Origin of the sequence: Pseudomonas sp. So3.2b, assembly GCF_019464415.1 — a bacterium.
Taxonomy (GTDB): Bacteria; Pseudomonadota; Gammaproteobacteria; order Pseudomonadales; family Pseudomonadaceae; genus Aquipseudomonas; species Aquipseudomonas shahriarae.
Genome location: NZ_CP080494.1, coordinates 2,367,115 through 2,482,457, shown reverse-complemented (window position 1 = coordinate 2,482,457; position 115,343 = coordinate 2,367,115). Strand labels below are relative to the sequence as shown.

The window sequence follows — 115,343 nt, the reverse complement described above, 5'->3', positions numbered from 1 at the left end:
AAGCACTGTTCGACAAAACCGTCGAAGCTGAATGTTGCAAATTGCAGTACCCGATCCTGGGACGTGAGTTGTGAGTATTCGGCGGCTATCGTGCAGAATTCGCGCAGCGCGCCATGGGCGATGGACACGCCCTTGGGCTGCCCGGTGGAACCGGAGGTGTAGATCACATAGGCCAGATGCTCGGCCTGCGCCAGGTTGGCCAGGTTGGTGCGTGGGTAGTCGCGCTCCGAACCGTCGAGCAGCAGGCACGGCACGCGTGCATCGGCCAGGACGTCGTCGAGTACGCCGGGTTGGCGCAGCAGCAGGTCCATTGCGCTGTCATCAATCATGTAGGCCAGGCGCTGGGCTGGGTAATCGGGGTCCAGTGGCACGTAGGCGGCGCCTGCCTTGAGGATCGCCAACAGGCTGGCAATCATCGCCCCACCGCGACGCACCGCCAGCCCGACGCGCTGGCCGGGCATCACGCCCTGCTCGCGCAAGCGATGGGCCAGACGGTTGGCGCGCTGGTTGAGCTCGGCATAGGTCCAGCGCTCGTCACCGCTGATCAAGGCCAGGGCATCCGGGGTCGCTGCCGCGCGGCGTTCGATACGCTGGTGCGCCAGCAGCGGGTCGAGTGCCGGCTGTACTGCGGTTTGCTCCAGGGTTGGCTCGCGCAGGCTCAGGTTGCCCAGTGCTTGCTGGTTATCCTCAACAAACTGCGCAAGCAGTTGCAGCAGGCTTGTGCCGATAACGCGTATCTGCTGCGGGCTGAAATCGGCCCGGGCGTAGCTGAAGTCCAGGCTCAGGGTTTCACCCAACTCGATGCCCAGGGTCAGCGGATAGCTGGTCTGTTCATGGTTGTGCAGCCCGCTGAAGCTCAAGCCGGCCGGCGCACCGGCTTGCAGCGCCTGGGACACCGGATAGTTTTCAAACACCAGTAAGGTGTCGAACAGCGCACTACCAGGCTGCCCGGCCCAGCGTTGAATGTCGTACAACGGTGTGTGCTCATGCTCACGCAGGAGCACACTGTGCGCCTGCACGTGCTGCAGCCAGTTGGCGACGCTATGGGTGGCATCCGGGCTGCAAATGATCGGCAAGGTATTGATAAACAACCCGACCTGCTGCTCGATCCCGGCTAAATGAGCCGGACGCCCGGCCACTGTGGCGCCAAAGGCCACGCTCGACTGGCCGCAATAACGTTGCAGCAAAGCCGCCCATGCCGCTTGCAACAGGGTATTGAAGGTGACCTTGTTGTGCCGGGCAAACTCACCCAGGCGCGCGGTGGTGGTTGCGTCCAGCAGTACGTGGTGACTGGCATGGCCACTGCCCTCGCGCGGCGCCGGCAAGGCGTTGCCAAGCAAGGTCGGCGCGGGCAGCGCTTGCAGTTGCACGCGCCAGAATTGCTCGCTGGCGTCGGCGTCCTGCGCCAGCAGCCAGCCCACATAGTCGGCATAACGCCCGGTGGCCGGTGGCGGCACTTGTCCGGCGTACCGCTGCAAGACCTCCCCCAGCAGTTGGGCATTGCTCCAGCCATCCATCAGGATGTGGTGGCTGGTGTAGATCAGCTCATAACGCCGGGCCGCCAGCGGTACTAGCACCAGGCGCAACAACGGCGCCTGATGCAGGTCGAAGCCTTGTTCGCGCTGTTCAAGGGCCAAACGATCGAGGTCGTCAGGAGCGCTCTCCAGCACTGTCAGCGGCAATTGCACCGAGCGCTGGATCGCTTGCATCGCCTGCGCCTGGCCTTCCCAGATACATCGTGCGCGCAGCACTTCATGGCGCTCCAGCACCGCCTCCCAGCACTGGGCAAACCGCGCCACGTCCAGGCCTTCAATGGTCAGGCGCAGTTGATTGATGTAGGCGCCGGGCTCGGCATCGTAGGCGCTGTGGAACAGCATGCCCTGCTGCATCGGCGACAGCGGATAGAGGTCCTCGATCTGCGCCAATGGCAGGCCCAGGCCTTCCAGTTGTGCCTGGTCGAGGCTGACCAGCGGGAAGTCCGAAGGCGTCGCGCCGCCCTGTTGTGGATCGAGGCAGTGTTCAATCAGTTCGTGCAAGGTGCGCGCGCAGCTGTCCACCAGGGCCTGGATGGTGTCCCGACGAAAGACTTCGCCACTGAAGCTCCAGTCCAGTTCCAGTTCACCGGCGTAGACCCGCCCTTCCACACTCAGCCAGTTGGCCAAGGGCGTGTCCAGGCTCTGGGCCTGGCCGCCGCCTTCGCTGGCCGGTACGAACAACGCATCCTCACCAAATTGCTGGTCGAACTGTCCCAGGTAATTGAAGGTAATCCTTGGCTGGGCCAGGACCGCCAGTTCATTGGCCGCCGCGCCGTAGCGCAACACACCGTAGCCAATGCCCTTGTTGGGCACCTGGCGCAACTGTTCCTTGATCGCCTTGAGGGTGGCACCCAGCTCAACGCTTGGCGTCAGGCGCAACGGGTAGAGGCTGGTGAACCAGCCCACGGTGCGAGTCAGGTCGATGTCATCGAACAGCTCTTCACGACCGTGGCCTTCCAGCTGGATCAGCGCCGAAGGGTGTCCGGTCCATTGACAAATCGTGCGCGCCAGGGCCGCCAGCAACAGGTCGTTGACCTGAGTACGGTACGCCGCTGGCGCCTGTTGCAGCAGTTGACGGGTTTGCTCGCGGTCCAGGCGCCAGCGGATATGCTCAGCCACTGCCTGGGTTTGCCGGCCCTGCGGGTTATCCCGGGGCAAGTCGTTTGCCACACCCTGCAATTGTTCGCGCCAGTACGCCAACTCAGCCAGCAGCGCCGGGCTGCGGCTGTAGTCGTCCAAGCGTACTGCCCACTGCTGGTAGGCGCTGGTCTTGTGCGCCGTGGTCAGCGGTTGGCCGGCCACGCCTTGGCCGTAGCCGCGCTGCAAGTCTTCCAGCAACACACGCCAGGACACCCCATCCACCACGAGGTGATGCAGCACCAGCAACAGGCGCTGGCTGCCGTCGGCCATGTCCACGAGCAAGGCCCGCATCAACGGGCCGTGCTCCAGGTCCAGGCTGGCCTGGGCGAGATCACAGTGCTCACGCAATTCCTCGACGCTGGCGGCCTGGCGCTGCCACAACTCCACAGTTGCCGACGGGGCATGAGTCTGTTCCCAGCCCTCCCCGCGCTCGACAAAGCGCAGACGCAAGGCATCGTGTTGCGCCACCAGCGCCTGCAACGCGCCAGCCAGTGCTGTGACGTCTACCGGCTGACGCGGAGTCAGCAGCAGCGACTGGTTCCAGTGCTGGCGTGTGGGAATATCCTCGGCAAAGAACCATTGCTGCACCGGGGTCAACAGCACCGGCCCCTGGACCGGGCCTTGCTCGATGGCCAGCGCCGACACTTCACGCGCGGCAGCGGCCAGGCTGCGTAGGGTCTGGTGGCGGAACAGGTCGCTGGGCGCCAGTTGCAAACCGGCCTGGCGGGCACGGCTGACCACCTGGATCGACACGATGGAGTCGCCGCCCAGTTCGAAAAAGTTGTCATCCAGGCCAATCTGCGACTGCCCAAGAATGTCTTGCCAGATCCCGGCAAGCAGCAGTTGCCGTGGATCCTGCGGCGCACTGAACGCCTGCACCTTGGCCTCACCGGCCCGCGGCAGCGCCTTGCGGTCCAGCTTGCCATTGGGGGTCGAGGGAAACTGTGCCAAGGCCATGGTCACCGTTGGCAGCATGTATTCAGGCAAAGTTTCGGCCAGGTACGCATGCAACGTTTGCGTGAATACCTCGTGATCCTGGGGCATTGCTGTCGGCACCACGTAAGCCACCAGCAAGCGTCCATCCTGGGCGATCACCAGTGCTTCCTTGATTTGCGGGTGACTGAGCAGGCGCGCTTCGACCTCCCCCAGCTCAATCCGCAGACCACGGATCTTCACTTGATGGTCGATCCGCCCGACGTACTCGATCACGCCATCGGCGCGATAGCGGGTCAGGTCGCCAGTGCGGTACAGCCGTTCGCCAGTACTGGAGAACGGGTTGGGTACGTATTTTTCGGCAGTCATCGCGGCCCGGCCCAGATAGCCCCGGGTGAGCCCGGCGCCGGCCAGGTGCAGCTCGGCAGCGACCCCGGTAGGCACCGGTTGCAGGTCGGCATCGAGGATATAACCCTGGGTGTTGCTCAACGGCCGGCCAATGGACGGCTGGCCCAAGGCTTCGCGAGGGGTCCAGGTGGAATAGGTGGTGTCTTCGGACGGGCCGTACAGATCAAAGACCTGCTTGATCGACGGTTGCTGATAGAGGCGGTCCACCAGGGATTGCTTGAGCGGCTCGCCGGCCAGGTTGATGATGCGCACACTCTCGGGGATCTGCCCGGCACGCTGCAAGGCATTGATGGCCGAGGGTACGGTGTTGATCAGGCGCACCTGGTCACGGGCCGGCAGCTCGGGCAGTTCCAGGGCATTGCGGGCAAGGATCAGCGAGCCGCCGTTGGCCAGGGTGACGAAAATCTCCCACACCGAGAGGTCGAAACACACCGAAGTGGAAGCCAGCACACCCTGGATATCTTCGCGACTGTAGACCTGCTGCGACCAGTGGATCAGTGCCAGTACGTTGCCATGGGCAATGGCTACGCCCTTGGGCTTGCCGGTGGAGCCGGAGGTGTAGATCACGTAGGCCAGGTTGTTGGGCGCAACCTGGGTGACCGGTGCGCTCAACGGGTAGCCAGCCAGTTGATCCATCTGCAACACCTGGGCCTGGGTCTGAGGCAAGTCGGCGAGCAGCTCGGCCTCGGTCAGCAGCACCTGAGCGCGACTGTCTTGCAGCATGTAGGCGACGCGGTCAGCCGGGTAATCCGGGTCCAGCGGCACATAGGCGCCGCCGGCCTTGAGCACGCCAAGCAAGGCAACGATCAAGGCGTCGGTGCGCTGCATGGCCACGCCAACGCGCACTTCGGGGCCAACGCCCAGCTCGATCAGCTTGTGCGCCAGTTGATTGGCCTGGCCGTCCAATTGGCGATAACTCAGAGTCTTGCTGCCAAAGGTCAGGGCCAGAGCGTCGGGCTGGCGCTCCACCTGCTCGGCGATCAGTCGATGGATGCTGCGCGCTTGCGGGTACTCAGAGGCGGTGGCGTTCCAGCCATGAATTTGCTGCTGATAGTCGCTGGCGTCGAGCATCGGCAACTCAGCCACGCGCTGCTGTACGTTGTCGATCATGCCGCCGAGCAAGTGGCTCCAGTGGCGGGCCATACGCTCGATGGTGGCGGGCGTGAACAGGTCGGTGGCGAAGGTCAATGCAGCGCGCAGGGTGCCGCCCTTTTCCCAGGTGTCGAGGCTGAGGTCGAACTGAGTGGTGCGGCTCTGCCACTCGACCAGGCTCAGGGAGAGTCCGGATTCCAGCACCAGCGCTTCTAGGTCTGCCACTTGTGGCTGGTGGTTGTAGAGCACCTGGAACAGTGGCGTGTGGCTCAGGCTGCGCTCCGGCTTGAGCGCCTCGACCAGGCGCTCGAACGGCAGGTCCTGGTGGGCCTGGGCGCCATTGACCACATCCTTGAGCCCCTGCAACAGGTCGCTGACCCGCGCCTGCCCATCAACGTGGGCAGCCATGACTTGAGTGTTGACGAACAGCCCGATCAGGCCCTCGGTTTCACCGCGATGCCGGTTGGCAATCGGCACGCCTACCCGCAGGTCAGTCTGGCCGGTGTAGCGAAACAGCAGGATCTTGAACGCTGCCAGCAGCACGGTGAACAACGATACGTTCTGCTGGCGAGCCAACAACCGCGCACCGTCGGCCAAGGCTGCCGGCAAGGCGAACTCATAGCGCTGGCCCTGATGGCTGGCCACGACTGGGCGTGCAAAGTCCGTTGGCAACTCCAGCACCGGGTGTTCATCGCCCAACTGTTCGCGCCAGTAATCCAGCTGCCGCGCCTGCTCCCCCGCCTCCAGCCAGCGGCGCTGCCACAAGGCGTAGTCGCTGTACTGGATCGGCAGGTCTGGCAGTTGTGGCGACTGGTTGCGTTCAAAGGCGTCATAGCATCGGATGAACTCGTCGATCAGCACGTTCATCGACCAGCCGTCCGAGACGATGTGATGCAGGGTCAGCAGCAACACATGCTCTTGCTCGGCGAGTTTGAGCAATTGCACGCGCAGCAAGGGGCCATTGGCCAGGTCGAAGGGTTGCAGCGATTGCGCGGTGGCGGCAGCCATCACCGCCTGTTCGCGCTCAGCCGGCGGCAAGTTGCCAAGATCCAGTGGTTCAATCGCTAACGCAGGCTGGCAGGGCACTTGCACCAGGCGCTCATCGGCCTGGCGCTGGAACACTGTGCGCAGGGTTTCATGCCGCGCGATCAGGCTGGCAAACGCCTGCTCGATGGCCGGCAGGCTCAAGGTGCCCTTTAGACGCACCGCTCCCGGCAGGTTATAGGCTGCGCTGGCAGGATCCAGTTGCCAGAGAAACCACATACGCTGCTGGGCGTAGGACAACGCCTGGCGATCCTCGGCCTCGACCTGGGCCGGAATCGGAAAACGCGAGAAGTCGATCCCTTCCTTTTGCAGCGCCTGGAGGAACAACTGGCGTTTTTCCAGGGGCAACCCGATAAACCGGCGAGCAAGTTTCAAGGAGTCTTCAGCGTTCATTTCTTGGGATCCGGAGCAATAGGCAGGAAGCACAAAGGCACGTCGTCCCTATAAAACGAATCCAGGCGGGAAAAATTAGCGCAGGCGATTGCAGTCATCGGGCGTTACATCAAACCCGGGAGAAGTCCGCGAAGCGGCCCTATCATTGACGGAGCACTGTATTTGCAACTACATTTAGTTACACGCAGGGAACGCCGTGTTCAAAAATGAAAAGCTGCTCGCCAAACTGCTTAACCTGCAGATGGCATTTACCTGGCCTGAGCTCGTGACATTGTTAGGCTGGCTGGGTTACCGACAAATCGAAGGGGCTGGGAGCCGCGTCAAGTTCGACATAGGCGACCCGAGTGCAATGATCACCTTGCACAAGCCCCACCCCGGCAATGAACTGAAGTACTACATTCGGCGCCAGATCATTGAACAGTTGGAATCAGGAGGCTTGATTCAGTGAGCAACCAGTTGAAATACAAAGGTTACATCGGCTCCATAGAAGCCAGCGTCGAGGACAATTGCCTGTTCGGCAAGCTGCTGTTTATCCGCCCCCTGGTCAGTTACGAAGGGCAGACCGTGGCCCAGTTGGAGGCCGCCTTTCGCGAGGCCGTGGAGGATTATCTGGTTACTTGCCAGACCCTGGGCCAGGCACCGGAAAAGCCCTGCAAAGGCTCCTTCAATGTACGGGTCGGCCATGATCTGCACCTGGCTGCGGCCCTGGCGGCGACGCAGAAAAAGGTCACGCTCAACGACCTGACACGCCAGGCGCTGAACGAGTTCCTGCGCCATCACCGTACAGACAGCCACCCCGCCCTGGGGTGACTCATCCCAGGCGGCGGTAGCCCAATAAAGCGGACACCAGCACCACTGCCCCGGCCATCAGCGCCACCCAGAACCCGCTGGCGGCGCCAAAGTGGTCGATCATCCAGCCGGAACTCGCGGCACCGATGGCCACGCCGATACTCAAGCCGGTGATCAGCCAGGTCATGCCTTCGGTCAGGCGGCTGGGTGGCACGACCTGCTCCACCAGCGCCATGGACACAATCAAGGTCGGGGCAAAAAACAGCCCGGACACAAACACCGCCAATGCCAGCCCGAGGATATCCCCCACCCACAGCAGTGGCAGGGTTGTCAGGGCAGTGGCCAGGCCACAGAGCAGGAACTGCCGGGGCAAGGGCATGTTCAGCTTCAGCGCACCGAAGGCCAGCCCCGCCAGGCACGAGCCGATGGCATACACCGACAGCACGATACTCGCGGCAGCCGGCTGGCCCTGGTGCTGGGCGAACGCCACGCTGACCACGTCTACCACCCCGACAATGGTGCCCATGGCCATCAGTAGGATTATCAACACCAGCACCGACGGCTGGGTGATCAACCAACTGCCCTGGTGCTCAAGTTGCGCGTGAATGGCAGGCTCGGTCTGTTTTTGCAGAACAAAGGCGGTCACGCCAACCGCCAACAGGATCGCCCCCACCAGCGGCCCCGCCTCGGGAAACAGCAGCACACACAATCCCACCGACAGCGGCGGGCCGAGGATAAAGCACACCTCGTCGAGCACCGATTCCAGGGCAAAGGCTGTTTGCAAACGTGGCTGGCCACGGTAGATCTCGGTCCAGCGCGCCCGCACCATGGCCGACATGTTGGGCATGCAACCGGCCAGGGCGGCAAAGATAAACAGGGTCCAGTCCGGCGCCTGCAAACGGGTACACAGCAACAGCAGCAACAACGCCCCACCGCCGATCATGGCTGCCACCGGCAAGACGCGGCCCTGGCCATAACGGTCTACCAGTCGCGAAACCTGCGGTGCGCAAAAGGCCGTGGCCAGGGCAAACGTTGCCGCCACCGCGCCCGCCAACCCATAACCGCCACGCAGTTGGGACAACATGGTGATCAGCCCGATACCGGTCATGGATATCGGCATGCGAGCGAGCATGCCGGCCGATACAAAAGCCCTGGAACCTGGCGCCTGGAACAGCTCGGCGTAGGGGTTTGCCATGGTGCGTGACCTCTTGCTGGGAGCCCTGGAGCTTGCCATTCAATGCAATCCGGGGAAAAGATATACGGTGCGTATGTGACAAATCATGAGTAACATACGCGGCGTATGTCAACCACTCACCCACAACTAGCGAGCGTTTTCCATGAGCCGAGCCCGCGCCGAGATGATTGAAGAAACCCGCGCCCGCCTGTTGGCCAGCGCCCGCCATGCCTTTGCCACCCAAGGCTTTGCCAATACCTCGATGGATGATTTCACCGCCCGCGCCGGCCTTACCCGTGGGGCGCTGTACCATCACTTTGGCGACAAGAAAGGACTGCTGGCCGCGGTGGTCGCGCAACTCGACAGCGAAATGGATGACCGTCTGCAACAAATCAGCACTCAGGCCAACAACCCCTGGGACGGTTTTTGCGAGCGCTGCCGCGCCTACCTGCACATGGCCCAGGATCCCGAGATCCAGCGGATCGTGCTGCAAGATGCACCGGCGGTGCTGGGTGCAGACGTGGGGGCCCAGCAGCACTGCATCGAATCATTGCGTCGGCTGCTGGATGAATTGATGCAGGCCGGGCTTATCGAGCATGCCCCCAGCCTGGCACTGGCCCGGTTGATCAATGGCAGCCTGGTAGATACGGCGCAATGGATTGCCCATGCCGAACGCCCGGACGAATGCCTGGAGCAAGCGCTGCAAGGCCTGGAGTTGCTGCTGCGGGGGCTGAAACCCCATCGCTGAGTTGCTCGCCACAACACGAACCCGCGACAGCGATCAAGTGCGGCGAAGCAGCAACGCCGCCACCGCACACAAGGTCAATGCCACACACGCCAGGTAGAACGCGTCGCTGTAAGCCATCAAAAATGCCTGGTGCCGCACGCTCTGGTCGAGCAACCCCAGCACTTGCTGCTGCTCCGGCCATTGCTCCTGCAACAAGCCGCCGTTCGGCAAATGTTGCTGTAAAGCCGGTTCGAAAATGCTCAGCGACTCACCGATGCGCGCCGAATGCACCTGCTCGCGCACCACCACCAGTTGCGCCAGCAGGGCCGTGCCCACCGCGCCGCCCAGGTTGCGCAACATCGAGAACACTGCCGAGGCCGAGCCGGACTGTGCCTTGGCCAGCCCATGCACCGCCAGCACCGACAGCGCCACCATGATCAGCGGCTGGCCAATGCCGCGCACCACGATCGAGGGGATGATCACGTTGCTGGCGCTGTCTGCCGACAAGTGCGCGCCCATCCAGCAGCCCAGGGCCATGATCGCAAAACCGGAGGCCACGAGAATTTTTGCGCTCAACCACTTCATCAGTCGTGGCAGGAACGGCGCCAGCACCAGTTGCACCAGGCCATAGGCAATCAGGCTGACGCCAATTTCACTGGCGTTGTAGCCCTGCATCTGTGACAGGTAATTGGGCACCAGGAATACCAGGCCGTACGTGCTGGCACCGAAGATAAACATCGCCACACTGGCCACGCCAAAGTTGTAGTGCGCCAATAGCCGCAGGTTGATAAAGCTTTTGCGGCCCCACAATTGTCGGCCGACAAAGCCCACCAGGCCCACCGCCGCCGCCAGGCTCATCCAGCCGATAAACGCCGAACCGAACCAATCCTTGCGCCCGCCCTCCTCCAGCACGATCTGCAACGCGCCCAGGCCCAGGACCATGCAGGCGATGCCCAACCAGTCGCCCTGGCGCAACAGCCCAAGGTTCATCGGCTGGCGGTCAATGGACCAGGCCACTGCCGCCAACAGCGCGATACCGGGAAACAGTTGCAGGTAGAAGATCCAGCGCCACGAATACACATCGGTCAGCCAGCCACCAATGGACGGCCCTGCGGCCTGGGCCACACTGTTGGCCAGGCTGAACAGGGCCATGCCCAGGGGGATCTTGCTGGCAGGCAGTTCGGTGATGATCAACTGGAACGATAACGGAATCAGCACCGCCCCCGCCGCCCCCTGAATGACCCGGATGATGATCATCACCGGCAGGTTCGGCGCCATCGAACAGGCCACCGAGGCCACCAGGAAAACCCCGGAGCCCCACAGCATCACCCGCCGCAACGAGAACACCTGCACCAGCCACGCGGTGAGCGGGATCATGATGATTTCCGCCACCAGATAGGCCGTGGAAATCCACGAGCCCTCCTCGAACGTGGCCCCCAGCGCACCTTCGATTTCCGGCAGGGCGGCGCTGGTGACATGCACATTCATGCCGGCCATGAAGCAGCCGAACAAACCACCGATCACCGCGACCCAGGCGCGAAACGAAACGTTCGAGGTGCGCCCATCAGCCTCCATGGGAACCGTCCTGCTGGCTGGCCGGGCGGGTGTCCACCGTGGCGATCACGGACATCCCCGGCAAGATCACGGGTGCATTCGTCTCGTCGGCCACCAGGCGGATCTTCACCGCAAAGCGCTGCACGATCTTGGTGAAATTGCCGGTGGCGTTGTCCGGGGGCAACAAGGCGAACACCGCACCGGAACCGGGGGCGATGCTTTCGATCTGGCCGCGCCAGTGCTGGCCGGAAAAACTGTCCACCGCGATATCGACCGCCTGCCCCGGCGCCATGTGCTGCAACTGGGTTTCCTTGTAATTGGCGATCACATAGGCCTGTGCCACCGGCACCACCGCCAACAAAGGCAGACCCGGCATCACATACTGCTGGCGGCGGACCTTGCGCTGGCCCACTACGCCGTCGAACGGCGCGCGGATCGCTGTGTCATTCAAGGCATTCTGGGCCAGGGCCAGGTTGGCCTGGGCCTCGCCCACCCGGGCCTGGGATTCGGCGATCCGCGCCTTCGCCTGCTGGCGGCGCGCCTGCAGCACCTGGCACTGGGCTTGCTGCCGGGCCACTTGGGCACGGGCTTCGGTCACCGCTGCCAATGCCTTGGCCCGCCCGGCGCTGGCGGTTTCCAGGCGCTCGCGGGTGGCGATCTGTTGATCCACCAGATCGCGGTAGCGCTGGAAGTCCAGGCGCACGATGGGCCTCAGCCTCGCTGCTATGCAGGGCAGCCTGGGCCTGGGCGATACGTTGCTGCTGCTCGTCGAGCCGTGCGTCGAGGGTGGTCAGGCTGGACTGGCGGGCATTCGCCGCCGCCCGGGCTTGCTGCAACCGCGCCTGGGTGCTGCGCAGCTGCTCGACAAAATCACGCTCATCCAGGCGCACCAGCACATCCCCGGCCTTGACCGGCTGGTTGTCCTCCACCAGCACCTGGGCCACGTAGCCGGCAATCCGCGGGCTGACGGCGACCCAATCGGCGCGCACGTAGGCGTCGTCGGTCTCTTCCAGAAATCGCCCCAACTGCCACCAATACGCGGCAAACAGCCCCGCCCCCAACAGCGTCACCAGTGATGCGCCCGTCAGCAGGGCGCGGCGATGGCGCTGCATCAAGCTGGGAGTGGATGGCAGGATCGCGGGTTCAACAGCCTGGTTCATGGCTTGGCTCCAAGGGCAGCAAGGGGTAAGGGTTGAGGTTGATCATTGCGTTGCCAGCCACCACCGAGCGCCTGGAACAGGTCGATCTGGCGGTTGATCAAGCGCAGGTCGGCCTGGGCCACGCGGGCCTGGAGGTTGACCAGGTTGCGCTCGCTGTCCAGCAGTTGCAGGGCATCAAGGGCTCCGGCCCGATAGCTGCGGGTGGCCAGCTCATGGGCCTGCTGGCTGTTGTCCAGCGCGGCCTGCAGGGCTTGGCGGCGCTGTTGTTCGCCCTGGTACAGCGCCAGGGCTTGTTCGACTTGTTTCAAGGCACGCAGTACCGTGCCGTCGAAACGCGCCTGGGCCTCGCGCGCCTGGGCCCGGCGCTGGCTCACTTGGGCCTGGGCAACGCCGCGCTGGGGAAAGCGCCAGGACAGCAACGGCCCCACGGAGTACACCAGCGCTTCACTGGTCCCCAGCTTGCCCAGGCTGCTCGCGGAGGACTCCAGCGCGGCACCGAAGGTCACCCGTGGATACAACTCGGCGCGAGCGACACCAATGGCCAGCGTGGCCGCTTGCAGCTGGCGCTCGGCACGGCGAATATCGGCCCGCCGCTGCACCAGCGCCCAGCCATCGCCCACGGGCAGCGGCGCCTGCAATTGTGGGCGCCGGGCACAGGTTTGCCGTGCCACCTCCAGGGGCGGCACGCCACTGAGCACCGCCAGCTCATACAGGGCCGCCTGATAGCGCGCGGTCAACATCGGCAGCGGCGCACGGGTTTCTTCCAGCAGGCCATTGAGGCGCGCCAGGTCCAGCGCCGTCGCCGCACCGGCCTTCTGCAGTCTGCGAGTGACGTCGACACTGCGCTCCAACACCTGCACCGAATGACGCTGCACCTGGCGGCTGAACGCATAGACACAGGCCTGGCCATAGGCCCGGGTGGTCTGCGCGGCCACGGTCACCCGCCATTCGTCTTCCAGCGCCCGCGCCGCATCCGCATCGGCACGGGCGGCGGCCAGGCGATAACGCACCTCGCCCCAGAGGTCGAGGGTGTAGCTCAGGGAAAACCCAGGGGCGTGGCTCCACTGGGCCTCGGCCTGCTCATCGCGGGCCTGGGCCAGGGTCTGGTCGTCTCGGCTGCGGCCGTAACCGACGCCGTAGGTCAGAAGAGTCGAGGGTTGGCGTTCGCCATCTACCTGCTCCAGGTGTGCCAATAGCGCGTCGACATGGGCGGCGGCGGCGGCAAGGTCTTGGTTATGGTTCAGGGCCTGCGCTACAAGCCGGTCCAATTGCGGGTCACGGTAAAGCTGCCACCAGCGCTCGGGCAGCGGTTGGGCCGCAGACCCGCTGGACAAGTGCGGCGCCGCCCGGGCCGTCAACTGCGCTGCGGGCTCGTCGGGCAGGCCACGGCATCCGGCTAGCGCACCCAGCAGAAGCAGGGTCAGGACTGCCGGGGGGCGACTGCTGGTGGAGGGATGAACGACAAGGCTGGGCATCACAAAGCTCGCTGAAGAATGAGCTTTGCAGATTAGGCATGCGCCCTGGCGGATTCGCCCGCGCCAGGGCCATGTATCGTCGCCAAACGGACAATTGGGTTACATGAAGCAACATCAGGCCTGGGGACGAAAATGACTCGGCGGGTAACCCAGCGAGCGGCGAAACATCGCGCTGAACGCACTCGGGCTCTGATAACCATGTTCCAGCGCCACCTCCAGGATCGAGGCGCCCTGGGCCAGCAGCTTCAGGCTCAGGGCCAGACGCGCACGCTTGCGCCATTCGCCAAAGCTCATGCCCAGTTCCCGCTGGAAAATCCGGCTCAGGGTGCGCGCACTCATGTTCAGGGTGTCGGCCCAGGATTCCAGGCTGCTGTCATCGGCCGGGTTGCGGATAAACCGGGTACACAACCTGGCCAGGCGGGCTTCGCCAGGCACCGGCACATGCATGGCCACCACCGGCGCGGCCAGCAGCTCCATGCGGATCACTTCCACCATGGCCTGCAAGCGTGGGCTGTTGACTTCACCGGCGATCAGCGTCGCCGCCACGATCAGCTCGCGCAGCAGTGCCGAGACCTCGATCACCTGGCAGGTGCGGCCCAGGCTCGGCTCGACCTCGGGCATCAGGAACAGGGTGCGCATATGCACTTCGCCGGCCATGCGAATCTCGTGGGGCGTCCCGGCGGGTACCCACAACGCATGCCCGGACGGCACCAGCCAACTGCCCTGGGCCGTACTGACCACCATCACCCCGGTGACGCCGTGGATCAATTGCGCCTGGGTATGACAATGGGGATGGACCACTTCGTCGTTGCGGTAGTTGTCGGCATAAGCCTCAAGCCAAGGCCGGTGCACAGTTGTCATGGGCTGCGTCTCACGTCGTTAAGCCACTGATTCTAACTAAAAGCCCGCTGGCGAAAACGATAGATATAGACAGCCATCGTCGCATTCCAGACAGGCCACTGAACTTGTGCCCCGCGCCGTCAGTCAGCTGAATGGACTTCTGGAATAAAGGCTGGATGGACAATGCGCATCTCGTTGGAACAACAAGTCGCCGTAGTCACCGGCGCCAGCTCCGGCATTGGCGCGGGGGCCGCCAGGGCGCTGGCTGCGGCCGGCGCGGCAGTCGTGGTGAACTACAACAGCCAGGCAGAACCCGCCCAGGCCCTGGCCGCGCAGATCAACCAGGCCGGTGGCCGGGCCCTGGCGATCGGCGCCGATGTGTCCAGGGAAGCCGATGTCGAACGCCTGTTCGCGCAGACCCTCGACGCCTTCGGCCACCTCGACATCCTGGTGGCCAACTCGGGCCTGCAAAAAGACGCCGCCATCAGCGACATGACCCTTGAGGAGTGGAACGCGGTGATTGGCGTCAACCTCACCGGCCAGTTCCTCTGCGCCCGCGCTGCCCTGCGTATTTTTAACCGCCAGGGCGTGCGAGCCGGCGTATCCCGGGCCGCCGGCAAGATCATCCATATGAGTTCGGTGCACCAGTTGATCCCCTGGGCCGGCCACGTCAATTACGCGGCCTCCAAGGGCGGCGTCGAGATGCTGATGCGCAGCCTCGCCCAGGAAGTCAGCCACCAACGGATCCGCATCAACGGCATCGCGCCGGGGGCGATCCGCACCGCCATCAACCGCGCCGCCACCGAGGGCGATGCCGAACAGCAGTTGCTGAAATTGATCCCCTATGGCCGCGTCGGCGACGTCGAAGATGTGGCCAACGCCGTGGTCTGGCTGGCCAGTGATGCCTCCGACTATGTGGTGGGCAGCACCTTGTTTATCGACGGCGGCATGAGTCTCTACCCGGAGTTCAAAGACAATGGTTGATCTGAAAAACGAAGCGCAAAGCGCCATCGACGCCCACGGCATTATCGGTGACATGCGCAGTGCGGCGCTGATCAACGATCAGGGCAGCATCGACTTTTTCTGCTGGCCGGAATTCGACAGCCCGTCGATCTTCTGCTCGCTCCTGGACTCCCCCGCCGCCGGGATTTTCCAGTTGACCCCGGACCTGCCCCAGGCGCGCCGGGAACAGATCTACCTGCCGGATACCAATGTCCTGCAAACCCGCTGGCTGAGTGATGAGGCCGTGGTGGAAATCACCGACCTGCTGAGTATCAGCGATGACGTTGATGACCTGCCCCTGCTGATCCGCCGGGTGCGCGTGGTGAGCGGCAAGGCCACCCTGCACCTGCGCTGCGCGGTGCGCCATGACTATGCCCGGGCACCCACTCGGGCCACCGCCGATAACGCTGATGTGTGCTTCGAGGCGCCGGGCCTGCCTGGGTTGCGCCTGGCCAGCAGCGTGCCGTTGCAGATCGCAGATGACGCCGCCGTCGCCTGCTTTACCCTGGACCAGGACCAGGGGGCCGAATTTGTCCTTGGCGGCCGGGAAGACATACGCGTGGCCAGCGACGGTACCGACCTGCACCTGCAGCACACCCTGAAATTCTGGCGCGGCTGGCTGGCCCAGTCCAACTACCGCGGCCGCTGGCGGGAAATGGTCAATCGCTCGGCCCTGGCCCTGAAGCTGCTGACCTCGCGCAAACACGGCGCGATCCTCGCAGCGGCCACCTTCGGCCTGCCGGAAGCCCCCGGCGGCGAACGCAATTGGGATTACCGCTACACCTGGATCCGCGACGCCTCGTTCACCGTCTACGCCTTTATGCGCCTGGGTTTTGTCCAGGAAGCCAATGACTACATGCGCTGGTTGCGCGGGCGCGTCAGCGACTGTTGCGGGCAGCCGATGAAAATCAACATTCTGTATGGCATCGACGGCCGCCAGCAATTGCCGGAAACCGAGCTGAGCCACCTCAGCGGCCACGGCGGCGCGCAACCGGTGCGCATTGGCAACGAGGCCTTTGACCAGGTGCAGCTGGATATTTTTGGCGAACTGATGGACGCGGTGTACCTGGTCAACAAGTACGGCGAAGCCATCTCCCATGAGGGCTGGAAACACACCCTGGAAGTGGTGGACCAAGTGTGCGAAACCTGGAACCAGAAAGACGTCGGCATCTGGGAAATGCGTGGCGAGCAACATCACTTCCTGCATTCGCGGCTGATGTGCTGGGTGGCACTCGACCGCGCGATCCGCCTGGCCTCCAAGCGCTCGCTGCCGGCACCGTTCGCCCGCTGGGACCAGACCCGCCAGGCGATTTATGAAGATATCTGGAGCAACTTCTGGAACGCAGAACGCGGGCATTTCGTGCAGCACATCGGCAGCACTGCCCTGGATGGTTCGATGCTGTTGATGCCGCTGGTGCGTTTTGTGGCGGCCACCGACCCGCGCTGGTTATCGACCCTGGACGCCATCCAGAAAAGCCTGGTGCGCGATGGCATGGTCTACCGCTACCGCAATGACGACAGTCAAATTGACGGTTTGCAAGGCACAGAGGGGGCGTTTACCGCCTGTTCATTCTGGTACGTCGAATGCCTGGCCCGCGCGGGGCAAGTGGAAAAGGCCCATCTGGAATTCGAGCAACTGCTGCGCTATGCCAACCCGCTGGGGCTGTATGCCGAGGAATTCGACAGCCAGGCGCGACATCTGGGGAATACACCGCAGGCATTGAGCCATTTGGCCTTGATCAGCGCGGCGACGTTTCTGGATCGCAAGTTGAGCGGGGAGAAAACCGTGTGGCAACCTTGAGAATCAAGCAGCGAAGTGAAACCCTTGTAGGCGCTATCAGGCAACTTCAACATTGGCTGTACTGACGTCATCGCAGCCTCGCTAACGCTCGACAGCTCCCACCTTTGATCTTTGCGACCTTGAGCGAGCTATCTGCCTGCCTCCTCCTGTATTCAAGGAACGAATATGAACCCGCCCCTGGCGCCCGAAAATGTTCAGTCAATACCTATGCCAACCGCACCACACCACGTGGATACTTTCCCCACCCTGCACACCGAACGCTTGCGGCTCCGGGAGTTGACCCTCCAGGACGCCCCGGCGCTGTTTGCGATCTATCGCGATGCCGAGGCCATGCCTTGGTTTGGCATCGACCCCATGACCGACATATCCCAGGCCCACGCCCTGATCGCCACCTTCGCCCACTGGCGAACCCAGGCCAATCCGGGCACGCGCTGGGGCCTGGAATACGCCGGTGAGTTGATGGGCACCTGCGGGCTGTTCAAATGGAATCGCCAGTGGAACAGCTGCGCCCTCGCCTGCGAACTGGCGCCGTCAGCCAGGGGCAGCGGTTTGATGAGCGAGGCTTTGCGCAGCGTGCTCGACTGGGGCTTTGCGCAGATGCAACTGCACCGTGTCGAAGCGCTGGTCCATCCGCGTAACCTGCCGTCCCAGGCACTGCTGGGCCGGCTGGGCTTTACCCGCGAAGGCGTGCTGCGCGAGGCCGGGTTTTGGGCCGGTGGCTACCAGGATCTGCACGTGTTTTCGCTGCTGGCCCATGAACACGTAAAGGTTTCGCGCTAAAGTCCAGGCTCCCTGCTGTGACCCGAACGGAGTCCCAATGAGCCCCTCGATCGCGCTGCTGTATATCCGCACTCCCATGCTCGATATCGCCTACGAAGCCCATGGCCCGGCCGACGGTGAAGTGGTGATTCTGCTGCACGGTTTCCCCTATGACCCTCGCGGCTACGATGCCATCGCGCCGGTGTTGGCCGAGGCCGGTTATCGCGTGCTGGTGCCTTACCTGCGCGGCTACGGCCCGACCCGGTTTGTGCACGCCCAGGTGATGCGCTCCGGCCAACAGGCGGCGCTGGCCAAGGATCTGCTGGACTTCATGGATGCCCTGGCCATCGACCAGGCCGCCCTCGCCGGTTATGACTGGGGTGGGCGCGCCGCGTGCATTGTCGCGGCGCTTTGGCCCGAGCGCGTGCGCTGCCTGGTCACTGGCGACGGTTACAACATCCAGGACATCGCAAAGTCCATCCAGCCCCGCGCGCCAGTCACCGAGCATCGGTTGTGGTACCAGTTTTACTTCCACACCCAACGGGGCGTCGATGGCCTGACCGCCAACCGCCGCGAGTTGTGCGAACTGTTGTGGTCGCTCTGGTCGCCCTCCTGGGCTGCGGGGCCGAGCCTTTACCCGCAGACGGCACCCTCGTTTGATAACCCGGACTTTGTGGAGGTGGTAATCCACTCCTATCGCCATCGCTTCATGTATGCCGAGGGTGATCCGGCGCTGGAAGTGATTGAACAGGCGCTGGTGCAACCACCGCCGATTTCGGTGCCCACCATTTCGCTGTGCGGTGCCGACGACGGTGTCGGCCCGGCTCCCGAGGTGGATGACGACGTGGGTAATTTCAGCGGATTCTATCGGCGCCGGGTGCTCGCCGGGGTGGGCCACAATATTCCCCAGGAAGCACCGCAGGCCACGCTCGATGCACTGTTTGAACTGCTTGAACAGACTCAGGCCGGCGCCGAAAACCGCTCGCGATAAAGCTGCGGGGTGATCGACAAGGCGCGGATAAAACTGCGGCGCATGGTTTCTTCGCTGCCAAAGCCACATTGCGCGGCGATGCGTTTGATTGCCACGGCGCTGTCGGCCAGTTGCCGGCGTGCGGTTTCCACGCGGATCAGTTCCACCGCCCGGGCCGGGGTCTGGCCGGTTTCGGCGCGGTAATGGCGTACGAAGCTGCGTTCGCTCATGCCGCACGCGGCCGCCAGGGTCGCGATGTTCAAGTCCAGGTGCAGGTGCTCGGCAATCCACCCATGCAATTCGCTGAAGCGGCTACCGCCCTTTTGCAGGGACAGGGTGACGCTGAACTGCGACTGGCCACCGGGGCGCTTGAGAAACACCACCAGGTGCCGCGCCACTTCCAGGGCCACCGCGCGGCCCAGGTCCTGTTCTACCAGGGCCAGGCACAAGTCGATGCCGGCCGTGACGCCCGCCGAGGTCCAGAGCGAGCCCTGCTGGATAAAGATCGGGTTGGCCTCGACCTGCAACCTGGGGTATTTGCGCGCCAGTTCCTCGCAGCGCGTCCAGTGGGTGGCGACCCGACAGCCATCGAGCAGGCCACTGGCGGCCAGCAGAAAGGCGCCGGTGCACACCGAAGTCATGCGCCGCGAGTGCCTGGCTTTTTGCCGGACCCACTCCACCAGTTGCGGATCCTCGGCCGCCCCATACACGCCCCAGCCGCCAGCAATCACCAGGGTGTCGCAGGGCGTGTCGGCGCCAGGCAACGGCTCGGCCACCAGGGCCAGGCCGGCGGAGGTCATCACCGGCTCGGCCTGGGCGGCAATCACGTTGACCGCATAGGGCAACGGCAAGCCTTGCTGGCGCGCCAGGTCGTTGGCCGAGGCAAACACTTGCAACGGTCCGGTGACGTCGAGCACCTGCACATTGGCGAAGGCGAGCACATGGATGATTTTCGGCATGATTGGCGTGATTAGTGGGCTCAATGGCGTATGCGCCAAAGCCTAGGCCACTAGAGTGAAGCCGTCCATCCCTCTTCCTGGAGTTTGACCATGACCTTGCAGATCGGCTTTGTGTTGTTCCCCGGTATTCAGCAACTGGACCTCACCGGCCCTTACGACGTGCTGGCGTCGTTGCCGGAGGTGCGACTGCATCTGATTTGGAAAGACCTGGCGCCGATCACTTCCAGCAGCGGGTTGGTGCTGTCGCCGACCACCACCTACGACGACTGCCCTACCCTGGATGTGATCTGCGTGCCGGGCGGCTCGGGGGTTGGGTCGCTGATGGAAGATGAGCCGACCCTGGACTTTCTGCGGGCGCAATCCCAGACCGCACGTTATGTGACGTCGGTGTGTACCGGCTCGCTGGTGCTGGGCGCTGCGGGTTTGCTGCGCGGGCGGCGGGCCACCACGCATTGGGCCTACCACGACATGCTGGCCACCCTCGGCGCCACGCCGGTGCAGGAGCGTGTGGTGCGCGACGGCAACCTGTTTACCGGGGGAGGCATCACTGCGGGGATCGACTTTGCCCTGACCCTGGCGGCCGAGTTGTACAGCGAGGCGGCGGCGCAGTTGGTGCAGTTGCAGCTTGAATATGCGCCGGCCCCGCCCTTCAATGCCGGCCGCCCGGACACTGCACCACAGCAGGTACTGGACGAGGCGAATAAGCGCACCGCTGAATCACGCAAGACCCGGGGCGAAATTGCCGCACGGGCGGCGGCGCGACTGGGCTGAAGGCCGAACTATTTTCCCCTGTGGGAGCGGGCTTGCTCGCGAAGACGTCGGCCCAGCAAACATTGATGTTGACTGACCCACTGCTTTCGCGAGCAAGCCCGCTCCCACAGGGGATGTGCGTCGGAGCAAAAGCTTGGGCCACACCACAAATCAAAGGTGGGAGCTGGCTTGCCTGCGATCGCGGTGTGTCAGCCGCCAAAAATAGTGGCTGAACCGCCGCCATCGCGGGCAAGCCCGCTCCCACAGGGGATGTGCGTCGGGGCAAAAGCTTGGGCCACACCACAAATCAAAGGTGGGAGCTGGCTTGCCTGCGATGGGGGTATACCAGCCGCCAAAAATAGTGGCTGAACCGCCGCTATCGCGGGTAAGCCCGCTCCCACAGGGGATGTGCGTCGGGGCAAAAGCTTGGGCCACACCACAAATCAAAGGTGGGAGCTGGCTTGCCTGCGATGACGGTATACCAGCCGCCAACAATAGTGCCTGAACCGCCGCTATCGCGGGCAAGCCCGCTCCCACAGGGGGTGTGCGTCGGGGCAAAAGCTTGGGCCACACCACAAATCAAAGGTGGGAGCTGGCTTACCTGCGATGGGGGTATACCAGCCGCCAACAATAGTGGCTGAACCGCCGCCATCGCGGGCAAGCCCGCTCCCACAGGGGGTGTGCGTCGGGGCAAAAGCTTGGGCCACACCACAAATCAAAGGTGGGAGCTGGCTTACCTGCGATGGGGGTATACCAGCCGCCAACAATAGTGGCTGAACCGCCGCCATCGCGGGCAAGCCCGCTCCCACAGGGGGTGTGCGTCAGGGCAAAAGCTTGGGCCACACCACAAATCAGAGGTGGGAGCTGGCTTGCCTGCGATGACGGTATACCAGCCGCCAACAATAGTGGCTGAACCGCCGCTATCGCGGGCAAGCCCGCTCCCACAGGGGGTGTGCGTCGGGGCAGAAGCTTGGGCCACACCACAAATCAAAGGTGGGAGCTGGCTTGCCTGCGATGGGGGTATACCAGCCGCCAACAATAGTGGCTGAACCGCCGCCATCGCGGGCAAGCCGGCTCCCACAGGGGGTGTGCGTCGGGGCAAAAGCTTGGGCCACACCACAAATCAAAGGTGGGAGCTGGCTTGCCTGCGATGACGGTATACCAGCCGCCAACAATAGTGGCTGAACCGCCGCCATCGCGGGCAAGCCCGCTCCCACAGGGGGTGTGCGTCGGGGCAAAAGCTTGGGCCACACCACAAACCAGAGGTGGGAGCTGGCTTGCCTGCGATGACGGTATACCAGCCGCCAACAATAGTGGCTGAACCGCCGCTATCGCGGGCAAGCCCGCTCCCACAAGGAGAGGCACCTGCCGTCTACAAGGTGCGTGGCATCAGCGCCAGGCGCACGGCCAATACTGTCAGCACCGTGGCCAACCCCCATTTCTGCAAGCCGGCGGTTCTTTTACTGCCGGTGAAAAACCGGCTGATCGCCCCGCCAAAAACCCCGAGCACGGCATGAAACACCCCGGCAATCAGCGTCAGGACCAGGCCCAACTGCACCAATTGCTGGGCAATGGGCCCGGCCTCGGGCTTGACGAACTGCGGCAGGAACACCATGAAAAACAGCAGCGCCTTGGGGTTGAGCAGGCTATTGAGCATGGCGCGCATAAACACCCCGCCCAGGCGTACCCGCACAACCTGGGCGGTGTCCAGGGATGGCTTTTTTTGCAGGGTCTTGAACGCCAGCCACAGCAGGTAGACCACGCCGGCATAGCGAATCAGGTCAAAGGCCGGCGGCCAACTGGCCACCAGGGCGGTGACGCCGGTGGCGGTCAAGGCAGTCAGCAGCAGGTCCGCCACCCCGATCCCCAGGCCGGCCGCCACTCCACCCCGCCAGCCATAGCTCACGCCATGACTGATGACAAAGGCCATGTTCGGCCCGGGCGACAGCAGCAACAGCAGCACGGAACCAGAGAAAACCGCGAGGGTTGCGAGATCGATCATGCTCAACTCATCCGCCAGGGAAAACCCAAGATTAGTCTCACCGCGCCCCCCGCGACCAGCCTCCAGGCACAACACCTGAAGATAGGTGATTGCCCAATGCCACAGGCCACGTCTAGAATGCGAACCGTTATCAATTAAGATGCCTGCGCCAGGACGACTATGTCGAGCGAATACCCAGCGGATCATGCGGCAATCGGCCAGCTCTACCAGGCCCACCATTCCTGGTTGCATGGCTGGTTGAAGCGGCGCACCGGTTGTCGCGAGCATGCCGCCGACCTGGCCCAGGAAACCTTCGTCCGCCTGCTCAATAGCCGCAAGCAGCACAGTTTGCTGCAACCCCGGGCCTACCTGAGCAGCATTGCCCGCAGCCTGATGATCGACCAGTATCGGCGGCGCGAACTGGAACGCGCCTACCTCGACAGCCTGGCCCATTTCCCCGAACACCAAGCCCCTTCGCCAGAAACCCGCCTGCTGATCCTCGACAGCCTGGAGCGCATTGACCGCCTGCTCGACCAACTCAAGCCACGGGTGCGCGAAGCCTTTTTGCTGGCGCAACTGGACGGCCTGACCTGCCCGCAGATCGCCCAACGCCTGGGCGTGTCCAAGGCCACCGTGGAGCGCGACCTGGCCAAGGCCCTGCACGCCTGTTATCGGTTGCGCTATGCCGACTGCTGACCCGCGCCTGGTGGACCAGGCCATCCAATGGATGATCAAGCTGCGCTTCAACACCACCGATGACGCCAGCACCGCCGCGTTTGAACGCTGGCTGGCCAGCAGCGCCGAACACCAACTGGCCTGGCAGCGGGTCGCGACGATGAATGATGATTTTCGCCATCTGCCCGCCCAACTCGGTCGCCAGACCCTGGACAGCGCGCGCCGACGAATCAGCCGCCGCGAGGGCTTGAAGCTGCTGGGCCTGGTGGCCGGGGCCGCCGGGTTGACCTGGCTGGGCCGCGACTACACGCCGCTGCCGGGGCTGCTGGCCGAGTACCGCACGGCCACCGGAGAGCAGCGCTGGATCAGCCTGGATGACGGCAGCCGTATCCAACTCAACAGCGCGAGCGCCATCGACACTGCGTTCAACCGCGAACGGCGCCTGGTGCAGCTGCGCCAGGGCGAGATGCTGATTGATACCGGCAGCGATGGTCGTTCGCCCCGGCCCTTCTGGGTACAGACCCACAACGGTTATCTGCGGGCCCTCGGTACGCGCTTTATGGTCCGCGAAGAACCCCAGGGCACGCTGCTCGCGGTGCAACAGGGCCAGGTCGCGGTGTTTGCCGGGCACGCATCGGGCGCTGCCCGGCAAGTCGTCGCGTCCGGCGAACAGGTGTTGTTCAACCGCCTCGCAATTTATCCGCCACCCGCCACCGGCCTCGACCCCTGGGCCTGGAGCGACGGCGTGATCAGCGCGCGCAATATGCGCCTGGATGACTTCCTCAGCGAACTGGATCGCTACCGCCACGGCGTGTTGCGTTGCAGCGAGGCCGTCGCCGGCCTGCATGTGTCCGGCACTTATCAGGTGGGCGACACCGATCAGGTGCTGGCGTTGGTGGCCCAGGCATTACCGGTCAGTGTCACCTACCGCAGCCGCTATTGGGTCACGGTCACCCCGCGCACCGCCCGCTCCTGAAAAATAAATGAGGTGAATTCTCATTGCCGTTCGACCTGTAAGGAAAGGCCGATCAACAGGCCCGTTCTGTCCACTTCCTTCAGGAGCAACCCGCGGTCATGCAAGCGTTCCCCTCAAAAAAATCCCCCCTGCGCCAAGCCGTCAATGCCGCCCTGCTGGGTGCCTGCCTGGCAAGTGCCCTGCCCGGCGGCGCCCTGGCCCAGGAGCCGGCGCGCGACAGCCAGACCCGCGCCTGGAACATTGCCCCTGGCCCACTGTCCAGCGCCCTGGATCAATTCGCCCGTCAGGCCGGCATCAGCCTGTCTTTTGACGCCAACAGCGTGGCCGGCAAGCACAGCGCGGGCCTCAACGGCGCACTCGACAGCGAGCAGGCCCTCGGCCAACTGCTCCAGGACCAAGGCCTGCAAGCCCAGCGCCAAAGCGATAACAGCTGGTTGCTGCTCCCGTCGGTGGGTGAATCCGGCGCGCTGAACCTTGGCGCCACCACCGTCACCGGCGAACGCCTGGGGGCCACCACCGAAGGCAGCGGTTCCTACACCACCGGCGCGGTGACCATCGGCAAGGGCCAGCACAGCCTGCGGGAAACCCCGCAATCGGTGAGTGTGATGACCCGCAAGTTGATGGATGACCAGAACATCCACACCATCGACCAATTGCTGGAGCGCACGCCGGGGATCACCACCTACGAATCGCCCATGGGCGGCAAGTATTTCTATTCCCGCGGCTTCAAGATGCTCGGGCAGTACCAGTACGACGGCGTGCCGCTGGATATGGGCAAGGACTATGTCCAGGCCGACAGCTTCACCGCAAACATGGCGCTGTATGACCGGGTGGAAGTGCTCAAGGGCGCCGCCGGCATGCTCAAGGGTGCCGGCACCGCCAGTGGCGCGGTGAATTTCGTGCGCAAGCGGCCCCAGGACAAGCCCACCACCAGCCTCACGCTGTCGGCCGGCACCTGGGACAACTACCGCGCCGAAGTGGATACCGGCGGCCCGCTGAACGACAGCGGCACCGTGCGCGGCCGGGCAGTGGTCAGCCAGCAGAATCGCGGTTCCTACATGGATATTGCCAAGCGCCAGGACCAGGCCATCTACACCGCCCTGGACATGGATATCAGCCCCGACACCACCCTCGGTTTCGGCGCCAGCTACGAAGACGTCGACTCTACGCCGTGCTGGGGCGGCATCCCGCGCTACAGCGACGGCAAGAGCATCGGCCTGAGCCGCTCCACCTGCCTGGGCCAGTCCTGGAACGACTGGCAAAGCCGGCGCACCACGCTATTCGCCGACCTGACCCACCACTTCAATGACGACTGGAAACTCAAGGTCAGCGCCGTTCACAGCCGCAACCTGCAAGACATCAAATACGCCGCCAGCGAAGGCACCGTGGCCTATGGCGATCCGGCCCCCACGGCCAACAGCTACGCCGCCCTGTTTGACTACGATCACAAGGACTATGGCCTGGACGCCTACATCGACGGCAAGTTCGAAGCCTTTGGCCTGGAGCATGAGCTGATCCTCGGCGCCAACGGCAGCCGTGGCAGCCAGGACGATGTGTACGCGATCCGCAACCTGCCCCAGCGCCAGACCATCTACCAGCCCAACCATCACTTCCCGGAGCCGGCCGACGACACGTTCTGGCCGAACATGTACCGCGGCGGCACGGTCAAGGAGACCGCCACCCAGTACGGCACCTACGCCACCCTGCGCCTGCGGCTGGCCGAGCCGTTGCTGCTGGTGGTTGGCAGCCGCGTCAGTTGGTTTGAAAACCGCCGCCAGTCCAACAACCTGGCCTGGGGCGAGTGGAGCGTGCAGGATGCGCGCACCAAGGAAACTGGTGAAGTCACGCCCTTTGCCGCGCTGATCTATGACCTCAACGACAACCTCTCGATCTATACCAGCTACGCCGATATCTTCCAGCCACAAAGCTCCTACGCCACCGTCAGCGGCGCGGCCCTGAAGCCGAAGATCGGTGAGAACTACGAGCTGGGGATCAAGGGCGAATGGTTCGACGGGCGCCTCAACAGCTCCCTGGCACTGTTCCGCGCGATCGAGAAAAACGCTGCCGAGACCGACTACATCGCCCACTGCGGCACCTCGGCCGACGGCTTCTGCTACAGCGACACCGGCAAGGTCCGCGCCCAGGGCGTCGAGGCCGAGATCAGCGGCGAACTGCTTGAACGCTTGCAAGTCTTCGGCGGCTATACCTACACCCAGACCAAGACCCTGAACAATATCGACAGCCAGGCCGAGGGCCGGGCCTCCACCAGCTACGTGCCACGCCATATGTTCCGGCTGTGGGGCGATTACCAATTGGATGGTGCCCTGTCGAAATGGACAGTGGGCAGCGGCGTCAGCGCCCAAAGCAGCAACTATCGGGTCCAGACCATCAAGCTGGAACAACCCGGCTACGCCTTGTGGAGCGCGCGCCTGGCGTATCGGGTCGATAACACCTGGACCGTGGCGTTGAACGGCAACAACCTGTTCGACAAAAACTACTACCAGACCGTGGGGACCGCGTCCTGGGGTAACTTCTACGGCGAGCCGCGTAACGTCACCGTGAGCCTCAAAGGCGACTTCTGATCCCCATCCCCCTGTAGGGGCCGGCCAGCCGGCCCCTATCCCCGTCAAAAAAGCTTTGCCCGCCCGGCAGGATAATTGGCGTTTTTGTTCCTACACTGCAAAAAGCCATCACTCATTCTCAATAAATCTGAAAAACCAATAACAAATGTCAACAAACCGTCACGATAAGAGTATCTTATGACACCCGACGGCAAAACCCTGACGAAATGTCAAAACCTTGACATCTCACCCATAAGGAGCCATCATTTAGCCACTATTTAGCAAAGCACCTGCACCTAGACAGGTCATTGCGCGTTACCCAGCGAAAGCAGTCGTTCGCATTGCGCCACTTATAAGCAACTGCCTTATGGATGAGCAAACGAACAGGGAAGTCCTGGTGGTGCATTGAGGGATGTTTTATGCGTGAGAAGTCGTCAGTCGATAGCCTGTTTCTGACTCGTACCGGTTTTGTTGAATTCTTTGTGGTTTTCGTCAAGTTAATCCACGGCCTGACGGCGGTCCTGCCGGCGATGATCCTGTTGTTCTACCCGGATCCAGTCGACCCGCAAATGCGTGGCCACTACCTGGGGCTGCTGCTGTTTTTTGCGATCCTGACCATTATTCTGTTCCAGGCACTGGGGGTGTACTCCGAGGACCTTTTCAGCAACCGCCTGCGTTTTCGCGTGATGCTGGTCGCGTGGATCTCGGCGTTTTGCATCCTGCTGTTCATGTACCAGATCCTGCTCCTGTTCCCGCAGTTGAGCCCGCGCAACCTGATGTTCTGGTTCAGCCTGAGCCTGGTGCTGTTTGGTGTGGAGCGCATCCTGATGCTGCGCCTGTACCGCAACCTGATGAAGAACGGCAAGTTCCTGCAGCGCACGGTGATCCTCGGCTTTACCGACACCGCCATCCATGTGGCCGAACACCTGTCGCGCAACAGTGATATCCGCTCCGGCCTGATCGGTTTTATCGACGACCGCACCGAACGCATTCCCAAGGAACTGAGCAGCCTGCCGTTGCTGGGCAACACCCGCGACCTGGAAAAGCTGATCAGGTCCGAACAGGTCAACCAAGTGATGATCACCCTGCCCTGGGCCGCCGAGCAGCGTATCAACGGGCTGGTCAAGCGCCTGCGGCAGATGTCGGTCAACGTCATGCTGGTACCGGACATGGCCGCCCTGCGTTATGGCCACAACCGCATTACCGATGTCGGCGGCATGTTGATGTTCAACACCTCGCAACTGCCGCTGCGCGGTTGGTCACCGTTTATCAAGCGCTGTGAAGACCTGCTGCTGGCCGGTGCCGGCCTGCTGCTGTTGTCACCGATCATGTTGGTGACCGCCATTGCCATCAAGCTCGACTCCAAAGGCCCGGTGCTGTTTCGCCAGAAGCGCTACGGCTACAACGACAACCTGATCCGAGTGTTCAAGTTCCGCTCGATGTACGTCGACCAGACCGACTTCAACGCCGAGTACCAGACCACCCGCAGCGACCCGCGCATCACCCGCGTCGGGCGGATTATCCGCAAGACCAGCATCGACGAGCTGCCGCAACTGTTCAATGTGCTGCTGGGCAACATGTCGATGGTCGGCCCGCGCCCCCATGCCACCGCCACCAAGGCCGCCGGGATTCCGTTCGAGGAAGCGGTCAGCGAGTACAGCTCGCGGCACCGGGTCAAGCCGGGCATCACCGGGTGGGCGCAGATCAATGGCTACCGGGGTGAAACCGACACCCTGTTCAAGATTCAGAAACGGGTCGAATACGACCTGGAATACATCGCCAAATGGTCGGTGTGGTTTGACCTGTACATCGTTTTCATGACGGTCCCGGCCGTCCTTTCCACCAAGGAAGTCTATTGATGAACCCTCTCAACGGATTGATTCCCTGCATCATTTCCGGTGGCTCGGGCACGCGGCTGTGGCCGGTTTCGCGGCAGAACATGCCCAAGCCGTTCATGCGCATGCGCGACGACCAGAGCCTGTTGCAGAAAACTTTCCTGCGCGCCAGCCACCTGCCGGGGGTCGACAGCGTGCTGACGGTGACCAACCGCGACCTGCTGTTTCGCACCCTCGACGATTACCGCGCGGTCAACACCGGCCAACTGGGCCTGGACTTGCTGCTCGAACCGTTTGGCCGCAACACCGCAGCGGCCATCGCGGTCGCCGCGCTGCATGTGCAGGAGTTTTTCGGCGGCGATGCGCAGTTGCTGGTGATGCCGGCCGACCACCTGATCCTCGATGAAAGCGCCTTCGCCCAGGCCGTGGCCCAGGCCCGCGAATTGGCCGACGCCGGCTATCTGGTGACCTTCGGCATCCAGCCCGATCGCCCCGAGACCGGCTTTGGCTATATCGAACAAGGCACAGCCCTGGCCCAAGGCTTCCGTGTCCAGCGTTTCGTCGAAAAACCCGACCTGGCCACCGCCCAAGGCTACCTGGACGGCGGCAAGCACCTGTGGAATGCCGGAATGTTCTGCTTCAAGGCCGCCACCGTGCTCGACGAGCTGGCGACCCACGCCCCGGCCGTACTGGACGCGGCCAAGGCGGCGCTGGAGCACAGCACCAGCCTGCAGAACAGCAGCAGCCGCCAGCGCGAACTGAACCCGCAAGGCTTTGGCACCGCGCCGGACATCTCCATCGACGTGGCCCTGATGGAAAAATCCGCCCAGGTCGCCGTAGTGCCCTGCGATATCGGCTGGAGCGATATCGGCTCCTGGGAAGCCCTGCGCCAGCTGACCCCCAGTGACGGCAACGGCAACCAGATCAATGGCGAAGCGATCCTGCACGACGTGCACAACTGCTATATCGACTCGCCCAAGCGCGTACTCGGTGCGGTCGGGGTGCGTGACCTGATCATCGTCGACACCCCCGACGCGATCCTGATCGCCGACGCCAACCGCAGCCAGGATGTGCGCCATATCGTCGCCGAGCTCAAGCGCCAGAACCATCCCGCGTTCAGCCTGCACCGCACCGTCACCCGGCCCTGGGGCACCTACACGGTGTTGGAGGAAAGCACCCGCTTCAAGATCAAGCGCATCGTGGTCAAGCCCAAGGGTTCGTTGTCTTTGCAAATGCACCACCACCGCAGCGAACACTGGGTGGTGGTCAGCGGCGCGGCAATGATCACCAATGGCGAGCGCGAGATCCTGCTCAACATGAACGAGTCCACCTATATTCCCGCCGGGCACAAACACCGCCTGACCAACCCCGGCATCATCGACCTGGTGATGATCGAGGTGCAGAGCGGCGAATACCTGGGTGAAGACGACATCGTGCGCTTCGACGATATCTACGGCCGCACGCCCGCCAGCGAGCCCAAGCCCTGATGCGGACTTCCCTGATCATCCCGACCCGCAACGCCGCCAGCCACCTCGACCGGCTGCTGCCGGCGCTGCGCATGCAGACCCTGCAACCCGACGAGATGCTGGTCGTGGACAGCGCGTCGAGCGATGCCACGGTGGCGCGCTTTCGCGAGTTCGGTGCGCGTGTCGAAGTGATCGCCGCCCGCGACTTCAACCACGGCGGCACCCGTCGCTGGGCCAGCGAGCACGTGGGCGGCGACGCCCTGATCGTGATGACCCAGGACGCGATCCCGGCCGAGCCCGAGACCTTTGCCAAGCTGCTCGCCGAGCTGCAACAGGACCCACTCAACGGTGTCGCCTATGGCCGCCAACTGCCGCATCCCGGTGCGGGGGTGTTGGGTGCGCAGTCGCGCCACTTCAATTACCCGGCCCACAGCCGCAGCAAAAGCCTGGCCGATGCGCCGCAGCTGGGGATCAAGACCTGCTTCAGCTCTGACTCGTTTTCCGTGTACCGGCGCAGCGCCCTGGAGGCCGTGGGCGGCTTCCCCGCCGATGTGATCGGCAGCGAGGACGCCTACGTCGCCGCACGCATGCTACTGGCGGGCTGGAAGGTGCAGTACGCCGCCAGCGCCCAGGTCTATCACTCCCACGATTACCGACTCATGGATGAGTTTCACCGCTACTTCGACATTGGGGTGTTCTACGGCCGCGAGCCGTGGATCCGCCAGGCGTTTGGCGACGCCGGCGGTGAAGGTAAACGCTATGTACTGGCCGAATTACGTGCCTTGCGCGAGGCCAACGCCTTGCACCGCGCCCCCGAAGTGGTGGTGCGCAGTGCCTTTAAATTGCTGGGCTATCGCCTCGGCCACCTTGAACGCTACCTGCCCAAATCGCTCAAGCAGCGCCTGGGCATGTTTTCCACCTACTGGACTTGAGCCGTCATGAAGACTACCAACCGACGTTCCCGTCTTACCCTGTTCAGCCTGTTGAGTGCCTCGATCTGGCTGGCTGGTTGTTCGACCCCTGCGCGGGTGCCGCTTCCTGACAACAACACGCTCAAGGCCGGCCACCAGGCGGCGCTGACCTTGGCCGACCTGCCGCCCCCGCAGGTGCTGATCCAGAGTGGCGACCTGTTGCGCATCGTGCGCGATGCCCAGGAGCCGGCGGCGGCCGACGACATGACAGTGTTCGTCGTGCGCCCCGACGGCGTGATCTCCATCCCCAACATCGGTCGGGTCAAGGCGGCATTGCGCACGCCGGAAGACCTGGGCAAGGAAATCACCGACAAGTACAAGCGCATCTACCGCGAGCCGGCAGTGACGGTGAACATCGCCAGCGCCCCGAGCAACAAGGTGTTTATCGGTGGTGCGGTGCCGAACCCGGCGTTTTTCGACCTGGCGGGGAATGTCAGTGTGGAGCAGGCGTTGCTCAGTTCCGGGGGGGTGTTGTCCTCGGCGGATGCCTCCAACGTGGCCCTGATGCGTACGGGTCCGGATGGCAAGTACAAGACCTACTTCATCAGCTTGAACAACATGCTGACCGATCCCAATCACCCACGGGTGGCCCTGCAGCGTGGCGACCTGATCTATGTGCCGCAGTCGGGCATCGGCGCCACTGTGGAAGCCGTGGATATGTACTTCACCCGCCTGTTCCCGATCAACAAGGGCATTGGTGTGGGCCTGAACTACGACCTCAACGACAGTGGCGTGAAGAACAGCGGCAACACCATCTACAACAACCCAGTCATCAACGCAGGCCAATGATTATGGACCAGGCTTCGTATCACTCGAACCGACTGTTCCCGTCTGGCGTACACCACATATTCAATGGAGTGATCCTGTGATCGAAATCCGCTCTCTACGCGACCTCTTGCGGTTGTTTTTCATCTTCCGCCGCGAGTTCAAACTGGCCGTGATCACCACGATTGTGGTGGCCGTGTTGGGTGCCTTCCTGTTGCCGGCTCGCTACGAGTCCGACGCGCGCTTGCTGGTCAAGCCAGGACGGGACAACACCACGTTGCCGATCGAAGCCGCCAACCGCCAGACGCTGATTGCGCCCAGCACACAGCACGACCCGATCGTCGATGAGGAGAAGATGCTCACCGGCCGGCCCATCGTGCATATCGTTGCCGAGCGCTACCTGGCAATGACGTCCGAGCCGCCACAGGGCTTCTGGAAAGTCACCAAGTTCTACGTCAAGAAAGCCGCCGGTGAAGTACTGGATGCGGTGCGCAGCGTCCTGCAATTCGTCGGCCTGGCCGAGAAGCAAAGCCCGCTGGAACGCCTGGCGACCAAGCTGGAGAAGAACTTCGAAGCCGGCCACGAACCGGGCTCCTCGGTGATCGAAATTTCCTTCACCTGGGACGATCCGGCCATCGCGCAGAAAGTCGTCGAGACCTGGGTCGATGCCTACCTGGAAGAGCGCGCGCGGATTCTCGGGCGCAAGAGCCTGCATACCTTCTATGAAACCGAACGCAGCAAGGTCGCGACCAACATCCAGGGGCTCAAGGATGAACTGCAGGGCCGCTTGAAGCAGATCGACTCGATCAGCGTGGACGCGCGCCTGAAAAACCTGACCAACCAGATCGACCGTGTCACCGACGCCAAAGTCACCGCGCAAAACCAGATCGCGGGGATCCGCAGCTTCCTGGCCAACGCCAGCCAGCAGATCAAGAACCAGCCGGCCGAAGTGGTCACTGGCCGGGAAACCAGCCTCAACCCGACCCAGCTGGACCTCAAGCGCCAGCTCAATGCCCTGCAAGTAGAACGGGCGCGCCTGCTGCGCACCTATCTGCCGAACACACCGCAGGTCAATCAGATCGAGCAGAACATCCGCGACATGGAAGCCCTCAGCGCCCAGGAAGCGACACGCCTGGAACGCTCGCAAAACACCGCGCCCAACAGCCTGGTGATCAACGTCAAGCAGCAGATCATCGACGCCCAGCTGCAGGAGCGCAAACTGGCCGGGGAAATCGAGAACTACGACAAGACCCTCGCCGAACTGCGCGCCCAGCGTGACCAGGCGATGACCGATGAACCTGAGCTGAACAAGCTGACCCAGCAACTGCGCACCGCCGAGAAAAGCTACGCGTTGTACTCGGAAAACCTCGAACAGGCGCGCATCGACCACGCACTGGACAGCAGCCAGATCAGCAACATCGCCCTGATCGAACACGCCACCCTCAACCCGGCGCGCGTGTTTCCCAAGAGCCTGCTGATTCTGCTGTTCACCATTCCTGCCGGCCTGGCCGTCGGTTTGCTGACCATCTACGTGCTGTACCTGCTGGACCAGCGCATCCACGACGGCGCGCGCTTGCAGGAAGTGTTCGGTGTACCGCTGTGGAGCAGCATCCCCGATGTGCAGCACGCGACACCGGCCGCCCTTACCGCCAGCATCTATCGCTTGTACAGCCTGCTACCCGCCGAGCGCATCGCCAGCGAGGGCTTTGCCCTGGGCCTGACCTCGGCACGGCACGGCGAAGGCGTGAGTTTTATCATCGAGCAACTCAAGCGCCTGCTCGAAGAGCGTGGTCACCGGGTCTCGGTCAACGGCACTGAAGCGGCAAAGCCGGGTGAAGTGTTGCTGCTGGACGCCTCGGCCCTGTCATCCAACCCGCAGGCGTTCCTCACCCTGCGCCGCGCCGAGCAGATTGTGCTGGTGATCGAAGCCCGCACCAGCACCGTGCCGACCATCGAGAACGCCCTGTCGCTGCTGACCACTGCGTTCGGCAAAGTGGATGGGATGATCCTCAACCGCCGCCGTTTTGAAGTGCCGGCCAATGTCCTGGCACGGCTCAACAGCTGGCGCGGTGCGGCCTGATGCGCATTGCGTTGCTGGCGCCACTGCCACCGGAGCAGACCGGGATCGCCGACTACGCTGCGCACTTGCGCAGCGCGTTGCGCGAACGGGGCCTGGAGGTGCTGACGCCTCTGGAAGGTTGCCTGGACCTGGCTGAGCAATTGCGGCGCCTGCAGGCCTTTGACTGGCGCAGTATGGACCTGGTGCATGCCGAACTGGGCGGCGGACGCTTTGCCGAGTTCCAGGCCCTGGACTACTTGCGCCGGGCCCAGCCGCAATTGCCGCTGACCGCCACTGTGCATGATCCGGAGCGCCTGATCTGGCGCCGGGCCAAGCTGTTTTTCCCGCTGACCCTGCTCGAACGCCTGCCCCACCCGCTGCCCCAGGCGGCGGCGTTGCTCGCCGATCCATTGACCCTTTACGAAGAGCGGCGCCTGGCCAAAAGCATGCGCCGCCTGATCACCCTCACCCGCCTGGGTGGCGATTGCTTGCGCCAGCGCATGGGGCTAAAACCTGAGCAAGTGGCGGTGATTGCCCACGGCAACCTGCCCATCGCCCCCGTGGCCTTGCCGCCGTTGCAACCGTTGCGCCTGCTGTATTTCGGCTTTATCTACCGCGGCAAGGGCATCGAAGATCTGCTGCAGGCCCTGGCCCGCTCCCTGAGCGCCCACCCGCAATGCCGTGGCCAGGTGCGCCTGACCCTGGCCGGTGGCACCGCGCCGGAGATGACCTTCGACCCCGCCGGCAATTACCTTGAGGGCCTGCGCCAACTGATCACCACCCTGCACCTGGGCGATGTGGTGGACTGGCAACTGGACCTGCCCTCAGCCGACATTCCCCATACCATCCAGGCCCACCATGTGATGGTGCTGCCGTACCGTGAATCGAAAAAACTCGGTTTCCTCGGCCAGATGCGCGGCACCAGTGGCGCGCTGTCCTGGGCCAACGCCTGCGGGCGCGGAGTGATTACCTCCAATGCCCGCGCCTTCGCCGAAGAAGTCGCCGGTGGCAATGGCATCACCTATCAACAGGGGGATATCGCCTCGTTGAGCGATGCCCTGAACCGCCTGATCCTCGACCCGCAACAGGCCCGCCAATGGGCCGACCACGCCGCCGACATCGGCCGGCAGCGCCAGTGGGCCAGCACCGCGCAACGCTTTGCCGAGTTGTTCCAGGCCGCAGTCAAGGAGCCTTTGTGATGAATGTTTCGTCAACTCGCCGGATGTGGCGCTACCTGCCACTGGTCATTGCAATGGCCGTGGGCGGCGCACTGCTGCTCAGTGAAAACGTCGACGCGGAGCCCGTGAACCTGGCGCCCCAGCGCACTGTGGAGTGGCGCGAGTTCCTCGGGGTGAACGCGCATTTTCTGTGGTTCAAGCCCGAGCAGTACCAGAAGCAGATCCGCCAATACCAGAAACTGGGGCTGGACTGGGTGCGCGTCGACCTGCACTGGGACCGCCTGGAGCCCAAGGAAGAAGATTATCAACTGAGCACCTTCGATGAACTGGACCGCACCCTGACTGCCGAGAAAATCCGCTCGGTGTTCTACCTGGTGGGTTCGGCGCCGTTTATCACCACCGCCCCCAAAGGCGCAGAATTCCAGGATCAATACCGCCCGCGAGACGCCAGTGTGTATGCCCTGCGTCTGGCCCTGCTGGCCAAGCGCTACCCGAATATCAACGCCTGGCAGGTGTGGAACGAGCAGAACCTGCCGAACAACTGGCGCCCGCAAGTGAATGCCGAGGAATACGCGCGCTTGCTGCTGGCCAGTCACCAGGCACTGAATATCGCCGCACCAGACAAGATCCAGGTGATGGGCGGCATGGCCTACTACAGCCAGATGCCGCCGCGCGGCAAGACCCTGATGTTTGAAGCCCTCGGCGCGCTGGGCGTGCAAACCCTGGGCATGGTCGCGGCGTATCACCCGTACTCGATGACCCCGGAAACCGACGAACCGGGCAAGAATGAAGTGCTGCTGCGCGGCGACCAACTCAACGCCGTGCTGCACGGTGCCGGAGTCAAGGATGTGTGGGCCACCGAGTGGGGCTGGTCCAGCTATGCCGGGCCCAAGGAGATGCAGGACCTGATCGGCGTCGACGGCCAGGCCGATTTCACCTTGCGCCGCCTGGCGCTGATGGCGTCCCAGGATTACCAGAAGATTTTCCTGTTTGCCCTGTCCGACCTGGATGAACGCGCCTCCGTACGTGACCAGCACTATGGCCTGCTGGACCTCAACGGTGAACCGAAGCCGGTCTACAGCGCCCTCGCCCGCTTCCTGGAGATCACCGGGCCGACGCTCAAGCCGGGGGTCACCCCCGTGCTCGAGGACGTACCCAAGACTTTTTACAGCGTGGCCTGGACCCGCGAAGACGGCAAACACCTGTTGATGTACTGGAGCGCGGAAGGCACCCGCATCACCTTGCCCAAAGTGCAGCACGCCGAACTGCTGGACCCGCTGACGGGCGCCAGGCAGACCCTAAACGATTACAACGGCATTCGCCCCGTGGTGAAACCGTCGTTGCAGATATTGGTGTGGTAGCACGCCCAGGCATGGAGAGCTGCACGTGAGAATCCTGTGGATTGTGCCCTATCTGCCGTGGCCGACGACCAGCGGCGGCAAGACCCGGCAGTACCATTTGCTGCGTACCTTGAGTGAGCGTGGGCATCGCATCACCTTGCTGGTGCAATCGAAGACGCCGGCCGATGCCGCCGTGCACGCGGCCCTGGAGCCCTTGCTCGAGCGCCTGATCGTGGTGCCGCGCCGCGCCCTGAAACACCCCATGACCCTGCTCGCCGGGGTGTTTGCGCCCTGGCCGCTGCTGACCACGGTCAACGGCCTGTCGCCGGTGTTGCAGGCGCGCTTTAGCGAACTGTTGAAGGAAACCTGGGATGTGATCCAGGTCGAGCACAGCTACAGCCTGCAACCGTACTTCACCCTCTTGCAGCAGCAAGCGCGGGATTTCGTGCTCACCGAGCACAACCTGGAATCGAGCTTGGGCGGCGCCACCTATGACCGCTTTCCAAAATGGGCCGCGCCGTTCGTGCGCTACGACCAGTGGCGCTGCCAGCAGTGGGAGCGCAAGGCGTTTGACGCGGCGTGCCATGTAGTTGCCGTGACCCAGGCCGATGCCCAGGCTATCGGCCAACTGACCACGACCCCGGTGAGCGTGGTGGTCAATGGGGTCGACAGCCGCGCATTCAGCGACGTCAGCGCCGACCCGCAGAGCCAGCGCCTGTTGTTTGTCGGCAACTACGAATACGCGCCGAACCTGGACGCGGTGCAGTGGCTGCTCGACGACATCTTCCCGCGGGTCTGGTTGCAATGCCCCAACGCCCGCCTGGCGGTGGCCGGCTTCGGCTTGCCTGCACACTGGCGCGAGCGCTGGGCGGACGATCGTATTGAATGGCAGGGTTTTGTTCCCGACCTCACCGCCTTGCAGCGCCGCTGTGCAGGGTTTGTCGCCGCGCTGCGCCATGGCGGCGGCTCCAAACTCAAAGTGCTGGAGGCAATGGCCGCCGGCCTGCCGCTGGTGAGCACCGCCCAGGGTGTGTCCGGGCTGGCGGTTGAGCCGCAGGTGCATTACCTGGCCGGCGAAAGCGCCGAGGCCCTGGCCGATGGGATTGTGCGCCTGCTGGACGAACCGACGCTGGCCCGCCAACTGGCGCAGGCTGCGCGGGACTATGGGCGCAACCATCACGACTGGGCGGTGGCCGGTAATGAACTGGAGCAGATCTACCGCACCTTGCCCACCAACAGGAGCCTCAAGCATGCGCGTAGCCCTGGATTACCGCCCGGCCACGGTCGCGCCTTCGTCGGGCATCGCCCGCCAGGTGCTGGCCCTGGAACACGCCTTGCGCGCCCGGGACAACACTGAAGTGGTGCTGTTTACCGAAGCGCCGCTTGATCATCCTCAGCGCGACACGGCGGTTTGCCCGGCCTGGGCCAGCCCCCTGGAGGGCCTGCAACGGCCTCAGGTGCGCTGGCGCTTCGAGCGCGGCTTCCTGCCCCGGGAAATCCACCAACAGCAGATCGACCTGTACATCGCCACGGCCAACATGGGCCTGCCCTTGTGCCGCAAACCCGCCGGCACCCGCTATGTGCTGGTGCTGCATGACCTGTTTCAACTGACCCACCGCAACTTCCATCGCTCCCGCCTCAAGGCCCTGGCCTACCGCCTGATCGACGGCGCGTCGATTGCCTGGTCGGTGTGGCAAGCCGACCGGGTGTGGTGCCCGTCGCAGTTCTCGTGCGATGAGGCTGCGCGCCTGTTTCCCTGGGCGCGGGCCAAGTTCCGCGTGTTGAATAACCTGGTGCCGGAGTTCACCGAGGCCCCCGAGCCGTTGCCCGAAGGCATTCCGCCGCGCTACTGGCTGGTGGTGGGTACCCGTGAGCCGCGCAAAAACATGGCGTTTTTCCTGGCGCAATGGCAGGCCAGCCGCGCCCAGGACCCGAACGTGCCCGACCTGGTACTGGTCGGCCACGCCAGCGATGTGCCGGCGTCCCTGGGCGAGTTGCCCGGCCTGCATTGGCGCAGTGGCTTGTCCGACGGCCAGTTGCAGGCGCTGTACCGGCATGCCGCGTACCTGTGGCAGCCGTCCTATGCCGAGGGGTTTGGCTTGCCGGTGGTGGAAGCGCTGAGTGTCGGCACGCCGGTCGCGGTTGCCCGTGGCTCGGCCCTGGATGAAGTGGCGCCGCCCACCGCACAGCGTTTTGCCCCCGACGACGCCGGTCAACTGCAAACGTTGATGGTGTCACTGGCTGCACCGGGGGGCACGGTCGACCCCGAACTGCAACGCACATGGGCCCGGCAATTTGCCGAACCGGCCTATCGCCTGCGCCTGGATAAACTGCTCAAGGAATTGAACCGCTAATGCTGCCAGGAAAACTCGTTAGTCTGCTCCTGGGCCTGGTCTTCGGCGGCCTGCTGTTGGCACTGCCGCCGATGAAGGTCTTTATGATCGTGGTCGGCCTGGGCGTGGCGCTGACCCTGATCCGCAAACCGCTGTGGGGCTTGCTGATCTTTGCCGTCTTGGCCACCAGCATTCCCTACACCACCTTGCAACTGGGGATCCGCACCACCATCAGCGAGGCGGTGCTGGGCCTGACCTGGGCCGGGGTGTTCTGGCAATCGTTTATCGGCAAGACCCGTGGTTTCATGGTCTGGCGCCCCACGGAACGGGCGTTGATGTGGCTGATGCTGTTCAGCACCATCCCGTTTATCTGGGGCATGATCATCATCCACGCCGAGGGCAACGGCCCGGTGAACTGGGTGCGCTGGCTGATGAACCTGTCGCTGCTGTTTATCGTGCCGCTGCTGCTGCGCACCGATGCCGACCGCGACAAGGTGGTGGTCGCTCTGCTGCTGGGTAACCTGGCGATGCTGTTGCTGTCGATTTTCATGTTCCTCAAGACGCGCAACGCGATGTCGATGATCGACATTCTCACCGACCTCAAGTACGCCCACCCGGAGGCGGTGAAGGATATTTTCTCGGCCAACTACAAGCGCATGGCCTCGCCCTGGGTTCACCCGAACCTGACCGGTGGCGTGCTGGTGCTGTTTATCCCGCTGGCGCTGTTCTACGGCTGGACCCGCACCGGCTGGCGCCGCGCCCTGGGCCTGGCGGTGGCGGTACTGGGTTGCGCCGGCCTGCTGCTGAGTATCTCCCGGGGCGCGATTGTGGCCCTGGCACTGATCCTGATCTGGCTGACCTACAAGCGCGTGCCTCACAGCGGGCGGATCATCGGTATCGGCGCGGCTTTTGTGATCGCCCTGGTGCTGTTCTATCCGCCGCTGCAGGACCGTTTGATGACGATGTTCTCGACCACCAACGCCAGTACCGAGATCCGTTTCGACGAATACGCCGGGTTCCCCGATGTAATGGCCAAGTACCCCTTGGGGATCGGTTTCAAGATCGACCCACCGGTGCCGGGCAGCAACTTGCTGGGGATTTCCAACCTGTGGCTGAACTTCATCTACAAGATTGGTATTCCGGGGATGCTGCTGTTCATCGCCGTCACCGTGCTGTGGTGGCGAGAAGTGCGGCCATTAGGGATGGTACGCAAGGTCACCGCCGACAACGCCCTGTGGCTGGGTTGCGTGTGCGGCGTGCTGGCGGCGCTGCTGACCGGGATTTTCGACCACTACTTCAGCTTCACCTTTGTATTGATCGCGCTGTTCTGGCTGTTGATGGGCATCAGCCTGCAACAGGTGCGCCTGAGCCCGACCATTACTGCTCCTGTTTCCGTGCCAAAGGATGACCGACCATGAAACATCGCACTATTCACTCCCCCGACCTGCGTGACCGCCTGCCCGCCCTGGCCAGCGAACTTGGTGCAAGCCTGGAAGACTTGCAGGACGGCCTGGCCTGGTGCCTGGCCAACGAGGTGGTTTTTGAAGAGGGCGAAGGCGAGAACAAGCGCTTCTGGATGACCTCTTTCGATGTGGAACCGACTATCGAGCATCCGGTGGCACGTCGGCTGTTCCATCGCATGAAACAGGATGTCCCGGCGCAGTTCCTGCCGATTTATGGCAAGAACTGGGCTACCCTCAAGGACCGCTGGCGCAGTGCCTGGGACATGGCCTACAACATCCTGATCAACAAGATCCCCAGCCACCACATACGCATCGGCTGGCTGCGCCTGGGCGGCGCGAAGATCGGCAAGGGGTCGAGCCTGTGGCGCAACACTGAGGTGCTGGGCATCCACAACCTGAGGGTCGGCGACGACACGGTGATCGGCTGGCATTGCCAGGTGGATGCACGCTCTGGGCTGGTAATCGGCAACCATGTGGCGATTGCCTCCCATGTGCTGATCATCGCCGGCAGCCATGACTTGCAGGCGCCGGAGTTCTGGTCGATTTCCGGGGCGATTTATATCGACGACTATGTGTGGATCGGCAGCCGTGCGCTGATCGGTTTCGGCACCCACCTGTGCGAAGGCTCGGTGGTGACTGCCAATACCGTGGTGGCGAAAACCGTCGCGCCGTACAAAATTGTCGGCGGCACCGGTGCCAAAGTCATGGGCGAACGCGTTCGGGGGCTCAACTACAAGGTGGGTGGCAAGGGCCTGTTCACCCTGTTCCACTGATGTTTGGCAGCACCCTGTGGCTGACCCTGGCGACCCTCGCCGGGCTGGTGGCCGGCTTTGCCCGGGAATGGCTGCTGGTCGCAGCCTGGGGCGCGGGCAGCCGCAGCGACGGGTTTCTGGTGGCGGTGTTTTTGCCTGAGGCGCTGCGCATGACCCTGGCCGCCGGTTTGCTCGCTGCTGCGGCCCTGCCCCTCTATCAACAACGGGATGCGCAACGCCAGCAAGCCTGGTTGGCCAGCCTGTCGCCGCGCCTGCTCGGCGTCGGCCTGGGCCTCTTCGCTCTGCTGGCCCTGGGCGCGCCGCTGTGGGTACGCCTGATCGGCCCGGGGCTGGACGCCGCCGCCCACGACCAGGCCGCCGCCAATCTGCGCTGGCTGGCCGCCTGTGCGCCGGGGCTGGTGATGCATGGCCTGTTCAGTATTCCGTTGCAGGCGCGCCAGCGCTTTGTGCTGCCGGGGCTGGGCTCGCTGCTGTTCAACCTGCCGCCGGTGCTGTACCTGTTTATCCGCGGCACGGCCAGCGACAGCGCGGAACTGGCAAGGTGTTTTTTTGCCGGCAGTGTGTTGATGTGCCTGCCCTTGCTGGCACCGGTCTGGTCGTTCGGCTGGCGCCCCTGGCAAATCAAGGGTGATGCCCTGGCCGGCCGCGAACTGCTGGGGCGTATCGGTCCGCTGTTGGCGAGCAATCTCGCCAGCCAGGGCCTGGCCTTGCTCGAACGGCTGATCGCCAGCTACCTGGGCGAAGGTGCGGTGACCTGGGTCAACCTGGCGCGCAAGCTGATCAACCTGCCGCTGATTGCGCTGATGAGCCTCAACCAGGTATTGCTGGGGATGATGAGCGGTGAACAAGGCCAACAACGCCTGGCCTTGCTGCGCCGTGGCCTGGACGCCGCCACCCTGCTGAGCCTGCCCGCCGCCCTCGGCCTGATTGGCGCCAGCCCGGTGCTGATTCACCTGCTGATGCCCGCGCAAAGCGCCGACGGCCCGCTGCCCGCCCTGCTCGCCTGGTTCGCCACGCCCCTGGTGTTCGGCGCCTGGAACGCCATGCTCGCACGCTATGCCTACGCCAGCGGCGACACACGCCTGCCACTCAAATGTGAACTGCTGGGCAGCCTGGTCAACGCCGGCCTGTTGGTATTGCTGCCGTACTTCTTCGGCCTGCCAGGCATTGCCTTGGCGGCCCTGGGTGGGGTGATCGTCACCAACCTGCTGCTGATGCAACGCCAACACCTGCTCGGGCAACTGGGCTGGCCGTTGCAGTGGGGCTTGAGTGTGGTGTTGCTGGGTGTGGCGGCGCTGGTGCTGCACCCGCTGCATAACGATGGCTGGCAGCTGGGCTTAAGTACCTTGGCGGGCGCCGGGGTACTGGTGGGATTGGGGCTGTGGTTCAAGCCGTGGAAGGCTTGAGCTGCGAAAGCAAAGGCATAGCAAAAGCCAGCGCGCGGAAGTGCTGACTGCGATGGTGGTGTGTCAGCTAGCAGAAACAGTGCCTGGACCACCGCTATCGCGGGCAAGCCCGCTCCCACAGGGGGGTTCTGCCGGGCATAGAGTTTTGGCCACACCACAATACGAATGTGGGAGCTGGCTTGCCTGCGATGGCGGTGTGTCAGCTAGCAGAAATGGTGCCTGAACTACCGCTATCGCGGGCAAGCCCGCTCCCACAGGGGGGGCTCTGCCGGGCATAGAGTTTTGGCCACACCACCGTTCAAATGTGGGAGCTGGCTTGCCTGCGATGGCGGTGTGTCAGCTAGCAGAAACAGTGCCTGGACCACCGCTATCGCGGGCAAGCCCGCTCCCACAGGGGGGCTCTGCCGGGCATAGAGTTTTGGCCGCACCACAATGCAAATGTGGGAGCTGGCTTGCCTGCGATGGCGGTGTGTGAGCTAGCAGAAATGGTGCCTGAACTACCGCTATCGCGGGCAAGCCCGCTCCCACAGGGAGGGGCTCTGCCGGGCATAGAGTTTTGGCCATACCACAATGCGAATGTGGGAGCTGGCTTGCTCCCACCGGGGATAGTGGGCAGGTCTAGAAGTCGTACTTGACGCTGGTCATCAGGTTGCGCGGCGCACCATACATCCCATGGTTACCGGCATAGCTGAAATACTCACGGTCAAACAGGTTGTTGAGGTTGACCGACGTACTCAACTGCGGCGTCACGTCGTAGCGCAGCAGCAGGTTGGTGATGGCGTAGCTGCCCTGGCTGAATGTGTGCAGGTCCTCACCAACCTTGCTCTGCCAGTTCACCCCGCCGCCAACCGTCACTTTGTTCAAGGCCCCCGGCAGACGGTAAGTGGTGAAGGTTTTCAGGCTCTGGCGCGGCAAGGTGGTGACGATGCGTTTGTCGTCGGCATCGGTACTGACCGCATAGGCGTAGCCCGCGGAGGCTTGCCAGCCTTCAGCCAACTCACCGTTGAGTTCCAGCTCGACGCCCTCGGTAGTGGTGCCCTTCTCGTTGCGATAAGTATTGCCGCCCGGGGTGTCGATCCAGATCGCGAGGTTGTCCTGTTCCAGCTTGAACAGCGCCAGGCTGGTGTTGAGTTTTTCGTCGAAGAAACTGCCCTTCAAGCCCAACTCGTAGCCCTTGCCTTCCATGGGTTCCAGGGCCTTGTTGTTGATATCGCGCACCCAACTGGCCTGGGGATTGAAGATCTTGGTGTAGCTGGCATAGGCCGACCAGTTGTCGGTCAGGTCATAGACCACGCCGGCATAGGGAATGTACACGCCGGTTTCCGACTCATCGGTGCGGGTGGCGACGCCGCCGTAGGGGCTGTCTGCGGTTTCGCGCTTCCAGTCGATGACACGGCTGCCGAGGATCACGCTCAGGTCGTCGGTCATGCGCAGGCGGGTACTCAGGTAAGCGGCGTATTGGCTTTCATCCACCGAGGATTTGCCGGTCACCGGGAAGTCCGGCTTGGCCGAGTGCCCGTCCCAGTTGAACAGGTTGTCGATGGCGCCCGCCGGGGAGCCGGAATACGCGTAGTTCCAGCCGCCATGGCTGGGCACGTTTTCCTTGTATTTGGACAGAGTCACGCCGGCGATCAACTCGTGCTCGCGGCCCAGCAGGTCGAACGGCCCGGTGGCGTACAGGTCGAGGTTGTCCTGGCGCGGCGTACCGGAGAAGCGCACCGGCAACTGCGTGGTGCCGCTGCCATCGCTGTTGAGGCTGCCGTTGACGTAGTTGAACACCTCATCGAACTTGTTTTGCGAATGGGTGAACTCGGCCTTGGCGCTCCAGCCGCTGTCGAACTTCTGCTCGATGGAGGTAAAGAAGCTGGTCTGCTCATGGTCGTTATAGGACCAGGCCGGCGCGGTATTCAGGGAGCGGCTGAGGTTGCTGCGCGAACCGTCGGTAAAGCGCGTAGGCAAACCGGAGCGCGCCGGGGCATCGACGTCGGTACGCAGGTAGCTGAAGCCCAGGGTCAGCAAGGTGTCTTCGGTCAGGTCGAATTCAGTGATGCCCTACAGCAATTGGGTCTGCTGCTTGTAGCGGTCGACCCAGGCATGTTCGGTCTTGTAGTCGGCCACCAGGCGCCCGCGCACGTTGCCGGTTTCGGTCAGCGGGCCGGACACGTCGAGGCCACTGCCGTAGCGGTCCCAGTTGCCCGCTTCAGCGGTGACACTGGCCCGCGCCTCGGCCGTCGGGCGCTTGCGGATCAGGTTGATGGTGGCCGAGGGGTTGCCCATGCCGCTGATCAAACCGGTGGCGCCGCGCACCACTTCCACCCGGTCGTACATCGCCATGCTCTGGGTGTAGTTGTCCATGCGCGCAACGGTAGGCACACCGTCGATTTCGAAGTTCTGGATCTGGAAACCACGGGAGAAATAGCTATCGCTTTCCGACCCCAGGCCATCACGCAACACGATGATGCCGGGGGTGGCATCCAGGGTATCCGACAGGTTGGTCAGGCGCTGGTCGGGGCTGTAATTCACATCGACAGCGGTGTCGGTATTGAGCTGGATTTCGCTGTTGTCCGCCAGTTCGATGCGCCATTGCTCACCGACCGAGGTGCTGAAATCGCTGGTCCAGGGTTGCAGCAGGCCGGCGTCCCTGGCGGTCCACGCCACACTGCCGGCCGCCAGCAACAGGGCCAGGTTTTTAATCACCCGACGCCGGGATATCGCCGGCAACAGGGTGGCGCTGACCAGCGCCTGATGTGCCGGGTCGCGCACCTCGTGCATACGCTGGAAAAATCGCTGGGAATGCTGCCAGACCTGCTCGTTGAGCGGATCCAATTGGCGCCACGCCAGCCACTGGGCGCGGGTCTGTTCGGTGACATCCGGCGCCTGCAACTCCAATTGCCCCGCCAGGGCTTGCAGGTAGGCCTTTTCCAGCTTTTGCCGACGAAAGTGATTGGACAACACGCTTTGTGCGACTTTCGCCAGAAAGCTGCGGGGCGCCTGGACTTCAAGGGGTTGGTTCTTGGCCAGCAAACGCAGGAACGTGTCCTGGGCCAGGTCGGCGGCGCTCTGCGAACAGTTCAGGCGACGCCACAGCCAGTGCTGCAGCCAGCGATGTTGCTGCTGATACAGCGTGGCCAGGTCAGTAGGGCTTGTCGCAGGGGTCGGGGGCATGGAGGGCGCGCGCAGAGGGCAAGCCGCAAATGATAACGGTTATCACATGCTTCATGACGCAATGCCCGCAAGTGCCACACGACTTGTAGGGTTCGCTGGCCCCTCCCCTGTAGGCGCCAGCGAGGAGCATCAATCTTCCAGCGGTTGCGGCGCGTGCTTGCCAGGCTTGCTCGCTGCCGGGGCGGCGGGTTCAGGCTCGGCGGGGGCGGCGGCTTCTTTTTCTGCCATGGGCATCTTGTCGACAGCCGCAAAGAACTCTGCAAGGTCAAGGGTATCGGGCGGCACGGTCTTTTCGACTTTCTTCTCGCCGTCCTTGCCCACCAGGATCACTTTGGTGCCGACACTGGCCCCCAGCTTCAAGGCGCGGATCAACGCGTTGGTGTCCTGGGCGCCGAGGTCCTTGCCGTCACGCTGGCCGACGGTGCCGATGCTCGTGTAGTTCACGGTGTAGAGCACCATGTTGCGCTCGGTGAACTTCTGTTTGTTCTCAGGCTGTTCAAGATCTTTCTTGAGCTGGACCTGAGTCGGGTCGATGGAGCTGGGTGCAATCACGATCAGCGGGCGGAATTTGCCTTGATCCTGTTCCAGCGGGCCTCGGTTATCCGCAGCCAACAACGGCCCCGTAAACGCCATCAAGGTAGCCAGGGTCAGCGACCGGACGAGCATGCGTACCTCCTTCCAATTCCATGCAGAGTTTTTGAGTTTCATGTCTGCGACAGTCAATTTCAAGGATGATTCCTACGCGACTATCAGAAAGAGTAGGCCAGGACGCCCGTGACGCAAGGGCTCGAGGTGCTTCGAGGCTCATTGTTTCTTCTGATTGCCAAGGCTCACTGCTCGGGCCAATCCGGCCAGTGCCAGGCGAACACCGGGGCCACCTGCGGGTCGGCGTCCACCTGCGCCAGGGCCTGGGCGCATGCGGGGTGGGAGTGTCGCAGGACGTCGCGTACACCCTCCCAGCGGGACACCGCCGCCGCCATGATGCCCAGGGCATTGGGCAGCCCCTGTGGGGTAAAGAGTTGCCCGGCAAATTGCTCGGCAAATACCTGCCAGGTCCGGTGCAGTTTCTGCTGGGTGCCCGCGATCAGTTGCGCCTGCACCGTCTCGTCAGCGTCGGCGAGAAAGCGTTGCGGGTAGTCGATGATGGTGATCGCCGAGTAGCAGTTGGCGGCGATATACACCAGGCCGCGAATGATCTGCGCACGGTGACCGGACAGCAAATCGCTGGCCGGATACGCCAGGCCCAGGTGAATCAGGATCGCCGCGCTTTCCGTCAACACGCTGCCGTCGGGCAGTTGCAGGGTGGGGATCTGCCGCAGCGGGTTGATCTGCCCAAGGGCCTCAATCCCCGCCCCATCACCCCAGGGGCTGGCATCGACCTGCTGCCACGGCACGCCGCAGCGTTGCAGGGCGATTTCGACGATGCATGAACCAGAACTTTGCGTGCCGTAGAGCGTGTACATGGGCATTCCTCCTGGAGATTCAGCGTCCAGAGTGAAACGTTTTCCCAGGGTTAAAACAAGCCCATCTGACCACCGACCAAGGTGCTGAAATCATCATCGACAAACGGCAGGATCGCATCGGCCACCGGCTGTAATTGCCGGGTGACGTAGTGGTCGTAGTCAATCGGCGCCTGGCGCACTTCCAGGGGCTCGGGGCCGTTGACGGTGATCACGTAGCGAATCCAGCCACCGTTCTGATACTGGCGTGGACGGCCCTGGCGGTCGTTGTATTCATCCGCCAGGCGCGCGGCCCGCACATGGGGCGGCACGTTGCGCTCGTAGTCGCCCAGTTGCCGGCGCAGGCGTTTGCGGTAGATCAGCAGCTCATCGAACTCACCACTGAGGGTGCGGCGCACATAGTCACGCACATAATCCTGGTGGGGCTGGCGGTGGAAGATGCGCTGGTACAACTCCTGCTGGAATTGGCGGGCCAGGGGCGACCAGTCGCTACGCACAGTCTCCAGGCCTTTGTAGATCATCTCTTCACTGCCATCGGCACGGGTCACCAAACCGGCATACCGTTTCTTGCTGCCCTCCTCCGCCCCACGAATGGTCGGCATCAGGAAGCGGCTGAAGTGGGTTTCGTATTGCAGTTCAAGGGCGCTTTGCAGGCCGAATTCGTTGTGCAGGCGTTCGCGCCACCATTGGTTGACGTGTTGCACCAGGTCCTGGCCGATGCGCGTGGCATCCTCCTGGGAATGGGCACTGCCGAGCCAGACAAACGTAGAGTCGGTATCGCCATAGATCACTTCATAACCCTGGGCTTCGACCAGTTCGCGGGTCTGGCGCATGATCTGGTGGCCGCGCAGGGTGATCGACGACGCCAGCCGCGTATCGAAAAACCGACAGCCGCTGGAACCGAGCACGCCGTAGAAGGCATTCATGATGATCTTCAGGGCCTGGGACAACGGCGCGTTATGCTCGCGTTTGGCCACCTCGCGGCCTTCGGAAACCCGCGCCACAATCGACGGCAGGCAATGCCGGGTGCGGGAAAAGCGCGCACCGCGAAAGCCTTCCACCGACTCGTTGTCGTCGGGGTGGCGCAGGCCTTCGATGAGGCCCACGGGGTCGATCAGGAAGCTGCGGATGATCGACGGATACAGACTTTTGTAGTCCAGCACCAGCACCGACTCGTACAGCCCCGGCCGCGAGTCCATGACAAAACCGCCGGGGCTGGCCTGGGGCGGCTTGTCCCCCAGGTTGGGCGCGACAAAGCCCTGGCGATGCATCAGCGGCATGTACAAGTGGGTGAACGCCGCCACCGAACCACCGTTGCGATCCGCCGGCAGGCCGGTGACGCTGGCCCGCTCCAGAAGGAACTTGAGCAGCTCGGTCTTTGCGAAAATCCGCGTCACCAGCTCGCAGTCCTTGAGGTTATAGCGCGCCAGGGCGGGCTTGTCCTCGGCGAACATGCGGTTGATCTCGTCCATGCGCTGGTAGGGCGTGGAGATCGACTTGCCTTCCCCCAGCAGGGTCTGGGCGACATTTTCCAGGCTGAATGACTCAAAGGTCCAGGTCGCCGAACGCAGGGCCTCGATACCATCAATGATCAGCCGGCCGGCAGCGGCGGCGAAGTAATGGTTGCGGCTGCCGTGCTCGCGCCAGGCCATGGCCTCGCCGCCACGGCCGAGCAGCAATGGCACGTTAAGCCGTTGGGCATGCTCGTGGAGGACCCGCAGGTCGAACTGCACCAGGTTCCAGCCGATGATCGCGTCGGGGTCGTGTTGCGCCAGCCACTGGTTGAGGCGCTCCAGCAGTTGGGCGCGGCTGTCGCAGTATTCGAGCTTGAAATCCACCGCGCAGGTTTTGTTCGGCGGGCCGAGCATGTACACCTGGCGCTCGCCACAACCTTCCAGGGCGATGGAGTACAGCTCGCCGCGCGCGGTGGTTTCGATATCCAGCGACACCAGTTTCAATGCCGGGCGGTAGTCGGGCGCGGGCTTCATCTGCGCCTCCAGCAACATCCCGCCCTCGCCGGGGGTGCCGTCAAATGCCACCGGCGCGGTGATGAAGCGCTCCATCATATAGCGCTCGGGCGGGCGCACATCGCCTTCGTAGACATCCACGCCGGCCTGGCGCAGGCGTTTTTCCAGGTCCATCGCCTGGCGATGCTGACGGGTATAAAGGCCCAGGACCGGGCGGTGGTGGAAGTCACACAGTTGCAGCGGGCGCAGTTCCACGTCGCGCTCGCCCTTGAGCACCCGTTGCGCGTGCTCGCGGTGGGCCAGCGGAATAAACATCACCGAAGGCTGTACCGGTAGACGGATATACCGCGGCCCCTGGTCGGTCGCCAGCCAGAAGCTGACCTCCGTGCCCGCCGGGGTGTCGCGCCAATGCCGGGTCAGGACAAAACCCTGCTGTAAATCCACCTTGCCGCACCTCAGGAATCGCTTTCAGGGCGCGATTCTACTCGGCATCCGCCATCAGGCCTTAATAGAAATTTCTGGCCTTCAGATACGTCGTACCTCACGCACTAGTTTGTAAAGCGCCATTGAGCTGACCCAGGGCGATCCACGGGTGGCCAAGCTGTCGGCGAGCATCGAGTTCTAACCGGCACTTTACTCAAGGCAGCAAAGGTCAAAGGTGGGAGCTGTCGAGCCCCGGCGAGGCTGCGATGGCGGTGGGTCAGTCACCATCAATGCTGGCAGTGCCGCCGCCATCGCAGCCTCGCCGGGGCTCGACAGCTCCCACAAAGGATCGGCGGTGCCTCCAAAGTTGAGTCAACAGCATATGTCCAATGTGTGAGGGGCAGATGATTGGACAGTCCTGCCCCAACTGCGTAGTTTTCACAGACCGCGCACAAGGACTCTGGCATGGCCCCCGATCTCACTTCCATCGAGCTGTTCCTCAAGACGGTCAAGCTCGGTAGCCTGTCCCGGGCGGCCGAGCAGTCGCACCTCTCGCTGTCTGCGGCCAGCCGGCGCCTGTCGTTGCTGGAGCAACACTTCAAGGTCGCCCTGTTGCACCGCTCCTCCACCGGCGTCTCGCCCACGGCGGCCGGCGAGGTGTTGGCCGAGCATGGGTTGGCGATTTTGCGCGCAGTGGATGTGATGCACGCTGACCTCGCCGACTACGCCAAGGGCGCCACCGGCCGCGTGTGCCTGTATGCCAACAGTTCGGCGATGAGCCAGCAACTGCCCAGCCAATTGACCCAGTGGAACGCCCAACATCCCGGTATCCGCCTGGATATCCGCGAGGAGCGCAGCCGTGAAATCCTGCAGGCGGTGCGCGATGGCGTGGCCGATGTGGGCATCGTCACCACCCAACCGGGCGGCGAGGACTTGCGCTTTGCCCCTTACTGCCAGGACCGCCTGTGCCTGCTGGTGCCCGATGATCATCCGTTCAAGATGCGCCATGCGCGCTTTGCCGATTTGCTGGGCTATGACTTCGTCGGCCTGGAGGACAACGCCGCCATCACCGCACTGATCACCGAAGCCGCCGCCGCGATTGGCATGCCGTTGCGCCTGCGGATCCAGGTGCGCAGTTTTGAAGCCGTGTGCCGGCTGATTGCCGCCGGGCAAGGGGTTGGCGTGCTGCCCCAGGGCGCGGTGCAGATCTTTCGCAAGGAAATGGCCTTGCGCTTTATCGAAATTGACGACCCGTGGGCCGACCGCCAGATGTACCTGTGCATGCGCCAGGAACAGCCTTCTCCTACAAGCCTGGCATTATTCGACTACCTCGCTGCCCGCCACTGCGCCTAACCGCGAGCCTTCGAATTTTGCGAAGACCACTTCCATAATCAGCAATTCCACCACCGTGGCAACTGTGCCAAGAATGTCCCCGCCTCACTGACAACAACAAAAACAGGAGACACGGCGTGTCCAATTCCACGACCAGCACCCCCCATCGGATTGCCGTGATTCCCGGCGACGGTATCGGCCGCGAGGTAGTGCCCGAAGGCCTGCGCGTACTGCAGGCGGTCAGTCGGCGCTTCGGCATTGCCTTTGAGTTCGATCACTTTGCCTGGTGCAGCGAACACTACTTGGCCCACGGCACCATGATGCCGGACGATTGGGCCGAGCAGATCGGTAGCCATGACGCGATCTTCTTCGGCGCCGTGGGCGCCCCGGACATCATCGCCGACCATACGGCGGTGTGGGAGTCGCTGCTGAAGATCCGCCGTCAGTTCGACCAATACGTCAACATTCGCCCGGTGCGCCTGATGCCCGGCGTGCCCTGCCCGCTCGCCGGCCGTGTGCCGGGGGATATCGACTTTATCGTGGTGCGCGAAAACACCGAGGGCGAATACTCCAGCGTCGGCGGGAGGATGTGGGAAGGCACGCCGCGTGAGATCGCGGTACAGGAGTCGATCTTCTCCCGCGAAGGCGTGGACCGGGTGGTGGACTATGCCTTCAAACTGGCCCAGCAGCGACCGCGCAAGCACCTGGTGGCCGCCACCAAATCCAACGGTATCTCCATCACCATGCCGTTCTGGGACGAGCGGGTGAACCTGATCGCCCAGCGCTACCCGGACGTCAAGACCGCCAAATTCCACATCGACATCCTCTGCGCACACTTTGTGCAGCACCCGGACTGGTTTGATGTGGTGGTGGCCTCCAACCTCTTTGGCGACATCCTCTCCGACCTCGGCCCGGCCTGCACCGGCACCATCGGCATTGCGCCGTCGGCCAACCTCAACCCCGAGCGGCGCTACCCGTCGCTGTTCGAGCCGGTACACGGTTCGGCACCGGACATTGCCGGGCTGGGCGTGGCCAACCCCATCGGACAGATCTGGTCGGCCGCATTGATGATCGAGCATCTGGGCAATGGCGACCCGCTTTACCAAGAGGCCGCAGCAGCCATTGTCTCAGCCATCGAGACGGTGCTTGCGCAAGGCCCGCGCACCCGGGAAATGGGCGGCAGCGCCAGTACGATTGAAGTGGGCGTGGCCATCGCCGAATGCATCGCCGGGAACAGGAGCTGAACATGATCAACGCACATTACATCGCCAACCAATGGCAAGCCTCGACATCCCTGGAAGACATCCCGGTGATCGACCCCAGCAGTGGCGAAAGCTACTCCAGCATCGCCCGTGGCACCGCTGCCGATATCGACGCCGCCGTCAGCGCCGCGCGCCTGGCCGTGGGTAAGACCTTCGACGGGCCATGGGGCTCGTTGTCGGCACTGGAGCGTAGCCGCCTGCTGGCCAGGCTGGGCGCAGCGGTGTTAGAGCATCACGAAGAGCTGGCGCAGATCGAAGCGCGGGACACTGGCAAGGCGCTGAAAGTGGCACGGGCCGATGCCACCGCCCTCGCCCGTTACTTCGAGTATTACGCCGGCGCGGCCGACAAGTTGCACGGCGAGACCCTGCCCTATCAAAACGGCTACACGGTGCTGACGGTGCGCGAGCCCCATGGGGTCACCGGGCATATCATCCCGTGGAACTACCCGATGCAGATCTTCGGGCGCAGCGTCGGTGCGTCCCTGGCGGCAGGCAATGCCTGTGTGGTCAAGCCGGCGGAGGATGCCAGCCTGTCGTTGCTGCGCCTGGCGCAGATTGCCGCCGAGGTGGGCTTCCCGGCCGGCGCGATCAATGTGGTGACTGGCTACGGCTACGAGGCCGGCGCGGCGTTGTGCAGCCATCCGGGGATTGATCACATTTCGTTTACCGGTTCCACCACGACCGGCACGGCGGTGTCCAAGGCCGCTGCTGAGCGGCACTGCCCGGTGACCCTGGAGCTGGGCGGGAAATCGCCGCAACTGGTATTCGCCGATGCCGACCTGGACGAAGCCTTGCCGGTGCTGGTCAACGCCATTGTGCAGAACTGCGGGCAGACCTGTTCGGCGGGCAGCCGGTTGTTGGTGGAACGCAGCATCTATGAGGCCCTGGTGGAGCAACTCAGCCAGCGCTTTCGCGAACTGCGCACCGGGCCTTCGGCGCTCGACCTGGATATGGGCCCGCTGATCAACCAGAAGCAGCAACGCCAGGTGCGTGAGTTCGTGCGCGAGGCCGAACAGGCCGGGATCACCGTAGCCGCCCGCGGCCAGGTGGTGGCCGAAGCCGGCAGTGGCGGTTACTTCCAGGAAGCAGTGCTGTTTCGCGATGTGCCGCCCGACAGCCGCCTGGCCCGGGAGGAAGTCTTCGGCCCAGTGTTGGCCGTGATGCCCTTTGACGATGAAGCCGAGGCCATCCGCCTGGCCAACGGCACCGAATTCGGCCTGGTCGCCGGCGTATGGACCCGCGACGGCGCCCGGCAGATGCGCCTGGCGCGCAAGCTGCGCTGCGGCCAGGTGTTTATCAACAACTACGGGGCCGGCGGCGGGGTTGAACTGCCCTTCGGCGGCGTCAAGGCCAGCGGTTATGGCCGGGAAAAAGGCTTCGAGGCCCTGCTGGGCTTTACCACTTTGAAGACCATTGCGATCAAACACGGCTAAGCCATTACAACAACAAGAAAGGAGCACACTCCATGCGTCTAGCAAACAAAGTTGCCATCGTCACCGGCGCTGGCTCCGGGTTTGGCGAAGGCATCGCCAAGACCTTTGCCCAACAGGGTGCGCGGGTTATCGTCGCCGACATGAACGCCACCGGCGGCCAGCGGGTGGTCAATGAGATCGCCGCCAGCGGCGGCCATGCCCATTTCGTTGAGGTCAATGTGGCCAACGACGAAAGTGTGGGCGCGCTGCTGCGCGCCACCCTGGAGCAATTCGGCGGGCTGGATATCGTCATCAACAACGCCGGCACCACCCACCGCAACCGGCCGATGCTGGAAGTGGACGAGGCCGAGTTCGACCGAGTGTTCGCGGTCAACGTCAAAAGCATCTTCCTCAGCGCCAGGCATTTTGTGCCGCATTTTCGCGGCCAGGGCGGCGGCGTGTTCGTCAATATTGCCTCGACCGCAGCGATCCGCCCGCGCCCGGGACTGGTCTGGTATAACGGCAGCAAGGGTGCGGTGGTGGTCATGAGCAAAACCATGGCGGCGGAGCTGGGGCCGGACAATATCCGCGTCAATTGCGTGAACCCGGTGGTCGGCGCAACCGCGTTGCTCAGTGAGTTCATGGGCGTGCCGGACACCCCGGAAAACCGCCAGAAGTTCATGGCGACCATCCCCCTGGGACGTTTTTCCACCCCGCAGGACGTGGCCAATGCCTGCCTGTATCTGGCCTCGGACGAAGCGGCCTTTATCACCGGCACCTGCCTTGAAGTCGACGGTGGGCGCTGCGTGTAACTCAACGACCAAAGGGATCGGAGTCGATATGTGTGACTTACATAACAAGAACGAACCGAACACCAGGCAATTACTCGAAGGCCTGCCCAAGAACTGGGGCAAATGGGGACCGGACGATGAAGTCGGCGCCCTCAACTACCTGACCGAAGCCGAAGTACTGCGCGGTGTCGCTTCGGTGCGCCAGGGCAAGACCTTCACCCTGCAAGTGCAGATCGGCCATCCGGGCGGTGACCCGATGTGGCCGGCGCGCAACCCGTCGATGCGCTTCAATACCCTGGATCACAGCCACTATCACTTCGGCAAGCAACCCGAAATGACCGGCGGCGCGGCGTATTGCGACGATGTGATCTTCATGCAGTTGCAAGGCTCGACCCAGTACGACGCCCTCGGGCATGCCTGGTACGACAATCAACTGTGGAACGGCTACGACGCCATGAGCACCGTCGGCGGCATGGCCAAGGCCAGTGTGCTGGCGATTGCCGAGCGCGGCGTGGTCGGGCGTGCGGTGTTGATCGACATGGCCCGCCATCGCGGCAAGAAATACCTGGGCCGTGGCGAAACCTTCAACCACCTGGACTTGCTGGCCGCCGCCAAGGCCCAGGGGGTGACCATCGAAAAACGCGACATCCTGATCATCCGTACCGGCTCCATGGGCGCGTTCTACGAGTATGGCAAGACCGAGTTCTTCCAGGACCTGGTGGAACCTGGCCTGACCTACAGCCGGGAACTGGTGGAGTGGTTCCACGCCATGGAAATCCCCAACCTGGTGACCGACACCATCGCCAATGAGGTGATCACCGATCCGGTGTCGGGGGTGCAGATTCCATTGCATTGCGCGCTGATGCGCAACCTCGGCATCGCCTTTACCGAGATCGTGCTGCTGGAGGATCTGGCCGCCGATTGTGCCGACGACGGCCAGTGGAAGTTCCTCTACACCGCCGCGCCGTTGAAGATTGTCGGTGGCAGCGGCGCGCCGGTGAATCCGGTGGTGATCAAGTAGCTCACCAATCGTAGGACACGGCCAGGGACGCGGTGCGCTCCTGGCCGTAATAGCAACCAAAGGAGTAGTTGCAGGACGAAACGTACTCGCGGTCAAACAGGTTCTGCACGTTGAGGCTGGCTTCGGCGCCCTTGAATGTGGGGCTGACGCGGCTCAGGTCGTAGCTGACGGTGGCGTCAAAGACCACGAACGACGGGGTCTTGAAGGTGTTGGCCGAGTCGCCGTACTTCTTCCCGGTATACCGCGCACCACCGCCTACGGTCAGGCCGGCCAGGGCATCGCTGGCAAAGTGGTAGTCGGCCCAGGCACTGGCGCTCCACGGCGCCTGCGCCTCGCTGCGGTTGCCCTCGTCGCCGTAGTTGCTCTTGGTATAGATCGCGTCCAGGTACGACAGCGCACTGATCAACTCCACCTGGCCAAACCGGGCCTTGCCTTCAAATTCCACGCCCCGCGAGCGCACTTCGCCTTCCTGCAACTGGTATTCGCGATAGATCAGATCGCCGGTCAGGACGTTTTTCTGTTTGATCTGGAACACCGACAAGGTCAGCAGCGACTGGTCGTTGGGCTGGTATTTGAGGCCTGCCTCATACTGCTCGCCCTCCACCGGTTTATAGGCGCCGCCGCCACGCGCCGGGGCCAGCCGGCCGACGCTGGGCAGAAACGACTCGGCATAACTGACGTAGGGCGCCAGGCCGAAGTCGGTGAGGTAAGTCAGGCCGACGCGACGCGTGAGCTGCTTGTCTTTCTGCGACACCGTGCTGTGGTCCAGCAGGTCGCGATTGATTACTTCGGCCCAGTCTTCACGCAGGCCCATGGTGAGGATGAAACGGTCGAACTTAATCTGGTCCTGGGCATAGAGGCCGGTCTGCTTGACCGTGTTGTTCCACTTGGTGGTCAGTTGCGGCTGGCCAAAGGTGTGGTAGTTGGACGGCTGGTAGAGGTCGATGATTTCTGCGCCGTAAAGGTTGTAGCCCTGATATTTACGGGTGAACTCGCGGTGATCGAAGCCCACCAGCAAGGTGTGTTCCAGGGCACCGGTGGCGAACTTGGCCTGAAGGTTGTTATCGAGGGTGTAGGCGCTGTTGTGTTGGCGCCAGTCGAGCTTGGTGCGGCTGGCGCGGGTATCGTCGGTGCTGCCATCGGGCAGCTCGACGAAGCGGTTCAGGTAGAAACCTTTGTAGCGGTCGTTGACGTCGGTAAATCGCGCGGTCTGGCGGTATTCCAGGTTGTCGTTGAAGGCATGGGAGAAGTCATAGCCCAGCACATACTGATCGCGAATATAGTTGTTCCAGTCGGAGTCGCCGAGGAAGGTATCGCGGTCGATATGCTGGCCTTTGGAGTTGCGGTACAGGGTGCCGATGGCCGGCAACGCCTGGTAGTCGGCCAGGGATTTGTCACGTTGGATCTGCGCATAGATCGTCAGGGCAGTGTCATCCGTGGGCGCCCAGGTCAGGCTGGGGGCCAGCAAGGTGCGGCTGTCGGTGGCATGGTCGACCATCTCGTTACCGTCGCGGACCAGGCCGATCAGACGGTAGCTCAAGGTTTTTGCCTCATCGAGGGGGCCGCTGAAATCGAGGGCGCCATTGACCCGGTCGTAACTGCCCACGCCAAACTTGACCTGGTGCCGGGCTTCAGTGGTGGGCCGCTTGGACACCAGATTGATCATGCCGCCCGGCTGGTTCTGCCCAAACAGCACTGAGGCCGGGCCCTTGAGCACTTCAATGCGTTCCAGGGTGTAGGGATCAATCTGTGGCGCACCACCGAGGCTGCCGGCGTAAGGCAGATAAGCGCCATCGAGATACAACAAGGTGGGCGCGAAGCCACGGCTGGTCAGCTCGTCGGCGATGGTGTTGCGATCGGTGTAGCCGTTGGTGTCGACGCCTGGGGTGTAGCGCAGGGACTGGGTCAGGTTGCGTGCGCCCTGGACCTTGACCTGGTCGGCGGTGACCACGTTGACGGTCTGCGGGATCTCCAGGATCGGTGTATCGGTCTTGGTGGCCGTGGCGCTGCGAGTGGCCACATAGCCATCCACCTGGCCCCAGGCATCTTCCGCGACCAGGCCGGTGACGGTGGTGGCGCCAAGGTTCAAGGCGCCGCCTTCGGGCAGCAGGTACAGGCTCCAGGTGCCATTGTCGGTGACGGTCAGGCCCAGGCCGCTGCCGGTCAGCAAGTGTTGCGCGGCCTGTTCGGGGCTGTATTGGCCCTGCAACGCCGGCGCGCGGCGGCCTTGCAGCAAGGCCGGGCTGACCGACAGCGTGCGTCCGCTTTCCCGCGACAGCCGGCTCAGGCTATCGCCGAGGGCTGCAGCGGGCAGATTGAAATATTGCTGGGTGCTGGCGGCCGTATCGGCCAGGGCGGCCACGGGGTGGCCGACCACAGCCAGGGTTACGGCCAGGGTCAACAGGCAGGGACGGATCATCGAGGGTGCCATAGGGTGAGGATGCTCATTGTCAGGTTGGCGTTCCCTAACCTTGACTCGCGAGATCGGCGACCCCCTCACGCTGAGTGAAAATAATTCCCATTGGCTGCTCAGCGCACGTCAATCAGGGTCAACCAGGGGCCGTAGTGACTGATGCGCAGAGGGAAGGTCTGGGCCAGCGACTCCAGGGTTTGCTCCGGATCATCCAGTGGGTACACGCCATAGACGCGTACTTTTGCGGCTTGCTCACTGACCCGCAGCACGCCCCGGCGATACGGCCGCAGGGCGTCGATCAGCAGGCCCAGGGGTTCATCACGGATATCCACGCGACCGTCGCGCCAGTCCGTGCGGCTGCGTACCGAGAGCGGTACCGGGCGCACATCGACATCGCTGAACCACGCCGCCTCCCCCGCCTCTACACGGCGCTGGCTGCCGCCGAGCGTGGTGACCTGGACGCTGTGCAATTGCACCGAGGTCAGGCTGCCGGTGGCCTCCTGGCGCACCATGAACTGCGTGCCCAGGGCCTGGACTTCGCCCTGGGCGGTGGCGATCACAAACGGCCGGCGCGGGTCGGCGGCGACGTCCACGAACACTTGGCCCTCACGCAGGCGCACCAGGCGACGGCTGTCGCTGAAGTGGATGTCCACCGAACTGCGGGCATTGAGACTCAGGCGGCTGCCATCGGCCAAAGCGAAAGTCTTGCGCTCACCGGTGGCGGTGTGGCGGTCGGCCCACAGGCCATTGAGCGGCTGGGCGCGATCAAAGATCGCCGCACCGCTGACACCGAACAACACCAGGGCCAGGCCACCGCGCAGCACCTTGCGTCGCGATTCGGAATCCGGCGTCGCCAGGGCCTGGGTAACGGCGCGCAATTGGCCGGGACTGCGGGCTTCGACGCGCTGCAAATCAGCAATCGGCTGCTGCAGCAAACTGCCCACACGCTGCCAGGCAATGGTGTGCTGGGGGTTGGCCCGCAGCCAGGTTTCGAAAGCTTGGCGCAGCACAGGGTCGTCATCCCCGGCCTCAAGGCGTAGCAGCCAATCCACGGCGGCGCGAGTGGTGGCGTCCACCTTGGGGTAACTCATGTCAGGTCCGCCGACTCGGCCAGGCAGTGCAGGAAAGCCCGGCGCAGATCGCGCTCTACCGTGGCCAGCGACACGCTCAACTGCTGGGCGATGACGGGCTGCGACAAGCCTTCGAGGCGATTGAGCATAAAGATTTGCCGGACACGCGGCGGTAGGCCGTTGAGCAGGCGATCGATGCTTTCCAGCGCTTCGCGCACCAGGGCCAGGTCTTCTTCCGAAGGGGTATAGGCGTGCGGCAACTGCGCCAGGCTGTCGAGGTAGGTCTGCTCCAACCGCTTGCGTCGCCAGAAGCTGAACAACAAGCGGCGCGCCACGGTACTGAGAAACGCGCGGGGCTCCTCGAGTTGATGGAGCTGGCGCGCGTCCAGAATGCGGATAAACGTGTCCTGGGTCAGGTCCGCCGCATCTTGCGGGCACTTGAGCTGACGATACAACCAGGCGCGCAACCAGCGATGGTTGTCGTCATAAAGCGTTGCCAGAAGGACCTTGGGATCGGTAGGAGTAGACACGCGGGCAGCCAAGCACGTTAATGATAATTCATCTCATTATCTGCGCAGACTGCGGCTAAATGCAATTGCTTATCTACCCAGCGAAACCTCGCCCAAGACGGCTTGACGATACTGGCGTTAGACACGAGGGTCGCCCGATGTCTTGGCCGGCGTGGCGTACTGCGGTTTCAGGTGGCCTTGTTGATCGAGCAACCAGGCATCCATGATCTGGCGCACCACCGGGCCTGCCACGCGGCCGCCCGCCTCGCCGTTTTCAATCATCACTGAAATCACGATCCTGGGGTGCTCGGCCGGGGCGAAACCGACGAACAATGCGTTGTCGCGGTTGCGCTCGCGGGTCTTCAGGCGGTTGTAGCGCTCGCCCTGCTTGATTGCCACCACCTGCGCGGTACCACTCTTGCCCGCGATCCGGTACTGCGCACCGGCGGCCGACGCCCGGGCAATCCCGCGCGGGTCGTGCATCACCATTTGCATGCCGTGGTTGACCTGATCCCAGTCGCGCGGGTTCTTGAGGACGATATTGGGCATGGGGTTTTCGTCCGCTGGCGGCACGCCGTCGATGGTTTTTGCCAAGTGCGGACGATTCCACACGCCCTTGTTGGCGATCAGCGCCGTGGCCTGGGCCAGTTGCAACGGAGTGACCTGCATGTAGCCTTGGCCGATGCCGAGGATCACGGTTTCACCCGGGAACCAGGGCTGGCGACGGGTTGCACGCTTCCAGGCCTGGGACGGCATCAGGCCGGCGGATTCTTCGAACATGTCCAGGGAGACTTTCTGCCCGAGACCGAATTCAGCCATGTAGTCGTGTAGGCGGTCGATCCCCAGCTTGTGGGCCAGGTCGTAGAAGTAGGTGTCGTTGGAACGCATGATGGCGGCGTCCATATCTACCCAGCCATCACCACTGTGGTTCCAGTTGCGGTATTTGTGATCAAAGTCCGGCAGTTGGTAGTAGCCGGGGTCGAAGACCCGGGTCTGGGCGGTGACCACGCCGCTGTCGAGACCGGCGATAGCCACTTCCGGCTTGATCGTCGAGCCCGGCGCATACAAACCGCGCAGCACCCGGTTGAACAAGGGGCGGTCGAGGGAATCATGCAACGCGGCATACTCCTTGAAACTGATGCCGGTGACGAACGAGTTGGGATCGAAGCTGGGTTTGCTGACCATCGCCAGGACTTCGCCGGTTTGCGGGTCGAGGGCCACGACTGAACCGCGACGATCACCCAGGGCTTCTTCGGCGGCTTCCTGGAGCTTGATATCCAGGCTCAGGACGATGTTTTTGCCGGGGACCGGGTCGGTATGCTTGAGCACCCGCAGGACTCGGCCCTGGGCATTGGTCTCGACCTCTTCATAACCCACATGGCCGTGCAACTGCGACTCATAGAAGCGCTCGATGCCGGTTTTACCAATCGACTGCGTGCCACGGTACTCGACCGAATCCAGCTCCTTGGACTCTTTCTCGTTGATGCGCCCCACGTAACCAATGGAATGCGCAAAGTGTGCACCCAGTGGGTAGTGCCGCACGAATTGCGGCTCGACCTCCACGCCGGGCAGGCGGAATTCGTTGACGGCCAATATGGCGATCTGCTCTTCAGTCAGCTCATAGAACAACGTCACGGGCACAAACGGGTGGCGCGCTTGCTTCAGAGCCTTGTCGAAGACGGCGCGGTCTTCGGCTGGCAGGTGCAGCAGAGCGATAATCGAGTCCAGCTCCCCTTTCAGGTCAGTAGCCCGTTCGCGGGTGATGGTCAGGTTGTAACTGGGACGGTTATCGGCCAGGACCACACCGTTACGGTCATAGATCAAGCCGCGAGTCGGAGTGATGGGCAGAACATGGACACGGTTGTTTTCGGAGATGGTGGAGTGATAGTCGAACTCCACCACTTGCAGGAAATACATGCGGGCGACCAGGGCGCAGGTGATGCCAAGCACCAGTATTGCGCAGGCCAGCAGGCGCTTGTTGACCAGACGGTGCTCTTTTTCGTGGTCTTTGATCGGTATGGCTTCGGGCATTTCTACAGCATCTCGTTGAATAAGGGCGATGCCGCATCCTGCGGTAGAAAAGTCGGTCCCTAGGAAAAGCTGCTGCACCATACCAAATATGACGAAACACTTTGTATTGAATTGACCGAAGGGTAATTGAGGTGGGTAGCGGCAGAGTTGCGGGTTAGTTTTTACGCGCGCCTTTTCGACCGCCCAAAACAAAACCCCAACGGCTTTCGCAATTGGGGTTTCGGAATTTAATCTTGACGATGACCTACTCTCACATGGGGAAACCCCACACTACCATCGGCGATGCATCGTTTCACTACTGAGTTCGGGATGGGATCAGGTGGTTCCAATGCTCTATGGTCGTCAAGAAATTCGGGTACTGAGTCGTGACCAGATGGCCTCGCTTCAGCAAATTGGGTATGTGATAGCTTTCGGTGTTTTGTGAGATTCGAACTTTCGGTTCATTTCGTCTTCACACACCGCAATCTGATGCTTTTGCTTGTTTCCAAGTCAAGAGTAGTCAAATTGCTTGGGTGTTATATGGTCAAGCCTCACGGGCAATTAGTATTGGTTAGCTCAACGCCTCACAGCGCTTACACACCCAACCTATCAACGTCGTAGTCTTCGACGGCCCTTCAGGGAACTCAAGGTTCCAGTGAGATCTCATCTTGAGGCTAGTTTCCCGCTTAGATGCTTTCAGCGGTTATCTATTCCGAACATAGCTACCCGGCAATGCCACTGGCGTGACAACCGGAACACCAGAGGTTCGTCCACTCCGGTCCTCTCGTACTAGGAGCAGCCCCTCTCAAATCTCAAACGTCCACGGCAGATAGGGACCGAACTGTCTCACGACGTTCTAAACCCAGCTCGCGTACCACTTTAAATGGCGAACAGCCATACCCTTGGGACCGGCTTCAGCCCCAGGATGTGATGAGCCGACATCGAGGTGCCAAACACCGCCGTCGATATGAACTCTTGGGCGGTATCAGCCTGTTATCCCCGGAGTACCTTTTATCCGTTGAGCGATGGCCCTTCCATACAGAACCACCGGATCACTAAGACCTACTTTCGTACCTGCTCGACGTGTCTGTCTCGCAGTCAAGCGCGCTTTTGCCTTTATACTCTACGACCGATTTCCGACCGGTCTGAGCGCACCTTCGTACTCCTCCGTTACTCTTTAGGAGGAGACCGCCCCAGTCAAACTACCCACCATACACTGTCCTCGATCCGGATAACGGACCTGAGTTAGAACCTCAAAGTTGCCAGGGTGGTATTTCAAGGTTGGCTCCACGCGAACTGGCGTCCACGCTTCAAAGCCTCCCACCTATCCTACACAAGCAAATTCAAAGTCCAGTGCAAAGCTATAGTAAAGGTTCACGGGGTCTTTCCGTCTAGCCGCGGATACACTGCATCTTCACAGCGATTTCAATTTCACTGAGTCTCGGGTGGAGACAGCGCCGCCATCGTTACGCCATTCGTGCAGGTCGGAACTTACCCGACAAGGAATTTCGCTACCTTAGGACCGTTATAGTTACGGCCGCCGTTTACCGGGGCTTCGATCAAGAGCTTCGCGTTAGCTAACCCCATCAATTAACCTTCCGGCACCGGGCAGGCGTCACACCCTATACGTCCACTTTCGTGTTTGCAGAGTGCTGTGTTTTTAATAAACAGTCGCAGCGGCCTGGTATCTTCGACCGGCATGAGCTTACGGAGCAAGTCCTTCACCCTCACCGGCGCACCTTCTCCCGAAGTTACGGTGCCATTTTGCCTAGTTCCTTCACCCGAGTTCTCTCAAGCGCCTTGGTATTCTCTACCCAACCACCTGTGTCGGTTTGGGGTACGGTTCCTGGTTACCTGAAGCTTAGAAGCTTTTCTTGGAAGCATGGCATCAACCACTTCGTCATCTAAAAGATGACTCGTCATCAGCTCTCGGCCTTAGAATCCCGGATTTACCTAAGATTCCAGCCTACCACCTTAAACTTGGACAACCAACGCCAAGCTGGCCTAGCCTTCTCCGTCCCTCCATCGCAATAACCAGAAGTACAGGAATATTAACCTGTTTTCCATCGACTACGCTTTTCAGCCTCGCCTTAGGGACCGACTAACCCTGCGTCGATTAACGTTGCGCAGGAAACCTTGGTCTTTCGGCGTGGGTGTTTTTCACACCCATTGTCGTTACTCATGTCAGCATTCGCACTTCTGATACCTCCAGCAAGCTTCTCAACTCACCTTCACAGGCTTACAGAACGCTCCTCTACCGCATCATCCGAAGATGATACCCGTAGCTTCGGTGTATGGTTTGAGCCCCGTTACATCTTCCGCGCAGGCCGACTCGACTAGTGAGCTATTACGCTTTCTTTAAAGGGTGGCTGCTTCTAAGCCAACCTCCTAGCTGTCTAAGCCTTCCCACATCGTTTCCCACTTAACCATAACTTTGGGACCTTAGCTGACGGTCTGGGTTGTTTCCCTTTTCACGACGGACGTTAGCACCCGCCGTGTGTCTCCCATGCTCGGCACTTGTAGGTATTCGGAGTTTGCATCGGTTTGGTAAGTCGGGATGACCCCCTAGCCGAAACAGTGCTCTACCCCCTACAGTGATACATGAGGCGCTACCTAAATAGCTTTCGAGGAGAACCAGCTATCTCCGAGCTTGATTAGCCTTTCACTCCGATCCACAGGTCATCCGCTAACTTTTCAACGGTAGTCGGTTCGGTCCTCCAGTTAGTGTTACCCAACCTTCAACCTGCCCATGGATAGATCGCCCGGTTTCGGGTCTATTCCCAGCGACTAGACGCCCTATTAAGACTCGCTTTCGCTACGCCTCCCCTATTCGGTTAAGCTCGCCACTGAAAATAAGTCGCTGACCCATTATACAAAAGGTACGCAGTCACCCAACAAAGTGGGCTCCCACTGCTTGTACGCATACGGTTTCAGGATCTATTTCACTCCCCTCTCCGGGGTTCTTTTCGCCTTTCCCTCACGGTACTAGTTCACTATCGGTCAGTCAGTAGTATTTAGCCTTGGAGGATGGTCCCCCCATATTCAGACAAAGTTTCTCGTGCTCCGTCCTACTCGATTTCATGACTAAGAGATTTTCGCGTACAGGGCTATCACCCACTATGGCCGCACTTTCCAGAGCGTTCCGCTAATCTCAAAGCCACTTAAGGGCTAGTCCCCGTTCGCTCGCCACTACTAAGGGAATCTCGGTTGATTTCTTTTCCTCAGGGTACTTAGATGTTTCAGTTCCCCTGGTTCGCCTCTTAAGCCTATGTATTCAGCTTAAGATAACCATCTTATGATGGCTGGGTTCCCCCATTCAGACATCTCCGGATCAAAGTCTGTTTGCCGACTCCCCGAAGCTTTTCGCAGGCTACCACGTCTTTCATCGCCTCTGACTGCCAAGGCATCCACCGTATGCGCTTCTTCACTTGACCATATAACCCCAAGCAATCTGGTTATACTGTGAAGACGACATTCGCCGAAAATTCGATAATACTCAATTTGAGTAACTCACAAATTTTACCTTAGCCTGATCCGTTACCAGTGAAAGTAACGTTCAGTCTATCTTTCTATCACATACCCAAATTTTTAAAGAACGAACTAGTCAAAGACTAGAAATCAACATTCACCATCGCATTGATGGAATGCTCATTTCTAAGCTTTATACAGACAGAAGCAGTAGTGGTGGAGCCAAACGGGATCGAACCGTTGACCTCCTGCGTGCAAGGCAGGCGCTCTCCCAGCTGAGCTATGGCCCCGTATTTCTACAGGCGTTTCCCACACAAAATTGGTGGGTCTGGGCAGATTCGAACTGCCGACCTCACCCTTATCAGGGGTGCGCTCTAACCAACTGAGCTACAGACCCAATTTCGGGCTGCTTCTTTCGTCTTCTTCAATGAATCAAGCAATTCGTGTGGGAACTTATGGAGCAGCTGATGTCGTCGATTAAGGAGGTGATCCAGCCGCAGGTTCCCCTACGGCTACCTTGTTACGACTTCACCCCAGTCATGAATCACACCGTGGTAACCGTCCTCCCGAAGGTTAGACTAGCTACTTCTGGTGCAACCCACTCCCATGGTGTGACGGGCGGTGTGTACAAGGCCCGGGAACGTATTCACCGCGACATTCTGATTCGCGATTACTAGCGATTCCGACTTCACGCAGTCGAGTTGCAGACTGCGATCCGGACTACGATCGGTTTTGTGGGATTAGCTCCACCTCGCGGCTTGGCAACCCTCTGTACCGACCATTGTAGCACGTGTGTAGCCCAGGCCGTAAGGGCCATGATGACTTGACGTCATCCCCACCTTCCTCCGGTTTGTCACCGGCAGTCTCCTTAGAGTGCCCACCATTACGTGCTGGTAACTAAGGACAAGGGTTGCGCTCGTTACGGGACTTAACCCAACATCTCACGACACGAGCTGACGACAGCCATGCAGCACCTGTCTCAATGTTCCCGAAGGCACCAATCTATCTCTAGAAAGTTCATTGGATGTCAAGGCCTGGTAAGGTTCTTCGCGTTGCTTCGAATTAAACCACATGCTCCACCGCTTGTGCGGGCCCCCGTCAATTCATTTGAGTTTTAACCTTGCGGCCGTACTCCCCAGGCGGTCAACTTAATGCGTTAGCTGCGCCACTAAGAGCTCAAGGCTCCCAACGGCTAGTTGACATCGTTTACGGCGTGGACTACCAGGGTATCTAATCCTGTTTGCTCCCCACGCTTTCGCACCTCAGTGTCAGTATCAGTCCAGGTGGTCGCCTTCGCCACTGGTGTTCCTTCCTATATCTACGCATTTCACCGCTACACAGGAAATTCCACCACCCTCTACCATACTCTAGTCAGTCAGTTTTGAATGCAGTTCCCAGGTTGAGCCCGGGGATTTCACATCCAACTTAACTAACCACCTACGCGCGCTTTACGCCCAGTAATTCCGATTAACGCTTGCACCCTCTGTATTACCGCGGCTGCTGGCACAGAGTTAGCCGGTGCTTATTCTGTCGGTAACGTCAAAATTGCAGAGTATTAATCTACAACCCTTCCTCCCAACTTAAAGTGCTTTACAATCCGAAGACCTTCTTCACACACGCGGCATGGCTGGATCAGGCTTTCGCCCATTGTCCAATATTCCCCACTGCTGCCTCCCGTAGGAGTCTGGACCGTGTCTCAGTTCCAGTGTGACTGATCATCCTCTCAGACCAGTTACGGATCGTCGCCTTGGTGAGCCATTACCCCACCAACTAGCTAATCCGACCTAGGCTCATCTGATAGCGCAAGGCCCGAAGGTCCCCTGCTTTCTCCCGTAGGACGTATGCGGTATTAGCGTCCGTTTCCGAACGTTATCCCCCACTACCAGGCAGATTCCTAGGCATTACTCACCCGTCCGCCGCTCTCAAGAGAAGCAAGCTTCTCTCTACCGCTCGACTTGCATGTGTTAGGCCTGCCGCCAGCGTTCAATCTGAGCCATGATCAAACTCTTCAGTTCAAACATCTTTGGGTTTTTAAGAAACCCTAAACTTGGCTCAGCAATCGTTGGTTACATCTTTGATTTCTCGCGGAGTAACTTGTGATGCTGATAATCTTGTTGACTATCAGTCTGACTCCACAAGCACCCACACGAATTGCTTGATTCAGTTGTTAAAGAGCGGTTGGTTAAGATCTTTCGTCTCAACCGAGGCGCGCATTCTACAGCAGCCTCATTTGCTGTCAAGTGATTATTTTCAGAAGTTTTCGAGGATTTCCTCAACAACTTCAACCACTTGCGCTTCCGATCTCTCGTTAGCGGGAGGCGAATTCTACAGCGTTACACGCTGCTGTCAACACCTCTTTTTCTCCGCTTTCGACCGAGAGGATCGAAACGTTAATAGAGCCAAACAACACTGCTCTACCAACTCCTTCTGGGCTTCGATGAACTGAATCAACTCGCTGCCGAATTCTGCGTAACTCTTTGTTTACCAAGGAGTTTTCCGTTTCGACTGCGCCGGAAGTGGGGCGAATTATAGACTTCCAGAATCTGCCGTCAACCTTTAATTTCATTTTTCTATCGAAGAGCCCAGCAACTCTCAAAAACCTCGCCTTCTATATAGAAGGCCCAAGAAATTGAGCAATATATTGCTCAATTGCCAGCAGTTGATCATCATAGTGCCCTCTGCCTCTATATGAATCAGGACAAACACCCCCAATGACCACCTCATCCCGCAGCCTGGGCTCGGCGCTGTTTCCTGTTGGCCTACTGCTGATTGCCATGGCCTCTATCCAGTCGGGCGCTTCACTGGCCAAAAGCATGTTCCCGATTGTGGGCGCCCAAGGCACCACCACCCTGCGCCTGGTTTTCGCCAGTATCATAATGCTGCTGTTGCTGCGCCCCTGGCGCGCCAAACTCACCGCCAGGTCACTGCGTACCGTCATCGTCTACGGCATGGCGCTGGGCGGCATGAACTTCCTCTTCTATATGTCATTGCGCACCGTGCCCCTGGGTATTGCGGTAGCCCTTGAATTCACCGGCCCACTAGCCGTTGCCATCTATGCTTCCCGGCGTGCCGTCGACTTCCTGTGGATAGCCCTGGCCATTATCGGCCTGCTGCTATTAATACCCGTCGGTGAAGCAAGCCAAGGCGTCGACCTGACCGGCGCCGCCTACGCATTGGGTGCGGGGATCTGCTGGGCCCTCTATATTCTGTTCGGCCAGAAGGCTGGCGCGGACAATGGCGTGCAAACCGCGGCTCTCGGCGTAATGATCGCCGCACTGTTCGTCGCCCCCATCGGTATCGTCCATGCCGGTAGCGCGCTACTGACACCCGCGCTGATTCCGATCGCCATTGGCGTGGCGATTCTTTCCACCGCCCTCCCCTACACCCTGGAGATGGTCGCCCTGACCCGCCTGCCCGCGCGCACCTTCGGCACGCTGATGAGTATCGAGCCCGCGTTCGGTGTGCTTTCCGGGCTGTTTTTCCTCCAGGAATACCTGTCCCTGGCGCAATGGCTGGCGATCGCCTGCATTATCCTGGCCTCCGTGGGCGCAACGCTGACCATGCGTAGCCAGTCAAAGCCAATCATCGCGGCAGATTGAGACAGGATTTAACGAAGCTCTGGCATTTGCCGCTCAATTAGGCCATGTTTAGGCTGTAACTCAGTGTCAGTCATGGAGATTTTCGAATAAGGACATCCACCGACCCTACACTTGAGAGCGAGCAAAGCCAGCATCGGGCATTCCAACGGCGCGGCTATTAAGGATGGTAATGAAGCGAATTTTGATACTGCTTGTCGTCATCGCCTTGGCTGGGTGTGCCGCAACCACCAAGACAGAAGTCAAACGCGGAAAGAAAGGGCTGCATATCAACTGCTCTGGCCTGTCCTCCTCTTGGGACCAGTGCTACACCAGCGCAGCCAACTCGTGCGGCAAGAAAGGCTACAGAGTGATCGCCAAATCCGGCGACAACAGCGAGGAGCCGGGTGACTACCCCTTCGGCATCAACCCGGCCGGCTATACCAGCCGTAGCATGATCGTGCTCTGCAAGTAAGCGCTCATTCCTGCGAAATTCTCTGACTGAGCTCTTCATAGCTCGATGCAAGTACCTGCGCCTGAACCTGCGGGTCGACCATCATCCTGGCCACCACCAGTGCACCCACACACTGGGATAAGATCGCCCAGGCCAGGCTTTCGCTCTCCAAGGTCCGCGCCCAATTGGCCTGCAGCCGGCAAATCCACTCCTGGGCGTGTTGGCGTACCGCGATATCCGCACGGGCAATTTCCGCGCCCATGCTCGGCAAGGCGCAACCGTCTTGCACTTGCTCCACATGGGCCATGCTCAGATAGAACTTGAGGCAGCGCTGCAGGCGCTCCCGACTCTGCACCTCGCCCACACTCAAACGCTCCAGGCTTTGGCTCAACTCATGCTCGACGATGGAGCTGAACAGCGCGTCCTTGGACGAAAAGTGGCTATAAAAAGCCCCGCCACTCAGGCCAATGGCTTTCATCAGCCCATCTACGCCAACGCTGGCAAACCCTTCTTTTTTCGCCAGGGCCGCACTGCTGTGCAGGAGCTTGTCCCTGGTTTGCTGCTTGTGACTGACTGAATAGCGCATCGCCTCTCCCCTTGAAGACACCACCTTGACGCCTGCCGAATCGTAGCATAACGTTCGTTTAGTTAACGATCGTTTAACCAAGGACTTGCCATGACTGAGAATAAGAAAATCGTACTGGTCGTCGGCGCAGGCGACGCTACAGGCGGCGCCATTGCCAAGCGTTTTGCCCGCGAAGGTTATGTGGCCTGCGTCACCCGACGCAGTGCCGACAAGCTGCAACCCCTGGTGGACAGTATCCAGGCTGCGGGCGGCGAGGCTCACGGCTTTGCCTGCGATGCACGCAAGGAGGACGAGGTGATCGCGCTGATCGAGCAGATCGAAAGCGAGCTGGGTCCGATTGAGGCATTCGTGTTTAACATCGGCGCCAACGTGCCGTGCAGCATCCTCGAAGAAACCGCCCGCAAATATTTCAAGATCTGGGAGATGGCCTGCTTCTCAGGCTTCCTCAATGCCCGTGAAGTGGCCAAGCGCATGGTGACCCGCCAGCGCGGGACGATTCTGTTTACCGGGGCCACCGCCGGGTTACGCGGTGCCGCAGGCTTTGCCGCCTTTGCCGGGGCCAAACACGGCATTCGCGCCCTGGCCCAAAGTATGGCCCGCGAGCTGGGCCCGATGAACATCCATGTGGCCCACGTGGTCGTGGATGGCGCCATCGACACGGACTTCATCCGCGACAACTTCCCAAGCAAATACGCGCTCAAGGACCAGGACGGCATTCTGGATCCCGAGCATATCGCCGACAACTATTGGCACCTGCACCGCCAGCCACGGGATGCCTGGACCTTCGAACTGGACCTGCGCCCCTGGAACGAAACCTGGTAAGCACGCCAACATAACAATAAGCAGCGAGCATCCAACATGAGCAAAACCCTGGAATTTTTCTTCGACCTCGGCAGCCCCACCACCTACCTGGCCTACACCCAACTGCCCGGAATCTGTGCCGAAACCGGCAGCCAACTGGTGTATCAGCCCATCCTGCTGGGCGGCATCTTCAAGGCCACCGGCAATGCCTCGCCCGTCACCATCCCGGCCAAGGGCCGCTACCTGCTGCAAGACCTGGCACGCTACGCCAAGCGTTACGGGGTCCCCCTCAAGTTCAATCCGCACTTCCCCATCAATACCCTGACCCTGATGCGCGCCGTCACCGGCATTCAACTACGCCAGCCAGAACGCTTTATCGACTTCATCGACTGCCTGTTCCGGGCGATATGGGTGGAAGGGCGCAACATGGGGGATCCGGCAGTCGTAGCGGCGGTGCTGGCGCAACACCACTTCGACCCTGCCCAGGTGCTGGAGCTGACCCAGGATGAGGAGGTCAAGGACGCCCTCAAGCACAAGACCGAAGAGGCGATTGCCCGTGGCATGTTTGGGGCGCCTGCCATGTTTGTCGGCCAGCAACTGTTCTTCGGCCAGGATCGCCTTGACTTTGTCCGCGAAGCCTTGAGTTAAGCCTGCAAGCCGCTCGCCGGCCCACGCCTGCGAGCGGCCAGGCCTTATATAGCTGCCGTGCGCAACTGCAACCATTCCAGCGCGGCGCCGCTGAGCAACGGGCTCAAGCGTTGACGCACCTCGGCATGGTAGTCGTTGAACCACTGTCGCTCCTCGATCGTCAGCAGGGACGGTACCAGGCAACGGGTATCAATCGGGCACAGTGTCAGGGTTTCGAACTTGAGGAACTCGCCGAACTCGGTCTTGCCCGCCTCCCGGTTCAACACCAGGTTCTCGATACGCACCCCCCAACGCCCTGGGCGGTAGGTACCCGGTTCAATGGAGGTGATCATGCCCGGCTGCATCGCAGTTTGCGGCGCGGCCGCCGCCTGGTAGGCAATCACCTGCGGGCCTTCATGGACATTAAGGAAGTAGCCCACCCCGTGACCGGTGCCATGACCATAATCCACTCCTTCAGCCCAGATTGACGCGCGGGCGATGGCGTCCAGCAATGGCGAGAGGATGCCCTTGGGAAACTGCGCGCGCGACAAGGCAATCACGCCCTTGAGCACCCGCGTGCAATCGCGCTTTTGTTCCTCGCTCGGCGTGCCGATGGGCACCATCCGCGTGATATCTGTGGTGCCGCCCAGGTACTGGCCGCCCGAATCAATCAGCAGCAGGCCATCGCCTTCGATCACCGCGTGTTCTTCTTCGGTGGCATGGTAATGGGGCATCGCGCCATTGCCATTGAACGCGGCGATGGTATTGAAGCTCAACGACACATAATCCGGGCGACGGGTACGCGCGGCCGTCAGGTGTTCATCAATGGTCAGCTCAGTGATGCGCTCGCGGCCCAAGGCCGAGTCCAGCCAGGCGAAAAACTCGCACAACGCCGCGCCATCCTGCTCCATGGCCCGGCGGATATGCTCGGCATCCGCCAGGCTTTTACGGGACTTGGCCAATGTGGTCGGGTTGAGGCCTTCGACCAGCTTCACGCCACTGGCCAGATTCTCCAGCAGCCCCGCCGTCACGCGTGCAGGGTCCACCTGCAGGCTGGCCCCGTCCGGCACTTCAGCCAGGGCCGCGGCCACTTCACTGTAGTCGCGCAGCGTCACGCCATCCTGTTCCAGCACCCCACGCAACTGGGCATCGACCTTGCCGAGGGCAACAAACAGCGTGGCCTGCTGTTGGTTGATCAGGGCGAACGAGACAAACACCGGGTTGAACGAAACATCTGCGCCGCGCAGGTTAAACAGCCAGGCGATGTCATCCAGGGTGGCAATAAAATGCCAATCCGCGCCCTTTTCCTTCAGGCTGGCGCGCAGTGCCGCGAGCTTTTCGCCTCGGCTGACGGTGGCCTGGGGCGGCAAGTGCTGGTAGATCGGCTGGTTGGGCAGCGCTGGGCGGTCGGTCCAGACCTCGCTCAACAAATCAATATCGGTACGCAGGCGCGCGCCCCGCTCAGCCAACTTGCCGCCCAGGGTACGGGCCGACGCAACAGCCATCACCGCGCCATCCACTGCCACCACTCCGCCTTCCGGGGTTTGCTCCCCCAGCCACTCCAGCGGACCGGGCTGCCCCGGTTGCAACTTCACCAACTCAATGCCGCTGCCGTTGAGTTCCTTGGTCGCCTGCTCCCAGTAACGGCTGTCTGCCCAGACGCCGGCGAAATCAGCCGTGACAATCAGCGTGCCGACCGAGCCATGAAACCCCGACAACCATTGCCGGCCCTGCCAGTAGCCCGGCAAGTATTCGGACAGGTGCGGGTCGGCCGATGGCACCAGCAGGGCATCAATGCCCTCCCGCTTCATCAACTCGCGGGTGCGCGCCAGGCGCTGGGGAACCGTTCCATGGGGCAAAGGCTGCGTACTCATCATCTCTCCTGCTAAGCACTCATAATTGTTATGTATTTCAAACAGCCCAAAAGGCCGGTGCGCTGGCCAACGAGTTCTTGATCAATTGCACCGCCTGATCGATATCCTGCCCGGTGGTAAACCGCCCCAGGCTCAAGCGAATGGTGCGACCGGCACTGCGCGCATCATGCCCCAGGGCAAGCAGTACATGGGAGGGCGCATTGCTGGCTGAATTGCAGGCAGAGGTCGCCGAAAAAGCGATCCCGGCGCTCAAGGCCGCCGAATTGAACTCGCCTTCGCTGAAGGTCAGGCTCAAGGTGTGGGGGATCCGCTGGGTGGCGCTGCCGTTCAGGCGCACGCCGGGAATGTCCAGCAATTGCTCAAGCAAACGCTGGCGCAGGGCGACAATACCTGCCGACTCTTCGGCAAAGGATTGCGCGGCCAACGCGAAGGCACTGCCCATGCCTGCAATCTGGTGAGTCGCCAGGGTTCCCGAGCGCAGCCCGCCTTCGTGACCACCGCCGTGGATCTGCGCCGTGACGTTCTGCTGCGCCCGCGGCCCGACATACAGCGCACCGATGCCTTTGGGGCCATACAGTTTATGCGCCGAAAACGACATCAGGTCCACCGGCCAGTGCTCCAGGTCGATCTCGACTTTGCCCGCCCCTTGCGCCGCGTCCACATGCAGCAGCGCACCATGCTCACGCACCCGCGCACCAATGGCCGGGATGTCGTTGAGCGTGCCCAACTCATTGTTGACCAGCATCAACGACACCAAAAACGTGTCTTCGCGCAGCGCCTGGCTGACCGCCTCGACGGTAATCAGGCCATCGGCATCCGGCACCAGGTAGGTCACGGCAATCCCGGCTTGCTGCAATTGGCGGGCGGCGTCCAGCGTTGCCTTGTGCTCGATCTGACTGGTGATGATATGGCCACCGGCCACGCCCCGCGCCTGGGTCACACCCTTGAGCGCAAGGTTGTTGGATTCGGTAGCACCCGAGGTCCAGACGATCTGCTCGGCCTGGGCGCCGACCAACTCCGCCACCTGACGGCGCGCTTGCTCGACCGTGTGCCGGGCCTGTTGGCCAAACGCATGGGAGCTGGACGCAGGGTTACCGAAATTGGCGTTGAAACCCAGGCACTCGACCATGACCTGGATGACCCGCTCATCCACCGGGGTGGTGGCGGCGTAGTCAAAATACAGAGGACGTTTATTCATGACGTTTAGAGACCCGCAGAGCATGTTCCCGAGATCAGCGTCTCAGGGGCAGCGACCAGTACAGAGTTCGTCAGGTTAACCTGATCGGATGCCGTTAAAGAAAGACCACTTTATTTAAAAGTGCGTAGGAACGCTCCTGAAATTGAGCTTAACAGGCTCGACGAAAAGGATGGAAAACAAAAAGCCCGAAGTTCCTGTACGGAACCTCGGGCTCTGGGACGCCGCAGTTTGTCTCAGCTCGGACGGTCATGCAGGGTGACGTTGCGCTCGGCATTCATTTCACCCTGGCGATCAAAGCCCATTGGCGCCTGTGGCCGGGCTGCGAGTTCAGTTTTCTTCTGTTGATATTCATCAAACGACAAACCCCGCCGGTTCAGCCCTTCCATTGCCAATTGCCGGCTCTCCTCGACGGAGTACGGGCGCAATTCAGGCGCCGGATGGCTCGCACAACCAGCAAGAAAAGAGGCGACCAGCAACAAGGCAACAGAAAGTGAATGGTTCATGACGAAGGTCCTGCGAATTGGGCGTTGAGGCAATGGACACAGGCTACTCCCGCCTTTGCATCGGGAAAAATCATCCTCTGTGATAGTCGCTATCAGTCAATCCTTCATATTTCTTTTTGTTCTATAAATATATAAACACATTTGTTTACGGAATAAAAAAGACCCTCTATAACAGACTCCCAGCGTCGCAACTGCCTCCACGAGCCGCTCGGCCTCGCCACTGAACGCCTGCAAGCGGCGCAGGCCTGGTACGAGGTGGCGCACCGCGTTGGGCCAGCCCCTGCCGACATCCACGTCCTATTCCTTGAGGTGCCCATGCAGCTTTTGACCCTTGCGCCCTCGCCCGCACTCGCCACGTCGATTCGCGCCACCGCGCAAGTCTTCGAAGACCCCAAATCCCGGGCCTTGCTCGCGCATATCCAGCAAGTGGCGCCCAGCGAAGCCAGCGTGCTGATCATCGGCGAAACCGGCACCGGCAAAGAGCTGGTGGCCCGCCATATCCATAACCTCAGCGCCAGGCGCAACCGACCGTTCGTGGCGGTGAATTGTGGGGCGTTTTCCGAATCCCTGGTGGAAGCGGAGTTGTTCGGCCATGAAAAAGGCGCGTTCACCGGAGCTCTCGGCGCCAAGGCTGGCTGGTTCGAGGAGGCCGACGGCGGCACCCTGTTCCTCGATGAGATCGGTGATCTGCCCATGGCCATCCAGGTCAAGCTGCTGCGCGTCCTGCAAGAACGCGAAGTGGTGCGCCTGGGCTCACGCAAGAGCATTCCGATTGATGTGCGGGTGCTGGCGGCGACCAATGTGCAACTGGAAAAAGCCATCAATGCCGGGCATTTCCGTGAAGACCTGTACTACCGCCTGGACGTGGTCAGCCTGGAACTGAGCCCCTTGCGCGAACGCCCCGGCGATATCCTGCCCCTGGCCCGGCACTTTATCGACACCTACAGCCAGCGCCTGGGCTACGGCCCCATCACCCTCAGCCCCGAAGCCGAGCACAAGCTCAAGGGCTACAGTTGGCCGGGCAATATCCGCGAGCTGGAAAACGTCATTCATCACACCTTGCTGATTTGCCGCAATGGCCTGATTGAACGCGATGACCTGCGCCTGTCGAACATGCGCATCGAGCGCCAGGATGATAGCCAGCACAGCCTCGACCACAGTGCCGAAGCCTTGCTGGAGCGTGCCTTCCAGAAACTGTTTGACGAACAGGCCGGTGCCTTGCATGAGAAAGTCGAGGACGCATTGCTACGCGCCGCCTACCGCTTCAGCCACTACAACCAGGTACACACCGCCAACCTGCTGGGCCTGAGCCGCAATATCACGCGTACGCGCCTGATCAAGATCGGCGAACTGGCGGTCAACAAGCGCCGCCCAGAGGGAAGCCTGCAAGGTGAGCGCATGCTGCATCTATCGATATAGGCTGCACGCCAACGCGTTGTCGGCGCTGCGCTCGATACTGCGCAGCACCTGGAATGAACCGAAGGTCACGGCAGTAGCCTGATGGGCACGAATCAATGCCCAGAAGTTCTCGCCCTCGCTCTCCAGCCGCTGGAACGCCGTGGCACCGTCTTCGCGGGCCTGCCATTGCAGGTAGTTGAGCACCCGCCGCCCGTCATCACTGACCAGCACACTGGCACTCAGAAACCCCTCATGGCCTTGGGCCAGGCGCTCGCTCTGCTCGGACAGCGCCAACACCAGCGCGGACTGCTGCCGGGGCTCGATCTGAAACTCGATCACTTGGGTAAAACCATGACTTTTCACTGAAGCTTGCATGACAAATCCCCTTTAGCTGTAGGTGCCACGCAGGGTAAAACCTCTAGTTAAGTTAAGGTCAAGCCTCTGTTTGAGAAACTGTTGAATGCACCTTTACAGGGCAGTCGTCGGTTGCCCGCAGGCCACGAATGGCCTGACCTATAGTGAAAAGACCGGAAGACCCGGCCCCTCCCCCCCTCAAGGAGAGCGAAATGAGCGTTAAACCCATTCCCGATGGCTACCACAGCATCACGCCCTACCTGGGCATCGACAAGGCAGCTGAAGCCATCGAGTTCTACCAAAAAGCCTTCGATGCCACCGTTTTCATGCGCCTGGACATGCCAGACGGCAAGGTCGGCCATGCCGAACTGCGCATTGGCGATTCGCCGATTATGCTGGCCTCGCCCTGTGATGAAATGGCCTTCGGCAGCCCTGGAGCGCACCCCACCAGCGTTGGCCTGCATCTGTATGTGAAGGACGTCGACGCACAGTACAAACAGGCGATCGCGGCAGGCGGCACGGCTATTTCCGAACCCAAGGATCAATTCTACGGCGACCGCTCCGGCACGTTGAGGGATCCCTTCGGACACGTCTGGTTCCTCGCCACTCATATAGAAGAGCTGACCGAGGAACAGATTCACAAGCGCGCCAAAGAGCTGTTTGCATAAGCCCCGATCCCCTAAAGCCCGCGCGGGGCTGCGTAGCTGCCCCGACCAGCAAGACCACCTGACTCTTGCAGAAACATCGAGTAGCCAGGTTTTGGGGCTGCTGCGCAGCCCAACGCGGGCAAGCCCCCTCGCCACACTTTTTTGTGCTGACTAACTGAACAGCAATGAGCCCCAACAGGGGTTTCCCGCGCACCTGAAACATTTGCTTTCATTTCTGCCTTAGGGTTTTGCGATTCTCATCCGTCTTAACTTAGATACAGCCCGTCGCGTAAGCAAAAGCTACGACCGGCCTTTCCCGGGCCTTTTCTGCCCTCCTCCGATCAAGACCCCCATAGACATGTCGAAGAAGTCACGCTCCAAACTCTGGTTTCTCGTCCACAGCTGGCTGGCATTGCCCATCTGGTTCTTCGTACTGATCGTCTGCGTCACCGGGACCTTGGCGGTGGTCAGCCAGGAAATCGTCTGGCTGGCCAACCCGGAAATGCGCGCCAGCAAGCCATCGGACGATGCCGAACTGCTCACTTACGACCAGATCCTCGCCGCGATCAAGCAGGCCGAGCCAAAGGCCATTGTCGAGTCCATCGTCCGTCCGGACGAATCGCATTTTGCGCTCGACGTCGACATCAGCTACCCCGACGGCCGCTCCGTGGCGGTCTACGTCAACCCGTACACGGGGGTCATCCAGGGCATCAGCCCATCGTTCAACTTCCGCCAGTTCACCCGCGCCTTGCATGGCTGGTGGCTGGTGCCGTTTACCAATGGCTTCAGTTGGGGCTGGTACCTGGTGTCGTTCCTCGGGCTGCCGATGCTCGCCTCGCTGGTCACAGGCCTGGTGGTGTACAAACGGTTCTGGAAAGGGTTCTTCAAGCCAACCCTGCGCTTCAAGCATGGGGCGCGGATTTTCTGGGGCGACTTCCACCGCCTGAGCGGCATCTGGTCGATCTGGTTTATCGCGGTGATTTCCATCACCGGCACCTGGTTCTTGATCCAGGCGCTTCTCGCGGACAACCAGATCACCATCTCCAGCCAGCCGATCGTGCCGGTGATCTCCCGGGACAAGGTGCCGCTGTCGGCCCCCGGTGTACCGGCACCGATGATCGCCCTGGACGATGCCATCAACATTGCCACCCAGCGTATCCCCGGCTTCGACGTCAGCTTCGTCGGCCTGCCAAGCAATGCCTACAGTCACTTGAGCATCGGCGGCCGCGGCTGGTACCCGCTGATGTTCCAGACGGCCGACATCAACCCCTACAACGGTGAAATCGCCGCCACGCACCTGCTGTCCGACCGCACGGGCCTGGAGTTCGTCACCGAGTCCATGCGCCCGCTGCACACCGGCGACTTTGGCGGGATCTGGATCAAGCTGGTCTGGTTCTTCTTCGGCCTGTTGCTGAGCATGATGGTCCTCAGCGGTCTGTTGATCTGGAGCAAGCGCACGGCCCTGGCCACGCTGCACGCGCTCAAGCGCAGCACCAAGGCCACGCGCAATACGGCGCCGGCCAACCCCATCGGCGCCATGCAGGCTGAAACCTCGGAGGGCAAATAATGAGCAAGGCCACCACCGTTCAAGCGCCCTCGCCACTGCGCGCCTTCTGGCTCAAATGGCGCTTTCACATCAATATCCTGCTGTTGCTGGTGCCTCTGGGTTTTATGCCCAAGTACTTTGCCGACGTCGCACTGTTTCGCGGCGACGCCGGCCTGGGCGAGCGCGAGGTCGGTGAAGTGCAGGTCGGCCCGTGGAGCATTACCCTCGCCGAGTTGCGCAATGAAGCGCCCCGCCCCGACCCGGCCGGCCCGATGAAATCCTTCAACGCCGCCCTGTGCGCCACCTGTGGCGACCAGGTCAAGGCCACCTACCTGCGCATCGGCAAGCCCCGCAGCCTGCGGGCCGCCGGGGTGATTTTCTTCGGCACCCCGTACCGCATGGGCGCTGTGCTGCCGATCCCGGAACGCACCCCGCCCGACGCCGAACTGTGGATCACCATGGAAGGCTGGGACGGCAGCATGCAGCAGGCCTCCATTCCCTTGAGTCAGGCTTCGCCTGCCACCGTCGCCTGGTTGAACAAGCAAGGAGTTAAACCATGACTTTACTGCGCCTGACCCGCGCCTGCGCCGTGCTGATCCTCAGCCTGGGTGCAAGCAACTACGCCCTGGCCCACAACCCGATGTGCGAATGCAAGGAGATCCCCGGCGAACAGATCCAGTGCACCGGTGGTTTTTCCGACGGCAGCGGCGCGCCCGGCGTGACCCTGGATGTGATCGGCTACGACGAAACCATCCTGGTGCCCGGCAAGCTGGGGCCCGACTCGACGTTGACCTTCAAAAAACCTGCCGCCGAATTCTATGTGCTGTTTGACGCCGGTCCCGGCCACGTTGTCGAGATCGACCAAGCGGATATCCAGGCGCCATGACCCCCATGAACCCAGGCAGCACCCAGGTAATCCGGCCCGCCGGTGCCGGGCACGAAACCCTCTACGTCCTGCTGCTGTGCCTGATCATCCTGGCCGTCGCCGGCACGGTGGTGTCCCTGCACGGCGAAACCCAGGCCGTCGAGGCCGTGGCCAGCCACCAGTTGGACGCCCGCCGCGACCTGAGCGCGGCCGAGCAAGGCATCTATGCCGACCTGCGGGTGACCCTGGATGAAATCCAGTTGCTGGCGCAGGAACAAAGCACCCTGCCGACGCCGGCGCAACTGGCCGAAGAAGGCTTCGCGCCCTTCGCCCAGGACGCCAGTTCGGTCAGCCGTGGCGACCACCACTGGCAGTTGCTGGCGCCAGCGGCGTACCTGGGCCTGAGCCAGGCCAACGACACCAGCGGTTCACTGCTGATGCGCGTCAACGGCGCCGAGCCGGATATCTGGCTCAACCGCAGCGCCAACCTGGCCGCCCCCACCGACCTGAGCGACCAGGGGCTGATCGCCGCTGGCTGGCAGCAGGTCGTTGCGCAATTCGACGCTGGCGTCACCCGCCAGCATCGCCACTGAATTCATGCTGTCTCCGAGAGAAGATCGATTACCCATGTCTATGTCATCTCCCTTGCTCCGCCTGCTGCTGGTGGGCCTGTTCAGCGTCTTGCTGAGCCCCCTGGCCAATGCCGAGGCGGCCAAGCGCCTGCGTATCGGTATCACCCTGCACCCTTACTACAGCTACGTGGCGAATATCGTCGGCGACAAAGCCGAAGTGGTGCCGCTGATTCCGGCCGGCTTCAACCCCCATGCCTACGAACCGCGCGCCGAAGACATCAAGCGCATTGGCACCCTGGACGTGATCGTGCTCAATGGCGTCGGCCATGACGATTTTGCCGACCGCATGATCGCCACCAGCGAGCGTCCGGACATCCCGGTGATCGAGGCCAACGCCAATGTGCCGCTGCTGGCCGCCACCGGCAACGCGGCCCGTGGTGCCGGCAAGGTGGTCAACCCGCACACCTTCCTGTCCATCAGCGCGTCCATCGCCCAGGTCAACAACATCGCCCGGGAACTGGGCAAGCTCGACCCGGACAACGCCAAGGCCTATACCCAGAACGCCCGTGCCTATGGCAAGCGCCTGCGCCAGATGCGCGCCGATGCCCTGGCCAAGCTCACCAGCGCGCCCAACGCCGATCTGCGGGTGGCCACGGTGCACGCCGCCTACGACTACCTGTTGCGCGAGTTCGGCCTCGAAGTGACCGCCGTAGTCGAACCGGCCCACGGCATCGAGCCAAGCCCGAGCCAATTGAAGAAAACCATCGACCAACTGCGCGAGCTGGACGTCAAGGTGATCTTCTCGGAGATGGATTTCCCGTCCTCCTACGTCGATACCATCCAACGTGAGTCGGGGGTCAAACTGTACCCGCTGTCGCATATTTCCTACGGTGAATACAGCGCCGAGAAGTACGAAGTAGAAATGACCGGCAACCTCAATACCGTGGTCCGGGCGATCCAGGAGTCGGGGGCATGACCGCGGCTGAACACCTGAATGTGGCCAGCATCGGCCCGACGATTGAGTTCGATAACGTCTCGCTGACCCTGGGCCGTACCGCGATCCTCGATAGCGTCAGCTTCCAGGTACAACCGGGCAGCATCCACGCCCTGGTCGGCCCCAACGGCGGCGGCAAGAGCTCGCTGATCAAGACCCTGCTGGGGCAGACGCCACACCAGGGCCAATTGAGCCTGCACTGGCCGAACACTCCCGGCACCATCGGCTACGTGCCCCAGGCCCTGGAGTTCGACCGTGGCCTGCCGATGACCGTCGACGACTTCATGGCTGCCATGTGCCAGCGGCGCCCGGCGTTTCTCGGCTTGTCCCGGCATTACGCCGGGGCGATTGGCGAGGCGCTGGAGCGCGTGGGCATGCAAGACAAGCGCAAGCGCCGCATGGGTGCGCTGTCCGGCGGCGAGCGCCAGCGTGTGCTGCTGGCCCAGGGTTTGATCCCGGCGCCGCAACTGCTGGTACTCGATGAACCGATGTCGGCCCTCGACGAAGCCGGGATCCAGGTGTTCGAACGCCTGCTGGGCGACTGGCGCCAGGCCGGGATTACCGTGCTGTGGATCGAACACGACCTGGAGGCCGTGGGCCGCCTGGCGGATCGCGTCACCGGCCTGAACCGCCGCCTGCTGTTTGATGCCACGCCCAAGGAGGCACTGACCCCGGAACGCCTGCTGACGCTGTTTTCCACTCACCCACGGAGCGCAGCCCAATGAGCTACGAAGCCTTTCGCTTGATGGTCCAGGGCTGGGCTTCCTCCGGCTACTTGCCGGAAGCCCTGGCCTATGGGTTTGTGGTCAATGCCTTGCTCGCCGGCCTGTTGATCGGCCCGGTACTCGGTGGCCTGGGCACGCTGGTGGTGGTCAAGCGCTTTGCGTTTTTCTCCGAAGCCGTCGGCCATGCTGCACTGACCGGCGTGGCCGTGGGCATTCTGCTGGGGGAACCCTACACCGGGCCTTACGGCAGCCTGTTCGGCTACTGCCTGTTGTTCGGCATCCTGCTCAATTACCTGCGCAACCGCACCGGCCTGGCCCCCGATACGCTGATCGGCGTGTTCCTCTCGGTGTCCCTGGCCCTGGGCGCGAGCCTGTTGCTGATCCTGGCGGGCAAGATCAACGTGCATATCCTGGAAAACGTGCTGTTTGGTTCGGTCCTGACCGTCAACGGCAATGACCTGGCGGTGCTGGCGGTGGTCGGCTCACTGGTGATGGCCCTGGCGTTGCCGCTGTACAACCGCATCATGCTCGCCAGCTTCAACCCGCAACTGGCTGCCGTGCGTGGCGTGGCGGTGAAGACCCTGGACTACCTGTTCGTGATCCTGGTGACGTTGATCACGGTGGCGGCGGTCAAGGTCATCGGTGCGATCCTGGTAGGCGCACTGCTGGTGATCCCGGCCGCCGCGGCTCGGCTGTTGAGCCAGTCACTCAAGGGCTTCTTCTGGATCTCGGTGGTGATTGCCACGCTCAGCACCCTGTGCGGGATTCTGTTGCCAATCATCTTCGACCTGCCTATCCCGTCCGGTGCCGCGATCATCCTCGTCGCCGGCATCGCCTTCGCCCTGGCCGCCATCGCGCGCGGCACGGTCCCCAGCCTGAAAGGGAATCTCGGATAATGCGCCCCGTTCTACGCCCCCTCGCCCTGGCCATCGCCTGCCTGATCAGCCCCCGCTGCTGGCGGCCGAAACGGCCAAACCCCTGCCGGTCGCCGCCCACGCCGCCAAACCGGTCAAAGTCCTCGCGGCCTTGCCCGTGACCTACGGCCTGGCCGCCGCCCTGCTCAAGGGCACTGCGGTCAAGCTGGAGCGTGCGGCACCGGCCAACCTGCCGGGGTCGCGCCAGACCTCGTACTTTACCGGGCGTGGCGCGCCGGCCTTGCATAGCCTGGCGCTGGACGCCGATGCGGCGATCGGCCTGCGCTCGCTGTGGCCGGATGACCCGCTGTACCCAGTGGCCCGGCGCAGCAATATCCGCATCGTCGAAGTGGACGCGGCGCGCCCGGTAGACGGCGGTCTGCCAGGCGTGGCCCTGCAACCGGGGACTGTGGATGGCCTCAATAGCCAGCCGTGGCAGTCGAGCAACAACCTGGGGCGCATGGCCGATGTCATGGCTGCCGACCTGAGCAGGCTGGCGCCCGGCGCCAAGGCCCAGATCGACGGCAACCTGGCCAGCCTCAAGCAACGCCTGCTCAAGCTGACTGCCGACAGCGAAGCCCGCCTGGCCCAGGCCGATAACCTGAGTGTGGTCAGCCTGAGTGATCATTTTGCTTATCTGATAAGTGGATTGAATCTGGAGTTGGTCAGCACCGATCCGCGGCCGGATGCCGAGTGGTCTGCGCAGGCGCTACAAATGCTGACGACCAGCCTGAAGGACAACGACGTGGCGTTAGTGCTGCACCATCGCCAACCGGCTGAGGCGGTGAAAGCGGCTATCAGTGCAGGGGGGTCGAAGTTGCTGGTGCTGGGTACTGACGGTGCGGACCCGGTAGCGGAATTGGAAGGGAATGTGGATCAGGTGATCAAGGCCTTGGTGCCCTGAAAGCAAGGCAATACCCCTGTGTGTGTGCGAGCTTATGTGGGAGCGGGGTTGTGTGGGAGCGGGCTTGCCCGCGATGGCGGTGTATCAGTCAACTAATGTATCGACTGACACTTAGCCATCGCGGCATAGGTATCTACACAACTCTTTTATCTAGTGCTTATTGGGTTTGTTTACATATCCGTTGCTGCGGTCACGGCCACTTAGGGTTCCGCCCTTACGGCGGGTCACTTTTGGAAAAGAGCCCGGAGTGCCGGCCCAGCCAAAAGTAACCAAAAGGGCTCCTGCCCCACCACTCGGTGCCTCGCCTAGGCTCGGCATGCCCGCAGTCAGGCATTGCTCCGTGGGCCCGCCGCGATCGGCCATCCATGGCCGTGTCGCGGCTACCCCGGCATCCATGCCGGGGTGCCCACTGCGCAATACCTGCCTGCGGCCATCGTGGTTTAACGGGGCGCCTGAGATCAAGATCAAAAGCCAGATCAAAAGCGGAGCAACAGCAAAGCCGGGGTGCGAAGCTGCATTCCCCTGTGGGAGCTGGCTTGCCTGCGATGGCGGTGTATCAGTCGATAAATGTATTGGCTGGTACACCGCCATCGCAGGCAAGCCAGCTCCCACAGGTACACGCTCACGCCTCGACGATCAGGTCGGCTGTCAGGCCGCCTCGCTTTGCTTGTGATTTTGATCTTAGGCGCCCCGTTAAACCACGCTGGCCGTCATCCGATTTTGATTTGGGGGGTAACCCGGCAGGACGCCGGGTTAGCCGCGCTGGGCCATGGATGGCCCATCGCGGCGGCCCCCCAAATCAATGTCGGATGGCGGGCACACCGAGCCTGGGCGAGGTGCCGAGTGGTGGGGTAAGAGCCCTTTTGGTTACTTTTGGCTGGGCCGGCACTCCGGGCTCTTTTCCAAAAGTGACCCGCCGTAAGGGCGGAACCAATAGCCGCCATAACCGCAACAACGGATATGTACACAAACCCAGAAGATTGTGTAGCTACCTATGCCCATCGCAGGCAAGCCCGCTCCCACATTTGCTTGTGTTCAGCCAGCAACAACCTGCGCATCCATCTTCTGGCGCAAGCTCAGCGGGCGCATATCAGTCCAGACTTCTTCGATGTAAGCCAGGCACTCTTTCTTCATCCCGCTTTTACCCACGGTGCGCCAGCCCTCTGGCACGGCCTTGTAGTCGGGCCAGATGGAATACTGTTCTTCATGGTTGACCACCACCTGGAACAGGATGTCTTCGCGGTCAAATACTGAGGTCATTGCGGTTCTCCGTCACTCAAAGGCTGCCACGCACTGCGCGTGGCTGATGTATGTAGGAACGTATAGCAGCGCAGGAAAATTAGAGGCTGGCCACGGCCGCCGCCAAAGCCCGGCCGAAGATCTCTGCCACGCGGTCGATTTCTGCGCCGGTGATGACCAGCGGCGGCAGGAAACGCACCACGCTGCCATGGCGCCCGCCCAGCTCCAGAATCAACCCGCGCTTGAGGCACTCGCGCTGTACCAGCGGCGCCAATTGTCGATGGACCGGCGGGTGCCCCTGGACATCCGGCGTGCCGCTCGGGTTCACCAGTTCCACGCCCAGCATCAGGCCGCGCCCGCGGATATCCCCCAGTTGTGGAAAGTCCCGCTGCAGGATGCGCAGATGTTCACTCAAGCGCTCACCCATGGCGGCGGCGTGGTCGGCCACGTTGTGCTGCTTGAGGTAGCGCATCACCGCCGACCCCGCCGCCATGGCCATCTGATTACCCCGGAAGGTGCCGGCATGGGCGCCCGGCAGCCAGGTGTCGAGCCACTCGCGATAGACCACCACCGCCAGCGGCAGGCTGCCGCCAATGGCTTTGGACAACACCACCACATCCGGAACAATGCCGGCATGTTCAAAGGCAAACATCTTGCCGGTGCGCCCGAAACCACTCTGGATCTCATCCACGATCAGCGCCACCCCGGCCTGCTCGGTAATCCGCCGCAGGCCGCGCAGCCAGTCGAGGTCGGCCGGGATCACGCCGCCCTCGCCCTGCACCACTTCGACGATCACCGCCGCCGGTAGCAATACGCCGGCCTCCGGGTCGTTGAGCAGGTTTTCCAGGTAATGCAGGTTGACCTTGACCCCCTCTGCCCCACCCAGGCCGAACGGGCACCGGTAGTCATAGGGGAATGGCAGGAACTGCACGCCGTTGGCCAGCAAGGCACCCAATGGCTTTTTCGGCCCCAGACAGCCCATCAGGCTCAACGCGCCCTGGCTCATGCCGTGATAACCGCCCTGGAACGACAACACCGTGCTGCGCCCCGTGGCGGTGCGTACCAGCTTCAGCGCGGCTTCCACCGCATCGGTGCCGGTGGGCCCGCAAAACTGGATCTTCGCCTCCCGCGCCAGCTCCGCAGGCAGCAGGCCGAACAGATCCTGCACAAACTGATCCTTGACCGGCGTGGTCAAGTCCAGGGTATGCAGAGGCAACTCGTCCTGCAGCACCTGCTGGATCGCCTCGATCACCACCGGGTGGTTATGCCCCAGGGCCAACGTACCGGCCCCGGCCAGGCAGTCGATAAAACTTCGCCCCTCGACGTCCTCGACATAAATGCCCTTGGCCCGCTTGAGTGCCAGGGGGATACGCCGTGGGTAACTGCGGGCATTGGACTCCTGCAGGCGCTGGCGGGCCAGCAGCGGTGATTCATCGAACTGGTAAAGCGTTTCCGCCGGCGTCGGGCTGGCCGACACCTGCAAATCGTCAATGCGACTGGTAGCGACTGACATCTCTAGATCCCTCAATACGCGGATGATGGTGACCAAACTGCCAACCCGTTGACGTCTGGCCCCCAAAGGGCATGCGCACGGATTTCCTGTTCTGGAAACGCTTCAGCGGCGTGAGGATTTACACCTGGGTCGTTGAAAAAACGGCGAATGGCTCACTCGCCGGCACTGCTGTACCTTTCGTTCAACGCATAGAGAATCGCGCAGGTGTCGATATCCAGTTGCCCACGATAGTCGGCTGGCCGGAAGTGCATCTGGAACGCACGCACCCGTTGCTGGAACGCCTGGCGGTTTCGTGCCGGGGCGTAGCCGTAGCGCTGAAAGGCCCGTTCGATCTCCACCTCCTGGGGCAAGCCCATGCGAAAGCGGCGCACATAGGCGTTTTTGACCTCTTCATCGAACCAGGCGCCAATGCCCGCCTCGAACAAGCCGTGCCAGGGCAGCCGTGGACCCGGGTCACTTTTGCGCCAGAACGCCACATCCGAATGGCCGACGATATCGGTGGCGCCGATCTGCGGATGACGGGCGCAAATGTCGTGGATCAGCGCGATCAGTACCTCGATTTGCTCCGCCCCGTAGGCAGGAAAGGTAAAAACCCCACCATCGTCGCGAGCCAGATTGACGATCTCGATGCCGATGGAGCGCGTGTTGACGTTATCGCGGCCCGCCCAATGACTGGCCCCCGCATGCCAGGCGCGCTGATGTTCATCCACCAGTTGAAATACCCGCAACTCGTCGTAGCCGGCGTCTCGATAACCCGCCTCGAGGGGGTCGGGCAGCAGGTAATGGGCACTGACACCCTGCTGCGTCAGGGTGCGCAGGGAAGAGGCGAAGGGCGCGGCGGTGTAATGCACCACCAACTGGCGCACGGCTTCGCCATTGCGTTGATTAAAATCCTGGGCGGGATAAGTGGAGTCGATGACCAACATAGGCGCTGTCCTTTTCAATACAGGCTGAGTCATTCAGCCGGCAAACCTGCAAACACAAAAATTAACGCCATCCTGAAGCACCGGGCCTGAGGATGGCGGTAGTTATGTGGGTGCAAGGAAAGATCAGCGTCGCAGCGGCATCCCCAGGTCGACCCGCAGGCCGTCGGGCTGGCTGTCGAAGGCCAGGGAACAGGAACAGCGCTGGACAATCGCCTGCACGATGGCCAGGCCCAGGCCACAACCACCGCTGTTGCCATTGCGCCAGAAACGTTGAGTCAGATGTTGCAGGTCTTCGCTGGAGATCGGCGCGCCGTGGTCGCGCACGCGGAACACCACCTGATTGCCCTGGGTAAACACACTCAATTCCACCCGCGTATCGGCCGGGGTATGGCTCAGGGCGTTATCCAGCAGGTTGCGCAAGGCGGCAACCGCCAGGCCCACGGGCATTTCCACCGGATTATCGGGCAGGTTGTCCGGCAAGATCAGGTCGATGCGCCGGTTGTCGCCGGCGTTGGCGTCCTGGATCGCCAGGCGCGCCACCTGCTCGGCGCTGGACTGCAAGCCGTCATCAAACGACAGGCTGCCCTCGACCCGCGCCAGCAGCAGCAATTGCTCAAGGGTGCGATGCAGGCGGTCGGCGCCCTCCTCGGCATGGGCCAGGGATTGGTCGCGGGCCGCGCCGTCGGTCATGCGTGCCACTTGCAGGTGGGTCTTGATCGCCGTAAGGGGGCTGCGCAGTTCGTGGGCGGCATCGCCCGTCAGCCGGCGCTCGCGCTCAATGGCCTTGGCGATGCGTTGCAACAGCTGGTTCTGAGTGTCGAGCAACGGCTTGAGCTCGCTGGGCAACGGGTGAATCTGCAAGGGCTCGAGGGAGTCGGCGCTGCGGCGCATCAAGGCATCGCGCATACGGTTGAGTGGCACCAGGCTCTGGCCGATCCCCAGCCACAACAGGCACAGGCAGCCCAGCAGAGCCACGCCCACCGGCACCGAGGCCGCCAGCAGGATCGACATATTCAGCGCCTCGCGCTCCACCTGGCGGTCGGCGGTGGTGATAAACAAATCGCCCCGGGCCAGGGTAAAGCTGCGCCAGGCGGCGCCGTCGATGATCTGGTCGCGAAAGCCACTCTGCCGGGATTCCAGGCCCTGATCCGGGGTGGTATGGCTGCGCGCCAGGACTTCGCCACGCAGCGAACTGACCTGGCACGCCATGCCCCCCGGCACATTCAATTGCTCGGCGCCAAAGCGTTTGCCCTCGCCCACACTGGCCAGGCCGGGCATCTGCTCCATCAGCCCGGCCACCATGCGCGCCGACGCCACCAGCCGCTGATCCAGGGAAAACATCATCTGGTTACGCAGGTCGTTGAGCATCCAGGTCGCTGCCAGCACCCAGATCAGCACAAAAGCGGCGCCCAGCTTGAACGTCAGGCGCAGACGCAGACTCATCACGAAGCGTCCTCTCCACCGTCCGCCGGGCCCAGGCGGTAGCCCAGGCCACGCACGGTCTCGACAATGCCATTGCCCAATTTGCGGCGCAGGTGGTGGATATGCACGTTGAGGGCGTTGCTTTCCAACTCGTCGTTAAAGCCGTAGACGCTGTCTTTGAGCTGCTCGCTGGACAGCACCCGGCCACGGTTGTGCAGCAGTGCCTGCAACAACGCCTGTTCACGGCGGGACAAGTCCACCGATTGGCCGCCCAACAGGGTTTCCCGGCTGCTGGGGTTGTAGGTCAGCCGGCCATGCTCGATCAGGTTGACGCTACGCCCGGCCACCCGGCGCAGCAGGGTTTGCAGGCGGGCCGCCAGTTCACGCAAGTCGAAGGGCTTGAGCAGGTAATCGTCGGCGCCGGCCTGCAGGCCGTCGACCCGATTGGTCACCGAATCCCGCGCGGTGAGGATCAGCACCGGAATCTCCAGGCCTGCACTGCGCTGTTGTTGCAGCAGTTTCAGGCCGTCTTCATCCGGCAGGCCGAGGTCGAGCACCATGATGTCAAACTCCGCCGCCTTGAGCATCGCCCGCGCGGCTGCGGCCGTGGCTACGCGCTCGACCGTAAAGCCCTGGGCGCCGAGACCGGCAACGATGCCACTGGCAATCAGGTCATCGTCTTCACAGACCAGTACGTGCATGCTGAACCCTTTGCAAAAATGCTGATTTAAAGGAGGGCGGATTAAGCGCGCATTATGCCGGCAAAAGAGGCGCGCCTCGAAAATCCCTACACTCTAGAATAGCCCGGTTAATCATCGGTTAATCAGCACCCCACATTGTGTGCCCCACTTGCATCGAACTAAGGCTTGACCATGCGGCATCTGTTTATCTTCCTGTTGGTGTTGTTCACCGGATTGGCCCAGGCCGCGCCTGGCAACAATCCGTTCGAGACCAAGGCCGAGTTCCTCCCGGTAGGCAAGGCCTTCACCTTTACCTCCGAGCGCCTGGCTTCCGGTGAAACCCAGCTGTATTGGCAGATTGCCGACGGTTATTACCTGTACCAGCAACGCATGAAATTCGAAGGCCTGGCCGAACAACCCGTGCTGCCCCAGGGCGAAGCCCATAGCGACGAGTTCTTCGGCGAGCAACAGGTGTACCGCCAGGGCCTGGAAGTGAAGCTTCCGGCCGGTGCCACCGGCAAGGTCAAGCTGGGCTGGCAGGGCTGTGCCGATGCCGGCCTGTGCTACCCTCCGCAATCGCTCACCGTGGACCTCGGTGGTAACCCCGCCGTGGCCGCCACCGCCGAGGCCCAGGATGAAAGCCTGGCCAGTGGCCTGCAGCAACGCAGCCTGGGCTGGAGCCTGTTGGTGTTCTTCGGCCTGGGCCTGCTGCTGGCGTTCGCCCCGTGCTCGCTGCCGATGCTGCCAATCCTTGCTGGCCTGGTGGTAGGCAGCGGTGCCAGCCCACGCCGTGGTTTTGCCCTGGCCAGCAGTTATGTGGTGTGCATGGCCCTGGTGTATGCCGCCCTCGGCGTGCTGGCCGCGCTGGCCGGCAGCAACCTCGCCGCGCTGCTGCAAACCCCGTGGATCCTCGGCAGTTTCGCCGGGTTGTTTGTGATCCTCGCCCTGCCGATGTTCGGCTTCTTTGAACTGCAACTGCCGGCCTTCCTGCGCGATCGCCTGGATAACGCCAGCCGCCAGCAAAACGGCGGCAGCCTGGTCGGCGCCGGGGTGCTCGGCGCCTTGTCCGGCCTGCTGGTGGGCCCGTGCATGACCGCGCCCCTGGCCGGCGCCCTGCTGTATATCGCGCAAAGCGGCAATGCCCTGCACGGCGGCCTGATCCTGTTTGCCATGGGCATCGGTATCGGTGTGCCCTTGCTATTGCTGGTGACCGTGGGCAATCGCTTCCTGCCCAAGCCGGGCACCTGGATGAACGTGCTGAAGGGCGTGTTTGGCTTCCTGTTCCTCGCGACCGCCGTGTTGATGATTCGCCCGGTCGTCGACGAAAGCCTGTGGCTCGGCCTGTGGGGTGTACTGGCGCTGGTCATGGCCTACTGCGGCTGGAGCCTGGCCCGTGAGTACGGGCTGATCGCCAAGGCACTGGGTGCCGGCTCCCTGGTCCTGGGGCTGTGGGGCGCGATCCTGGTGATCGGCGCCGCCGGTGGCAGCGACGACCTGTGGCAGCCGCTCAAGGTCTTCGGTGGCTCGACGGTGGCCGGCGCGCCGACTGCCCATGACAGCTTTATCACCCTCAACGACCCGGTAGCCCTGCAAGCCCAGCTCGACAGCGCCAAGGCCCAGGGCCAATGGGTGCTGCTGGACTACTACGCCGACTGGTGTGTGTCGTGCAAAATCATGGAAAAACAGGTGTTCGGCAAACCCGAAGTGATGGACGCCCTGAAGGACGTGCGCCTGCTGCGCCTGGACGTCACCGCCGACAACGCCGCCAGCCGTGAGTTGCTGGGTCGCTACAAAGTCCCTGGCCCACCGAGCTTCGTCTGGATCGGCCCCGACGGTGCAGAGCGCCGCGCCCAACGCATCACCGGCGAAGTGGATGCCGCAGCCTTCCTGCAACGCTGGACCCAGACCCGGGAAGCACTCTGATGCTGACCTTGACCATCGGCACCTTTGCCATTGCCTTGAACCATCTGCTGCTGATCAGTGCGCTGATCCTCGCCACAGTCGTGGGCTGGCGCGTGGCCAAGCGGGGCGGCGAGAACCCCGAATCGGTGCTGTTCAGCCTGTTCCTGCTGGGCATGCTCAGTGCGCGTATCGGCTTTGTCTTGATGTACTGGTCGTACTACCGCGACGACCCGTTGCAGATCGTCGACCTGCGCGACGGCGGTTTCCTGGCCTGGCCTGGGGTGATCGTGCTGATCATCGCCGCCCTGCTGTGGAGCTGGCGCCGCCCGGCCCTGCGCAAACCGCTTAGCGCCGGTGTGGTCAGCGGCCTGGCCTTCTGGGCACTGGCCAGTTTCTCGTTGAACATCTACGAAAAAGGTACGCGCCTGCCGGACATCGCCCTGCGCAATGCCGATGGCGAAACCGTGCAACTGGCTGACTACCAGGGCGGCCCGCTGGTGATCAACCTCTGGGCCACCTGGTGCCCGCCCTGCCGGCGGGAAATGCCGGTACTGGAAAACGCCCAGAAGCAGCGGCCGGACGTGACCTTCCTGTTCGTCAACCAGGCCGAAAGCATGCAAAGCGTCAGCACCTACCTGGCTACCCAGGGCCTGAACCTGGACAACGTGCTGTTCGACGCCAGTGGCCGCCTGGGCCAGGCCGTGGGTTCCATGGCCCTGCCGACCACCCTCTTCTATCAAGCCGATGGCCGGCTGATCAACAGCCACCTGGGCGAACTGTCCCAGGCCAGCCTGGCCCGCGCCATGGAATATTTCGACCCCATGGACAAGACTGCCGCCAAGACGGCCCCTGCAAGGAAACCCTTATGCCCCGCCTCCGCCACCTGCTAACCCTGCTGCCCCTGACCCTGGCTGCCAGCCTCGTCCACGCCGAAGAATGGCCGGCGCCGATCAAACAGATCGAAGCCAAGGGCGCCAAGATCATCGGCAGCTTCGACGCGCCGGGCGGGCTCAAGGGCTATGCCGCGCAATACCAGAACCGCGGCATGGCGCTGTACCTGACCGCCGACGGCCAACACGTGATCGCCGGCAATCTGTATGACGCCAAGGGCAATGACCTGAGCACCGCCCCCCTGGAAAAGCTGGTCTACGCCCCAATGGCCAAGGAAATCTGGGCCAAGATGGAACAGAGCAGCTGGATCCAGGACGGCGATAAAAACGCGCCGCGCACCGTCTACCTGTTCAGCGACCCCAACTGCCCGTACTGCAACATGTTCTGGGAACAGGCACGGCCCTGGGTCAAGGCGGGCAAGGTACAGTTGCGCCACATCATGGTCGGGATTATTCGCGAAGACAGCCCGGGCAAATCGGCGGCGCTGCTGGCAAGCAAGGACACAGCCCAGGCCCTGGAAGAACATGAGTCTGCCGGCAAAGCCAGCAAGCTCAAGGCCCTGACCAAGATTCCGGCCCAGATCCAGGCCAAGCTCGATGCCAATATGAAGTTGATGGAGGAGTTGGAGTTGTCGGCCACGCCGGCGATTTTCTATCTGGATGACAAGGGCCAGTTGCAGCAACAGCAGGGGGCGCCGTCGCCGGATAAGTTGGGGAAAATCCTCGGGCCCAAGTGACTCGGATTAACCACACGCCACTAACAAGAATGCCCGCACAAAGCGGGCATTCTTGTATCTCGTTGGTCCAATACCTAACGGCCGAACCCGAGCGTTTGCTCACCCCTTTTCTGCAGGGCGGGCATTAGCTCAATGACGATAAGTCTCGCCACCATGCCAGATGGTTAGCGAATCAATCGCTCCATGCACCAGACACAAAACGTCAATACGGACTATTTTTGCTCCGTTTTCAGCCTCGAAATCGACCCAGGTCCTAGTCGCTGCCTCACGTGTCCCAAGTAGCTGATTATTTTCACCAAAGAACCTGAACGTCGCGATATCGGTGCCGGTATTTGCATAACCGAATCTCACCCGCGCGCATCTGAACTTAAACTTCAGACGTGATAGCTGCATTGTATTAGCGCTACCGCAGCGCACTGCCAATGCCTTGCCCTCAATCATTCCCGGCACCAGTTCTCCGGCAGTTCTGACTGGATGAAGCCCAATTCCAGGGGGAGATGAGGCTGGTAATTCAAAATCCAATAAGCGCGTATTGATGATAGTCCCTGCCCCCAGATACTCCTGGTTCGGATAACTCTCAAAATCATCAAAATCGGTTAAGAAATTGGCCCGGATAATCAGCTCCAGAATCGGAAACGCCAGCGCTTCACTTTCATGGGTACTGCCATCGGCGGTCACCTTACAGGTAAACATCAGGCGGCTGAGGTCCTTCAAGAGCTCAAGTTCGAAACGCTGTAGCGCCTTTTTCAAACCTGTACTCGCTTCACCTGCTGTCACCCCCTGCCCCAAGTAAACGTTGATCGTATAAGGGTTGCCATTCTTTTGGGTACCGACGCCCCGCAACCATACTTTCTGGTCCGGCAAGATAAACCACCAGGGTTCAACGGTGATATCCGCGTTCCCATTAAAGGTGCGCAAGTCCAGAATATTGTTGGTTGCCTGCGGCACCACCGGCGCTGGCAAACGTACCGGCACACTGATTTGCAGATCGAAATCCGGGGAAGTCGCCACTTTGCACAGGCTGGTAACGGTGTAGTTGATCTTCACCGTCTTGCCAATCCCACGAATCACCGCCTCCCGGGGGATATGGAAATCCACGTAATCCGGGTCATTGCTGCCAGGCTTCGAGGTCAGCGGCAGGCAGGTACCGTCTGCGCGTTTCCAGCACACGCTGATTGCATGGCCGGGGCTGATCAGGTCATAGGCCACTCGCACCGTCACGCCATCGCGGCCGTTGTATACCGTGAGCTGCGAGCCTACCGCTTCGCGCACCTTGGGCGCTTCGAGTACCAGGTCCTCCTGGGCAATTTCGAGGGTCAGCGATGCAAATTCCTTGGCGCTGGCCTTATCGGACTCGCCATTGAAGTTCACCGCGAAATGCACTTCAAAGGCACTGCAATCCGCCAGTTTTTGCAGTTCGTTGCGCGCCAGTGCCGCGGTGACGCCACCGGCCAGCCATTCCTCGGTTACCGCCTGACCTTCCAGCACCTCAAAACGGTAGGGGCTGCCATCCTCCAACTCACCCGTCACCCACAGCCAGCAAGGTTGGCCCAGGGCCAGATAGAACCAGGTAGCCACCATCGCTGTGGCATCGCCCCCAAAGGTATTAAGGTCCAACGTGCTGCCCGTGGCCTGTTCCACCGCAGGCGAGGGCAGGCCGCTCAGATCCAGGACCTGCACCTCTTTCACCGGCGACTCCCAGGAGCCACCGCAGGCACGCGACACATTGTAAGAAACCGATATTTTCTGACACAGGTTGGCGCTGATCGCAGAGGCCGGAATCGGGAACACCATGTTTCGCTCATCTACACCGACAGTACGACACTCCAGCGCCGGCGAACCGAGCCCTGGTGTGCCGGTAAACGTCGGGCACACCCAATCCCCCGGACACATATGCCCGTACGCTACCTGAAGATGCGCGCCCTCCACCGTGTTCACCGGGTTGAGTAGCCAGCCGTCGGCGCCGCAGTCTACGGACTCGACGAGATGGGGGGCCGTCAACTCCAAGTGGGGCTCGGTGAGCAGATTCACCAGCAGTGAAGGAAAAGACCTGTAGACCGGCCTTGAATCCTTACGCGGAAGAAACTCGACACTAAAGAGAACATACAACTGGCTGTCATGTTTGAGCGCCGCCAGTTGGGCCCGAGACAAGGTTCTGGTCCAACCGCTACGCACGTCTTCTTCAGTAATCGGCGCGTCATCAAAAGGGAGCAGCCGGGCTTTCGAGCCATCCGGGTAAACACCACCGATAAACAACTGAATAACCTGGCTGGTGCCGATAAACGGCCAAGGCGCGACATGAACAGTCACCGGGTCATCACAGCACATCCCTCCAAGGTCCAGGGTGTTGAACGGCGCTTCGAAAATCTGCGGCTGGGGCAGGTTGGCCGGCAGTGGGATCCTGACCACACCTTCAGGCGACGTGTACGGCTCCCCATCCCGGGTCACGGTATAGGAGAAATGCGCGAAGTTATCCAGGCGCATGCCCACGTATTCCGGCGGCACATGGAAGTCGATGCACCCCTCCTCTACGCCATACTGCGGTGCAATCGGCGCGCAATCACCGAAGGTGGATTGCCAGCACAGGGCAATATGGTCCGTGCTCTGCATATCCTCGTAACAAACACGTACCGTGGCCCCCTCCAACAACTTGAGGGGATCAACCTGACCCTGGCCTTGCGCCTCGACCAATATCGGGGCTTGCAAATGCAGGGAGGTATCGACAAACAACAGCGCCGTGTTGCGAGGATGAAACTCGTGGGCGTTTTCGGGCAGTCGGGTTTCGTAGATCGGATCGACCGGTACCGGCGGCTTGGGATCGGTGCCATCAAAGATCACGGCGATATGAAGGGTCAGTGCCGAATAGTCTTCCCGTCGCGCCATCCAGCCCCGTGACAGCTTGAACTCAAAGACATGATCGTCATGGGCTTCGGCCTCCATGACCACATGGTCCCGCGCCACCCAGCTAAACGCGAACGGCGGCTTGTGCTGATCACCGGCCACATTGATAAACAGGCGCTGCCCGGCCTGAATCATGGGCCAGGCGTTAAGGCGGATGGTCTCATCGCCCCTGAATGTCTTCATATCCAGTTGCCAGGTGCTATGGACATACTGGGCATGCTCAAACTTCGGCAGCGACTCCTTGAGGTCCGCCTCCCTGATCTGCTGGACCTCCAACTCCAGCACCAGCGATTCCTTCAACTGGCCCGCCACCCGCGCGGTGTACCAGACCAAAACCGTATGCCCAATGCTGGTGCTGACCGATTGCCAGGGAACCTGAATATCAATACTGCCGCTGGTACTGCCCGGTTGCACAACAGGTTCAAACACCGGCTCGTCCTGGCCCTTGATCGCCCAGTACAAGGTGATAGGACCCGTGCCCATCCCCGTAAAAGCGACGGTCGCGACAGTGCCGTTTTTCGCCTTGATGGGGTCCAGGGTGTTGTTATTGACGGCGTAGCGAATCTGCGGATAGGGCAATTCGACAGCAACCTCGGCAGGTGCCTGGGTAGCCGCCAACGGTGGGCTTTGGGGGGTGGTTTTTTTGACCATGATGCGACCTCCTGTCTGGGAAAGATAACCAGCAAGCCTGCTGGGCAGGCCCAAATCTGCAGGTATCTAGCCCCGGAAACAGGAGGTTTGCCTACTGTCAGAATTGACAGTTCGCACCCCAAAAATGTGCAAAACCGACCAATGGCGTGCCGCCTGTGTGGCGGCCCGTTCGCCGACTCAAAGCCCCTCCAGCTCCGCCATCAAATCGCTCAGGCGGTCCACCGTGCCGGCACTGATGTCACTGGCCGCCAAGCCCTCGATGTACGTCGCCAACTCCGCTACCGTGCTGCATTCGAACATCGCCCGCAGCGGCACATCCCGTTGCAGGCTCTTTTGCACCCGCGAGGCGATTTGCGTGGCCAGCAACGAATGCCCGCCCAGCTCGAAGAAGTTATCCAGCACGCCCACCTGCTCGACCTTCAGCACCTCGGCCCAGATTGTGGCCAGGGTCTGCTCCAGCTCGCTGCGCGGCGCCAGGTAATCCTGGCTGTGCAACTGACCGATCTCCAGAGCCGGCAAGGCCTTGCGGTCGAGCTTGCCGTTGGCATTCAACGGCAGGCGCTCCAGCCACAGCCAGTGCAACGGCACCATGTACTCCGGCAGTTCGCTGCGCAGGCGCTGCTTGATGCGGTCCAGGCGTTCGCCAGGGTTAAGGCTGGCATCGCTCGCCACCAGGTAACCCACCAAGTGCTTGCCATTCACGCCCTCCTGCACACCCACCGCCGCGTCGCGCACCTCGGGCTGCTCGTGCAGGCGCGCCTCGATTTCACCGAGTTCGATGCGGTAACCGCGGATCTTCACCTGATGGTCGATGCGCCCGACGTACTCCAGCACCCCATCGCTGCGCCGCCGCGCCAGGTCGCCGGTGCGATACAGGCGTTCTCCCGGCGCACCAAATGGATCCGCCACAAACACTTGCGCAGTACGCAGCGGGTCGCTGACGTACCCGCGCCCTACCCCGGTGCCCGCCACACACAACTCACCCACCGCCCCTTGCGGCACCAACTCCAGCGCGCCGTCGAGCAGATACAAACGGTTGTTGTCGGTCGGCGTGCCGATCGGCAGGTAGGTGCCACGGGTCGAGGCCAGGTCGACGCAAAAGAACGCCACGTCATCCGAGCATTCCGCCGGGCCATAGGCGTTGACCAGGCCGATATCCGGGTAACGCAGCAGCCATTGGTGCGCCAGCTCTGGCGGCATGGCCTCCCCCGTCGGCAGCATCCAGCGCAGGCCCTGCAGGCTGATACGCTCCTGGGCAAGCATGCCCTGGATCAGCGACGGCACGCTTTCCAGCACCGTGATGCCCTGGGCCTGGACATGGGCCAGCAGGCCCTGCGGATCATGGGCAATGGTGTTGGGCACAATGTCCACCCGTGCGCCAAACAACGGCGCGGCGAGGAATTGCCACACCGAAATATCGAAGCTTTGCGACGCGGTCTGGGCGATCACATCCTGCTCGCTCAACTGCAGGTACGGCACCTTGCTCAACTGGTTATTGAGCATGCCGCGCTGCTCGACCATCACGCCCTTGGGCAGCCCGGTGGAGCCGGAGGTGTAGATCACATAGGCGAGGTTGTCCGGGGCACTGTAGATCCCCGGATTGCTATCCGCGCCCGCCAACTCCTCCCACACCAGCAGCTTCGGCCGCGCGCCGCAGGCAAAGTCTTCGAGCAACACCTGCGCCTGTTCAAGGCAGGCTGCCGTGCACACCAGCAGCGGCGTGCGGCTCAGGTCGATGATCCGGCTCAGGCGCTGGGCCGGCAGGCCGGGATCCAGCGGCAAATAACCGGCACCGGCCTTGAAGCTGCCGATGATCATGCCCAGCAGTTCCAGGCCGCGCTCGGCCAGCAGCGCCACCGGCTGATCCAGGCCGACACCCGCCGCGACCAGGGCATGGCCCAGGCGGTTGCTGTGCTGGTTCAGCTCGGCATAGCTCCATTGCCGGTCCAGGCAACTGGCGGCAATGCGCTGCCCATGCTGCGCCACCTGCGCTTCAAACAGTTCAACGTAGCTGCTTTGCAGCGGGTAGTCGTGGGCGCTCTGGTTGCAAGCGTGCACCAGGAACTCACGCTCCTGCTCGCCAATCAGCGGCAGGTCGGCCATATCGCCATGGAAGCCCTGCACCAGCGCCAGCAGCAGGCGCTTGAACTCAGCAAGCATGCCCTGCACGGTGCTTTCATCGAAATAACGCTGGTCGTAGGACAGGTGCAGGCCCAGGTCATCCCCCGGGTAACACACGGCGGTCAGCGGGAAGTTGGTGTGGGTACGGCCCGAGTCCGAGGTGGCGTTCAGGCTTTGCGCACGGTCCAGTACCGAGACTTCCACCGGAGCGTTTTCAAATACAAACAGGCTGTCGAACAGCGGCTGGCCCTTGGGCAGTTCGCTGTGTTCCTGGATTGTCACCAGCGGCAGGTATTCGTACTCGCGCAGCTGCATATTGCTGTCGAGCAAGGCGCTCAACCACTGGCGCACGCTGCACGGCTGATCGTCCTCGGGCAACTTGACCCGCAGGGCGATGCTGTTGATAAACAGGCCGACCGTGCGCTGCATGTGCGGCATGTCCACCGGGCGCCCGGCCACCGTGACGCCGAACAACACGTCACGCTCGCCGCTCAAGCGCCGCAGCACCAAGGCCCACGCCGCCTGGGCGAAGGTATTGACGGTCAGTTGATAAGCCTGGGCCAGCTCGCGCAATTGCGCACCGTCACGGGCATCCAGACGGGTATAGCAATCCCCCACCACCATGCCGCCACTGTGGCCGGCGTGTTCACGCAGGAATGGCCGGTCGCTGGGGATCGGCGTGGTGCGCTCAAACCCTTGCAGGTTCTGCTGCCACCACTGCCGCGCCTCCGCCAGGTTCTGACGTTGCAGCCAGGCGATGTAATCGCGATAGCGTGGCGGCGCGGCCAGTTGTGCTTCTCGACCTTCACCCAGGGCGGTGTAGATATCGAAAAAATCATTCATCAACAACGAACGGCACCAGGCATCAATCAGGATGTGGTGGTTGCTCATCATGAACCAGTAGCGGGCCTCGCCGACGCGGATCAGGCGCAGGTGGAACGGCGCCTGATTGAGCAGATCGAAACCGGCCTCGCGCTCGCTTTTGAGCAGCGCTTGCAGGCGCGGTTCCTGTTGTTCGGCCGGGGTGCCGGTCCAGTCCAGGTATTCGATCGGCGTGCTGCCGGGCTTGTGGATCACCTGCAACATCGCTTCGCCGACGTTCCAGCAGAACGACGCACGCAAGGCTTCATGCCGGGCGATCACGGCTTTCCAGGCCAGGGCAAAGCGCTCGGGGTTGAGCTCGCTGTTGATGCGGTAGCGGTCCTGCATGTAATAGAGGCCGGTGCCCGGCTCCAGCAGGGTATGCAACAGCAGGCCTTCCTGCATGGGCGTCAGCGGATACACATCCTCGATGGCGCTGGCCGGCACCGGCAACGCGTCCAGTTGCACCTGGGTCAGGTGCGCCAGGGGGAAGTCGGACGGCGTCAGGCCGCCGGCATCATCGCGCAGGCAATGGGCGATCAGGCTCTGCAACTCGCCCAGGTAGGCCTCGGCCAGCTCGCTGATGGTCTGGTAGTCGTGGCGCTCGCGGCTGAAGGTCCAGCGCAGCAGCAGTTCGCCGCCGTACACCTGGCTGTCCACACTCAAGGCGTTGGGCAGTGGCGCATCCGGGTCATGGGCCGGGCCGGCAGACACGTCCAGCGGGTGGAACAGCGCCTGGCTGTCGAAGCTTTGGTCGAACTGCCCGAGGTAGTTGAAGGTAATCGAGGCGTTCGGCAACGCCGCCATGGCCTGGCGACAGGTACTGTCGGTCAGGTAGCGCAGCACGCCATAGCCCAGGCCTTTGTGCGGCACCGCGCGCAGTTGCTCCTTGATCGCCTTGATCGACGCGCCCTGGCCGCTGGCCTCCTCGATATCCAACGGGGTCAGGCGCAGCGGGTAAGCGCTGGTGAACCAACCGACACTGCGGGTCAGGTCGATCTCATCAAACAGGCTTTCGCGGCCGTGGCCTTCCAGCTGGATCAGGGTCGATGCGTGGCCGCTCCAACGGCACAGCACGCGGGCCAGTGCAGTCAGCAACAGGTCGTTGACCTGGGTGCGGTAGGCGCTCGGTGCCTGTTGCAGCAACTGCCGGGTGCGCTCGGCATCCAGGCGCACACTGACAGTCTCGGCGTCGCGGTTGCGCAGGCTGCCGTCCGCCCGGTCCACCGGCAGTTCAACCGGCGGGCCCGCCAACTGTTGCTGCCACAGGCTCAGTTCTTCACGCAGGGATTCGCTACTGGCATAGGCCTGCAAACGCGCGGCCCAGTCGCGCAGGGCGCTGGTCTTGGCCGGCAGGCTGACGGCCTGGCCGTCGCTCAATTGGCGATAGACGTTTTGCAGGTCTTCGAGCAATACGCGCCAGGACACGCCATCCACCACCAGGTGATGGATGGCGATCAGCAAGCGTTGCTGGCCGAGCGGCCCGTCCACCAGCAAGGCGCGCAGCAGCGGGCCGCGCTCCAGGTCGAGGCTGCGCTGGGCATCGGCGAACAGCGCCTCGCACTGCGCCATATCCGCCACCTGGGCCAGCCACAACACGCCACCTTCCGGCACGGCCAGATGCTCGGCGTGCCATTGCGCGTCGCGCTGGGTGAAGCTCAGGCGCAAGGCGTCGTGGTGTTCCAGTACGGCCAGCAGCGCCTGTTCTAGGCGGTGCGGGTCCAGGGCCTGCACCGGCGCCAGTACCAAGGCCTGGTTCCAGTGCTGACGCGCCGGGATCTCACTGTCGAAGAACCAGTGCTGGATCGGCGTCATGCCCGAGGGGCCGGTCAACAGCCCTTGCTCGGCAGTGACCTGCTCACTGCACGTGGCCACTGCGGCCAGGGCCTGCACGGTCTGGTGCTGGAACAGGTCGCGGGGGCTGAAGTGAATCCCCGCCTGCCGCGCCCGGCTGACCACCTGGATCGACAGGATCGAGTCGCCACCCAGTTCGAAGAAGTTATCGTGCAGCCCGACCTGCTGCACATTGAGCACCGCACACCAAATCGCGGCCAGGCTCAGTTCCAGCGCATTGCTCGGCGCCACGTACTGCTGCCGATTGGCCTCGGGGTCCGGTTGCGGCAAGGCGCGGCGGTCGAGCTTGCCGTTGGCGGTCAGCGGCATGCTGTCTAGCACCATCAGGTGCGCCGGCACCATGTAGTCCGGCAGTTGCGCCTTGAGGTGGGTCTTGAGCGCCTCGCGCAAGGCGGCGTGATCGCGGGCATCGCTGACCAGGTACGCCGCCAGTTGCTTGCCACTCGGCGCATCCAGGGCCATGACCACCGCCTCACGGACCGCCTCATGCTCAAGCAGGCGGGTTTCGATCTCGCCCAGTTCGATACGGAAACCACGGATTTTCACCTGATGGTCGATCCGCCCCAGGTACTCCACCAGGCCATCGGCACGCTGGCGCACCAGGTCGCCGGTACGATAGAGCCGCCCGCCATCGGCATACGGGTCGGCCACAAAACGTTCGGCGGTCATGCCCGCACGCTGGTGATAACCCTGGGCCAGGCCGGCACCGCCCACGTACAGCTCGCCAGTCGCGCCTTGGGGCACCAGCGCCAGGTCGGCATCCAGAATATAGGCGACCCGCGCGCCGATGATGCTGCCGATCGGCACGCTGCCGGCGCCCTCCTCCAACACCTCAGGGGCCAGGCTGGCCAGGGGCATGACCACCGTTTCGGTCGGCCCATAGGCATTGAAGAACAGCGCCGGCTGGAACGCTGCGCGGATGCGCTGCAGGTGCTCGCCAGTCAGCGCCTCGCCGCCAGTGATGCACATACGCACCGGCAGGGTCTGGTTTTGCGTGGCCAGCCATTGCGCCAACTGGCTGCCATAGCTAGGGGTGAAGCCGAGGATATTGATCCGATGCTCACGGATCAGCCCGCAGATTTCTTCGGCATCCCATTGCCCCTGGGCGCGCAACACCACCTGCGCACCACTGAGCAGCGGCACCAGCAGGCGCTCGGTGGCGGCGTCGAAATTGATCGAATAGAAGTGCAGCTCGCAATCGTCGGGGCGCATGCCAAAGCGCTCGATCACCGCCTGGCAATGCATGGCGATTTCACCGTGGGACACCACCACCCCCTTGGGCTTGCCGGTGGAGCCGGAGGTGTAGATCAGGTACGCCTGATGCTGCGCCAGGCTGATCGCCGGCAGGTCACTGGCCGGGTAGTTGGCGAGCACCGGCAAGTCATCTTCCAGGCACCAGCAACTGACGCTGGCGGGTAACTCGCCAAGGGCGTCGAACATCGCCGCATCGCTGAGCAACAGGCCGATGCCGCTGTCTTCGATCATGTAGTGCAGACGGTCCAGCGGGTATTCCGGGTCCAACGGCACATAGGCGCCACCGGCCTTGAGGATCGCCAGCAGGCCGATGACCATTTCCAGTGAGCGTGGCAGCGCCAGGCCGACCCGCACCTGCGGGCCCACCCCACGCTCGCGCAGCATCCAGGCCAGGCGGTTGGCGCGGCTGTCCAGCTCGCGGTAACTCAGGGTTTGCCCGGCGAAGGTCAGCGCGGGCGCATCCGCACGGGCCTGCACCTGGGCGCTGAACAGCGAATGGATGCACTGGTCGAGACGGTGCTCGCCGGCCTCGATACCGAGGCCGTCTTGCAGGGCGCGTTGCTCATGCGCCTGGAGCATCGCCAACTCGCTCAAGCGCTGTTGCGGATCGGCGATCAGCGCCTCCAGCAGGTTGCGCCAATGGGCGGCCATGCGCGCAATGCGCGGCTCGTCGAACAAGTCGGTGCTGTAGGTCAGGCAGCAACCCAAGCGATGATCGAGGTCGGTAACTTCCAGGTTGAGGTCGAACTTGGTGGCACGCGCATCGTTGGCCAGGTACTCGACGGTCATCCCGGCCAGTTGCCGGCTTTGCTGGAATTCCCAGCGCTGCACGTTGCACATCACCTGGAACAGCGGGTTGTACGCAGCACTGCGCGGCGGCTGCAGGGCTTCCACCAAGTGGTCGAACGGCAGGTCCTGATGGGACTGGCCTTCGATTACGGTGTGACGCACGTGCTCAAACAGCTCAGCAACGCGCATCTGCCCGTCGAGCTGGCAACGCAGCACCTGGGTGTTGAGGAACGCGCCGATCAGCCCTTCGCTTTCCGGGCGGATGCGGTTGGCCACCGGCGCACCGATGCGCAGGTCGGTCTGGCCGCTGTAGCGGTAGAGCAGCGTCGCCAGGGTCGCGGTCATGGTCATGAACAGGGTCAGGCCATGTTCGGCATTGAAGGCGCGCACCTTGGCGGCGAGTTCATCGCCAAGGTCAAAACGGTACAGCTCGCCCTGATGACTTTGCACCGCCGGGCGTGGCCGGTCGCTGGGCAGTTCCAGCAGCGGATGCTCGTTGCCCAGTTGCGTGGTCCAGTAATCGAGCTGGCGCTGGCGTTCACCGGCCTCCAGCCATTGGCGCTGCCACACGCTGTAGTCCAGGTACTGCACCGGCAACGGTTCCAGGGGCGATTCGCGCTCGTCGATAAAGGCTTCGTACAGCGCGCTGAGTTCATGGGCAAAGATGTCCATGGCCCAGCCTTCGGTGACGATGTGGTGCAGGGTCAGCACCAGGTAGTGTTCCTGCTCGCCGGCCTTGACCAGACAGGCGCGCAGCAACGGTCCGGTTTCCAGGTTGAACGGGCGGTGGGCTTCCTGGTCGGCCAATTGCTGCACGCGCAGTTGGCGCTCGGCTTCGGTAAACGCCGAGAAATCCTGCCAGTTCATGCGCACGCTGCTTTGCGCGGCGACGTTCTGCCGGGCCACACCATCGACACTCGGGAAGGTGGTGCGCAGGGTTTCGTGGCGCATGATCAAGGCTTGCAACGCCGCCTCGAAACGCCCCACATCCAGCACCCCGCGCAAGCGCGCCATGCCACCGACGTTATAGGCCGGGCTGTCCGGCTCCATTTGCCAGAGGAACCACATGCGCTGCTGGGAATAGGACAGCGGCACCGGCTGGCGGCGATCCACCTTGCCGATCGCGCTCTGTTGGTTGCGTTGGCCGCTGGCCTGGATCAGGCGCACCTGTTCGGCAAACGCCCCCAGCTCACTGGCTTCGAACAAGGTACGCAGGGGCAGCTCCACATCACAGGCCTGGCGTGTGCGGGAGATGATTTGCGTGGCCAGCAGTGAATGGCCGCCAAGGGCGAAGAAGTCGTCGCGCAGGCCGACACGCGGCAGGCCCAGCACTGTGCGCCAGATCGCGGCGATCTGCTGTTCCAGGGCGGTGTGCGGCTCGACATGCTCACGCACCTGCCACACCGGCTCCGGCAAGGCGCGGCGGTCGACTTTGCCGCTGGGGCTCAGGGGCATGACATCTAGGCGGATCAGTTGCGCCGGCACCATGTACTCCGGCAACTCGGCGGCCAGTGCGGCTTTCACGTCCAGCTCATCCAGCTCGCCGCTGGCCGTGTAGTAACCGATCAACTGCGCACCGCCGGCGGTCTCGCGAATCAACACCAGCGCTTGGGCGATGCCCTCCTGGGCCAGCAGCCGCGCCTGGATTTCTTCCGGCTCGACCCGAAACCCGCGCAGCTTGACCTGCTGATCCAGGCGCCCGAGGTACTCCAGCACGCCATCAGCCGTCCAGCGCACGCGGTCGCCGGTGCGGTACAAACGGGCGCCCGCCGCGCCCAGTGGGTCGGCGACAAAACGTTCGGCGGTCAGCCCAGCACGCCCCAGATAACCACGGGCCAGGCCAATCCCGCCGATGCACAGCTCACCCGGCACCCCTGCGGGCAGCAGGTTGAACTGCTCGTCCAGCACCCGGCAAAGCACGTTGCCCAATGGGCGGCCGATTGGCGAGCGCTCGCCGTCGGTGCGCTGACAGTGCCAATGGGTGACGTTGATTGCCGTTTCGGTCGGGCCATAACGGTTGTGCAACTGCACCGCCGGCAATTGCGCGAGGAGCCGATTGCGCAACTCGGCGGGCAAGGCTTCGCCCCCGGAAAACACCCGGCGCAGGCTGATGCATTCGGCCGCCAGCGGTTCATCGACAAACAGCTGCAGTAGCGGCGGCACAAAATGCAGGGTGGTCACGCCATGCTCCTGCACCAACTGTGCAATGCGATGGGGGTCGCGATGCTCGCCGGGGCCGGCCAGTACCAGGCGGCAACCGCTGATCAGTGGCCAGAAACACTCCCACACCGACACGTCAAAACTGATCGGTGCCTTTTGCATCAGCACATCGCTTTCATCCAACTGGTAAGTGGCCTGCATCCACTGCAAGCGCTCGGCCAGGGCGCCATGGGTATTACCCACGCCCTTGGGCTGGCCGGTGGAGCCGGAGGTGTAAATCACATAGGCGAGGTTGTCGGCATTCAAGTGCAGGCCCGGCGCCTGGGTCGGCCAGCTGTCAAGCTTGAGGCTGTCCATGGCGATCACCGAAACGCCCTCGGCCACCGGCAGCTGTTGCAGCAGAGGGGTCTGGGTCAGCAACAATTGCACGCCGCTGTCGGCCAGCATGTAGGCCAGGCGGTCGGCGGGGTAATCCGGGTCCAGTGGCACATAGGCGCCGCCGGCCTTGAGGATCGCCAGTAAGCCGATCAGCAGTTGCGGCGAACGCTCGGCGGCAATCGCCACGCACACGTCCGGGCCGACGCCTTTGTCGCGCAGGTAATGGGCCAGGCGGTTGGCCTGGGTGTGCAGTTGGGCGAAGGTCAGGCTGGCGTCCTGCCAGACCAGGGCGGTGCGCTCGTCGCTGTGTTGGTTGAGTTGTTCCGGCACCAGGCGCTGCGCCGGGGCGCACGGGGCCTCGCTCCAGTTGCGTTGCTCGGTGTGCTCGGCGGCCTGCAGCAGCGCAAGGTCGCCCACCGCTTGATGCGGTTGCGCACAGGCCGCTTGCAACAGGTTGACCAAATGCGTGGCCAGGCGCGCGATGGTGCTGGCGTCGAACAGCTCGTCAGCGTAGTCGAATGACAGGCTCAGGCGCCCGTTGCGGTCTTCTTCGCTGTGCAGTTGCAGGTCGAACTTGGCTTCGCGGCTGTGCCACGGCAGCTCTTCGGCCAGCAGGCCCGGCAGGCGGCGCAAGGCACTCAGGTCACGCTGCTGGTGGTTGAACATGACCTGGAACAGGCCTTGTTCCCGGGCTTGGGGGAAGGCTTCCAGCAGCTGTTCGAAGGGTAAGTCCTGATGGGCCTGGGCCTCGGTGGCGGCCAGGCGCGTCGCCGCCAGCAGCTCGCTGAAGGGCAGGCGCGCATCCACTTCGGCGCGCATCACCAGGGTATTGATAAAGAAGCCGATCAGGCCCTGGGTTTCGTGGCGCCCACGGTTGGCGTTGGGCACACCGATGCGGATATCGCGCTGGCCGCTGTAGCGGTACAGCAGGCTCTGGAACGCCGCCAGCAACAGCATGAACGGCGTGGCCTGGTGCGCTTGGGCGGTCTGGCGGATCGCTTCGCCCAGGCTGGCGTCCAGGCGCACGCTGTAGCGTGAAGCGCTGCGCCGTTGCTGGGCCGAGCGCGGGTGGTCGGTGGCCAGGCTCAAGATGGGATGTTCGTCACCCAGTTGCTGCTGCCAGTAGGCCAACTGGCGCTGGCCCTCGCCTGCGGCCAGCCATTGGCGCTGCCAACTGCCGTAGTCGGCGTACTGCACAGCCAGGGCCGGCAACTCGAGGCGCTGGCCCTGGGACGCAGCAGCGTAGAGGCGCGAGAACTCGTCGATCAATACAGTCAGCGACCAGCCATCGGCGATGATGTGGTGCAGGGTCACCAGCAACTGGTGATCTTCATCGTCCAGGCGCAACAGCGTGACCCACAACAACGGGCCTTGCTCCAGATCGAACTGGGTGCGTGCCTCGTCCTCGCGGATCTGCGCGGCGCGGGCTTCACGCTCGGCCAACGGCAGGTCGCGCAGGTCGATGACTTGCACGGCAAACTCACGCTGTGCATCCACGCGCTGGTAGCCCTGGCCGTCGCGCTCATAGAACCGCGTACGCAGCGCTTCGTGGCGCTGGATCAGTTGCGCGAAGCTTGCGTGCAGCGCGTCTTCATCCAGCTCGCCGCGCAGGCGCAGGGCACCGGGGATGGTGTAGGCGCTGCTCTGCGGGTCCAGTTGCCAGGTGATCCACAGGCGATTTTGCGCCAGGGATTGCGGCATATCCTGCTGGCGTGACAAGGCGCTGATTGCGCCCTGGGCCACGCCCCCGTCCGCCTGCAATTGGCCGACACTGACGGCGAAATCGGCCAGCACCGGCGCCTCGAACAGCAGGCGCAGATTGAGTTCCAGGCCCAGGGTTTCGCGCAGGCGGGCAACCACTTGGGTGGCGCTGATGGAGTTGCCGCCGAGCAAGAAGAAGTGATCATCGCCAGCCACTTGCGCCACCTGCAACTGTTCGCACCAGATCGCGGCGATCTGCTGTTGCAGGTCTGACGCCAGTGCCCCATCGCCCGCCTGCGCGCGCTGATCGGGGAACTGCGCGTAGCTGTCGAGGCTGCCATCGGCCAGGCGGGTGCGGCAGGCCGAACGCTGGACCTTGCCACTGGAGGTTTTCGGCAACGCGCCGGGGTTGAGCAGCACCACCACGCAGGGCGCTTCTTGATAGGCCTCGGCCACTGCCTGGCGAATGGCTTTGATCAGGGCTTCCGGCGGCAGGATCTTCTGCACGCTGCGGCTGATTTCTGCGGCGATGCCGATACCTTCCAGGCCCTGGTCATTCACCGCAAATGCCGCGACACGCCCCTTGCGCACCACTTCCACTTCGCGTTCGACGGTTTGCTCGATGTCCTGCGGGTACAGGTTGTGCCCGCGCACGATCAGCAGGTCTTTCAGGCGCCCGGTGATAAACACCTCGCCGTCGCGGATAAAGCCCAGGTCACCGGTGCGCAACCAGGTGCGACCGGCGTGCTGTACAAACGTCTCGGCGGTGGCTTCGGGGTTGCGCCAGTAGCCGTGGGCAATGCTCGGGCCGGTGGCCCAGATCTCGCCGACGCAGTTGTCGTCCAGCTCGGCGAGAGTCTGCGGCTCGACGATCAGCACCGCGTGCTCGGGCTGGCTCGTGCCACAGCTCATGATCGCGGTGCCCTGCCCTGGTTCGGCACGGTTGGCGGCCAGCGCCTGTTCGTCCAGGCGCAACGCCGGGATGCCCTGGCCACGGGTGCCGCCGGCGACAAACAGGGTCGCTTCGGCCAAGCCATAGGAGGCGAAGAAGTTGTTCGGGGTAAAACCGCACGGGGCGAACTTCTCGGCGAAGCGCTCCAGGGTGTCGAGACGGATCGGCTCGGAACCGGAATAGGCCACGCGCCAATGGCTCAGGTCCAGGCGCTCAAGGGCCGAGTCGCTGACCCGCTCGCTGCACAGGCGGTAGGCGAAGTCCGGGCCACCGCTGATGGTTCCGCGGTATTGGCTGATCGCTTCCAGCCAGCGCAACGGGCGGCCAAGGAAGTACGCTGGCGACATCAACACGCAGGGCACGCCGCTGAAGATCGGTTGCAACAGGCCGCCGATCAAGCCCATGTCGTGGTACAGCGGCAGCCAGCTGACAATCACGTCATCGGGGTTGAGGTCGATGCCAAAGCCGCGACGGATCAGCAATTCGTTAGCCACCAGGTTGCCGTGGCTGACTTGCACACCTTTGGGCAAGGCGGTGGAGCCGGAGGTGTATTGCAGGAAGGCGATATCGTCGTCCTGCAGGTTTGGCGCGACCCAGCCGGCGGCGATTTCGCTGTGCAGTTCATCCACGCAGAGCAAGGGCGGCGCTTGCTCGATCTGCCCCAGGGCGTCGCGCAAACCACTGCTGGTCAGCAACAGCCTGGGCTCGGCATCGGCGATGATCGACAGCAACCGCTCCTGGTGATGCCGGCGAGTGGACTCCGGCGGATAGGCCGGCACCGCGATCACCCCCGCGTACAGGCAGCCAAAGAACGCCGCGACATAATCCGGGCCGCTGGGGAACAGCAGCACCGCACGCTCACCCAGCCCGGCCGAGGCCTGCAAGGCGGCAGCGATGGTGCGGGCGCGCAGGTCCAGGTCACGGTAGCTGAGCACCACGGTCTCGGCGGCAGACTCAGCCAGAAAGCGCAGGGCCACCTGGTCCGGGGTCTGCGCGGCGCGGCGCTGGAGAGACTGGACCAGGGTGCGGGGAAGTTCGAAGGCGTCCATCATGAGGGGTTCCTGCCTGAAATCGGCTTACGGGGAAATCGGGGATAGAGGGCATGGGCGCGCGGCGGCGTGTTCAGCCGGTCGCCAGGGCCGCCCGCCGTGCAGCGCTATGGCGCCAGCGGGTCAAGTGTTCGTCGGCGTAGCGGCGCAGGCAGCGCAACAGTGAGCTTTCCTGTTGCACCAGAAAGAAATGGTGCCCCTCGAACATGTCCAGGGAGAAACCACTGGCGGTGTCTTCCTGCCAGTCGAGTAACTCGTCGGCGCGCACGTCGTCCTGCTTGCCGCCAAACACATGGATCGGCATCGACAACGGCTCGCGCTCGCCATACTGGAAACTGCCACACAACAGGAAGTCGGCGCGCAGGATCGGCAGCGTCAATTGCATCAATTCGCGGTTGGTCAACGCGTCTTCGGGCGTGCCCTTGAGCTTGCGCAGGCGCTCGATCAGTTGGGTGTCGTCTTTTTCAATGGCGTATTCGCTGACATCCCGTCGCGCCGGGCCGGCGGTGGCCGAAGCAAACAGCGCCAGGGGTGCAGGCAGCCCGCGTTCGCGCAGGGCATGGGCCAGCTCGAAAGCCAGCAAACCGCCCAGGCTATGGCCAAACAAGGCGTAAGGGCCGTCGAGTTCGGCGCTGATCTCATCCGCCAACTGCGCGGCAAGCACCTTGATATCGCGCTGCAAGGGCTCGTCCATGCGCATGCCACGCCCCGGCAACTCCAGCGGGCGCACTTGCAACCACTCCGGCAGTGCCCGACGCCAGCGGCTGTAGAACATGGCGCTGGCGCCCGAATAGGGCAGGCAAAATAGGCGCAAGCGGGTCGACGTGCTCATCTCAGACCACCCCTGCCTGGATCGCTGGGTTCTCGCGATAGAAACGCATGTCGTCCTCCTCCGGGTGCAAATCCATGGCCGGCGTGTTGGCTGGCCTGTCACCAATGAGAACGGATGGCCCGGCAAAATAATTAGTCTGCCTGCCAGGGCCGGGACACAAAGAGAAGCGCCTCACAGTTTGTATTTCGGTATAAGATTAGTTCCACTTCTCATTTGACAATCATTATCATTAAGCATAATTTGTTGCCCGATGTGTAGGAGGCCTCAGCAGGGATGCCCTCCACTAACCATATTTGCAGCAAGGTGATTTCCATGACGGAACAAGTATCCACAAGCAGGTGCGATTCACCGTTACTCCAGGCGTTTGTCGATAATCGACTGATCCTGGTCAAGATCGCGGCGCGCATTACCGGCTGCCGTTCCCGTGCCGAAGACGTGGTGCAGGACGCCTACTTCAGACTGCAATCGGCCCCGCAGATCACCTCATCGTTCAAGGCTCAACTGAGCTACCTGTTCCAGATCGTGCGTAACCTGGCTATCGACCACTACCGTAAACAGGCCCTGGAACTGAAGTACTCCGGGACGGAAGAGGAAGGCTTGAATGTGGTTATTCATGGCGCTTCACCGGAAACCTCGCACATCAATTTTTCCACCCTGGAAAACATCGCCGACGCCCTGACCGAACTGCCCCAGCGCACGCGCTACGCGTTCGAGATGTACCGTCTGCATGGCGTGCCGCAAAAGGACATCGCCAAGGAACTGGGGGTGTCGCCAACGCTGGTCAACTTTATGATCCGTGATGCGTTGGTGCACTGCCGTAAGGTTTCGGGGACCCATAGCGATACGTTTGCCCGACGGGTCTGAGCACCACGCCATTGCAATGAGGCATGAGCTTGTGTGGCAGCGGGCTTGCCCGCAATGGCATTGGATCAGCCAGTCAATTCAGTGGCTGACACGCCGCTATCGCGGGCAAGCCCGCTCCCACACAAGCCCCCACAGTTGATATTCATTGCCCCCAAGGTCTCAGGCCAACCCACACCGCTCAAAAAACCGCTCCCGCCCCAGCATCATCAGCGCCGCGCGCTTGTGGGGGAAATCGAACTCCTTCTCGCAGTGGAAACACTGGTTCTGCATATACCCAATCATCTTCGCGTTGTCGGCCCTGGGCTCCGCCACCACCCGCTGGGTGCGCGGGTCGTCGAGAAACAGGTAGTGCACCAGCGCCGCCAGCCAACTGGCCACCTTGTGCGGCCCGCGGTGGTGCTCCTCCCCCACCAGCATATGGATGCCCCGATCGTAATCGTCCACCTCATAGAACGGCGCAATGCGATCCTCCCTGGCCCAATACGCCTCGAAATAGGCAAACGGCTCATCGTCGAAACAGCCGATCAGCGTCAAGGCATGTGGATCAGCTGCAAGCTTCTCCAGATAGTCTCGATGCTGCTCCAGGCTGCCGCTTTCCTGCCAGAAACTGGCGACCCGCGCGCTGTTCTGCCAGCGATTGAAGCGGGCCAGGTCCACGTCGATCTCCAGCGTACGCAGTGAAATCCACGCGCCCAGGCGCGCGTCGAAACGTCGGTAGACTTCGCCGCACGGTTTGGGCGCACGCACCGGATGGCGCTTGCCATTGCTGAGGATCATTTGCTGCGGATAAGCGCCACTCACCGGCTGGCCCAACCACGGCTGTGGCAATTGCCAGAACAGAGTGCGCTCGCAACGGAACTGCCCTGCCACATCCGTGGCCAGCAGCAGGCCGCTGCGCAGGGCCTCGTCAGGGGCGTATTCGAGGTGCCAGGCCAGTTGCTGGCGCTCAGGCTCCCGGGCAAACAGCCAGTAACAGGCGGCCCACAAGGCCTGCACCGACGGCACCTCACCGGGGCTTTGCAACTGCAGGTGCAGCTCTTCGCCGCGCGCCAGGCGCAGGCGCACCAGCGGCTGGCCTGCGAGAGTCAGGGTCAGGCGGCCATCGCTTTCGTCTGCGTTAAGGGCAGGCCCTGCCGGGAGTGGCAGGACTGACAAGTCTTGGGGATTGGGCATGGAGGGGGCTCACGATAATCGTCGACAGTTAGACGAAGTGACGTGAACCAGCAGCAAAAATTTAAGCGGGCGTTGCCCGGATCAGGGCGCGTCAGCTACCGGCAGCACATCAATGCGGTACGGTTCGAAGATCTTCAACAGCTCGCCGCTGTCGCGCAGATCCTTGAGCAATGCGGCAAACGCCGGGCCGCTGATCGCCGCCTTGGGCCGCAGCAAGGCGTAGTGGTGGTACACCTGATCAATGCGCTCCGACACCAGGAACTGCCCGGCGGTGTCGGCATTGCGCACCATAAAGTCACTGAGGTAAGAACGTGTGACCAGGGCGATATCCGCGCGGCCACGGGTCACCATCAGCAAGTTGCTGTCATGGGAATAGGTCAAGGTGGCGTTGAACTGCGCGGCCATGGCCTTGGGGTCGGGGTTGAAGTTGGCGAAGGCGTAGTGATAACCGCTGAACACCGCCAGGCGCTTGCCCGTCAGATCGGTGAAATAGCCCTGGCCGCGATCGGTCTGGCGCTGGGCAACGAATATCTCGGCGTCCTCCAGGCCCATGTCGACACTGGCATGGGGGATATCCTGCCAACCCCACTGCGGGTTCTCGAAGATGGCCATATCGATCCGGCCCTGCTGGAAATCACGAAAACGCCGGGGAATGGAGGTGGGTACCAGCACAAACTGGTACTCGCGCTGCGCACGGTTCAGCGCTTCCAGCAATTGCGGGAGCAGCCCGCTGTCGGCGCCCTGCTCCGGGCGCACCGTATACGGTGGAAAATGCGCAGCACCGACCCGTACCAATTGGGCCGCCGAAACCTGCGCCTGCCACAAGGTGCCCATTGCCAATACTGTTAATCCTGCAGCCAGCCGCAATGGCGAAAACATCAGGCACGCACCGTTCAAAATCTGGATCTCGCTAAGCTAGGCGTTTTTGTCCGGGGAGACAACTTCCGGCCCGACAATTAAATCGCTTGCTTTACCCGCCTAATCCGCCTTCAGCACCAGCAGCAATGCTTCATCGGCCAATTGCTCGAGGGTCATGCTGCCCTGGGCGCGGAACCAGGTCGTGGTCCACGACAGCGCCCCGGTCAGGAAACGCCGAGTGATAAATACATCACCCTTGATATACCCAGCCTGCTTGGCCTCCCCCAATACCTGCAACCAGATCTCTTCGTAGACATCGCGCAATGCCAGCACCTGGGCCTGCCCTTCTGCCGACAGCGAACGCCATTCATACACCAGCACCGCCATGGCCTCGCCGCTGCCGCCCATGATCGACTGCAACTCACAGCGAATCAGCGCCAGCACCCGTTCGCGCACGCTGCTCGCCTCGGCCAGGGAGGCGCGCATCAGCGCGGTGTTGTAATGGATGGTTTCCTCCATCACCGCCCGCAGGATTTCGTCCTTGCTCTTGAAGTGGTGGAAGATGCTGCCGGACTGGATCCCCACCGCACTGGCCAGGTCGCGCACGGTAGTGCGTTCATAGCCCTTGTTGCGAAACAGGTGAGCCGCGGTCTGCAGCAGCTTGCCCCGGGCGCTGTCGGGGTCGGTCAGTTGCCCGCCGTCCACCATGGTGCGCATCACCTCCAGGGCTTTTTGCTCATCCATGCTGCTCTCCTCAACTACTTTGATTGCGTCATGGCCGGCAATTTAGGCCGTGGCAGCCACCCAAGCAAGCGCTTGGGCACAAGTTGTGTACGCAGTTTACAAACCAAGCGCTTGCTTGGTAGTCTCGACCCAGCGATTTTGCAGAGAAGGACGTCCCATGAACAAGACCGTTCGTATCGGCTGCGCCAGTGCATTCTGGGGCGACACCTGCACCGCCGCCGCGCAGTTGGTGCAAGGCGGCGCGCTGGACTACCTGGTGTTCGACTACCTGGCCGAAGTCACCCTGTCGATCCTCGCCGGGGCGCGCATGAAAGACCCCCAGGCCGGCTACGCCCCGGATTTCGTCGAAGTCCTGGCGCCGTTGCTCGGTGATATCCAGCGCCAGGGCATCCGGGTGATCAGCAACGCCGGCGGCATCCACCCCCAGGCCTGCGCCGCCGCCTTGCAGGCCGCCTGCGACCAGGCCGGGGTGCCGCTGAAAATCGCCGTAGTGCTGGGCGATGACTTGCAACCGCAGTTCAAGCAACTGCAGGGCATCAGCGATATGTTCAGCGGCGCGCCTTTGCCGGCGATGTGCGTGTCGACCAATGCCTACCTCGGCGCGCCGGGCATCGTCCAGGCCCTGCAACTGGGCGCCGATATCGTTATTACCGGGCGCGTGGTGGACAGCGCAGTGGTCAGCGCGGCCCTGGTGCATGAATTCAACTGGGGGTGGCAGGACTACGACCACCTGGCCCAGGCCGCACTGGCCGGGCATATCATCGAATGTGGCGCGCAGTGCACTGGCGGCAACTTCACCGATTGGCGCGAGGTGCCGGACTACGAGCACATCGGTTTCCCGATTGTCGAGGTCAGTGCCGACGGCCAGTTCACCGTCAGCAAAGTGCCGGGCACAGGCGGCCTGATCAGCGAACTGAGCGTCGCCGAACAACTGCTGTATGAGATCGGCGACCCACGCGCCTACCTGCTGCCGGATGTGATCTGCGACTTCAGCCAGGTCACGCTGGAGCAACAAGGCGAAAACCGCGTGCGTCTGCGCGGTGCCAAAGGGCTGGCACCCACCGACCAGTACAAAGTCAGTGCCACCTACCCCGACGGTTTCCGCTGTACCGCCAGTTGCCTGCTGGCCGGCATCGACGCGGTGGCCAAGGCCGAACGGGTCGGCCAGGCGATCATCAACAAGACCTCGCAGTTGTTCAGCCAGCGCGGCTGGGCACCCTATACCGAGGTCAGCATCGAGTTGCTCGGCAGTGAGGCCACCTACGGCGCCCATGCCCGGCGCCAGGCCTGTCGCGAAGTGGTGCTCAAGCTGGCGGTGCGTCACCCAAGCAAACAGGCCCTGGTGCTGTTCGCCCGGGAAATCGCCCAGGCGGCCACCGGCATGACGCCGGGCCTGACCGGCATTGTCGGCGGCAGGCCCACGGTGTATCCACTGATCCGCCTGTTTTCGTTCCTGATCGACAAAAGCGCGTGCCGCCTGAGCGTCGACTTCCAGGGGCAATCCCACCCTTGCGAACTGCCTGCCACGGCCGCCCTGAGCACGCCCCACGCGCCCCTCGACCCGCCCAAACCCGAAGGCCGCGCCGAGGCCAGCGTGCCCCTGGTCAAGCTGGCCGTGGCGCGCTCCGGGGACAAGGGTAATCACAGCAATATTGGCGTAATCGCGCGCCAGCCCGAATACCTGCCATGGATTGCCGAAGCACTGACCCCAGAGGTGATCGTCGACTGGATGAGCCATGTACTCGACCCACTGCACGGGCGCGTC

At 62.4% G+C, this 115,343-nt stretch carries 76 protein-coding genes, 2 tRNA genes, 3 rRNA genes and 4 pseudogenes (2 of these 85 only partly in view); 47 read left to right on the top strand and 38 right to left on the bottom strand.

The features are described from left to right. Positions 1–6,545 carry the 5' portion of a non-ribosomal peptide synthase/polyketide synthase gene (locus K1X80_RS11275; RefSeq protein ID WP_220172895.1) on the bottom strand. Its footprint begins 5,749 nt before the window's first position, so 6,545 of the gene's 12,294 nt are visible here — the first part of the coding sequence; its start codon is at positions 6,543–6,545; its stop codon lies beyond the left edge, outside the window. Positions 6,546–6,741: 196 nt separating this feature from the next. Between K1X80_RS11275 and K1X80_RS11270 the strand changes: the two genes are divergently transcribed. Together K1X80_RS11270 and K1X80_RS11265 are read left to right on the top strand one after the other, a co-directional pair. Continuing rightward, positions 6,742–6,993, top strand: coding sequence for a type II toxin-antitoxin system HicA family toxin (locus K1X80_RS11270; RefSeq protein WP_220172894.1), 252 nt, complete (start codon positions 6,742–6,744; stop codon positions 6,991–6,993). Continuing rightward, positions 6,990–7,355 (top strand): type II toxin-antitoxin system HicB family antitoxin, encoded by a 366-nt coding sequence (locus tag K1X80_RS11265; RefSeq protein WP_057959161.1) that lies wholly within the window; start codon positions 6,990–6,992, stop codon positions 7,353–7,355. The genes K1X80_RS11270 and K1X80_RS11265 overlap by 4 nt, the downstream gene beginning before the upstream one ends. A gap of 1 nt (position 7,356) precedes the next feature. On the opposite strand, the gene K1X80_RS11260 is transcribed toward K1X80_RS11265, so the two are convergent. Further along, positions 7,357–8,529, bottom strand: a complete 1,173-nt coding sequence (locus K1X80_RS11260) for an MFS transporter (protein WP_115127923.1) — start codon at positions 8,527–8,529, stop codon at positions 7,357–7,359. 142 nt (positions 8,530–8,671) lie between these two features. On the opposite strand from K1X80_RS11260, the gene K1X80_RS11255 reads away from it, so the two are divergent. Next, complete coding sequence (locus tag K1X80_RS11255) at positions 8,672–9,256, top strand: TetR/AcrR family transcriptional regulator (RefSeq protein WP_057959159.1); 585 nt, start codon at positions 8,672–8,674, stop codon at positions 9,254–9,256. A 33-nt stretch (positions 9,257–9,289) separates the two neighbouring features. Here K1X80_RS11255 and K1X80_RS11250 read toward each other — a convergent pair whose 3' ends face one another. From K1X80_RS11250 to K1X80_RS11235, 4 genes and pseudogenes are all read right to left on the bottom strand, one after another. Beyond that, positions 9,290–10,810: an MDR family MFS transporter gene (locus tag K1X80_RS11250; protein WP_057959158.1), complete on the bottom strand. Its 1,521-nt coding sequence runs from the start codon at positions 10,808–10,810 to the stop codon at positions 9,290–9,292. Next, positions 10,800–11,949, bottom strand: a pseudogene (locus tag K1X80_RS28395) (HlyD family secretion protein). Before K1X80_RS28395 ends, K1X80_RS11250 begins: the two are co-directional and overlap by 11 nt. After that, positions 11,946–13,424, bottom strand: coding sequence for an efflux transporter outer membrane subunit (locus K1X80_RS11240; RefSeq protein WP_220172893.1), 1,479 nt, complete (start codon positions 13,422–13,424; stop codon positions 11,946–11,948). Before K1X80_RS11240 ends, K1X80_RS28395 begins: the two are co-directional and overlap by 4 nt. Positions 13,425–13,538: 114 nt before the next feature. After that, positions 13,539–14,285: a helix-turn-helix transcriptional regulator gene (locus K1X80_RS11235; protein ID WP_057439104.1), complete on the bottom strand. Its 747-nt coding sequence runs from the start codon at positions 14,283–14,285 to the stop codon at positions 13,539–13,541. Between the two features lie 162 nt (positions 14,286–14,447). Here K1X80_RS11235 and K1X80_RS11230 point away from each other — a divergent pair, with 162 nt between their 5' ends. The 4 genes from K1X80_RS11230 to K1X80_RS11215 all read left to right on the top strand — a co-directional run bounded on the left by K1X80_RS11230 (position 14,448) and on the right by K1X80_RS11215 (position 18,817). Next, positions 14,448–15,248: a glucose 1-dehydrogenase gene (locus K1X80_RS11230; RefSeq protein WP_057439105.1), complete on the top strand. Its 801-nt coding sequence runs from the start codon at positions 14,448–14,450 to the stop codon at positions 15,246–15,248. Continuing rightward, positions 15,241–17,067, top strand: a complete 1,827-nt coding sequence (locus K1X80_RS11225) for a glycoside hydrolase family 15 protein (RefSeq protein ID WP_057444742.1) — start codon at positions 15,241–15,243, stop codon at positions 17,065–17,067. The genes K1X80_RS11230 and K1X80_RS11225 overlap by 8 nt, the downstream gene beginning before the upstream one ends. Before the next feature lie 228 nt (positions 17,068–17,295). Beyond that, positions 17,296–17,847, top strand: a complete 552-nt coding sequence (locus K1X80_RS11220; RefSeq protein ID WP_200660187.1) for a GNAT family N-acetyltransferase — start codon at positions 17,296–17,298, stop codon at positions 17,845–17,847. A 37-nt stretch (positions 17,848–17,884) separates the two neighbouring features. Continuing rightward, on the top strand, positions 17,885–18,817 hold the full coding sequence (locus K1X80_RS11215; RefSeq protein WP_057959154.1) for an alpha/beta fold hydrolase: 933 nt from the start codon (positions 17,885–17,887) through the stop codon (positions 18,815–18,817). On the opposite strand, the gene K1X80_RS11210 is transcribed toward K1X80_RS11215, so the two are convergent. Next, positions 18,787–19,755 carry a GlxA family transcriptional regulator gene (locus tag K1X80_RS11210; protein WP_115127916.1) on the bottom strand — a complete coding sequence of 323 codons (969 nt, stop codon included), beginning with the start codon at positions 19,753–19,755 and terminating at the stop codon, positions 18,787–18,789. The genes K1X80_RS11215 and K1X80_RS11210 overlap by 31 nt on opposite strands. A gap of 90 nt (positions 19,756–19,845) precedes the next feature. On the opposite strand from K1X80_RS11210, the gene inhA reads away from it, so the two are divergent. After that, the gene (inhA, locus tag K1X80_RS11205; RefSeq protein WP_128593662.1) at positions 19,846–20,526 is read left to right on the top strand and encodes an isonitrile hydratase; all 681 of its coding nucleotides are present in this window, start codon (positions 19,846–19,848) and stop codon (positions 20,524–20,526) included. 1,351 nt (positions 20,527–21,877) lie between these two features. Here inhA and K1X80_RS11200 read toward each other — a convergent pair. Continuing rightward, positions 21,878–22,507, bottom strand: coding sequence for a LysE family translocator (locus K1X80_RS11200; RefSeq protein WP_198818378.1), 630 nt, complete (start codon positions 22,505–22,507; stop codon positions 21,878–21,880). 159 nt (positions 22,508–22,666) lie between these two features. Between K1X80_RS11200 and K1X80_RS11195 the strand changes: the two genes are divergently transcribed. The 15 genes from K1X80_RS11195 to K1X80_RS11125 all read left to right on the top strand — a co-directional run bounded on the left by K1X80_RS11195 (position 22,667) and on the right by K1X80_RS11125 (position 42,287). Further along, positions 22,667–23,182, top strand: a complete 516-nt coding sequence (locus K1X80_RS11195; RefSeq protein WP_057959063.1) for a sigma-70 family RNA polymerase sigma factor — start codon at positions 22,667–22,669, stop codon at positions 23,180–23,182. After that, positions 23,169–24,137 (top strand): FecR domain-containing protein, encoded by a 969-nt coding sequence (locus K1X80_RS11190; protein ID WP_186626311.1) that lies wholly within the window; start codon positions 23,169–23,171, stop codon positions 24,135–24,137. Before K1X80_RS11195 ends, K1X80_RS11190 begins: the two co-directional genes overlap by 14 nt. Positions 24,138–24,235: 98 nt before the next feature. Then, entirely contained in the window at positions 24,236–26,719 is a 2,484-nt protein-coding gene (locus K1X80_RS11185) for a TonB-dependent receptor (protein WP_186626310.1), read from the top strand. Between the two features lie 398 nt (positions 26,720–27,117). Continuing rightward, a complete protein-coding gene (locus K1X80_RS11180) occupies positions 27,118–28,557 on the top strand; it encodes an undecaprenyl-phosphate glucose phosphotransferase (protein WP_220172892.1) in 1,440 nt (479 codons plus the stop codon). Beyond that, positions 28,557–30,020 carry a mannose-1-phosphate guanylyltransferase/mannose-6-phosphate isomerase gene (locus K1X80_RS11175; protein WP_220172891.1) on the top strand — a complete coding sequence of 488 codons (1,464 nt, stop codon included), beginning with the start codon at positions 28,557–28,559 and terminating at the stop codon, positions 30,018–30,020. The genes K1X80_RS11180 and K1X80_RS11175 overlap by 1 nt, the downstream gene beginning before the upstream one ends. After that, entirely contained in the window at positions 30,020–30,931 is a 912-nt protein-coding gene (locus tag K1X80_RS11170; protein WP_057439113.1) for a glycosyltransferase family 2 protein, read from the top strand. Before K1X80_RS11175 ends, K1X80_RS11170 begins: the two co-directional genes overlap by 1 nt. A 6-nt stretch (positions 30,932–30,937) precedes the next feature. After that, positions 30,938–31,759 (top strand): polysaccharide biosynthesis/export family protein, encoded by an 822-nt coding sequence (locus tag K1X80_RS11165; protein WP_057439114.1) that lies wholly within the window; start codon positions 30,938–30,940, stop codon positions 31,757–31,759. 76 nt (positions 31,760–31,835) lie between these two features. After that, on the top strand, positions 31,836–33,815 hold the full coding sequence (locus tag K1X80_RS11160) for an exopolysaccharide transport family protein (protein WP_057439115.1): 1,980 nt from the start codon (positions 31,836–31,838) through the stop codon (positions 33,813–33,815). Then, positions 33,815–34,993 carry a glycosyltransferase gene (locus K1X80_RS11155; RefSeq protein ID WP_220172890.1) on the top strand — a complete coding sequence of 393 codons (1,179 nt, stop codon included), beginning with the start codon at positions 33,815–33,817 and terminating at the stop codon, positions 34,991–34,993. Before K1X80_RS11160 ends, K1X80_RS11155 begins: the two co-directional genes overlap by 1 nt. Beyond that, the gene (locus tag K1X80_RS11150) at positions 34,993–36,333 is read left to right on the top strand and encodes a beta-xylosidase (protein WP_057959059.1); all 1,341 of its coding nucleotides are present in this window, start codon (positions 34,993–34,995) and stop codon (positions 36,331–36,333) included. Before K1X80_RS11155 ends, K1X80_RS11150 begins: the two co-directional genes overlap by 1 nt. Before the next feature lie 25 nt (positions 36,334–36,358). Continuing rightward, complete coding sequence (locus K1X80_RS11145; RefSeq protein WP_220172889.1) at positions 36,359–37,669, top strand: glycosyltransferase family 4 protein; 1,311 nt, start codon at positions 36,359–36,361, stop codon at positions 37,667–37,669. Continuing rightward, on the top strand, positions 37,563–38,666 hold the full coding sequence (locus K1X80_RS11140; protein WP_057959057.1) for a glycosyltransferase family 1 protein: 1,104 nt from the start codon (positions 37,563–37,565) through the stop codon (positions 38,664–38,666). The genes K1X80_RS11145 and K1X80_RS11140 overlap by 107 nt, the downstream gene beginning before the upstream one ends. Beyond that, on the top strand, positions 38,666–40,063 hold the full coding sequence (locus tag K1X80_RS11135; protein ID WP_057959056.1) for an O-antigen ligase: 1,398 nt from the start codon (positions 38,666–38,668) through the stop codon (positions 40,061–40,063). Before K1X80_RS11140 ends, K1X80_RS11135 begins: the two co-directional genes overlap by 1 nt. Then, entirely contained in the window at positions 40,060–40,881 is an 822-nt protein-coding gene (locus tag K1X80_RS11130; RefSeq protein ID WP_057959055.1) for an acyltransferase, read from the top strand. The genes K1X80_RS11135 and K1X80_RS11130 overlap by 4 nt, the downstream gene beginning before the upstream one ends. Next, positions 40,881–42,287: a lipid II flippase MurJ gene (locus tag K1X80_RS11125; protein ID WP_057959054.1), complete on the top strand. Its 1,407-nt coding sequence runs from the start codon at positions 40,881–40,883 to the stop codon at positions 42,285–42,287. The genes K1X80_RS11130 and K1X80_RS11125 overlap by 1 nt, the downstream gene beginning before the upstream one ends. Before the next feature lie 618 nt (positions 42,288–42,905). Here the strand turns inward: K1X80_RS11125 and K1X80_RS11120 are convergent. The 5 genes and pseudogenes from K1X80_RS11120 to K1X80_RS11100 all read right to left on the bottom strand — a co-directional run. Beyond that, positions 42,906–44,798: pseudogene (locus K1X80_RS11120) on the bottom strand (TonB-dependent siderophore receptor); the annotation flags it as partial. Between the two features lie 324 nt (positions 44,799–45,122). Then, positions 45,123–45,452 (bottom strand): annotated as a pseudogene (locus K1X80_RS28390) (sigma factor); the annotation flags it as partial. A 129-nt stretch (positions 45,453–45,581) separates the two neighbouring features. After that, positions 45,582–46,118 carry a DUF4174 domain-containing protein gene (locus K1X80_RS11110; protein WP_186626312.1) on the bottom strand — a complete coding sequence of 179 codons (537 nt, stop codon included), beginning with the start codon at positions 46,116–46,118 and terminating at the stop codon, positions 45,582–45,584. A 164-nt stretch (positions 46,119–46,282) separates the two neighbouring features. Further along, positions 46,283–46,915: a glutathione S-transferase N-terminal domain-containing protein gene (locus K1X80_RS11105; RefSeq protein WP_186626313.1), complete on the bottom strand. Its 633-nt coding sequence runs from the start codon at positions 46,913–46,915 to the stop codon at positions 46,283–46,285. A 50-nt stretch (positions 46,916–46,965) separates the two neighbouring features. Next, complete coding sequence (locus K1X80_RS11100; RefSeq protein WP_120732455.1) at positions 46,966–49,323, bottom strand: DNA polymerase II; 2,358 nt, start codon at positions 49,321–49,323, stop codon at positions 46,966–46,968. Between the two features lie 444 nt (positions 49,324–49,767). Between K1X80_RS11100 and K1X80_RS11095 the strand changes: the two genes are divergently transcribed. The 5 genes from K1X80_RS11095 (at position 49,768) to K1X80_RS11075 (ending at position 55,120) form a co-directional block, all read left to right on the top strand. Continuing rightward, positions 49,768–50,655, top strand: coding sequence for a LysR family transcriptional regulator (locus K1X80_RS11095; RefSeq protein ID WP_057959050.1), 888 nt, complete (start codon positions 49,768–49,770; stop codon positions 50,653–50,655). Between the two features lie 116 nt (positions 50,656–50,771). Further along, positions 50,772–51,878, top strand: a complete 1,107-nt coding sequence (locus K1X80_RS11090; protein WP_120732453.1) for a tartrate dehydrogenase — start codon at positions 50,772–50,774, stop codon at positions 51,876–51,878. Positions 51,879–51,880: 2 nt separating this feature from the next. Then, positions 51,881–53,329 (top strand): aldehyde dehydrogenase family protein, encoded by a 1,449-nt coding sequence (locus tag K1X80_RS11085; RefSeq protein ID WP_198792803.1) that lies wholly within the window; start codon positions 51,881–51,883, stop codon positions 53,327–53,329. Positions 53,330–53,361: 32 nt separating this feature from the next. Next, the gene (locus tag K1X80_RS11080; protein WP_120732449.1) at positions 53,362–54,120 is read left to right on the top strand and encodes an SDR family oxidoreductase; all 759 of its coding nucleotides are present in this window, start codon (positions 53,362–53,364) and stop codon (positions 54,118–54,120) included. A 28-nt stretch (positions 54,121–54,148) separates the two neighbouring features. Then, on the top strand, positions 54,149–55,120 hold the full coding sequence (locus tag K1X80_RS11075) for a cyclase family protein (RefSeq protein WP_198792805.1): 972 nt from the start codon (positions 54,149–54,151) through the stop codon (positions 55,118–55,120). Between the two features lies 1 nt (position 55,121). On the opposite strand, the gene K1X80_RS11070 is transcribed toward K1X80_RS11075, so the two are convergent. The 9 genes from K1X80_RS11070 to K1X80_RS11030 form a co-directional block, all read right to left on the bottom strand. Next, positions 55,122–57,539: a TonB-dependent siderophore receptor gene (locus K1X80_RS11070; RefSeq protein WP_370693723.1), complete on the bottom strand. Its 2,418-nt coding sequence runs from the start codon at positions 57,537–57,539 to the stop codon at positions 55,122–55,124. Positions 57,540–57,649: 110 nt separating this feature from the next. Continuing rightward, positions 57,650–58,624, bottom strand: a complete 975-nt coding sequence (locus tag K1X80_RS11065) for a FecR family protein (protein ID WP_220172888.1) — start codon at positions 58,622–58,624, stop codon at positions 57,650–57,652. After that, complete coding sequence (locus tag K1X80_RS11060) at positions 58,621–59,133, bottom strand: sigma-70 family RNA polymerase sigma factor (protein ID WP_120732445.1); 513 nt, start codon at positions 59,131–59,133, stop codon at positions 58,621–58,623. Before K1X80_RS11060 ends, K1X80_RS11065 begins: the two co-directional genes overlap by 4 nt. Positions 59,134–59,250: 117 nt before the next feature. Then, entirely contained in the window at positions 59,251–61,143 is a 1,893-nt protein-coding gene (mrdA, locus tag K1X80_RS11055; RefSeq protein ID WP_128593927.1) for a penicillin-binding protein 2, read from the bottom strand. A 231-nt stretch (positions 61,144–61,374) separates the two neighbouring features. Next, a 5S ribosomal RNA gene (rrf, locus tag K1X80_RS11050) occupies positions 61,375–61,490 on the bottom strand. Positions 61,491–61,662: 172 nt separating this feature from the next. Then, a 23S ribosomal RNA gene (locus K1X80_RS11045) occupies positions 61,663–64,556 on the bottom strand. 248 nt (positions 64,557–64,804) lie between these two features. After that, positions 64,805–64,880, bottom strand: a tRNA-Ala gene (locus K1X80_RS11040). 30 nt (positions 64,881–64,910) lie between these two features. Next, a tRNA-Ile gene (locus K1X80_RS11035) sits at positions 64,911–64,987 on the bottom strand. 81 nt (positions 64,988–65,068) lie between these two features. Continuing rightward, positions 65,069–66,605 (bottom strand): 16S ribosomal RNA (locus K1X80_RS11030). Together the 16S, 23S and 5S rRNA genes with 2 tRNA genes alongside form the textbook arrangement of a ribosomal RNA operon. A gap of 696 nt (positions 66,606–67,301) precedes the next feature. On the opposite strand from K1X80_RS11030, the gene rhtA reads away from it, so the two are divergent. Beyond that, the gene (gene rhtA, locus K1X80_RS11025; RefSeq protein WP_220172887.1) at positions 67,302–68,189 is read left to right on the top strand and encodes a threonine/homoserine exporter RhtA; all 888 of its coding nucleotides are present in this window, start codon (positions 67,302–67,304) and stop codon (positions 68,187–68,189) included. A gap of 169 nt (positions 68,190–68,358) precedes the next feature. Next, positions 68,359–68,640, top strand: a complete 282-nt coding sequence (locus K1X80_RS11020; RefSeq protein WP_057445083.1) for a hypothetical protein — start codon at positions 68,359–68,361, stop codon at positions 68,638–68,640. A gap of 4 nt (positions 68,641–68,644) precedes the next feature. Here K1X80_RS11020 and K1X80_RS11015 read toward each other — a convergent pair whose 3' ends face one another. Continuing rightward, positions 68,645–69,205 carry a TetR/AcrR family transcriptional regulator gene (locus tag K1X80_RS11015; protein ID WP_057441472.1) on the bottom strand — a complete coding sequence of 187 codons (561 nt, stop codon included), beginning with the start codon at positions 69,203–69,205 and terminating at the stop codon, positions 68,645–68,647. A 90-nt stretch (positions 69,206–69,295) separates the two neighbouring features. Between K1X80_RS11015 and K1X80_RS11010 the strand changes: the two genes are divergently transcribed. Next, complete coding sequence (locus K1X80_RS11010; RefSeq protein ID WP_057441470.1) at positions 69,296–70,027, top strand: SDR family oxidoreductase; 732 nt, start codon at positions 69,296–69,298, stop codon at positions 70,025–70,027. 36 nt (positions 70,028–70,063) lie between these two features. Further along, complete coding sequence (locus tag K1X80_RS11005; RefSeq protein WP_057441468.1) at positions 70,064–70,654, top strand: 2-hydroxychromene-2-carboxylate isomerase; 591 nt, start codon at positions 70,064–70,066, stop codon at positions 70,652–70,654. Positions 70,655–70,698: 44 nt separating this feature from the next. Here the strand turns inward: K1X80_RS11005 and K1X80_RS11000 are convergent, their stop codons facing one another. From K1X80_RS11000 to K1X80_RS10990, 3 genes are all read right to left on the bottom strand, one after another. Continuing rightward, a complete protein-coding gene (locus K1X80_RS11000; protein ID WP_128593914.1) occupies positions 70,699–72,507 on the bottom strand; it encodes an aminopeptidase P family protein in 1,809 nt (602 codons plus the stop codon). A gap of 37 nt (positions 72,508–72,544) precedes the next feature. Beyond that, positions 72,545–73,705, bottom strand: a complete 1,161-nt coding sequence (locus K1X80_RS10995; protein WP_169990666.1) for a cysteine desulfurase family protein — start codon at positions 73,703–73,705, stop codon at positions 72,545–72,547. A 233-nt stretch (positions 73,706–73,938) separates the two neighbouring features. Continuing rightward, positions 73,939–74,208 carry a hypothetical protein gene (locus K1X80_RS10990; RefSeq protein ID WP_115127884.1) on the bottom strand — a complete coding sequence of 90 codons (270 nt, stop codon included), beginning with the start codon at positions 74,206–74,208 and terminating at the stop codon, positions 73,939–73,941. 315 nt (positions 74,209–74,523) lie between these two features. Here K1X80_RS10990 and K1X80_RS10985 point away from each other — a divergent pair, with 315 nt between their 5' ends. Continuing rightward, positions 74,524–75,627: a sigma-54-dependent Fis family transcriptional regulator gene (locus K1X80_RS10985; RefSeq protein ID WP_220172886.1), complete on the top strand. Its 1,104-nt coding sequence runs from the start codon at positions 74,524–74,526 to the stop codon at positions 75,625–75,627. Here the strand turns inward: K1X80_RS10985 and K1X80_RS10980 are convergent. Next, the gene (locus tag K1X80_RS10980; RefSeq protein WP_169990667.1) at positions 75,616–75,981 is read right to left on the bottom strand and encodes an antibiotic biosynthesis monooxygenase; all 366 of its coding nucleotides are present in this window, start codon (positions 75,979–75,981) and stop codon (positions 75,616–75,618) included. The two genes, K1X80_RS10985 and K1X80_RS10980, sit on opposite strands and share 12 nt — an antisense overlap. Positions 75,982–76,172: 191 nt before the next feature. Here K1X80_RS10980 and K1X80_RS10975 point away from each other — a divergent pair, with 191 nt between their 5' ends. The 9 genes and pseudogenes from K1X80_RS10975 (at position 76,173) to K1X80_RS10935 (ending at position 83,127) form a co-directional block, all read left to right on the top strand. Then, a complete protein-coding gene (locus K1X80_RS10975) occupies positions 76,173–76,628 on the top strand; it encodes a VOC family protein (protein WP_057441459.1) in 456 nt (151 codons plus the stop codon). Between the two features lie 337 nt (positions 76,629–76,965). Next, positions 76,966–78,174 carry a PepSY domain-containing protein gene (locus K1X80_RS10970; protein ID WP_057441456.1) on the top strand — a complete coding sequence of 403 codons (1,209 nt, stop codon included), beginning with the start codon at positions 76,966–76,968 and terminating at the stop codon, positions 78,172–78,174. After that, complete coding sequence (locus tag K1X80_RS10965) at positions 78,174–78,713, top strand: hypothetical protein (RefSeq protein WP_057441455.1); 540 nt, start codon at positions 78,174–78,176, stop codon at positions 78,711–78,713. Before K1X80_RS10970 ends, K1X80_RS10965 begins: the two co-directional genes overlap by 1 nt. After that, complete coding sequence (locus tag K1X80_RS10960) at positions 78,710–79,039, top strand: hypothetical protein (RefSeq protein ID WP_057441453.1); 330 nt, start codon at positions 78,710–78,712, stop codon at positions 79,037–79,039. Before K1X80_RS10965 ends, K1X80_RS10960 begins: the two co-directional genes overlap by 4 nt. Positions 79,040–79,044: 5 nt before the next feature. Next, complete coding sequence (locus K1X80_RS10955; RefSeq protein ID WP_115127880.1) at positions 79,045–79,611, top strand: DUF6162 family protein; 567 nt, start codon at positions 79,045–79,047, stop codon at positions 79,609–79,611. A 34-nt stretch (positions 79,612–79,645) separates the two neighbouring features. Next, a complete protein-coding gene (locus K1X80_RS10950) occupies positions 79,646–80,566 on the top strand; it encodes a metal ABC transporter substrate-binding protein (protein WP_057960209.1) in 921 nt (306 codons plus the stop codon). After that, positions 80,563–81,309 (top strand): metal ABC transporter ATP-binding protein, encoded by a 747-nt coding sequence (locus tag K1X80_RS10945; RefSeq protein ID WP_057441447.1) that lies wholly within the window; start codon positions 80,563–80,565, stop codon positions 81,307–81,309. The genes K1X80_RS10950 and K1X80_RS10945 overlap by 4 nt, the downstream gene beginning before the upstream one ends. Continuing rightward, positions 81,306–82,205 carry a metal ABC transporter permease gene (locus K1X80_RS10940; protein ID WP_057441446.1) on the top strand — a complete coding sequence of 300 codons (900 nt, stop codon included), beginning with the start codon at positions 81,306–81,308 and terminating at the stop codon, positions 82,203–82,205. Before K1X80_RS10945 ends, K1X80_RS10940 begins: the two co-directional genes overlap by 4 nt. Then, a pseudogene (locus tag K1X80_RS10935) lies at positions 82,205–83,127 on the top strand (metal ABC transporter solute-binding protein, Zn/Mn family). Before K1X80_RS10940 ends, K1X80_RS10935 begins: the two are co-directional and overlap by 1 nt. Positions 83,128–84,162: 1,035 nt before the next feature. On the opposite strand, the gene K1X80_RS10930 reads toward K1X80_RS10935, so the two are convergent. From K1X80_RS10930 to K1X80_RS10910, 5 genes are all read right to left on the bottom strand, one after another. After that, entirely contained in the window at positions 84,163–84,387 is a 225-nt protein-coding gene (locus tag K1X80_RS10930) for an MbtH family protein (protein ID WP_032862749.1), read from the bottom strand. A 79-nt stretch (positions 84,388–84,466) separates the two neighbouring features. Continuing rightward, the gene (locus K1X80_RS10925) at positions 84,467–85,879 is read right to left on the bottom strand and encodes an aspartate aminotransferase family protein (RefSeq protein WP_220172885.1); all 1,413 of its coding nucleotides are present in this window, start codon (positions 85,877–85,879) and stop codon (positions 84,467–84,469) included. A 152-nt stretch (positions 85,880–86,031) separates the two neighbouring features. Beyond that, positions 86,032–86,805: an N-acetylmuramoyl-L-alanine amidase gene (locus K1X80_RS10920; protein ID WP_057439142.1), complete on the bottom strand. Its 774-nt coding sequence runs from the start codon at positions 86,803–86,805 to the stop codon at positions 86,032–86,034. Positions 86,806–86,928: 123 nt separating this feature from the next. Further along, entirely contained in the window at positions 86,929–88,248 is a 1,320-nt protein-coding gene (locus K1X80_RS10915; RefSeq protein ID WP_057960212.1) for an ATP-binding protein, read from the bottom strand. Next, positions 88,248–88,928, bottom strand: coding sequence for a response regulator transcription factor (locus K1X80_RS10910; protein WP_057439143.1), 681 nt, complete (start codon positions 88,926–88,928; stop codon positions 88,248–88,250). The genes K1X80_RS10915 and K1X80_RS10910 overlap by 1 nt, the downstream gene beginning before the upstream one ends. Positions 88,929–89,099: 171 nt before the next feature. Here K1X80_RS10910 and dsbD point away from each other — a divergent pair, with 171 nt between their 5' ends. Genes dsbD through dsbG form a run of 3 tightly spaced genes read left to right on the top strand, consistent with a single transcriptional unit; the run spans position 89,100 to position 92,436 of the window. Continuing rightward, the gene (gene dsbD / locus K1X80_RS10905; protein WP_057960213.1) at positions 89,100–90,830 is read left to right on the top strand and encodes a protein-disulfide reductase DsbD; all 1,731 of its coding nucleotides are present in this window, start codon (positions 89,100–89,102) and stop codon (positions 90,828–90,830) included. Continuing rightward, positions 90,830–91,699: a TlpA disulfide reductase family protein gene (locus K1X80_RS10900; RefSeq protein WP_057960214.1), complete on the top strand. Its 870-nt coding sequence runs from the start codon at positions 90,830–90,832 to the stop codon at positions 91,697–91,699. Before dsbD ends, K1X80_RS10900 begins: the two co-directional genes overlap by 1 nt. Further along, complete coding sequence (dsbG, locus tag K1X80_RS10895) at positions 91,675–92,436, top strand: thiol:disulfide interchange protein DsbG (RefSeq protein WP_057439145.1); 762 nt, start codon at positions 91,675–91,677, stop codon at positions 92,434–92,436. The genes K1X80_RS10900 and dsbG overlap by 25 nt, the downstream gene beginning before the upstream one ends. Before the next feature lie 129 nt (positions 92,437–92,565). Here the strand turns inward: dsbG and K1X80_RS10890 are convergent, their stop codons facing one another. From K1X80_RS10890 to K1X80_RS10880, 3 genes are all read right to left on the bottom strand, one after another. Further along, on the bottom strand, positions 92,566–95,988 hold the full coding sequence (locus tag K1X80_RS10890; protein ID WP_057960215.1) for a hypothetical protein: 3,423 nt from the start codon (positions 95,986–95,988) through the stop codon (positions 92,566–92,568). Between the two features lie 177 nt (positions 95,989–96,165). After that, positions 96,166–109,110, bottom strand: coding sequence for a non-ribosomal peptide synthetase (locus K1X80_RS10885; RefSeq protein WP_220172884.1), 12,945 nt, complete (start codon positions 109,108–109,110; stop codon positions 96,166–96,168). A 70-nt stretch (positions 109,111–109,180) separates the two neighbouring features. Next, positions 109,181–109,939 (bottom strand): thioesterase II family protein, encoded by a 759-nt coding sequence (locus K1X80_RS10880; RefSeq protein WP_057439146.1) that lies wholly within the window; start codon positions 109,937–109,939, stop codon positions 109,181–109,183. 312 nt (positions 109,940–110,251) lie between these two features. Between K1X80_RS10880 and K1X80_RS10875 the strand changes: the two genes are divergently transcribed. Continuing rightward, on the top strand, positions 110,252–110,803 hold the full coding sequence (locus tag K1X80_RS10875) for an RNA polymerase factor sigma-70 (RefSeq protein WP_029298131.1): 552 nt from the start codon (positions 110,252–110,254) through the stop codon (positions 110,801–110,803). 159 nt (positions 110,804–110,962) lie between these two features. On the opposite strand, the gene K1X80_RS10870 is transcribed toward K1X80_RS10875, so the two are convergent. The 3 genes from K1X80_RS10870 to K1X80_RS10860 all read right to left on the bottom strand — a co-directional run bounded on the left by K1X80_RS10870 (position 110,963) and on the right by K1X80_RS10860 (position 113,578). Then, complete coding sequence (locus K1X80_RS10870; RefSeq protein ID WP_220172883.1) at positions 110,963–111,976, bottom strand: GNAT family N-acetyltransferase; 1,014 nt, start codon at positions 111,974–111,976, stop codon at positions 110,963–110,965. An 81-nt stretch (positions 111,977–112,057) separates the two neighbouring features. After that, positions 112,058–112,855: an ABC transporter substrate-binding protein gene (locus K1X80_RS10865; RefSeq protein ID WP_081044287.1), complete on the bottom strand. Its 798-nt coding sequence runs from the start codon at positions 112,853–112,855 to the stop codon at positions 112,058–112,060. Positions 112,856–112,954: 99 nt separating this feature from the next. Beyond that, entirely contained in the window at positions 112,955–113,578 is a 624-nt protein-coding gene (locus K1X80_RS10860; RefSeq protein WP_057960220.1) for a TetR/AcrR family transcriptional regulator, read from the bottom strand. Positions 113,579–113,735: 157 nt separating this feature from the next. Between K1X80_RS10860 and K1X80_RS10855 the strand changes: the two genes are divergently transcribed. Further along, a protein-coding gene (locus tag K1X80_RS10855; protein ID WP_120732421.1) for an acyclic terpene utilization AtuA family protein crosses the window boundary here: on the top strand, positions 113,736–115,343 show its 5' portion. The gene runs 171 nt beyond the window's last position; 1,608 of the gene's 1,779 nt are visible here — the first part of the coding sequence; its start codon is at positions 113,736–113,738; its stop codon lies beyond the right edge, outside the window.

Bases quoted from the DNA above. Each gene is read 5' to 3' on its own strand.
- K1X80_RS11260 (WP_115127923.1), bottom strand. From the start codon at position 8,529: ATGGCAAACCCCTACGCCGAGCTGTTCCAGGCGCCAGGTTCCAGGGCT.
- K1X80_RS11255 (WP_057959159.1), top strand. From the start codon at position 8,672: ATGAGCCGAGCCCGCGCCGAGATGATTGAAGAAACCCGCGCCCGCCTG.
- K1X80_RS11250 (WP_057959158.1), bottom strand. From the start codon at position 10,810: ATGGAGGCTGATGGGCGCACCTCGAACGTTTCGTTTCGCGCCTGGGTC.
- K1X80_RS11240 (WP_220172893.1), bottom strand. From the start codon at position 13,424: ATGCCCAGCCTTGTCGTTCATCCCTCCACCAGCAGTCGCCCCCCGGCA.
- K1X80_RS11235 (WP_057439104.1), bottom strand. From the start codon at position 14,285: ATGACAACTGTGCACCGGCCTTGGCTTGAGGCTTATGCCGACAACTAC.
- K1X80_RS11230 (WP_057439105.1), top strand. From the start codon at position 14,448: ATGCGCATCTCGTTGGAACAACAAGTCGCCGTAGTCACCGGCGCCAGC.
- K1X80_RS11225 (WP_057444742.1), top strand. From the start codon at position 15,241: ATGGTTGATCTGAAAAACGAAGCGCAAAGCGCCATCGACGCCCACGGC.
- K1X80_RS11215 (WP_057959154.1), top strand. From the start codon at position 17,885: ATGAGCCCCTCGATCGCGCTGCTGTATATCCGCACTCCCATGCTCGAT.
- K1X80_RS11210 (WP_115127916.1), bottom strand. From the start codon at position 19,755: ATGCCGAAAATCATCCATGTGCTCGCCTTCGCCAATGTGCAGGTGCTC.
- inhA (WP_128593662.1), top strand. From the start codon at position 19,846: ATGACCTTGCAGATCGGCTTTGTGTTGTTCCCCGGTATTCAGCAACTG.
- K1X80_RS11200 (WP_198818378.1), bottom strand. From the start codon at position 22,507: ATGATCGATCTCGCAACCCTCGCGGTTTTCTCTGGTTCCGTGCTGCTG.
- K1X80_RS11195 (WP_057959063.1), top strand. From the start codon at position 22,667: ATGTCGAGCGAATACCCAGCGGATCATGCGGCAATCGGCCAGCTCTAC.
- K1X80_RS11190 (WP_186626311.1), top strand. From the start codon at position 23,169: ATGCCGACTGCTGACCCGCGCCTGGTGGACCAGGCCATCCAATGGATG.
- K1X80_RS11185 (WP_186626310.1), top strand. From the start codon at position 24,236: ATGCAAGCGTTCCCCTCAAAAAAATCCCCCCTGCGCCAAGCCGTCAAT.
- K1X80_RS11180 (WP_220172892.1), top strand. From the start codon at position 27,118: ATGCGTGAGAAGTCGTCAGTCGATAGCCTGTTTCTGACTCGTACCGGT.
- K1X80_RS11175 (WP_220172891.1), top strand. From the start codon at position 28,557: ATGAACCCTCTCAACGGATTGATTCCCTGCATCATTTCCGGTGGCTCG.
- K1X80_RS11170 (WP_057439113.1), top strand. From the start codon at position 30,020: ATGCGGACTTCCCTGATCATCCCGACCCGCAACGCCGCCAGCCACCTC.
- K1X80_RS11165 (WP_057439114.1), top strand. From the start codon at position 30,938: ATGAAGACTACCAACCGACGTTCCCGTCTTACCCTGTTCAGCCTGTTG.
- K1X80_RS11155 (WP_220172890.1), top strand. From the start codon at position 33,815: ATGCGCATTGCGTTGCTGGCGCCACTGCCACCGGAGCAGACCGGGATC.
- K1X80_RS11150 (WP_057959059.1), top strand. From the start codon at position 34,993: ATGAATGTTTCGTCAACTCGCCGGATGTGGCGCTACCTGCCACTGGTC.
- K1X80_RS11140 (WP_057959057.1), top strand. From the start codon at position 37,563: ATGCGCGTAGCCCTGGATTACCGCCCGGCCACGGTCGCGCCTTCGTCG.
- K1X80_RS11135 (WP_057959056.1), top strand. From the start codon at position 38,666: ATGCTGCCAGGAAAACTCGTTAGTCTGCTCCTGGGCCTGGTCTTCGGC.
- K1X80_RS11130 (WP_057959055.1), top strand. From the start codon at position 40,060: ATGAAACATCGCACTATTCACTCCCCCGACCTGCGTGACCGCCTGCCC.
- K1X80_RS11125 (WP_057959054.1), top strand. From the start codon at position 40,881: ATGTTTGGCAGCACCCTGTGGCTGACCCTGGCGACCCTCGCCGGGCTG.
- K1X80_RS11110 (WP_186626312.1), bottom strand. From the start codon at position 46,118: ATGCTCGTCCGGTCGCTGACCCTGGCTACCTTGATGGCGTTTACGGGG.
- K1X80_RS11105 (WP_186626313.1), bottom strand. From the start codon at position 46,915: ATGTACACGCTCTACGGCACGCAAAGTTCTGGTTCATGCATCGTCGAA.
- K1X80_RS11095 (WP_057959050.1), top strand. From the start codon at position 49,768: ATGGCCCCCGATCTCACTTCCATCGAGCTGTTCCTCAAGACGGTCAAG.
- K1X80_RS11085 (WP_198792803.1), top strand. From the start codon at position 51,881: ATGATCAACGCACATTACATCGCCAACCAATGGCAAGCCTCGACATCC.
- K1X80_RS11080 (WP_120732449.1), top strand. From the start codon at position 53,362: ATGCGTCTAGCAAACAAAGTTGCCATCGTCACCGGCGCTGGCTCCGGG.
- K1X80_RS11075 (WP_198792805.1), top strand. From the start codon at position 54,149: ATGTGTGACTTACATAACAAGAACGAACCGAACACCAGGCAATTACTC.
- K1X80_RS11070 (WP_370693723.1), bottom strand. From the start codon at position 57,539: ATGATCCGTCCCTGCCTGTTGACCCTGGCCGTAACCCTGGCTGTGGTC.
- K1X80_RS11065 (WP_220172888.1), bottom strand. From the start codon at position 58,624: ATGAGTTACCCCAAGGTGGACGCCACCACTCGCGCCGCCGTGGATTGG.
- mrdA (WP_128593927.1), bottom strand. From the start codon at position 61,143: ATGCCCGAAGCCATACCGATCAAAGACCACGAAAAAGAGCACCGTCTG.
- rhtA (WP_220172887.1), top strand. From the start codon at position 67,302: ATGACCACCTCATCCCGCAGCCTGGGCTCGGCGCTGTTTCCTGTTGGC.
- K1X80_RS11020 (WP_057445083.1), top strand. From the start codon at position 68,359: ATGAAGCGAATTTTGATACTGCTTGTCGTCATCGCCTTGGCTGGGTGT.
- K1X80_RS11015 (WP_057441472.1), bottom strand. From the start codon at position 69,205: ATGCGCTATTCAGTCAGTCACAAGCAGCAAACCAGGGACAAGCTCCTG.
- K1X80_RS11010 (WP_057441470.1), top strand. From the start codon at position 69,296: ATGACTGAGAATAAGAAAATCGTACTGGTCGTCGGCGCAGGCGACGCT.
- K1X80_RS11005 (WP_057441468.1), top strand. From the start codon at position 70,064: ATGAGCAAAACCCTGGAATTTTTCTTCGACCTCGGCAGCCCCACCACC.
- K1X80_RS11000 (WP_128593914.1), bottom strand. From the start codon at position 72,507: ATGAGTACGCAGCCTTTGCCCCATGGAACGGTTCCCCAGCGCCTGGCG.
- K1X80_RS10995 (WP_169990666.1), bottom strand. From the start codon at position 73,705: ATGAATAAACGTCCTCTGTATTTTGACTACGCCGCCACCACCCCGGTG.
- K1X80_RS10990 (WP_115127884.1), bottom strand. From the start codon at position 74,208: ATGAACCATTCACTTTCTGTTGCCTTGTTGCTGGTCGCCTCTTTTCTT.
- K1X80_RS10985 (WP_220172886.1), top strand. From the start codon at position 74,524: ATGCAGCTTTTGACCCTTGCGCCCTCGCCCGCACTCGCCACGTCGATT.
- K1X80_RS10980 (WP_169990667.1), bottom strand. From the start codon at position 75,981: ATGCAAGCTTCAGTGAAAAGTCATGGTTTTACCCAAGTGATCGAGTTT.
- K1X80_RS10975 (WP_057441459.1), top strand. From the start codon at position 76,173: ATGAGCGTTAAACCCATTCCCGATGGCTACCACAGCATCACGCCCTAC.
- K1X80_RS10970 (WP_057441456.1), top strand. From the start codon at position 76,966: ATGTCGAAGAAGTCACGCTCCAAACTCTGGTTTCTCGTCCACAGCTGG.
- K1X80_RS10965 (WP_057441455.1), top strand. From the start codon at position 78,174: ATGAGCAAGGCCACCACCGTTCAAGCGCCCTCGCCACTGCGCGCCTTC.
- K1X80_RS10960 (WP_057441453.1), top strand. From the start codon at position 78,710: ATGACTTTACTGCGCCTGACCCGCGCCTGCGCCGTGCTGATCCTCAGC.
- K1X80_RS10955 (WP_115127880.1), top strand. From the start codon at position 79,045: ATGAACCCAGGCAGCACCCAGGTAATCCGGCCCGCCGGTGCCGGGCAC.
- K1X80_RS10950 (WP_057960209.1), top strand. From the start codon at position 79,646: ATGTCTATGTCATCTCCCTTGCTCCGCCTGCTGCTGGTGGGCCTGTTC.
- K1X80_RS10945 (WP_057441447.1), top strand. From the start codon at position 80,563: ATGACCGCGGCTGAACACCTGAATGTGGCCAGCATCGGCCCGACGATT.
- K1X80_RS10940 (WP_057441446.1), top strand. From the start codon at position 81,306: ATGAGCTACGAAGCCTTTCGCTTGATGGTCCAGGGCTGGGCTTCCTCC.
- K1X80_RS10930 (WP_032862749.1), bottom strand. From the start codon at position 84,387: ATGACCTCAGTATTTGACCGCGAAGACATCCTGTTCCAGGTGGTGGTC.
- K1X80_RS10925 (WP_220172885.1), bottom strand. From the start codon at position 85,879: ATGTCAGTCGCTACCAGTCGCATTGACGATTTGCAGGTGTCGGCCAGC.
- K1X80_RS10920 (WP_057439142.1), bottom strand. From the start codon at position 86,805: ATGTTGGTCATCGACTCCACTTATCCCGCCCAGGATTTTAATCAACGC.
- K1X80_RS10915 (WP_057960212.1), bottom strand. From the start codon at position 88,248: ATGAGTCTGCGTCTGCGCCTGACGTTCAAGCTGGGCGCCGCTTTTGTG.
- K1X80_RS10910 (WP_057439143.1), bottom strand. From the start codon at position 88,928: ATGCACGTACTGGTCTGTGAAGACGATGACCTGATTGCCAGTGGCATC.
- dsbD (WP_057960213.1), top strand. From the start codon at position 89,100: ATGCGGCATCTGTTTATCTTCCTGTTGGTGTTGTTCACCGGATTGGCC.
- K1X80_RS10900 (WP_057960214.1), top strand. From the start codon at position 90,830: ATGCTGACCTTGACCATCGGCACCTTTGCCATTGCCTTGAACCATCTG.
- dsbG (WP_057439145.1), top strand. From the start codon at position 91,675: ATGCCCCGCCTCCGCCACCTGCTAACCCTGCTGCCCCTGACCCTGGCT.
- K1X80_RS10890 (WP_057960215.1), bottom strand. From the start codon at position 95,988: ATGGTCAAAAAAACCACCCCCCAAAGCCCACCGTTGGCGGCTACCCAG.
- K1X80_RS10885 (WP_220172884.1), bottom strand. From the start codon at position 109,110: ATGATGGACGCCTTCGAACTTCCCCGCACCCTGGTCCAGTCTCTCCAG.
- K1X80_RS10880 (WP_057439146.1), bottom strand. From the start codon at position 109,939: ATGAGCACGTCGACCCGCTTGCGCCTATTTTGCCTGCCCTATTCGGGC.
- K1X80_RS10875 (WP_029298131.1), top strand. From the start codon at position 110,252: ATGACGGAACAAGTATCCACAAGCAGGTGCGATTCACCGTTACTCCAG.
- K1X80_RS10870 (WP_220172883.1), bottom strand. From the start codon at position 111,976: ATGCCCAATCCCCAAGACTTGTCAGTCCTGCCACTCCCGGCAGGGCCT.
- K1X80_RS10865 (WP_081044287.1), bottom strand. From the start codon at position 112,855: ATGTTTTCGCCATTGCGGCTGGCTGCAGGATTAACAGTATTGGCAATG.
- K1X80_RS10860 (WP_057960220.1), bottom strand. From the start codon at position 113,578: ATGGATGAGCAAAAAGCCCTGGAGGTGATGCGCACCATGGTGGACGGC.